The 115,343-nt window shown below is 49.7% G+C and carries 106 protein-coding genes and 4 pseudogenes (2 of these 110 cut by a window edge); 89 read left to right on the forward strand and 21 right to left on the reverse strand.

Translation table 11 applies throughout. The features are described 5' to 3' along the window. Positions 1–515 carry the final stretch of an outer membrane protein assembly factor BamB gene (bamB, locus tag PSI9734_RS07730; protein WP_173920538.1) on the forward strand. It extends 682 nt beyond the left edge of the window, so only the last 515 of its 1,197 coding nucleotides appear in the window; the start codon falls outside the window, past its left edge; the stop codon is at positions 513–515. 2 nt (positions 516–517) lie between these two features. Continuing rightward, on the forward strand, positions 518–1,981 hold the full coding sequence (gene der, locus PSI9734_RS07735; protein WP_173920539.1) for a ribosome biogenesis GTPase Der: 1,464 nt from the start codon (positions 518–520) through the stop codon (positions 1,979–1,981). On the opposite strand, the gene hslR is transcribed toward der, so the two are convergent. Both hslR and hslO read right to left on the reverse strand, forming a co-directional pair. Next, a complete protein-coding gene (gene hslR / locus PSI9734_RS07740) occupies positions 1,982–2,356 on the reverse strand; it encodes a ribosome-associated heat shock protein Hsp15 (RefSeq protein ID WP_173920540.1) in 375 nt (124 codons plus the stop codon). A gap of 48 nt (positions 2,357–2,404) precedes the next feature. Beyond that, entirely contained in the window at positions 2,405–3,232 is an 828-nt protein-coding gene (gene hslO, locus PSI9734_RS07745) for an Hsp33 family molecular chaperone HslO (protein WP_173920541.1), read from the reverse strand. 131 nt (positions 3,233–3,363) lie between these two features. Here hslO and gspC point away from each other — a divergent pair, with 131 nt between their 5' ends. The 35 genes from gspC (at position 3,364) to PSI9734_RS07920 (ending at position 38,456) form a co-directional block, all read left to right on the forward strand. Next, entirely contained in the window at positions 3,364–4,308 is a 945-nt protein-coding gene (gene gspC / locus PSI9734_RS07750) for a type II secretion system protein GspC (RefSeq protein ID WP_173920542.1), read from the forward strand. 13 nt (positions 4,309–4,321) lie between these two features. After that, positions 4,322–6,430, forward strand: a complete 2,109-nt coding sequence (gene gspD, locus PSI9734_RS07755) for a type II secretion system secretin GspD (protein ID WP_173920543.1) — start codon at positions 4,322–4,324, stop codon at positions 6,428–6,430. Beyond that, positions 6,417–7,898, forward strand: a complete 1,482-nt coding sequence (gspE, locus tag PSI9734_RS07760; RefSeq protein WP_425500055.1) for a type II secretion system ATPase GspE — start codon at positions 6,417–6,419, stop codon at positions 7,896–7,898. The genes gspD and gspE overlap by 14 nt, the downstream gene beginning before the upstream one ends. A 2-nt stretch (positions 7,899–7,900) precedes the next feature. Continuing rightward, positions 7,901–9,142, forward strand: coding sequence for a type II secretion system inner membrane protein GspF (gene gspF / locus PSI9734_RS07765; protein WP_173920544.1), 1,242 nt, complete (start codon positions 7,901–7,903; stop codon positions 9,140–9,142). Positions 9,143–9,154: 12 nt separating this feature from the next. Then, positions 9,155–9,577, forward strand: coding sequence for a type II secretion system major pseudopilin GspG (gene gspG / locus PSI9734_RS07770; protein WP_173920545.1), 423 nt, complete (start codon positions 9,155–9,157; stop codon positions 9,575–9,577). Next, positions 9,543–10,127: a pilus assembly FimT family protein gene (locus tag PSI9734_RS07775; RefSeq protein WP_173920546.1), complete on the forward strand. Its 585-nt coding sequence runs from the start codon at positions 9,543–9,545 to the stop codon at positions 10,125–10,127. The genes gspG (PSI9734_RS07770) and PSI9734_RS07775 overlap by 35 nt, the downstream gene beginning before the upstream one ends. Further along, positions 10,124–10,486 (forward strand): type II secretion system minor pseudopilin GspI, encoded by a 363-nt coding sequence (gene gspI / locus PSI9734_RS07780; RefSeq protein WP_173920547.1) that lies wholly within the window; start codon positions 10,124–10,126, stop codon positions 10,484–10,486. Before PSI9734_RS07775 ends, gspI begins: the two co-directional genes overlap by 4 nt. After that, the gene (locus PSI9734_RS07785; protein WP_173920548.1) at positions 10,483–11,082 is read left to right on the forward strand and encodes a type II secretion system protein GspJ; all 600 of its coding nucleotides are present in this window, start codon (positions 10,483–10,485) and stop codon (positions 11,080–11,082) included. Before gspI ends, PSI9734_RS07785 begins: the two co-directional genes overlap by 4 nt. After that, positions 11,066–12,154 (forward strand): type II secretion system minor pseudopilin GspK, encoded by a 1,089-nt coding sequence (gene gspK, locus PSI9734_RS07790; RefSeq protein ID WP_173920549.1) that lies wholly within the window; start codon positions 11,066–11,068, stop codon positions 12,152–12,154. The genes PSI9734_RS07785 and gspK overlap by 17 nt, the downstream gene beginning before the upstream one ends. Continuing rightward, a complete protein-coding gene (gene gspL / locus PSI9734_RS07795) occupies positions 12,154–13,293 on the forward strand; it encodes a type II secretion system protein GspL (RefSeq protein WP_173920550.1) in 1,140 nt (379 codons plus the stop codon). The genes gspK and gspL overlap by 1 nt, the downstream gene beginning before the upstream one ends. A 3-nt stretch (positions 13,294–13,296) precedes the next feature. After that, positions 13,297–13,809, forward strand: coding sequence for a type II secretion system protein GspM (gene gspM / locus PSI9734_RS07800; protein WP_173920551.1), 513 nt, complete (start codon positions 13,297–13,299; stop codon positions 13,807–13,809). Further along, positions 13,806–14,576: a type II secretion system protein N gene (locus PSI9734_RS07805; protein ID WP_173920552.1), complete on the forward strand. Its 771-nt coding sequence runs from the start codon at positions 13,806–13,808 to the stop codon at positions 14,574–14,576. Before gspM ends, PSI9734_RS07805 begins: the two co-directional genes overlap by 4 nt. Before the next feature lie 36 nt (positions 14,577–14,612). Further along, positions 14,613–15,440, forward strand: coding sequence for a mechanosensitive ion channel domain-containing protein (locus PSI9734_RS07810; RefSeq protein ID WP_173920553.1), 828 nt, complete (start codon positions 14,613–14,615; stop codon positions 15,438–15,440). Between the two features lie 79 nt (positions 15,441–15,519). Beyond that, positions 15,520–15,834: a hypothetical protein gene (locus PSI9734_RS07815; RefSeq protein WP_173920381.1), complete on the forward strand. Its 315-nt coding sequence runs from the start codon at positions 15,520–15,522 to the stop codon at positions 15,832–15,834. Between the two features lie 16 nt (positions 15,835–15,850). Then, positions 15,851–16,627, forward strand: a complete 777-nt coding sequence (locus PSI9734_RS07820; RefSeq protein ID WP_173920554.1) for a YjbF family lipoprotein — start codon at positions 15,851–15,853, stop codon at positions 16,625–16,627. Beyond that, the gene (locus tag PSI9734_RS07825; RefSeq protein ID WP_173920555.1) at positions 16,624–17,505 is read left to right on the forward strand and encodes a capsule biosynthesis GfcC D2 domain-containing protein; all 882 of its coding nucleotides are present in this window, start codon (positions 16,624–16,626) and stop codon (positions 17,503–17,505) included. The genes PSI9734_RS07820 and PSI9734_RS07825 overlap by 4 nt, the downstream gene beginning before the upstream one ends. A 38-nt stretch (positions 17,506–17,543) precedes the next feature. Continuing rightward, complete coding sequence (locus tag PSI9734_RS07830; protein WP_246194823.1) at positions 17,544–19,679, forward strand: YjbH domain-containing protein; 2,136 nt, start codon at positions 17,544–17,546, stop codon at positions 19,677–19,679. A gap of 15 nt (positions 19,680–19,694) precedes the next feature. Continuing rightward, complete coding sequence (gene gspG, locus PSI9734_RS07835; RefSeq protein ID WP_173920556.1) at positions 19,695–20,108, forward strand: type II secretion system major pseudopilin GspG; 414 nt, start codon at positions 19,695–19,697, stop codon at positions 20,106–20,108. Next, a complete protein-coding gene (locus PSI9734_RS07840) occupies positions 20,105–21,793 on the forward strand; it encodes a GspE/PulE family protein (RefSeq protein WP_173920557.1) in 1,689 nt (562 codons plus the stop codon). The genes gspG (PSI9734_RS07835) and PSI9734_RS07840 overlap by 4 nt, the downstream gene beginning before the upstream one ends. Next, positions 21,793–22,992 carry a type II secretion system F family protein gene (locus PSI9734_RS07845; protein WP_173920558.1) on the forward strand — a complete coding sequence of 400 codons (1,200 nt, stop codon included), beginning with the start codon at positions 21,793–21,795 and terminating at the stop codon, positions 22,990–22,992. The genes PSI9734_RS07840 and PSI9734_RS07845 overlap by 1 nt, the downstream gene beginning before the upstream one ends. Further along, complete coding sequence (locus tag PSI9734_RS07850) at positions 22,989–23,516, forward strand: type II secretion system protein (RefSeq protein WP_173920559.1); 528 nt, start codon at positions 22,989–22,991, stop codon at positions 23,514–23,516. The genes PSI9734_RS07845 and PSI9734_RS07850 overlap by 4 nt, the downstream gene beginning before the upstream one ends. Beyond that, on the forward strand, positions 23,497–23,937 hold the full coding sequence (locus PSI9734_RS07855) for a type IV pilus modification PilV family protein (RefSeq protein ID WP_173920560.1): 441 nt from the start codon (positions 23,497–23,499) through the stop codon (positions 23,935–23,937). The genes PSI9734_RS07850 and PSI9734_RS07855 overlap by 20 nt, the downstream gene beginning before the upstream one ends. After that, positions 23,901–24,587, forward strand: coding sequence for a PulJ/GspJ family protein (locus PSI9734_RS07860; protein WP_173920561.1), 687 nt, complete (start codon positions 23,901–23,903; stop codon positions 24,585–24,587). Before PSI9734_RS07855 ends, PSI9734_RS07860 begins: the two co-directional genes overlap by 37 nt. Beyond that, positions 24,580–25,461 carry a hypothetical protein gene (locus PSI9734_RS07865; RefSeq protein WP_173920562.1) on the forward strand — a complete coding sequence of 294 codons (882 nt, stop codon included), beginning with the start codon at positions 24,580–24,582 and terminating at the stop codon, positions 25,459–25,461. The genes PSI9734_RS07860 and PSI9734_RS07865 overlap by 8 nt, the downstream gene beginning before the upstream one ends. 54 nt (positions 25,462–25,515) lie before the next feature. Continuing rightward, complete coding sequence (locus PSI9734_RS07870; protein WP_173920563.1) at positions 25,516–26,664, forward strand: hypothetical protein; 1,149 nt, start codon at positions 25,516–25,518, stop codon at positions 26,662–26,664. Next, positions 26,661–27,212 carry a hypothetical protein gene (locus PSI9734_RS07875; RefSeq protein WP_173920564.1) on the forward strand — a complete coding sequence of 184 codons (552 nt, stop codon included), beginning with the start codon at positions 26,661–26,663 and terminating at the stop codon, positions 27,210–27,212. Before PSI9734_RS07870 ends, PSI9734_RS07875 begins: the two co-directional genes overlap by 4 nt. Next, entirely contained in the window at positions 27,209–27,712 is a 504-nt protein-coding gene (locus PSI9734_RS07880) for a hypothetical protein (RefSeq protein ID WP_173920565.1), read from the forward strand. The genes PSI9734_RS07875 and PSI9734_RS07880 overlap by 4 nt, the downstream gene beginning before the upstream one ends. 24 nt (positions 27,713–27,736) lie before the next feature. Next, entirely contained in the window at positions 27,737–29,755 is a 2,019-nt protein-coding gene (locus PSI9734_RS07885) for a type II secretion system protein D (RefSeq protein ID WP_173920566.1), read from the forward strand. Positions 29,756–30,054: 299 nt separating this feature from the next. Beyond that, complete coding sequence (locus PSI9734_RS07890) at positions 30,055–31,809, forward strand: hypothetical protein (RefSeq protein ID WP_173920567.1); 1,755 nt, start codon at positions 30,055–30,057, stop codon at positions 31,807–31,809. Positions 31,810–31,918: 109 nt separating this feature from the next. Next, positions 31,919–33,250: a flippase gene (locus PSI9734_RS07895; RefSeq protein WP_281351457.1), complete on the forward strand. Its 1,332-nt coding sequence runs from the start codon at positions 31,919–31,921 to the stop codon at positions 33,248–33,250. 119 nt (positions 33,251–33,369) lie between these two features. Next, positions 33,370–34,461 (forward strand): nitroreductase family protein, encoded by a 1,092-nt coding sequence (locus PSI9734_RS07900; protein WP_173920569.1) that lies wholly within the window; start codon positions 33,370–33,372, stop codon positions 34,459–34,461. After that, positions 34,448–35,287: a GumC domain-containing protein gene (locus PSI9734_RS07905; RefSeq protein WP_173920570.1), complete on the forward strand. Its 840-nt coding sequence runs from the start codon at positions 34,448–34,450 to the stop codon at positions 35,285–35,287. The genes PSI9734_RS07900 and PSI9734_RS07905 overlap by 14 nt, the downstream gene beginning before the upstream one ends. After that, entirely contained in the window at positions 35,268–36,083 is an 816-nt protein-coding gene (locus tag PSI9734_RS07910; RefSeq protein WP_173920571.1) for a hypothetical protein, read from the forward strand. Before PSI9734_RS07905 ends, PSI9734_RS07910 begins: the two co-directional genes overlap by 20 nt. Continuing rightward, complete coding sequence (locus PSI9734_RS07915) at positions 36,080–37,348, forward strand: O-antigen ligase family protein (protein WP_173920572.1); 1,269 nt, start codon at positions 36,080–36,082, stop codon at positions 37,346–37,348. The genes PSI9734_RS07910 and PSI9734_RS07915 overlap by 4 nt, the downstream gene beginning before the upstream one ends. Then, positions 37,320–38,456, forward strand: a complete 1,137-nt coding sequence (locus PSI9734_RS07920; RefSeq protein WP_281351458.1) for a polysaccharide pyruvyl transferase family protein — start codon at positions 37,320–37,322, stop codon at positions 38,454–38,456. The genes PSI9734_RS07915 and PSI9734_RS07920 overlap by 29 nt, the downstream gene beginning before the upstream one ends. A gap of 7 nt (positions 38,457–38,463) precedes the next feature. On the opposite strand, the gene PSI9734_RS07925 is transcribed toward PSI9734_RS07920, so the two are convergent. Genes PSI9734_RS07925 through PSI9734_RS07940 form a run of 4 tightly spaced genes read right to left on the reverse strand, consistent with a single transcriptional unit; the run spans position 38,464 to position 42,224 of the window. Next, positions 38,464–39,519, reverse strand: a complete 1,056-nt coding sequence (locus tag PSI9734_RS07925) for a glycosyltransferase family 4 protein (protein ID WP_173920574.1) — start codon at positions 39,517–39,519, stop codon at positions 38,464–38,466. Next, positions 39,516–40,655 carry a non-hydrolyzing UDP-N-acetylglucosamine 2-epimerase gene (gene wecB, locus PSI9734_RS07930; RefSeq protein ID WP_173920575.1) on the reverse strand — a complete coding sequence of 380 codons (1,140 nt, stop codon included), beginning with the start codon at positions 40,653–40,655 and terminating at the stop codon, positions 39,516–39,518. The genes PSI9734_RS07925 and wecB (PSI9734_RS07930) overlap by 4 nt, the downstream gene beginning before the upstream one ends. Continuing rightward, on the reverse strand, positions 40,652–41,485 hold the full coding sequence (locus PSI9734_RS07935) for a glycosyltransferase (RefSeq protein ID WP_173920576.1): 834 nt from the start codon (positions 41,483–41,485) through the stop codon (positions 40,652–40,654). The genes wecB (PSI9734_RS07930) and PSI9734_RS07935 overlap by 4 nt, the downstream gene beginning before the upstream one ends. Positions 41,486–41,495: 10 nt before the next feature. Then, entirely contained in the window at positions 41,496–42,224 is a 729-nt protein-coding gene (locus PSI9734_RS07940; RefSeq protein WP_173920577.1) for a WecB/TagA/CpsF family glycosyltransferase, read from the reverse strand. A gap of 152 nt (positions 42,225–42,376) precedes the next feature. Here PSI9734_RS07940 and PSI9734_RS07945 point away from each other — a divergent pair, with 152 nt between their 5' ends. Genes PSI9734_RS07945 through PSI9734_RS07970 form a run of 6 tightly spaced genes read left to right on the forward strand, consistent with a single transcriptional unit; the run spans position 42,377 to position 50,890 of the window. Then, entirely contained in the window at positions 42,377–43,543 is a 1,167-nt protein-coding gene (locus PSI9734_RS07945; RefSeq protein WP_173920578.1) for a nucleotide sugar dehydrogenase, read from the forward strand. 24 nt (positions 43,544–43,567) lie between these two features. Continuing rightward, positions 43,568–44,668 carry a UDP-N-acetylglucosamine--undecaprenyl-phosphate N-acetylglucosaminephosphotransferase gene (gene wecA, locus PSI9734_RS07950; protein WP_173920579.1) on the forward strand — a complete coding sequence of 367 codons (1,101 nt, stop codon included), beginning with the start codon at positions 43,568–43,570 and terminating at the stop codon, positions 44,666–44,668. A gap of 25 nt (positions 44,669–44,693) precedes the next feature. After that, positions 44,694–47,450 carry an SLBB domain-containing protein gene (locus PSI9734_RS07955; RefSeq protein WP_246194825.1) on the forward strand — a complete coding sequence of 919 codons (2,757 nt, stop codon included), beginning with the start codon at positions 44,694–44,696 and terminating at the stop codon, positions 47,448–47,450. Between the two features lie 29 nt (positions 47,451–47,479). Further along, complete coding sequence (gene pgi, locus PSI9734_RS07960; protein ID WP_173920580.1) at positions 47,480–48,928, forward strand: glucose-6-phosphate isomerase; 1,449 nt, start codon at positions 47,480–47,482, stop codon at positions 48,926–48,928. Continuing rightward, the gene (locus tag PSI9734_RS07965; protein WP_173920581.1) at positions 48,929–49,534 is read left to right on the forward strand and encodes a 2OG-Fe(II) oxygenase; all 606 of its coding nucleotides are present in this window, start codon (positions 48,929–48,931) and stop codon (positions 49,532–49,534) included. It begins immediately after the preceding gene. 60 nt (positions 49,535–49,594) lie between these two features. After that, positions 49,595–50,890 carry a hypothetical protein gene (locus PSI9734_RS07970; RefSeq protein ID WP_173920582.1) on the forward strand — a complete coding sequence of 432 codons (1,296 nt, stop codon included), beginning with the start codon at positions 49,595–49,597 and terminating at the stop codon, positions 50,888–50,890. Positions 50,891–50,987: 97 nt separating this feature from the next. Here PSI9734_RS07970 and PSI9734_RS07975 read toward each other — a convergent pair whose 3' ends face one another. Both PSI9734_RS07975 and PSI9734_RS07980 read right to left on the reverse strand, forming a co-directional pair. Continuing rightward, a complete protein-coding gene (locus PSI9734_RS07975; RefSeq protein ID WP_173920583.1) occupies positions 50,988–52,751 on the reverse strand; it encodes an ATP-binding protein in 1,764 nt (587 codons plus the stop codon). Next, on the reverse strand, positions 52,744–53,553 hold the full coding sequence (locus PSI9734_RS07980; RefSeq protein ID WP_217420770.1) for a class I SAM-dependent methyltransferase: 810 nt from the start codon (positions 53,551–53,553) through the stop codon (positions 52,744–52,746). Before PSI9734_RS07980 ends, PSI9734_RS07975 begins: the two co-directional genes overlap by 8 nt. A gap of 219 nt (positions 53,554–53,772) precedes the next feature. Here PSI9734_RS07980 and rfaH point away from each other — a divergent pair, with 219 nt between their 5' ends. The 36 genes and pseudogenes from rfaH to PSI9734_RS08160 all read left to right on the forward strand — a co-directional run bounded on the left by rfaH (position 53,773) and on the right by PSI9734_RS08160 (position 91,851). After that, positions 53,773–54,288 carry a transcription/translation regulatory transformer protein RfaH gene (rfaH, locus tag PSI9734_RS07985; protein ID WP_173920584.1) on the forward strand — a complete coding sequence of 172 codons (516 nt, stop codon included), beginning with the start codon at positions 53,773–53,775 and terminating at the stop codon, positions 54,286–54,288. Between the two features lie 287 nt (positions 54,289–54,575). Then, positions 54,576–54,836, forward strand: a complete 261-nt coding sequence (locus tag PSI9734_RS07990; RefSeq protein ID WP_173920585.1) for a hypothetical protein — start codon at positions 54,576–54,578, stop codon at positions 54,834–54,836. Positions 54,837–54,911: 75 nt separating this feature from the next. Next, positions 54,912–56,483, forward strand: coding sequence for a YjbF family lipoprotein (locus PSI9734_RS07995; protein ID WP_173920586.1), 1,572 nt, complete (start codon positions 54,912–54,914; stop codon positions 56,481–56,483). Next, on the forward strand, positions 56,483–58,717 hold the full coding sequence (locus PSI9734_RS08000) for a YjbH domain-containing protein (protein ID WP_246194827.1): 2,235 nt from the start codon (positions 56,483–56,485) through the stop codon (positions 58,715–58,717). The genes PSI9734_RS07995 and PSI9734_RS08000 overlap by 1 nt, the downstream gene beginning before the upstream one ends. A gap of 15 nt (positions 58,718–58,732) precedes the next feature. Further along, on the forward strand, positions 58,733–59,878 hold the full coding sequence (locus tag PSI9734_RS08005; RefSeq protein ID WP_173920587.1) for a polysaccharide export protein: 1,146 nt from the start codon (positions 58,733–58,735) through the stop codon (positions 59,876–59,878). 110 nt (positions 59,879–59,988) lie between these two features. Then, positions 59,989–60,429, forward strand: a complete 441-nt coding sequence (locus tag PSI9734_RS08010) for a low molecular weight protein-tyrosine-phosphatase (RefSeq protein WP_173920588.1) — start codon at positions 59,989–59,991, stop codon at positions 60,427–60,429. After that, the gene (locus PSI9734_RS08015; protein ID WP_173920589.1) at positions 60,411–62,636 is read left to right on the forward strand and encodes a polysaccharide biosynthesis tyrosine autokinase; all 2,226 of its coding nucleotides are present in this window, start codon (positions 60,411–60,413) and stop codon (positions 62,634–62,636) included. Before PSI9734_RS08010 ends, PSI9734_RS08015 begins: the two co-directional genes overlap by 19 nt. Positions 62,637–62,737: 101 nt before the next feature. After that, positions 62,738–63,802 (forward strand): dTDP-glucose 4,6-dehydratase, encoded by a 1,065-nt coding sequence (rfbB, locus tag PSI9734_RS08020; protein WP_173920590.1) that lies wholly within the window; start codon positions 62,738–62,740, stop codon positions 63,800–63,802. Then, positions 63,799–64,674 carry a glucose-1-phosphate thymidylyltransferase RfbA gene (gene rfbA, locus PSI9734_RS08025; RefSeq protein WP_173920591.1) on the forward strand — a complete coding sequence of 292 codons (876 nt, stop codon included), beginning with the start codon at positions 63,799–63,801 and terminating at the stop codon, positions 64,672–64,674. Before rfbB ends, rfbA begins: the two co-directional genes overlap by 4 nt. A gap of 5 nt (positions 64,675–64,679) precedes the next feature. After that, positions 64,680–65,792, forward strand: coding sequence for a DegT/DnrJ/EryC1/StrS family aminotransferase (locus PSI9734_RS08030; RefSeq protein WP_173920592.1), 1,113 nt, complete (start codon positions 64,680–64,682; stop codon positions 65,790–65,792). Then, on the forward strand, positions 65,789–67,096 hold the full coding sequence (locus PSI9734_RS08035) for a polysaccharide pyruvyl transferase family protein (protein WP_173920593.1): 1,308 nt from the start codon (positions 65,789–65,791) through the stop codon (positions 67,094–67,096). Before PSI9734_RS08030 ends, PSI9734_RS08035 begins: the two co-directional genes overlap by 4 nt. Further along, positions 67,096–67,836: a WbqC family protein gene (locus tag PSI9734_RS08040; protein ID WP_173920594.1), complete on the forward strand. Its 741-nt coding sequence runs from the start codon at positions 67,096–67,098 to the stop codon at positions 67,834–67,836. Before PSI9734_RS08035 ends, PSI9734_RS08040 begins: the two co-directional genes overlap by 1 nt. Before the next feature lie 13 nt (positions 67,837–67,849). After that, positions 67,850–68,536 carry a phosphoribosylglycinamide formyltransferase gene (gene purN, locus PSI9734_RS08045; RefSeq protein ID WP_173920595.1) on the forward strand — a complete coding sequence of 229 codons (687 nt, stop codon included), beginning with the start codon at positions 67,850–67,852 and terminating at the stop codon, positions 68,534–68,536. Positions 68,537–69,013: 477 nt separating this feature from the next. Next, positions 69,014–69,304, forward strand: a pseudogene (locus tag PSI9734_RS08050) (transposase); the annotation flags it as partial. A 57-nt stretch (positions 69,305–69,361) separates the two neighbouring features. Further along, on the forward strand, positions 69,362–70,567 hold the full coding sequence (locus tag PSI9734_RS08055; RefSeq protein WP_173920596.1) for an IS256 family transposase: 1,206 nt from the start codon (positions 69,362–69,364) through the stop codon (positions 70,565–70,567). Positions 70,568–70,601: 34 nt separating this feature from the next. Then, a pseudogene (locus PSI9734_RS08060) lies at positions 70,602–71,025 on the forward strand (transposase family protein); the annotation flags it as partial. 448 nt (positions 71,026–71,473) lie between these two features. Next, entirely contained in the window at positions 71,474–72,919 is a 1,446-nt protein-coding gene (locus PSI9734_RS08065) for a lipopolysaccharide biosynthesis protein (protein ID WP_173920597.1), read from the forward strand. 46 nt (positions 72,920–72,965) lie between these two features. Then, entirely contained in the window at positions 72,966–73,979 is a 1,014-nt protein-coding gene (locus PSI9734_RS08070) for a glycosyltransferase family 2 protein (protein ID WP_173920598.1), read from the forward strand. A 370-nt stretch (positions 73,980–74,349) separates the two neighbouring features. Further along, positions 74,350–74,529 (forward strand): annotated as a pseudogene (locus tag PSI9734_RS08075) (transposase); the annotation flags it as partial. Between the two features lie 424 nt (positions 74,530–74,953). Further along, positions 74,954–76,156, forward strand: a complete 1,203-nt coding sequence (locus PSI9734_RS08080; RefSeq protein WP_173920599.1) for an O-antigen polymerase — start codon at positions 74,954–74,956, stop codon at positions 76,154–76,156. Positions 76,157–76,248: 92 nt separating this feature from the next. Beyond that, positions 76,249–77,364, forward strand: coding sequence for a glycosyltransferase family protein (locus PSI9734_RS08085; RefSeq protein ID WP_173920600.1), 1,116 nt, complete (start codon positions 76,249–76,251; stop codon positions 77,362–77,364). 60 nt (positions 77,365–77,424) lie between these two features. Then, on the forward strand, positions 77,425–79,551 hold the full coding sequence (locus PSI9734_RS08090) for a bi-domain-containing oxidoreductase (protein WP_173920601.1): 2,127 nt from the start codon (positions 77,425–77,427) through the stop codon (positions 79,549–79,551). 91 nt (positions 79,552–79,642) lie between these two features. Continuing rightward, entirely contained in the window at positions 79,643–79,798 is a 156-nt protein-coding gene (locus tag PSI9734_RS08095; protein ID WP_173920602.1) for a hypothetical protein, read from the forward strand. Positions 79,799–80,228: 430 nt separating this feature from the next. Then, the gene (locus PSI9734_RS08100) at positions 80,229–81,869 is read left to right on the forward strand and encodes a heparinase II/III family protein (protein ID WP_173920603.1); all 1,641 of its coding nucleotides are present in this window, start codon (positions 80,229–80,231) and stop codon (positions 81,867–81,869) included. A gap of 19 nt (positions 81,870–81,888) precedes the next feature. Continuing rightward, positions 81,889–83,064, forward strand: coding sequence for a glycosyltransferase family 4 protein (locus PSI9734_RS08105; RefSeq protein ID WP_173920604.1), 1,176 nt, complete (start codon positions 81,889–81,891; stop codon positions 83,062–83,064). Then, positions 83,064–84,020 (forward strand): UDP-glucose 4-epimerase family protein, encoded by a 957-nt coding sequence (locus tag PSI9734_RS08110; protein WP_173920605.1) that lies wholly within the window; start codon positions 83,064–83,066, stop codon positions 84,018–84,020. The genes PSI9734_RS08105 and PSI9734_RS08110 overlap by 1 nt, the downstream gene beginning before the upstream one ends. Before the next feature lie 2 nt (positions 84,021–84,022). Further along, complete coding sequence (locus PSI9734_RS08115) at positions 84,023–84,715, forward strand: PIG-L deacetylase family protein (protein WP_173920606.1); 693 nt, start codon at positions 84,023–84,025, stop codon at positions 84,713–84,715. Positions 84,716–84,744: 29 nt separating this feature from the next. Continuing rightward, a complete protein-coding gene (locus PSI9734_RS08120) occupies positions 84,745–85,326 on the forward strand; it encodes a sugar transferase (protein WP_173920607.1) in 582 nt (193 codons plus the stop codon). 27 nt (positions 85,327–85,353) lie between these two features. Next, positions 85,354–86,184, forward strand: coding sequence for a formyltransferase family protein (locus PSI9734_RS08125; RefSeq protein WP_173920608.1), 831 nt, complete (start codon positions 85,354–85,356; stop codon positions 86,182–86,184). Between the two features lie 34 nt (positions 86,185–86,218). Beyond that, entirely contained in the window at positions 86,219–87,415 is a 1,197-nt protein-coding gene (gene wecC / locus PSI9734_RS08130; protein WP_173920609.1) for a UDP-N-acetyl-D-mannosamine dehydrogenase, read from the forward strand. Between the two features lie 38 nt (positions 87,416–87,453). After that, on the forward strand, positions 87,454–88,602 hold the full coding sequence (gene wecB, locus PSI9734_RS08135; protein WP_173920610.1) for a non-hydrolyzing UDP-N-acetylglucosamine 2-epimerase: 1,149 nt from the start codon (positions 87,454–87,456) through the stop codon (positions 88,600–88,602). Continuing rightward, positions 88,599–88,916, forward strand: a pseudogene (locus PSI9734_RS08140) (SDR family NAD(P)-dependent oxidoreductase); the annotation flags it as partial. The gene wecB (PSI9734_RS08135) and the pseudogene PSI9734_RS08140, both read left to right, overlap by 4 nt. Positions 88,917–89,066: 150 nt before the next feature. Then, positions 89,067–89,513 carry a hypothetical protein gene (locus PSI9734_RS08145; protein ID WP_173920612.1) on the forward strand — a complete coding sequence of 149 codons (447 nt, stop codon included), beginning with the start codon at positions 89,067–89,069 and terminating at the stop codon, positions 89,511–89,513. 13 nt (positions 89,514–89,526) lie between these two features. Then, positions 89,527–90,480 (forward strand): toll/interleukin-1 receptor domain-containing protein, encoded by a 954-nt coding sequence (locus PSI9734_RS08150; RefSeq protein ID WP_173920613.1) that lies wholly within the window; start codon positions 89,527–89,529, stop codon positions 90,478–90,480. Positions 90,481–90,514: 34 nt separating this feature from the next. After that, a complete protein-coding gene (locus PSI9734_RS08155) occupies positions 90,515–90,979 on the forward strand; it encodes a hypothetical protein (RefSeq protein ID WP_173920614.1) in 465 nt (154 codons plus the stop codon). A gap of 8 nt (positions 90,980–90,987) precedes the next feature. Next, positions 90,988–91,851 carry a hypothetical protein gene (locus PSI9734_RS08160; RefSeq protein ID WP_173920615.1) on the forward strand — a complete coding sequence of 288 codons (864 nt, stop codon included), beginning with the start codon at positions 90,988–90,990 and terminating at the stop codon, positions 91,849–91,851. 256 nt (positions 91,852–92,107) lie between these two features. On the opposite strand, the gene cysN is transcribed toward PSI9734_RS08160, so the two are convergent. After that, positions 92,108–94,021, reverse strand: coding sequence for a sulfate adenylyltransferase subunit CysN (gene cysN, locus PSI9734_RS08165; protein WP_173920616.1), 1,914 nt, complete (start codon positions 94,019–94,021; stop codon positions 92,108–92,110). 17 nt (positions 94,022–94,038) lie between these two features. Beyond that, the gene (gene cysD, locus PSI9734_RS08170; protein ID WP_173920617.1) at positions 94,039–94,944 is read right to left on the reverse strand and encodes a sulfate adenylyltransferase subunit CysD; all 906 of its coding nucleotides are present in this window, start codon (positions 94,942–94,944) and stop codon (positions 94,039–94,041) included. 237 nt (positions 94,945–95,181) lie between these two features. Here cysD and PSI9734_RS08175 point away from each other — a divergent pair, with 237 nt between their 5' ends. From PSI9734_RS08175 to PSI9734_RS08200, 5 genes are all read left to right on the forward strand, one after another. Continuing rightward, positions 95,182–96,081 carry a LysR family transcriptional regulator gene (locus PSI9734_RS08175; RefSeq protein WP_173920618.1) on the forward strand — a complete coding sequence of 300 codons (900 nt, stop codon included), beginning with the start codon at positions 95,182–95,184 and terminating at the stop codon, positions 96,079–96,081. 114 nt (positions 96,082–96,195) lie between these two features. Further along, positions 96,196–98,970 carry a TonB-dependent receptor gene (locus PSI9734_RS08180; RefSeq protein ID WP_246194829.1) on the forward strand — a complete coding sequence of 925 codons (2,775 nt, stop codon included), beginning with the start codon at positions 96,196–96,198 and terminating at the stop codon, positions 98,968–98,970. 10 nt (positions 98,971–98,980) lie between these two features. After that, on the forward strand, positions 98,981–99,832 hold the full coding sequence (locus PSI9734_RS08185) for an N-formylglutamate amidohydrolase (protein WP_173920619.1): 852 nt from the start codon (positions 98,981–98,983) through the stop codon (positions 99,830–99,832). Continuing rightward, positions 99,807–101,195 carry a YfcC family protein gene (locus PSI9734_RS08190; protein WP_173920620.1) on the forward strand — a complete coding sequence of 463 codons (1,389 nt, stop codon included), beginning with the start codon at positions 99,807–99,809 and terminating at the stop codon, positions 101,193–101,195. The genes PSI9734_RS08185 and PSI9734_RS08190 overlap by 26 nt, the downstream gene beginning before the upstream one ends. A gap of 716 nt (positions 101,196–101,911) precedes the next feature. Further along, positions 101,912–102,190: a hypothetical protein gene (locus tag PSI9734_RS08200; protein WP_173920622.1), complete on the forward strand. Its 279-nt coding sequence runs from the start codon at positions 101,912–101,914 to the stop codon at positions 102,188–102,190. Between the two features lie 59 nt (positions 102,191–102,249). Here PSI9734_RS08200 and PSI9734_RS08205 read toward each other — a convergent pair whose 3' ends face one another. From PSI9734_RS08205 to PSI9734_RS08220, 4 genes are all read right to left on the reverse strand, one after another. Further along, positions 102,250–103,737 carry a Fic family protein gene (locus tag PSI9734_RS08205; protein ID WP_173920623.1) on the reverse strand — a complete coding sequence of 496 codons (1,488 nt, stop codon included), beginning with the start codon at positions 103,735–103,737 and terminating at the stop codon, positions 102,250–102,252. A 222-nt stretch (positions 103,738–103,959) separates the two neighbouring features. Continuing rightward, a complete protein-coding gene (locus PSI9734_RS08210) occupies positions 103,960–104,574 on the reverse strand; it encodes an SDR family oxidoreductase (RefSeq protein WP_173920624.1) in 615 nt (204 codons plus the stop codon). Positions 104,575–104,767: 193 nt separating this feature from the next. Further along, positions 104,768–105,544: a 3'(2'),5'-bisphosphate nucleotidase CysQ gene (cysQ, locus tag PSI9734_RS08215; RefSeq protein ID WP_173920625.1), complete on the reverse strand. Its 777-nt coding sequence runs from the start codon at positions 105,542–105,544 to the stop codon at positions 104,768–104,770. Between the two features lie 171 nt (positions 105,545–105,715). Next, complete coding sequence (locus PSI9734_RS08220) at positions 105,716–106,357, reverse strand: outer membrane beta-barrel protein (RefSeq protein ID WP_173920626.1); 642 nt, start codon at positions 106,355–106,357, stop codon at positions 105,716–105,718. 182 nt (positions 106,358–106,539) lie between these two features. On the opposite strand from PSI9734_RS08220, the gene PSI9734_RS08225 reads away from it, so the two are divergent. Next, positions 106,540–107,001: an RDD family protein gene (locus PSI9734_RS08225; RefSeq protein WP_173920627.1), complete on the forward strand. Its 462-nt coding sequence runs from the start codon at positions 106,540–106,542 to the stop codon at positions 106,999–107,001. 142 nt (positions 107,002–107,143) lie between these two features. After that, a complete protein-coding gene (locus tag PSI9734_RS08230) occupies positions 107,144–108,067 on the forward strand; it encodes a hypothetical protein (RefSeq protein ID WP_173920628.1) in 924 nt (307 codons plus the stop codon). A 130-nt stretch (positions 108,068–108,197) separates the two neighbouring features. Here PSI9734_RS08230 and PSI9734_RS08235 read toward each other — a convergent pair whose 3' ends face one another. Next, positions 108,198–108,665, reverse strand: a complete 468-nt coding sequence (locus tag PSI9734_RS08235) for a hypothetical protein (RefSeq protein WP_173920629.1) — start codon at positions 108,663–108,665, stop codon at positions 108,198–108,200. A 232-nt stretch (positions 108,666–108,897) separates the two neighbouring features. Here PSI9734_RS08235 and PSI9734_RS08240 point away from each other — a divergent pair, with 232 nt between their 5' ends. Next, a complete protein-coding gene (locus PSI9734_RS08240; RefSeq protein WP_173920630.1) occupies positions 108,898–109,128 on the forward strand; it encodes a hypothetical protein in 231 nt (76 codons plus the stop codon). A gap of 179 nt (positions 109,129–109,307) precedes the next feature. Here PSI9734_RS08240 and PSI9734_RS08245 read toward each other — a convergent pair whose 3' ends face one another. From PSI9734_RS08245 to PSI9734_RS08265, 5 genes are all read right to left on the reverse strand, one after another. Then, on the reverse strand, positions 109,308–110,243 hold the full coding sequence (locus PSI9734_RS08245) for a tetratricopeptide repeat protein (RefSeq protein WP_173920631.1): 936 nt from the start codon (positions 110,241–110,243) through the stop codon (positions 109,308–109,310). Beyond that, complete coding sequence (locus tag PSI9734_RS08250) at positions 110,230–110,523, reverse strand: hypothetical protein (protein WP_173920632.1); 294 nt, start codon at positions 110,521–110,523, stop codon at positions 110,230–110,232. The genes PSI9734_RS08245 and PSI9734_RS08250 overlap by 14 nt, the downstream gene beginning before the upstream one ends. 10 nt (positions 110,524–110,533) lie before the next feature. After that, entirely contained in the window at positions 110,534–112,144 is a 1,611-nt protein-coding gene (locus PSI9734_RS08255) for a DUF4331 domain-containing protein (protein ID WP_173920633.1), read from the reverse strand. 92 nt (positions 112,145–112,236) lie between these two features. Next, complete coding sequence (locus PSI9734_RS08260; RefSeq protein ID WP_173920634.1) at positions 112,237–112,938, reverse strand: anti-sigma factor; 702 nt, start codon at positions 112,936–112,938, stop codon at positions 112,237–112,239. After that, positions 112,935–113,480 (reverse strand): sigma-70 family RNA polymerase sigma factor, encoded by a 546-nt coding sequence (locus PSI9734_RS08265; RefSeq protein WP_173920635.1) that lies wholly within the window; start codon positions 113,478–113,480, stop codon positions 112,935–112,937. Before PSI9734_RS08265 ends, PSI9734_RS08260 begins: the two co-directional genes overlap by 4 nt. Positions 113,481–113,734: 254 nt before the next feature. Between PSI9734_RS08265 and PSI9734_RS08270 the strand changes: the two genes are divergently transcribed. Together PSI9734_RS08270 and PSI9734_RS08275 are read left to right on the forward strand one after the other, a co-directional pair. Next, on the forward strand, positions 113,735–114,124 hold the full coding sequence (locus PSI9734_RS08270; protein ID WP_173920636.1) for a cytochrome c oxidase assembly factor Coa1 family protein: 390 nt from the start codon (positions 113,735–113,737) through the stop codon (positions 114,122–114,124). A gap of 105 nt (positions 114,125–114,229) precedes the next feature. Further along, positions 114,230–114,922, forward strand: a complete 693-nt coding sequence (locus PSI9734_RS08275) for a transposase (RefSeq protein WP_173920637.1) — start codon at positions 114,230–114,232, stop codon at positions 114,920–114,922. Here PSI9734_RS08275 and PSI9734_RS08280 read toward each other — a convergent pair. Continuing rightward, positions 114,919–115,343, reverse strand: partial view of an MBL fold metallo-hydrolase RNA specificity domain-containing protein gene (locus PSI9734_RS08280; RefSeq protein ID WP_246194831.1) — the 3' end only. It continues 1,150 nt past the right edge of the window; only the last 425 of its 1,575 coding nucleotides appear in the window; its start codon lies off the right edge, out of view; it ends in the stop codon at positions 114,919–114,921. The genes PSI9734_RS08275 and PSI9734_RS08280 overlap by 4 nt on opposite strands.

Raw genomic sequence — 115,343 nt, forward strand, 5'->3', positions numbered from 1 at the left:
GCAATGGCCAACAAGCTTGGGAAGCGCGCCTAGCGGTACCTAAGGGTGCCACAGAGTTGCAGCGTTTAGTGGACGTCGACAGCACACCTATTGTACGTGGCAATATCATTTACAATGTGGCCTACAACGGTCAGCTAGCCGCAGTTGAAATTCGCAACGGTCGCGTGGTTTGGCAGCGCGAATACTCTTCGTTCCAAAACCTGGCCATGCAAGGCAGCACCTTGTTTGTCACCGATGTTGACGATCGTGTGTATGCAATCAATGCCGACGGTGGCATCGAAAAGTGGGTCAACGACGACCTAGAAGGGCGTGAAGTTACGGCCCCTGTGTATTATCAAGGCCACATCGTGGTCGGTGATGAATTTGGTTATTTGCATTTCATGGACGCCAAAACTGGGGTTATGTCAGGCCGTTTAGACCTTGGCGATACCGCTTATGTGGCACCTGTGGTGGCAGATGATCAACTTTATATTCAAACACGCGACGGCACATTACTCGCGGTAAGGACTCAGTAAGCATGTTACCTGTTGTGGCCCTGGTCGGCCGCCCTAACGTGGGCAAATCCACTCTATTTAACCGGCTCACCCGAACTCGGGACGCACTGGTAGCAGACTTTCCCGGTCTGACGCGTGATCGTAAATACGGTCACGCGAACTATGATGGTTATCAATTTATCGTTATCGACACCGCAGGTGTGCATGGCGATGAAGAAGGCATCGATGCCGAAATGGCATCGCAATCGTTACGCGCTATCGACGAAGCAGATGTGGTGTTGTTCATGGTTGATGCCCGCGATGGTATCACCAGTGCCGATCTTGGTATTGCCAAGCATTTGCGCAGCATCGGTAAAAAAGCCTATGTGGTAGCGAACAAAATTGACGGTATCGACGCCGAAGCAGCTCAGGCTGACTTTTACGAGCTTGGTTTAGGCCAAATTTACGGCATTGCTGCAGCGCACGGGCGTGGCGTCGAGCAATTACTAGGCAAGTGCTTCGATCCGCTACTCGATGACTACCCCGAACTGATGGTACGGGGGGCCTCGACGGAAGAGGGCGACGCCGAAGACGCAGAATCACAAGACCTCGAACACGACGAAATCGACTACGACGCCTTGCCGTTGAAGCTCGCCATTGTCGGGCGCCCGAACGTGGGTAAGTCAACACTTACCAACCGCATTCTCGGTGAAGAGCGGGTGGTGGTGTACGACATGCCGGGGACAACCCGCGATTCGATTTATATTCCGATGGAACGCGATGGCCGCGAGTACATTTTGATTGATACCGCCGGTGTGCGTCGCCGTGGTCGTATCGATGAAACCGTCGAGAAGTTCTCGGTGATCAAAACGCTGCAAGCCATTGACGATGCCAACGTGGTGATTTGCGTGGTCGATGCGCGTGAAACCATTTCTGATCAAGACTTAAACTTGATCGGTTTTGCCTTGAACGCCGGCCGCTCGATTGTGATTGCGGTGAACAAATGGGATGGCTTAGCGAACGATCACCGCGAAGAAATCAAGCGCGAACTTGATCGCCGGTTAGGCTTCGTCGACTTTGCTCGTTTACACTTTATTTCAGCGCTACACGGCAGCGGCGTTGGTAATCTGTTTGAGTCGGTACTTGAAGCTTATGCTAGCGCCACCCAGCGGGTGAACACCTCGAAGCTGACGCGGATTCTTGAGATGGCGATTGATGAACATCAGCCGCCATTGGTTCGAGGGCGTCGGGTGAAGCTCAAGTATGCCCATGCCGGTGGTTATAACCCACCGCGCGTGATTGTGCACGGTAACCAAGTGACCGACCTACCGGGTTCTTATCAGCGTTATTTGATTAATTACTTTCGCAAGTCGCTTGGCATCATGGGAACGCCCATTAAAGTGGAATTCCGTGAGTCGGAAAACCCATTTGCCGGGCGCAAAAACAAGCTCACCTTAACCCAGCAGCGCAAACGCAAGCGCTTGATGAAGTTCATCAAAAAGAAATAGCTAGCGCTTCATTTTAAGCAGTTCGCGACGTTCTTTTTTATCAGGTTTGTGGTCGGGATGTGGGTTGTAAAGCGCATTCATTTTGCGCAACTCAGCTTCCCGCTCGCGCCGTGCGACGGACTCTTCTGTTTCTTGATAGAGTTTTTGCGCTTCTGGCGCACCACGGCGCTGGTCGCTGAGCTTGAGCACCTCGACTTCAACAACAGCACTTCCTTGGCTTAACTTGATCAGTTGACCGCTGACGATGGTCTTAGCGGGCTTGGCCCGCTGGCCGTCAACCTGCACTTTTCCCGATTGCACCATTTGGCGCGACAGCGAACGAGTTTTATAGAAACGCGCTGCCCATAACCATTTATCGAGTCGTACATTTTCCATCGTCAACCTCCGTTCAAAGCGTTAGGCAAAGGCTCGAGCGTGTGTGATTTACATGTCGTCGGCGGTGAAGCGGTACTCGGTGAGGCAATAATCACAGGTCATCACTACTTCGCCTTCCTCACGCAATACGTCATTAATCTCTTCGGCCGGAACCGTGGCCAGCGCCGCTAACGTGCGTTCACGTGAGCAGCCACAATGAAAATCGACGCGCTGCATACCATAAACTTCAACTTGTTCTTGATGATACAAGCGTTGCAGCACTTCTTCGCCGCGTAAGGTATAAAGCTCGTTCGCTGTCATGGTTGCGGTCAGCTGCTCTAAGTGCTGAAAGCCGGTCAGATCTTTACCAGCCGAAGGCAGTACCTGTAGCATCATACCGGCTGCGTATTCGCCATCGGCATGCAGCCAAATACGGGTGTGTAATTGCTCCGACTGGGCAAAATAGTTTTCCACCACCGTTGCTAGGCTATCCGCATTGGCGTCCACCACACCTTGATAACGTTCGCCTTGTTCAGGGCTGATAGTGATCACCATCACCGCTTTACCGAACAAACTACGAAAATCATTTTGGTCGTCGCTGATGTCTTCGCGTAACCGCGCGAGGCCGCGTAAATCTTGCTCATGGGAACCGTTTACAGCGATAAAGTTTATCGGGCCATCGCCTTGAATTTGCAAGTTGATATGGCCTTCAAACTTTAAGGTTGCGCTGAGCAGGGCGGTGGTTGCCATCAGTTCGCCTAGCAAACGCTGTACGGGCGCCGGATAGTCGTGGCCTTGTAGCATACGCTGATAGCTGCTACTCAATTGTACAAGCTCGCCACGCACGTCTTGTTCAGTAAAGGTGTATCGATAGAGTTGGTCGGTGGGGTAGTTCATATCACTTCATCATTATGGAAAATTTTGGCGCATAATACCATATTCAGTCAATTTGATCTGTTCAGTTCGCAGCTAAGGGGTTAGAATGAAATTCAACTCTGTGTTGTCACAAAATTATAACGAAACTAAACATGCAGATTCAGAACCCACAATTAAAGCGTCTTGTCACACTGGTAAGCGAGCCACGTAAAGTACGTGGAGTCTTGTGGGTGGTGACTGCATTGTTCGCCATTTATGCCACCTGGGTGCTCGCTCAGCTTACTTGGCAGTTACTGGCACCCGCTAGCGAGCCGGCCAGTGGCCCTATTCAAACGTCGGTGAGCCAACAGCGGCAAGCGCCGAAAGGCCGTGTCTCAAATCTGGCCGAACTCAACTTATTTGGCACCACTACGGTGCAGCAAAGCTCCAGTCGCGCGCCGAAAACCAATCTTAATGTGCGTTTACTTGGCGTCACCGCCAGTTCGTTGCCGGAACGCTCAGCTGCTATTATCGAAAAAGATCGCAACCAGGAAGTCTACGTGATTGGCGACAAACTTGCCGGCACTGATGTGACCATTGAAGAGATCTATGCCGATCGTGTGATTCTAAATAATAGCGGCATTCTTGAAACCCTTGAACTTGAAGGTATTGGCGAGCTCAGTGAAGGCTTATCGTTAACCCTAGACAATCAACAGTCCGCCCAACGCCAAACCGAGCCCGAACGACCGCGTTGGGGCGATCAAGTACAAAGCCAACAGCTGTCCGCTGGTGATCGCGCCGCAGTACGCCGTGCGCGAAGCCAAGGGGCCGGTGCTTTAATGGATTTAATTCGTATTGTGCCAGCAATGTCCGGCGACGGCTTGCAGGGCTATCGTTTGTCACCTGGCAACAAACCTGAACTCTTTAGTAATGCCGGCTTCAAACCAGGTGATATTGCCGTGGCAATTAACGGCCAAGACCTTACCGAAGTCGCCAGTGCCCAAGTAGCTATTAATGAATTACGACAAGCGCAGAAAGTCATCGTAACAGTGCTGCGCAACGACACATATCTCGATTTGGAACTTGCTGTTCCCAACGAGCAACCGAACGCTAACTAAGATAGGACCAACTATGCGCATTTTGACCACCGCATCGATTTGGCTCACCAGCATCAGTTTTGCCTGTGCCTTAGGCGCAAGTGGCGCGGCTTTTGCCCAATCAGCCCAAACGGCGACCAACGACGAAGCCGTTGAATACGCCGCCAGTTTTAAGAACACCGACATCACTGAATTTATTCAGGTGGTAGGTCGTAACTTGGGTAAAACCATGATTATTGACCCTGACGTGCGCGGCACCATTAACGTGCGTAGCTACGATGTCATGAGTGAACAGCAGTACTGGCAGTTCTTCCTCAATGTGCTCGAGGTTTATGGTTTTGCCACGGTAACCATGGAGTCTGGTGTGGTCAAAGTGATGCGCGACAAAGATGCGCGTAACGCGGCAATTCCAGTGGTCGACGATAACTCCCTTGGCGGCGACACCCTGGTGACGCGCGTAGTGCCAGTGAACAATGTGAGCGTGCGTGAGCTTGCCCCATTGTTGCGCTTGCTTGCCGACAGCAGTGGCGGCGGCAACGTGGTGAGCTATGACCCATCGAATGTCATCATGATCACCGGCCGCAGCGAAACCGTGCAACGCTTAACGGAAATAATTGAACGGGTCGACCGTGCAGGCAACCAAGACGTCGACGTGGTCAAGCTTGAGTATGCATCAGCGGCCGAAATTGTACGTATTGCCTCGACCCTTTACGAGAAAGCAAATGAAGGTACGCCGCCGTTATTGATCCCTAAAGTGGTGGCCGACGAGCGCACCAACTCGGTGATTGTTAGCGGTGAGCCGCGCGCCCGGCAGCGCGTGGTCGAATTAATTAACCGTTTAGACCAAGATCTCAAAACCGAAGGCAACACCCGTGTGTATTATCTAAAGTACGCCAAGGCCAAAGAGCTGGTTGATGTACTGCAAGGGGTCAGCGAAAGCATTCAAGCGGAAATGGGCAACTCGGCAAATGCCGCACAGCAAGCGCGTATGGCGCGCTCAGGTGGCGGCGGGCCGTCGAATGCACAAATTAATATTTCCGCCCATGAAGACAGCAACTCCCTGGTGATCACGGCGCAACCGGACCTGTTAGCGAATTTAGAAAATGTCATTCGGCAGCTCGATATTCGCCGTGCACAGGTACACGTTGAAGCCATTATTGTTGAAATCTTTGAGGGCGACGGCATTGACCTTGGCCTGCAATGGATCTCTGAAGATGGCGGCATGGTGCAATACGCCAATGGCCGCCAAGTGCCGATTGGGCCCCTTGCCGCTGCCGCCTACCAAGCGCGAGAGCGTGAAGGCCGTACCACGCAAACCATCGTTGATGGCAATCTAGTGACCACCACCGAGCCTGATGAGCCGGGCGATGTCAGCTTGTTAGCCGAGCTGCTCGGTAATGTAAATGGCATGATGATTGGCGTCGTGAAAAACGATTGGGGCGCCATTTTGCAGGCGGTTTCAACCACTACCAACTCTAATATTCTAGCCACGCCAAGTATTATGACGGTGGACAACGAAGAAGCATCGTTCTTAGTGGGTCAGTCCGTGCCAACGATTACTGGTTCCACCGCCGGCGATAACAATGACAACCCGTTCCAAACCGTTGAACGTGAAGACATCGGTATTAAGCTGAACGTGACCCCTCAAATCAACGAAGGCGACGCCGTACAACTGGTGATTGAGCAGGAAGTATCATCGCTCAGTGGTGCCACCGCTGTCGACATCACCATTAACAAACGTACGCTAAAAACCACGGTAATGGCTGACGACGGTGAAACCATTGTACTTGGTGGCTTAATTGACGAAGACGTTCAGCAAAGTGAGTCGAAAATACCGTTACTGGGTGACATTCCACTGGTTGGTGCGTTATTCCGTAGCACCTCAACTACGCGGCAAAAACGTAACCTGATGATTTTCTTACGACCCACCATCGTGCGTGATAATGCCACGGCGCAGGGCTTAAGTAGCCGTAAATATAACTTTATGCGGGCGCAACAGTTACAACGGCAAGATCAAGGCATTTCCTTGATGCCAAATACCGATTCACCCGTGTTATCGGAGTTTGAAGACACTAAATTAGCCATTCCACCTGAGTTGCAGGAGTACCTCGACAAACATCACGGGGGCAATGGCAATGACTAATGTTGCCGAGGTGGCAGCGCGTATTGCCCCTCGCCGTTTACCTTTCGGCTTTGCCAAAAGGTTCGGTGTGGTGGTCGCTGATGTGCACCACGAGGGCGAAGCCGACGCGCATTGCACTGTGCACTGCCGCGACGATGTTGAAGCCAAAGTATTGCTAGAAGTACGGCGTGCCCTCGGTATGCCATTTACTGTGGTTGAGCATGCCGCCAGTGAATTCGAAGCTATTTTGACCCAGGCCTATCAGCGTGACTCGTCAGAGGCAAAACAATTAATGGAAGACATCGGCAACGAAAGTAATTTATTTTCCTTGGCCGATGAACTACCGCAAACTGAAGACTTGCTGGAAAGTGAAGACGACGCACCGATCATCAAACTGATCAATGCAATGCTGTCAGAGGCCATCAAAGAAGGTGCTTCTGATATCCATATCGAAACCTTCGAAAAAGAATTGCTGGTGCGGTTTCGTATCGACGGCGTGTTGCGCGAAGTCATTCGACCGAATCGTAAGTTAAGCTCGCTGTTAGTGTCGCGCATCAAAGTAATGGCGCAACTCGACATCGCCGAGAAACGGGTTCCCCAAGACGGCCGTATTAGTCTATTAATTGCCGGCCGCGCCGTCGACGTGCGGGTGTCGACCATGCCATCGAACCATGGCGAGCGCGTGGTATTGCGCTTATTAGATAAGAACAACGCCCGCTTGAATCTTGAGCAGCTTGGGATGACCGAAGCGAATCGCGCTATTTTTGCCGAGCTCATTAAAAAGCCCCATGGCATTATTTTGGTGACAGGCCCCACGGGCTCCGGTAAATCGACCACCTTGTATGCCGGCTTAACGGATATTAACTCCAAAGACCGTAATATTTTAACCGTTGAAGACCCCATCGAATACGCCATCGAGGGTATTGGCCAGATGCAAGTTAACCCGCGCGTCGATATGACCTTTGCCCGTGGTTTACGAGCGATATTACGGCAAGACCCGGATGTGGTGATGGTGGGTGAGATCCGTGATGTGGAAACCGCACAAATTGCCGTACAAGCGTCCTTAACCGGGCACTTGGTACTCTCGACCCTGCACACCAACACAGCGGCCGGTGCCATCACTCGACTGGAAGACATGGGTGTCGAACCTTTCTTACTGAGCTCATCGTTGCTGGCCGTATTGTCGCAGCGTTTGGTGCGTACCTTGTGCGAAGAATGCAAACAGCCGGTGGCCGACGACAGTCAAGAATGTCGCGCTGTCGGCTGTGACACCTGTAACCACACCGGCTACCGCGGCCGAACTGGCATCCATGAATTATTGGTAGTGGATGAACCCATCCGTGAGTTAGTTCACAACGGCCATGGCGAGCAAGCCATTGAAAAGCATGTTCGGAAAACCACGCCGGGTATTCGACAAGACGGCATGGAAAAAGTCATGCAAGGCATCACCACACGTGAAGAAGTGTTGCGTGTGACGCGCGAGGAGTAGTTATGGGCGCGTTTTCTTATCATGCACTTGATGCCAACGGCCGCAAAAAAAATGGCGTACTTGAAGCCGATACCGAACGCCAAGTCAGGCAGTTGCTGCGTGATCAAGGTTTGTTGCCGGTTACCGTAGAAATCGCCGAGCAAACATCAAGCACCGCAGCGAGCGACAGCGGTCTCGCTGCCTGGTGGGCGCGCCGCAAAATTCGTAAAATTAGTGCCGCCGATCTGGCGTTGATCACCCGCCAGTTGGCGACGCTGGTCGCCGCCGCAATGCCCATCGAGCAAGCGCTGGTCGCAGTGGCCGAACAAACCGACAAACCACGCTTACAAAAGCTCGTCATGGCCGTGCGCTCGCGGGTAGTCGAAGGATATTCGCTGGCCATCGCCATGGCTGATTATCCACATATTTTCGATAAGCTTTTTACCGCTATGGTTGCTGCCGGTGAGCGTTCAGGGCATCTCGATGAAGTCCTCAACCGCTTGGCCGACTATACCGAGCAGCGCAATCAGCTTAAAGGGCAACTGACCCAGGCGTTAGTGTACCCAGCGGTACTCACGTTTGTGGCGATTAGCGTCATTATCTTCCTGCTAGTGTCGGTGGTACCGCAAATTGTCGAGCAGTTTGGCAATATCGGCCAAGACCTGCCGTTCATCACCCGTGCCTTGCTGGCAGTGAGTGAGTTCTTACAATTTTTCGGCCCCTTTATTCTGGTGGCACTGCTCGTGGCGTTAGTTATTGTCGGACAAATGCTGCGTAATGATAAGCGGCGCGATAAATTTCATGCTTGGCAACTGAAACTGCCGCTTATTGGCGGTGTCATAAAAGGCGTTAACACGGCACGCTTTGCGCGAACCTTGAGTATTCTCACGGCCTCGGCGGTGCCTTTACTCGAAGGCCTACAAATAACCGGGCGGGTACTTAGTAACCGGGCCATGCAAATTGCTGTGAACGATGCCGCCGATCGGGTTCGCGAGGGCTCATCGCTGCGCGCGGCGCTGCAACAAACCAAGCTGTTTCCGCCCATGATGCTGCACATGATTGCCGCAGGCGAGAAGTCGGGAGAGCTCGAACAAATGTTGGGCCGTGCCGCCGACAACCAAGATCGTGATTTTGAAAGCACCATGAACGTGGCGCTTAAAATATTTGAACCGGCGCTAATCATTGTGATGGCGGCTGTGGTACTCGTTATTGTGATGGCGATTATCCAGCCGATCTTGCAATTGAATCAGGCGGTAGGACTGTAATCTGGAGGAAGTATGAGTAAAGCAAAAGGGTTCTCACTGATTGAAGTGATGGTGGTGATTGTGATTCTGGGCCTGTTGGCAACCATGATTTTGCCTAACGTGTTGGGCTCTGCCGAGCAAGCCAACCGGCAAAAAGTGAAGTCCGACATTGTCGCCTTGGAAAATGCGTTGTCGCAGTACAAGCTCGACAACGGCATGTTCCCCACCACTGAGCAGGGTCTTGAAGCCTTATTGACCGCGCCGAACATGGAGCCGACGCCACGTAACTACCGTCGCGGTGGCTATATTCAGCGTTTGCCCCAAGACCCTTATGGCTCTGACTATTTATTGTTGAGCCCGGGTGAATACAGCGACATCGATATTTTCTCGGCGGGCGAAGACCGTCAACCAGGCACCGACGATGACATCGGCAACTGGAACCTTGAACAGAATTAAGGCAGGGTTCACCCTTGTCGAGATCATGGTGACCATAGCTATCATCGGCGTATTGGCGATGACAGTCAGCTTTGTGATCCCAGACGAACGCGACGACCAAATCGACAGAGCCGCGGAAGAACTTTATCAGCGGCTCAACTATGCCCAAGAATATGCCTTGGTGCGCCATGCAATTTTGGGCTTACGCCTGACTCCCGACGGCTATCATTTCGTGCAATGGCGCGAGCAACAATGGCAGCCGATTGAGCGCCGCGGCCTGCAACAACAAGACTGGCCCGAAGGCTTGGTGTGGGACCTCGACAGTGAAACCGAAGACTTATTAGGCCAGGATGAAGACGCCGTAGCATCGTTTTTCGCCCCTAAAGAAGAGGCATCGAAGGATGCTAGCGAGACGCAACAAGCGATGCCCCAGTTATGGATTTTAGGCAGTGGCGATATCTCGGTATTCACGCTTACGCTCGGCTCCATGGACGTATTTAGCCCGAACAGTTGGACTCTGGCCAGTGCTGATGGCTATCAAGTGACCTTGCAAGCGACGGACCAGCCATGACGCACCAACGCGCATTTACCTTGGTTGAAGTGATGGCGGCACTGGCGATTTTCGCGATGGCCGCCTTAGCAGGCGTGGCCGCCGCCACTAATCATTTGAATGATCTTAGCTACATGCAAGAGCGCACGTTGGCGCGGTACGCCGCCGGCAACGCCTTGGCGCGTTTGTCGTTAAGCGATGAACCACAAAAACTGACCAAAGGGGTCGAAACCGTCGGCGATCAACAATGGCACTGGCAAGCCAGTTTTACTGAGACCGTGACCGAGGCGGTGCTCTACGTAGAAGTAACCGTGCGCCCTGAGGCGAACAGCGAAGCCAGTAGTTATGTGCTGGGCCGGTACCTTGAGGTGCAGCCATGAGGCATCAGGCCCCGAAAAACGCGCGCGGCTTCACGCTCGTAGAGGTGCTAGTGGCCATTGTGGTGTTTGCCATTATTGGCTTGGCCAGTGCCGCCGTGGTCAACACCATGATGCGCACAAGCGAACAAAGCAGTGAAGCGCGAACGCAGCTCGAAGAACTTCAGCAAGCGATGTTTTTACTCGAGCAAGACCTGCGTCAAGCAGTGTCACGTCGCACCCCCGAGGGCGATTACTACGTGCGAGCGGGTTGGTTTAACCCGGGCAATTTGCTGCCGCGAAGTGAATTACAACCGGTGCGTTATCGTATCGATCGCGATCAGAACTTGGTACGGCAACACTACACCTATGTTGACATGAGTCGCAGTCAAGAGCCGACGGAACGGGTTATTTTGCGGGGCGTCACCGAGTTTAATGTCGAGCCCATTATCAAGGGAGAAACCGATAATGCCCGCGGACGCTTGGCCGATGAAGCCGACGACAGTGATTCAATGGCGATTCCCGATGGCCTTGAAGTGACCTTGCAGACCGAGCGCTGGGGCACCATTGTGCGGATCTTTGTACTCAACGGAGGCGACTTCAGTGAACCCGAAGCCTAAGTTGAGCCAGCTGCCGAATTACCGCCCACAACGCCAGCAAGGTGTGGCCTTGATCATGGTGCTGTTGGTGGTTGCCCTGGTAACGGTGTTGGCAGTGCAACTGAACGAAAAATTACAAATGAACGTGGTGCGCACCATGAACTACCAGCAGACCGAGCAGGCTTATTGGTATATGTTGAGTGCCGAAGAAATAGCGCGCAACTTGTTGCAAGTGCAGCTCAAAGACAGCGATGGGGTGGTTCACCAAGATCAAATTTGGCACCAACAAAGCGAAGAAGAGCGGGTGTATCCGATTGAAGGTGGTGGTTTAGTACGTGTCGACATCAAAGACCTGTATGGTTGTTTTAACTTGAACGCACTAAAAGGTGCCGGTTTAACCAACGAACAATTGGCGCGGCGTAAAGTGCAAATGCGTATGCTGTTATTGGCTGCGGTACCCGATATGCAAGCCTATACCGCCGATACCATTGTCGAAAGCTTGGCCGACTGGCTGGACAAAGACGACCGCCTCAACAGCAGTTATGGTGCCGAAAGTGCCGATTATGAAAGCTTGGAGGTGCCTTATCAGGCGGCCAACGACTATTTTGTGCATGAAAGCGAGCTACGTTTGGTACGGGGCGTTACGCAGCCCATCTATCAAGCCTTAAAGCCCTTTGTCTGCGTGGTACCGAACACCAATAAGCTACGTATTAACTTTAATACCGTGGCCGCCGAGCATGGCGAACTGTTGCATGCGATAAGTTTAGGCGGGCTAACCACCGACGCTGGCAATTCGGCGATTAGCCAGCGCCCCGACGAAGGCTACGAACGTGTCGAAGACGTGCTGAACAATTCCATCGTGCAGCAAGCCAGTCAGCAAGCGATTCGACCTGACTTTGGTGGGGTGCCAAAGGCCAATGGCGTGACGGCTGAAAACATTGGTGGAATGTTTGACGACCTGGTCGTAAAGAGTAATTATTTTGAATTGGATACCCATGTTAGCGTCGGCGATATGGTGCTGCGCGGACAAAGCAAACTCTACATCAGTGACGAAGAAACCGTCGTGCTGATGCGTGGGTTAGGAGAACCTTAATGGAACAGCTTTATATTCATTTGGCCCAGCCAATGCAATGGCTGATTTGGCATCCGGGGCAGGGTGAAGTGATTGCCAGCGGTGAGCTACGCAACTTGGAACAGTTGTCGCAACTGCAAGAACAGGCGCAGCGCTGCGTGGTGACCGCCTTCGTACCGGGCCAAGATGTGATTTTGACCGAAGTACGTTTGCCAAGCGGTTCGCAACGGCTGTTACCTCAGTTGATACCCAATGCGCTGGAGGACGAACTCGCCAGTGATATCGACCAACTGCACTTTGCTTGGCCTGCGAATGCCAAGCCCGCCGGTGTCGAGCAACCGATACCCGTAACGGTGGTGGAACGCCAGCGTATGCAACTATGGCTCGATGCTTTGGCGCAGGCCGGTATTGAATGCGATGCCATTTACCCCGATTATTTTATGTTGCCGGTGACCGAAGCTGGCTGCCAATTGCAACTGGGCGCAAGTATTCTGGTGCGTGAGGCGACGTGGCAGGCATACAGTGTCGACCAACCGCCCGTAGTGCAAAGCAATGCGGAAGACATCACCGCAAATTATGAAATGCCGTTACAGGTCGCCACCTTAGGCCACGCCGCGGCGAGTATTAACTTGCGGCAGGGCGACTATCGCGTGCTTCGTAAGCGCAGTACGCATCAAGTGCAACTGCCATGGCGACCCGTGGGTATCGCTGCGGCGCTGGCGTTGGTGGCGGTATTTGCCCAACAGCTGATGACCTATGTGCAGCTAGGTCACGACAATGAAGCACTGACCCAAGCCATTAACGACACTTACTTAACAGCTTTTCCCAATGAAACCCGTATCGTTAATGTGCGTAGCCAGTTGCGTCAACATTTAACTGAGGTCGGCAGCGGTTCAAGCCAAGAGGCCGCGGTTGCCGGGCCTGGTTTGGCCGTCATGGCGGAATTAGAACCAGCGTTTCGAGCAACGCCACAATTGCAGGTAGAGTTAATGCGCTACAGTAGCCAAAAGCTAACGCTGCAAGTGAATGCCGACAATTTCGATACACTGCAGCGCTTTCAGCAAGTTGCTGGCGAAGCCGGTTTAGCAGTGACCCAAGGCCAAGTCACCAATAAAGATGGTGTGGTGACAGCTAACTACGAAGTGGCGAAGGAGAGTTAACCGATGCTTTTGCAACAGTTCCAAACCCGTTGGCAACAGCTGAATAGCCGCGAGCGCCTGTTAGTGAGTCTTGCGGGTATTGTGGTGGCTATTAGTGTGGTTTATTTTTTGCTGTGGCAACCGTTGCAAAACGGTATCGCGCAGCGTCAGCTACAACGCGATGCACAGCTTGAAACCTTAAGCTGGGTGCGTGAAAACACCGGCCGCTATTTGGCACAAAAACAGCAATCCGCACCAAGTCAAAATACGACCGCACCGCGTCGAGCGAAGCAACTGGGCGATATCCCACGTTTGATTACCGAGTTTGCGGGCGATCAGAAGCTTGATGTGGGGCGCATGAGCCCTGAAGGTGAGAGTCTGGTGGTGGTGCTCAGCGATGTGCCATTTACCCAGGTGCTAGCCTTTTTAGATGCACTGCAAGCGGAAAGCGGCTTAGTTATCGAGCAATTAGACATTACCCGCGGCAATAAACCAGGCTACGTGCACGTCCGCCGGCTGAAGGTCGGCTTGGCATGAGTTGGCGTTGGTTACTGTGGTTACTGCCTATTTATGTTGTTGCACTTATCGTGTTTGCGCCGGCGCGGCTAGTGCTATGGTTTATTCCTGACGCAGCACCCGTTGAGCTCTCGGCGGTACAAGGAAGCCTTTGGCAAGGGCAGAGCGATCTGAGCTATCAAAACAACGGTCAAACCCTCAATTTTTATGAAGTAAGTTGGCAGTTGGCGCCTTGGCAATTACTTAGCGGTCAAGTGATGCTCGACGTGCAGCTACCTGCGCGCAATGTGACCGCCGGTTCCGCCCAATTACAACTTGGCTTTGACGGTGCGGTGCAGCTCAATGCTGAGCTTGGCGGCACTATTCAGCAGGCCATAAGCAGCTACCAACTGCCGGTTCCGGTCACTGTGGATGGTCGCTGGTCGTTACAGCTAACTGATTACCAACTGGCTGATCTTAGCAGTAGCCAATGGTGTAATCAGTTGCAGGGTACACTGACAACGCGCGGCACAGCACTGCGACTTAATCAGCAGTGGACCGAACTAGGTCCATTTCAAACCGAGCTAAGTTGTTCAGCAAAAAATGAAATTGTTGCTACTATGAAAAATGACAATACGGTAGGTTTAAGTTTCACCTCCGTTTTAGCCGGCAATCGACAAGTTCCCAAACTCGAGGTGCAAGGGCGGGTCGAACCCACCGCAAAAACGCCGCGCGCGATTGCCGATATGTTAGTGTTTATGGGAAAGCCTGATTCTAGCGGTGCTTACCCGTTCAGGTTTAAACTTTAAATCCAGTTTTTAGTTAGAGCACAAGGAGCACACTAAATGGATCAAATTATAAGTTGGTTCGCCGACAACCAAGACCTTATCGTGAGTTACGTAATTAAGTTTGTGGTTGCCATACTTATTCTGATTGTTGGTCGTATGGTCGCCAACAGCGCCGCCAAGTTTCTTGGCCGCGGCATGACACGTAAAGGCGTAGATGGCGCCGTTATCAGTTTTCTAAGTGCCATCGTCAAGAGCGTGATCTTTATCGCCGCAATTTTGATGGCGTTGTCGCAGGTGGGCGTGCAAACCACGTCGTTTATTGCCATTTTAGGTGCCGCCGGTTTAGCCATTGGTTTATCGCTACAAGGCTCTTTGGCAAATATGGCCTCAGGTGTTCTTATTATTACCTTCCGTCCGTTCCGTGCTGGTGAGTACGTTGAGGCCGGCGGCGTTTCTGGAACCGTGCAAGAAGTAAATATTTTCCAAACGATCTTGAAAACGCCCGACAATAAGGTTGTATTTGTACCTAATGCGCAAATTACTGGGCAACCCATCACCAATTACAGCCGCGAAGCAACACGTCGGGTTGATTTGTTGATTGGCGTTTCTTATGACGCAGATTTAAAGAAAACCAAAGAAGTCTTGGAGTCTGTACTTAAAGCCGACGAACGCTTATTGAAAGATCCTGCATGGAACATTCAGGTGAACGCTTTAAATGACTCGTCTGTGGACTTTATTGTGCGCCCTTGGGTGAATGCTGCCGATTACTGGCCGGTGTACTGGGATCTTATGCGCGAAATCAAAATTGCACTTGATGAGCATGACATTGGTATTCCATACCCACAAATGGATGTACATTTACATAAACAGACTTCACAGAATTAGAACAAGGTGCTAATCTTTAAGGTGATCTTGATGAAACTCAAGAGATTGGCCAATCTAAGCACATAGAGGTGTATAAATTATGATTAAACGTACCGCATTAGCTGCGGCAATCAGTTTGGTGTTAGCACCAGCTGCCTTTGCCCAGACAGGTGCTTCGAGCGCGAATGGCGACAGTGATGGTGGTGGTATCATCACTAAAGGCACTGTTGCTGCAGCTGGTGTTGTGGCATTAACCATTGCTGCGACACTAGACCACGACGATTCAGACGTTACTCCACCGCCGGAGCCAGAGCCTGAGCCGGAACCAGAGCCAGAACCTGAGCCGGAACCAGAGCCTGAGCCACCAGTGACCACAACAACGGCGCCAGTGGTAACAACAACGACGGGTAACTAAAAACACGTCGATGACTATGAAAATACCGCAGGTGCGCACTGCGGTATTTTTTTTAGGTGGCCCTGAAACTCAAGCAACCAACCAGAAAGCGAACTTTCGTATGCGAATCAACTCCCGATTACTTCTTTCCTCTGTACTGTGTTTACTCGTTGTTTCAGGCTGCAGTACCCGTGTAAAAAATATGGTTGCGACGGCCGAAACGGCGTTTTTTGGTCATCAAGGAGTCGAGCTAAGCGTTGAACAAGTGGCAGACTACCCTTATGCTGCGGCTTATGTTGGTACCGACAAGTTTCCGCAAGTCGTTGCCGTGCTTGATCGCGCCGAGGGTGCGCAGCGGGTCTACCGCAGCGGTGGCGAAGAGGCGATCACCACCTACTACGGGCGCATCTTAACTGGTGCAGGTATTCCTGGTATGCCGCTGTTTATCAGTCATTATAAGGCCGACCCCTTAGCCTGCTACGCCGCAAAATCGTTAACACCGCCGGCGGAAAATTGTGCCAATAGTTGGCAGCGCTATCTCGAGCTTGGTAACTATGGTGAAAATAACCATAGTCGTTGGCTGCTGACTTCTAACTTTGAGCTAGGCAGTAATCGTTCCTACCAGCACCCCGACGGTACCCAATTGCAAGTAACAGAAATCATTGAGAAGGGCCGTACCGATCGCGATACGCGCTTTGAAAATACCTTTTATGCCGTCGATGGCCGTATCGTGTACGCCAAACAATGGGTGTCTCCGACGCTTGGGTATGCTGTATGGCGCGAAATGAAAGCCTTCGATGGAGACCTGCAATGAGCGCGAGTAGTCGAACCCACCTACTGTTTTTGGTCAGTGTTGCTGCATTTTTTGGCTTCGCGCTAACGGCTGCTGAAGCTCAGTCACAGCCTCAGGCCCAGAAAACAACCGCGGAACCAGTGGTACAGGTAACAATTGGTGAGCAAGTACTCGCTTTTAGTGAGCGGCCACGGCTACTGCGGTTGTACCAAGCAGCCGACCTTGCACCAGCGAACTACTGGGCAGCCAGTCGCTTGATAAGTGCGAAGCAAGTCGAACAGTTGGCGCAAAAACGCCAGCACGTGCTTGAGCGCTTAGAACAGTTAGAGCGTGTGGCGCGCAGCAAACAGCTGCCAGCACTTGCCGCAGCCGCGCAAGGATTCGCTCAGCAGATACCGCAATGGCCTTTGGTGGGTGCGGAATGGATCGGTCGTACCAAAATTAATGAAAGTCTTGAAGTGCAAAGTGGCGTCGATGTTGAGCGTCGCGCCCTGTTCAGTAGTTTTAGCGCCGCCTCTAGCGATATGGATGCGAACCCATTATTGCCCGCCGGCAATTATCGATTACTACCGCCAAAAAACCTCGGCCCGTGGCAAGTAACGGTGGTTTCCGCGCAGGGGCAGCAGCAGTTTGAATTTGACGAGTCCGATACGGTGCGTTCATTACTCCAACGCGCCGAGGCCTTTACCGCCGATAATGATCTTAGTGAGGTCGAGTTGATTGCGCTTACCGGTTTGGCAGCGCGCACCCAAGTGGCTTATTACAACGACGGCAAAGCATTACCGCCCGTGCACGGGCTTATTTTGATCGACCTTGATCTAAGTGGCCTCGATGCCGAGTGGCAGAATTTGAATCAGCAAATCAGCGCGCTGGCGCGCTACTGGAACCCCCAATCATGATGTTTTTACGCGCTAACAAAGGATCCTCACTGCGCCAAATGAGCGCACTCGCCCTAGCCATCAGTGCGGTGTTCGCCACCCCTGATGTGGTTGCAGAAGAGCACGCCAGCCAATCAGATTTCGGTGGTGTGGGCCTGATGCAAATGCCAAATGCGCGCTTTGCCGACTATGGCACACTGTCGGGGCTCTATTACGACAACGAAGAATACCGTCGACTTGCGGTGAGTTTACAGTTATTTCCTTGGCTTGAGACGACGATTCGTTATAACGATATTCGGCCGATTACCTACAGTGCCAACCCAGAATTCAGTGGCGATCAAACCGGTAAAGACAAAGGCTTTGACGTTAAGTTACGGTTGCTAAAAGAGAGCTACTGGCTGCCTCAGGTCGCTGTGGGTTGGCGTGACCTTGCCGGTACAGGTATTTTTGCCGGTGAGTATGTGGTGGCCAGCAAACGCTTTGGCCCCGTCGACCTAAGCCTAGGAATGGGGTGGGGCTACCTCGGCCGGCGCGATAATATAAGTAACCCTTTTTGTGATGTGGCCGATAAGTTTTGTCAGCGCGAAGGCGGCTTTAGCGGTAGTGGCGGGCGCTTTGAAACCGATAAGTGGTTCCGTGGTGATGCCTCGTTGTTTGGCGGTATTCAGTACCAAACGCCTTTTGACCCTTTAGTGCTTAAAGCGGAGTACGATGGCAACGACTACAGTCGGGAACGTTATTTGGGTCAGCTCGACGTCGACTCAGGCTGGAACTTTGGTGCCGACTATCAAGTGAACGATACGTGGACCCTAAAAGTAAGCTACGAACGCGGCAATACTTTAATGTTCGGCTTCTCGGGCGAAATCGATCTGAACAACATGGGGCAAGTGAAAACCGCCAATCGTCGCGTACCCACCCCCAACACTCGAACAGCCTTCGAGCGCCAAGAACAAATTGATGATCCACAGAGCTCGCGTAAATTACGCTCAGAAGCTTGGCGTTTAGCCGGCCTTAGTGTTACCGAGCTACAAAATGTGCGCTCGGAACAAGCTGAAGAAGCTGAAGAAGCTGATACCTTACGAATCTATAGCAACCAGCTGTATTATCGCGATTACCAGCAAGGTATTCGCCAAGTAGCGCGTATCGCTGATCAAATTTTGCCAGAGCACTATGATTACGTTGAAGTGGTGCAGCAAAACGATCAGATCCAACTTGCCACTACCAAAATCAATTTAGATGTGGCGCGTAAGGCTATTCATAACACCGACTTTGACACGGAGCTGGAAGACGCCTTTAGCCGTGAAGACACCCCGTTAAGCGAGCGTGAGCAGCAAGGCCTATATCAAGCAGAGTATCGCCGCGGCTGGCCGCGCTTAAGTGTGCGGCCGTTCCTCGATCAAAGCTTTGGTAACCCCGAAAACTTTTACATGTACCAGTTCGGTTTAGACCTCAATGCCTCGATGTGGCTGGCGCCTGGCACTTTTGCCCATGGCACCGTGAGTGGCAACTTGTTGACCAACTTTGATGACTTTAACTTCCTTGTCGATGGTTTCAACTCGCCATTGCCACGGGTACGCACCTATGTGCGTGAATACACCACCTTTAGTGATATCTGGCTCGATAACTTGCAATTGAGCCATATTAACCAACTGGCGCCCAACGTTTATACCAGTGTTTATGCGGGCTACCTTGAGCGCATGTTCGGTGGCGTCGGTACCGAGTTGCTGTACCGTGAGCTTGATAGCAACTGGGCCGTAGGCGTCGACTTGAACTGGGTTAAACAGCGTGACTACGAAAGCCATACGGGCTTTCTTGACTACGACACCTTTACCGGCCATGTCACAGGTTATTACCAGCCACAGTTCTTACCTAACACCTTAATTAAGGCTGCTTTTGGAAAATTCCTTGCACAAGACAACGGCTTGCAGTTAAATGTTGAACATAAGTTTAAAAGTGGTGTCATAGTTGGGGCGTATGCAGCTAAAACCAATGTCTCTGCACGCGACTACGGTGAAGGAAGCTTTACCAAAGGTTTTTACATCAGTTTCCCGGTGGACCTCTTACAAACTGAACATAGCCCGAACCGCGGTGTTATTAGCTGGACTCCATTGACTCGAGACGGTGGTCAAATGCTTAGCCGCAGCGTGCAATTGTTCCATGCAACGGACCTCAGAAGTCCGTTTTATAAAGAATAATTATGGAGTAAGACAATGAAACCCAGTGCGCAGCAACCTAAGACGTATGGCTTTACTTTAATTGAGTTATTGATCGTTATCGTTATTTTAGGGTTGTTAGCGAGCTTGGTCGCACCGCAAATGTTTGGCAAGGTCGACTCATCGAAAATCAAGACCGCCGAAACCCAAATGAAAATGCTGGAAACGTCGCTCAGTACCTATCGACTCGATATGGGCCGTTACCCCGAGCGTCTCGATGAGCTGTTGAAAAGCGACGACACCAACTGGCAAGGGCCTTACTTTCCGAAAGACGTGCCACCAGACCCATGGGGTAACGACTACGTGTACCGCATGCCAGGCGATGAAGGCGCACCTTTTACCTTGTTGTCGTATGGTGCCGATGGCCGCGAAGGCGGTGAAGAAAATAACGCAGATATTATTTTACAATGAGCACTTTAACCGAACTGTTCACTGAACGTTTTCGGGTGAATCAAGACGACTTAAGCAAAGCGCAGCAATTCCAAAACCGCAACGGCGGCCAACTGGAACAAATATTGGTGCGCATGGGTGCCTTAAGCTCAGAGTACCTTCCCGCCTACTATGCCGAAGTTTATGAACTGCCGCAGCTGGATGAACAGCGGCAGCAACAACTGTTAACCGACGATGCCCATTGGGCAGAACTTCTGCAGGCGCTACCGAGCGACTTGGCAAGTCAATGCTTGGCGCACCAGTGTGTGCCAGTTGGGTACGATGATAAGCAACAGTTAGAGTTAGTTTGTACCAATCCGAGCCAACCAAGCTTACTTGAATTCATCGCTAGCCTTGCCGAACCTAACTTACAACTGTATGTCGCCAGCGATGACGCTTACAGTCAGTTGCGTACGCGCTGGTTGGAAGAAAGCGAAGGGCCCAGCGAAGATGCCGGCCTCACCATGCTCGAAGAAGACCGGTTGCGTGAATTAGCGTCTGAGGCGCCCACGGTGAACCTACTAAATAGCCTTATCGCAAAAGCCTTGCGCCGCCGTGCGTCCGACATGCATATTGAGCCGTGGAAAGGCAAAGGTCGCGTGCGCTACCGCATCGATGGCGTGTTGCATGAAGCAGATATGATACCGGCACAGATGGTACTGCCCGTGGTCACGCGACTAAAATTGCTGTCGAGTATGGATATCGCCGAAAAACGTCGCCCGCAAGACGGTAAAATCGAGCTACGCATTGATGGCTTAAATGTTGATGTGCGAGTGTCTGCCTTGCCAGTGGGTGAGGGCGAAAGCGTGGTCATGCGCTTCTTACTGCAAGACAACTTAGCATACGACGTAAAAACCTTAGGCATCGAGCCTGATGTTGAAGCAGAGTTACTGCGCGATATTCAAGCCACCTCTGGGGTGGTGTTACTAACCGGACCTACTGGGTCAGGTAAAACCACCAGCTTGTACTCATTCCTGTCGCGGCGTAATGACCCGGACGTGAAAATTATCACCATTGAAGATCCGGTCGAGTATCAACTCGACGGCATCAACCAAGTCCACGTGCAAAGTGATATCGGTTTTACCTTTGCCAATGCATTGCGATCGGTAGTGCGGCAAGACCCCGACATTATCATGGTGGGTGAGATCCGTGATGCAGAAACAGCAGGTATCGCCTTGCAGTCGGCGCTCACCGGCCACTTAGTTTTCAGTACCTTGCACACCAACGATGCCGCAAGTGCCTATACCCGACTGCTTGATTTAGGCGTGGAAGAATTCCTGTTATCGGCGGCCATTAAAGTCATTGTTGGGCAACGTCTGGCACGCAAGTTATGCCAGCACTGCAAACAGCCAGATGCTGAAGCCGCCACCCAGTTTGCTGGTATGAAAATGGACTGGTTAGTCGAGCGCTACGATGTGCAACCGTCGCTGCATAAAGCCGTGGGTTGCGATAAGTGTGCCAATACTGGCTATGCGGGTCGAGTGGCACTGATTGAATACATGCGCTGCGACGAGCAGCTGACCGCCTTGCTCGGTGAAGCAGAATTTTTAACCAAGGCGCGTCGCTTGAACCGTGAACGCGGCTATCGAAACTTACTCGAAGACGGCGTATTAAAAGCCTTACGCGGTGAAACCACACTTGCAGAAGTGGTGAGGGTTGCAGGCTAATGGCACTGTTCACTTATGTGGCTTACAACACCAGCGGTGTCGAACAGAAGGGCCGCATTGACGCCATTGACCTCGCGAGCGCTAAAGCTCGGCTTGAACATCAGCAGTTATTGGTGGCAGACATCAAAGAAGCGTCATCGGGGCTCAACGCCAATGTGTTTGGCGAACGTGGCCTGACCATCAAAGACGTCGAATTTTTTACCGCAGAAATCAGTTTGTTACTTACCTCAGGTCTGCGTGTCGACAAGGGCTTGCAGATCCTCTTACACAACGTTGAAAAACCTGCCTTGCGCGACATGCTGCAAAACGTACTGCAACAGCTCAAGCAGGGGCATAAATTATCGGAAAGCATAGCGGCCTTTCCGGTGTTCAGTTCGCTCTACATTGGCTTGGTGCAAATTGCCGAAGAAACCGGCGAATTGGCGGCAACCTTCCAGCGCTTGGCCGACGAATTGCATTACCAGATGGACTTACGCGAAAAAATCAAACAAGCCTTGGTTTACCCTGCGGTGATCTTGACCGTGTGTGTGGCCGCTATCGTATTTATTTTTAATTTCGTGGTGCCGAACCTCACCTCATTGTTTCAAGATCAGCAGAACCTGCCAGGCTACACCGTGGCCTTGCTTGCGGTCAGCGACTTCTTTAACAACTACCAGTTATGGCTAGCGCTTGGGCTTGTGGCAACCGGTGTTGGCCTTTGGTATTACCGTGAGCACTCATTTGTCAAAGCCCTTGGCAGCAAATGCCGAGAGCGCTTACCGGTGGTGGCGAACGCAAATCTGCTGGTTGAACGAATCCGCTTTAACGCGGCCCTGCACGTAATGCTAAGCGCAGGCGTTGCCATTGATCGCAGCATGAAACTGGCCGCCAAAACCCTCCGCACCGAGTCGTTACGCAACGAAGTGGCACGGGCCGCCGAGCGGGTGAACCGTGGTGAAGGGCTCGCCGATTGTTTAAGTGAATCACGGCTGTACCCGCCGTATTTTGCGGCACTGCTGAGTATCGGCGAAGAAAGTGGTGAGTTAGCACGAGTATTTGGCGAAATTGCCGACCGCTCGCGCAGAACCTTTTATAGCTGGGTGACACGTTTCACCAGCTTACTCGAACCCGCACTTATTCTCTTTATGGGGGCTGTGGTCGGCACTATTGTCGTCATTATGATGCTCAGTATCTCTGCCGTCACAGACATGCCTATATGACCTGCCCGGCTGCGTTAAAACCCTATCGTGGCTTTACCCTCATAGAATTGCTCGTGGTTATGGCCATTATCGCCATCGCCGCCAGCCTCATCGGCCCCATCGCCCTTAACCAGTACGAGCGCAGCAAAGCCACCGCCGAACGCGAAGCCTTACTCCGCCTCGTCGACCACTACCGCTTCCAAGCCTACAGCCAAAACCAAACCTACACCCTCACCACCAACTCCAACCAACTACTTATCCAGAGGGGGCAGCCCCTTGTGGATAACTCCGGCACCCAACTTATCCAGAGGGGGCAGCCCCCTCTGGATAACTCAGTGCAGGGCAGGTTGGCTGCGGGGGTGGGCGAGGTGGTCGAGTTCGAGTATCTGAGTTTTCCGGGGCAAAGGCTTACGCTGAACCGGCATGGTTTTTGGTCGCCGGCGCAGTTGCATTGGCAGGAGGGTAGCCGCGAGTTAAGCCACGAGCTGAATATGCAGTTGATCGAATTAGGTGAGGAGGGGCGTGATGCAACGCGCAACGACTAGCGGTTTCACCTTGATCGAAATTTTGGTGGCCATGACGATCTTGTTCGCCACGGTGGTGACGGGCGTGATGGCGTTTCAAAACAATATGCAAAACTCGGTCAAGGCGGCTGAAATCACGCATATATTGACTCAGTTAGATACGGTAAGAAGCAATATCAAGTTTAACTTACAGCATGAAGCTATCACCGAAGGTAGCGAACTCTACAGTCAAGACGTACAAATTAGCTGGCAGGCCGAGCAGGTGGCCTATTTACCGCCTGCGCCGAACTTTGATGATGCCGTAGGTGGCTATAATCAATACGCCCCGCGCTATCACCTCTATGCCATCACTCTAACCATGCGCTACGGCAGCAGCCAGCGCCAATTCAACTACGAGGAGCTAGTATGGGACGAAAAAATTCGTCAAGCGGCTTCACCCTAGTTGAAACGCTGATTGCCATGGTGTTGCTATCGCTACTAATGATTAGTGGCGCACTTGCCTATGACTATTTCAGCCAGAACTGGCAGCGTAACAAAGGCTTAGCCTCCAGCTCTGCAGAACGGCATCACTTAACCAGCTTAGTACAGAAAGTCACTCGCAATAGCTATGCCAAAGCCGTTTATAACAGTAGCAACCGCCTCGGGTTCTATTTTCTTGGCCGCTACGACGGCTTTACTGCCGTGTCCCATACCAGCGTGCAAAATCCTGATGCCGCCGCGGTCTACCGAATTTTCCGTGAAACTAACGCCGCCGGTAGCTACCGGCTGGTGTACGAAGAAGCCGTACTTACCAACCTGTATTTGCGCCAAGACGAACAAGAGCTGCCCTTTAATTTTCGCCGCATTCTGTACGACAACATTAACCAAATTGACTTTCGTTACTATGGCTATCAGTCGCTAAAAGAGCGCAATGAAACCGCTTCGGGCGAAGGTTCCGAAGTTTACGACTTGCTCTGGTTTAACGACTACGATGGCATGCAGCGGGTGCTGCATCCGCAAGCCATTGAAATTAACCTCAACGGTTTTCGCTGGTTCATTGAAGTTCCGGACGCGGTCGAGTCAACCTTATCGAGGTACAGTCGAGATGTTTAAGCGAGCCGGCGCAGACCAGCAACAAGGCATGGCGCTATTTCAAGTGCTATTGATGGTGGCGATTATTTCGGTACTGCTGCTGGTGATGAGTCAACAAACCCGCTCGTCGGTCGAACGCGCGCAAGCCATGCAAGACCAAGCGGAATTGCAGCTGGCTTTAGATTCCACCGCAAACTACCTCGATGCCTTGCTGCTCAGCAACAATTGGCTGCAAGCCCGCAACAACAGTACGCACCCACTAGCGGACATAAATTTCTATAACTATCCACAACCATTGCGGCTGCCAGACCGGCAGGCCTACGCCGCACTAACGTCCGGCGTCAGCATGCAGCTGCAAAACGAAGCTAGTTTGTTAAGCATCAATTTCGCCACGGGCGACATTCAAAATCTTCTGATAAGTCTTGGTACCGCGCCACATCGTGCCGAGCTTATGGTCAATGAACTAAGGCAATGGCTGAAGCAGCCCGATCAATTGTTTTTTCAGTCTTTTTCAGACCTTACCCAGCTCAATAGTTGGTCCATGGCTGACGTAAACTTGATTAGAACTTACACAACCTTAGACGAAAGCTTGTTCAACCCTGCTTGGGCACCCGATGAAGTTTTGCGCATATTGCTTACCCAAGGGCAAGCTGCTACTATCGAAGTATTAAGAAAAAGTAATGATAATGCTGTGGGAATGCTTCAGGAATTCATTGAGTTAGGTGGAACACTCGATAATGGCATTTACCCGGGAGAACAGCAGCGCATTCGCATTACTGCCAAACAAAACGGGTTACAGTTGTATCGGCGCGTCGATTACCGACCACGGCAACCCATACCGTTACGATTACATGCCAAGCATTACGAGCAGGTAGCGCAACGAAGCAATGACTAAAATAATAATTTTCAGCGCAATAATCGGCGCAATAAGAAGAAAAACGATAACAACATGGCAGCTTCAACCACGCAGAACACCCAAGAATCGCTGCAGCGCAAGCTAAGTGGCGGCATCGCCACGTTGGTGTGGCGGGTTAACCCGCAAGGGCAATGGTTCCACGGCGCAAACCGCGAGCCGTCGCCTGCACCTAAGCGCCGCGTAAGCTGCCTTGTGCTGGCGCGTAGTTATTATCAAGAAAGCTGGAACTCCTACACTATTCGCTCGCTGAAAGGCCTGCACAAAGTACTTAAGCAAAAAGACCTCAAACAGAAAGCCGAAGCCCCAGCACAACAACATTTTATCGGGCCCTGGCGCGACGGCCAGCGTCGTGTACTAACCCTTACCCTCAACCAGCAAGGCCAACAACTGCTGACGAAAGCCTTCACCGTACTGCCTGAGTCGCTGGTGTTGAGCGCCGCCTGTAGCGAAGGCTTTTACCAAATCGAGCATGGCCAACAGTGCTACTTCCTGTTTAACCAAGAGCAACAGTGGCAAACCGCAGTAAGATCGCCACTCATGCGCGATGCCGAGCGCGCAAAACTCGCCCTAGGTTGCCCCAGTGAACAGCACACTCAACACATTAACGAAGCGCAATTAGGCGAGCTCATTACCCGCGGGGTTAAACAATTAGGCAGCCATTACTGGCGACAAGGTTGGCAAAAGAGTGCCAGCACCCGCTCATTTGCGTGGCGTCCAACGCTCGCCGTCGCAGCCGTCATCGGCGCTTGCTACTTGGCTCTCAGTAGCGGTTACTTGCTGTTAGAACGGAACTTATTGAACCGGCAACTCGAGCAAATTACGCCTGAAGTAAGTGAGCTGCTGACGCTGCAAAGTGATTTAGCTGATATCAGTGCGTCCATCGAACAGCTACGTCAGGTGTATGTGAACGCCGACACCATCAACGGCTTTTGGCAAGTTTTGGCAGTGGTAGAGCAGCACCAAACGCAGCTGACGTTTATGCAAGGCGACGGCCAGCAACTTAGTATTGGCGGGCAAACAGAAAATGCGCTCGAATTACTGAAAACCCTGCATGGCTTGCCACAGGTCGAAAAGGCAGAATTTGCCTCACCGGTGCGTGGTAGCGGCGGGCAACAACGCTTCCGCATCGATTTAGCGCTAACCACAGAAACCACAGAAACCGCAGAAGGGGGCACGCAATGACGGATAACCAGCGTACCTTACTTATTGTGGCGGTATTTTTGGCCGCGGTGCAATTTATCGTCAAACCGATAGTGAATTGGCAGAACCAAGTCGCCACCGAGTTAGCGCTCACTCATGGCCAAGTGCAACGCAGCGAACAGTTACTCGCCCATGCCGAGCAGGTAAGAAAAGCGCATCAAAATGCCATCGAGCAACAACAGACACTGATTGAAGGCATGCCCAGCGCCGCCGAAACCACCTTGTTACAGATTCAGTTACAAGACCGCCTAGCAACATTGCTGCGCAAACAAGACATTGCCATCGATGAGTTCAATTGGGTTACCGGGGCCCAGCCGCAGACGAACGCCATCAGCACCCTTAATGCCAAGGTAAAACTTGCTGGGAACATCGAGGCGCTGGCGCAAGCCCAGTTCGCGCTGATGCAAGAGCTGCCCTTTGTACAGCACCAAAGCATCGAACTGCGGCCGTCACAACGCCGTCGCGGAAATAACTATGAGCTGACGTTTTTACTGCAAGTCGCCGTGCGTCAGCCGGGAGGTGGCTCATGAAAGCTTGGCAGCAACTTCCCGCCAGCGTGAAATTACTAGCCGCCGCGATTGTCGTGGTTTGTTTGATGGACTTTATGCAGCGGGTTTACATCGCGGGCAACGATACGACCCGAACCTTTGATCCGATGGCGGGACTACAGGCCGATTTGCCTGCGGCACAAATGAGTGACGACGTATCGACCTGGTTACAAAAACGTCGCGAAGCCGCCCAGCAGCAACAAGAACAGCAAGCGAGCAGCAAACCACAAGCTGAATTAATGGACGGTGGCGTCAACTTAGGCGACATGCGCGTTCGCGTGCGAGGTATTTACACCTCGAATAACCAACAGCGAGTGGCACTTATCGATACCCAACAACTGGCTAATCGCAGGGTCGAGATCACAGAGATCAGCGAAGGCTTCGAACTAAATGGCTTTACTGTTAGCAAAATAAGCGTCAATAGCGTCACCTTTATTGGGGCGGACGACGAAACTGTCACCCTACCGGTGTTCGACTATTAGCGCCGCAGAATAAACGAGGAAATTATGAGCCGAATGCACCTAAAGTACTCTGTGGTAATGCTCGCGGCAGCTAGCGTGCTCAGCTGTGCACAGACACCGGACCCGCTCAACGTAAACCCAAAGCGCTTCGAATCTGATCAAATCAAGTATTCAGAAAGTGCCGACCAGGAAGAAGCGCGCCTGCAAAGTAACGGTTTCGAGCAACTACGTTCGATGAATTACGACAATTATTTAAAGCGCAGTGATAGCGATCCGGCCAAAGAATTTAGCGCGACAGACTCACACTCGCTAAACGCCAATGAATTGCCGATGCGTAACTTTATTGAAACCGTATTCGGCACCGCCTTAGGTGTGAATTATGTGATTGCGACGCAAGGCGACTTAAAGCAGCAAGTGACCTTGAACCTAACCAACAGTGTCAGCTCACGTGAGTTATTCACCCTTTCGCGTCAGTTGCTGGTGGATAACGGTCTTGATGTGTCGCTGCGCGAAGGCACCTATTATATTTATCCACGCACCGATGCGCGTACCGACGTAGTGATTGGCTTTGGCCGCCGGTATTCGGATGTGCCCGATACCGCACAGAACATTATGCAAGTGGTGCCGCTCAAATATGGCCTCAAGACCTCACTTGAACGCACCTTACGCAACCTATCAAGTGTCAAAGTATCTGCCGACCAAGTGCAAAATGCGTTTTTTGTCGAAGGTAGTCGCGCTGAAATCGTACGTTTTCTCGATCTTGTTCATCTACTCGATGTGCCAGCCAACCGTGGGCGCCATGTGGCGATGGTCGAGCTGACTTATTTGTCACCGATGGACTACATCGACCAGCTAAAAGAGCTCATGGAAGCCGAAGGTATTAGTATAGGTCGACAGGCAGGTATGGGCGTTGCGGTACTCACGGTGCCGGTGAATCAACTGGGCGCGGTGGCAATGTTCGCCTCAAATGAAGAGGTACTCGATCGCGCGCGCTATTGGACCCAACAAATCGACCAAGCTAGTAAAGGCCCAGAAAAGGGCTATTATATCTACCATCCGCGCTATGCCCGAGCATCTGATCTTGGCGCCTCAATCGGCAACCTCATGGGCAGCACGCAAATGGGCGCCAACAGTGCCCGCGATACCCAATCAGCGCAAGGCGGCGCAACGGGCCAAGCCGGCGCAGGCATGAGCGCGAGCAACGAAGATATGCGCATGACCGTGGATGAGCGCTCCAATTCGATTATTTTTTACACCACCGGCGGCGATTACAAAGCCTTACTTCCAGTGGTGCGCCGACTCGATGTGATGCCCAAGCAAATTGTCTTAGATGCAACCATTGCCGAAGTCACGTTAACCGACGAGTTCTCTCAAGGCTTTGAGTTTGCGTTTCGCAATGGGAACTTCAGTGGCGGCACCTATGGTACATTGGGAGCACAAGACATCGGTGGCCTGCGGCTTAACTGGGTCGACGGGTTTGACCGTTTTATTGCCAACCTGCAACAGAGCTCCAATTTGGTCAACGTGCTGTCGAACCCGACATTAGTGGTGCGCGACGGTGTGGCTGCCTCAATCAACGTCGGTAACGATATACCCACGGTCGGCTCAACCACCTTCACACCCAATTTAGAAAGCCAGACACAGTCAGTGGAATACCGCAAAACCGGGGTGCAACTCACGGTTACACCAACCATCAACGCACAAGGCTTAGTGGTATTGCAGATCAATCAAACGATTTCTAATACCTCACCCACTGGACCCTCGGTGGCCGGCAACCCGAGTATTTTTGAGCGTGCACTCCAAACAGAGGTGATTGCACAAAGTGGTCAAACTATTCTTTTGGGTGGACTCATCTCGGAAAATAACTCCAGCGGCGACAGCAAAGTGCCCCTCTTGGGCGATATCCCCTTGCTAGGTAACTTGTTTAAATCTAAAAAAGAATCGAATGAAAAGACGGAACTGGTGATATTCATTACCCCTCGTATCATCGAGCGTACAGAACAATGGGAAGAAATCCGAAAAACAATTGCGGATGGCTTGACAACTATCTCGGTTAACGACTAATCTCTTTAATGACTTTGCAAAAATGTTGAGCTCATGGATATATAGAAAACCATAATTAACAACCTCAACAGCAAAGCTTTTTAGGGGCTCTGTTTGAAGAGTCAACAGTATTTTGAACTAAGTTTTTGCCTGAGTGTTCGGTCGCGTGCTTAATCACCTCGCTGCTGAACCTGCAACTCGCAAAAACTGGGCTCAAAAGAAAATCGACGCGATCACCATAGGTGGTCAACTTGATAACAACAGGAGTTAAGGCTTGAACAATAGCTGGAAGCTCTTATTTCATGAAATTGGAGAACATCATGACAAACATGTTTAAACGTTCGCTAGTGGCTTTGGCAATTGCCGGCGCTAGCACGGGAGCGATGGCTGCAGACGTCACTCTCACAGACACTACCTACGCGACAGATGAATTCATGACTACCATGGAGTCTATCCTGTCAAAAAATGTGATCGTTACTCTGAATGATGAGTACAAAGAAGGCGATTACATTTATTTGCGTTTTGAAGACGGCGCCTACATCGACGGCCACCCAAATCAGCTAACTGTTGGTTTTGGTGAGCAGTTCGACGAAGGCAACTATGCCGGTAACGGTGTGGTTCCTGTGCGTCCGGGTAGTTACAACGATGACAGCGACTCTGTCGACGTGAACAAAGGTATTACGGTTGATTTCGTGGCACAAACCACAGATAGCGGCAATAACACCGTACTTATCTATCGTGTAACGAACCTGTTCGGTGACCAAAACACCAACTCTAACGACACCACGTATGGTATTGAGTTAGACTTCGGTCGCTTCAACTTTGACGCACCAACTGTTGTATCACTTGACGGCGTTATGTTCGACACCTTCTCACGCTTAGACGACCAACCATGGCCAACGAACACTAACCCATGGCCGTTCGACACTGTGACTCCGCCGATGACTGATAACACCCAGTTGTTCAAAATGGGTCCACAGTTCGTACTTGAAGTAGAAAAAGAGTACAGCGGTGAGTTGGACGTATGGGAATACCGTCGCTTGTTCCGTACGAACGGTGGTTCGCACGGTAACAACTACAACGAAGACGACGGCGAGTTCTGGGTACGCACAACTAATAACCCAGACAACGGTACCCCAGCAGACGACAACGCTGGCGCATGGGACTTCGTGGTGCAAGTAGACCAAGATCCTGCTGAGAAAATTGTTTTCACTCTTTCTGGTGACAACATGTTCGGCTGGATCGACAGTGTGAACCCAGGCGGTGTTGAAGCCTTCTTCGATGGCGGTAACCTGAACAACTGCGCTTACATCAGCCACAATGCAAGTACCTTGAACTTCCGTTGTGATGATGCAGATGTTTTAAATGAACTGGTGTTCGACTTAGCTGCGACAGCGAACTCATTCCAGAATCCTAAGCAAGACGGTGAATTCTCACTTTCTGCAGTGGTGAACTGGGAACACACCACAGCTCAGTACACTGACGGTGGTATGACTGACGATGTCGACTTCCCTGAAGACGGTGTCTTATTGTCATCGCCGTATGAAGGTGAAACCGAGCTTGGTCCCGTGGATGCAGGTGAGTGGACAGTCAACGGTTCTGTAACGTCTATTCCTTATATGCCTTACAGCGCTCAGTCAGCCTCTGGTGAGCTAACCGCAATTAGTCAGATCATCTACGTTACCAATGAGTCACGTGACCCAGGTTTCGATGATGCGACGATTGGTGGACCAAACGATACTGACGGCCCTGTACCAGACAATAACGATGTTGATCGTATTATCTGGGTAGATGCAATGGCGGAAGACGGTACTATGTATGGTCCATACACCCTGACCGCACTAGCGAATCCAGGTGTTACAGCTATCGCTGGTGAAATCCGTGAAATGCTGTTTAATGATGGCGCATTGGCGACTAGCGGCAAATTCTCGTTGACTATCAACGTTGCTGACTATCCAACTAACGTGTCGATCTACTCAGCGTATAACGTGAATGGTTCTGACCGTGGTTGGGTCCAAAACGACTCAGTACGTACAGACCATGACGTTTATCGTGGCAACGACATCATCGATTAATAGCTAGCTCTGACTAGTATTAACATCGAAAATCGTTATGATAAAACGCTCCTTCGGGAGCGTTTTTTATTTGACGAGTCATTTTATACAGTAAGGACACTTAACCACCATGATCCGCGCCGCACTTAAAAATTCCAGCTGGCTGATAAGTGAAAAGGTTGTCGGCATGGCAGTGAACCTAGTCGTTGCTTTGGTGGTTGCGCGAGCGCTTGGGCCAGAACTATTCGGTCAACTAAATTACGTATTGGCACTGGTTGCGCTAGTACTCCCTCTGGCAGCGCTGGGTATGAACGCGTTAATTATGCGAGAGTTGGTAGAAGCGCCAACCCGAGAAACAGAAATTATGAGCACCGCCGCCGCGTATCGCAGCATCGGCGCGTTACTCGGCATTTTAGCGCTAATAACATGGGCCTTCGTAAGCTCATCCATGCCTACCGACGAGCGTATCAGCCTTGTGGTGATTGGCAGCGCTGCGATTCTGCAGTCGTTTCAAGTGGTCGAATTCTATTTTCAAGCGCAAGTTAGCGCTCACTATATTGTGAAAATGCGGGCCGCGGTTATTTTAACTGCCGGCATAGCCAAGCTGGTGGTCGTCTTTGTAAACCCCTCATTAGTTCCCATCGCCGCAGTGTTTGCGCTAGAGTATTTGGCCTGGGGCCTCGGCTATATTTTTCTTTATCAGAAAAGGTCGAACGGTTTTGCTTGGCGCGCGATTCATTGGCGCTATGGTTGGGACCTGTTAAAGCAGGCATTTTGGTTGATTTTGTCTGGCGTTGCCGCGGTACTCTACCTGAAAATCGACCAGGTAATGCTAGGTACCATGGTTGATAAAAGTGAGGTAGGCATTTATGCCGTAGCCGTAAAGCTTTCAGAAGTGTGGTATTTCTTCGCCACCGCCATTGCGACCTCGTTTTTCGCCGGACTAATAAAGTTAAAGAAAACTAACTTCAATGTATATCAGCAGCGGCTGCAGCAGCTGTGTGACGGATTATTTGTTTGTGCCTTGCTGGTTGCCACCGCAGTCACCTTACTTGCTGATCCAGTTGTGCTTTGGCTCTTCGGAGAGGCCTATCGGGGCGCCAGTACTATCTTAATGATTCACGTTTGGGCGAGCCTGTTTGTATTTATGCGCGCACTGGCGAGCAAATGGTTGATCGCCGAACGCTTGTTAGTGTTTAGCTTAGTAAGTCATGGCGTAGGCGCTGCGCTTAATGTCAGCATGAATCTAATTTTGATTCCTAGTTATCAAGGCGAGGGTGCCGCAGTCGCTACGTTAATTTCGTATGCTGGAGCCGCTTATTTTGCGTTTTGGTTGAGTGCTCAAACACGACCATTGGCCCGCATCATGTCGTACTCGTTAATTTTACCGTTTACCTTTGGGTATCGGTATTGGCGAGCAGTGCGAAAGCTACGAGAAGCTTTAAAGTTAGGAAAAAACTAGTTAATTGTTTCATAACTATGACACTAATTTGATAAACTTAGCCGCACGTAGTTTTGCGTTAGCTAAATACGCGACCAATCGCTCTGCGAGCACGAAATACTAAATAGAAGAAACGACTAATGAGCCTACGAACGATCGCCAAAAAAGTGATTCCGATAACATTTGTACATTGGCTACGCGAGCGAGGCGCTGACTTTGATAAACACTTTATTCGTATTTTTGCCAGTAGCCGTTTGACATCGGCTTTGTACTATCTTCTTTTTAGTCGTGAGTTTGGCCGTGAGCAGCAGTCTGTGCTGCGCGGCCGAATCGCCTACTGGCGTTCATTAAAAGCTATCGAAGCAACCTGCGCATTGCTTCGTCGGAATACCCATCGACTTGAAAAAGGTCTGATCATGAAGCCGCGACGAGCAAGCTTCGCCGCCGACTATATCGCTGAAACAGTGAATTGCTTTCGTGATGCTGCAAATGCAAAGAGCATTGACCCTAGCGAGTTGCAGTGGGCACATGATGTCCTTGATGAGTATTTTTCGGTCGTCAAAGACACGCCTAAGATCGCCAAAGCGCGAGCAACTTGGCTAGACCTGCACGCATCGCTTGATGTTGCCATGACGCGCACCAACTCTGTTCCTTATCCATATCGTGAGCTTCCTGAGAGTACGGTCAGTGCCGAGCAGCTTCAACTGCTGTTCCAGAAGCGGCGTTCAGTGCGGTGGTATCAACCAGAAAAAGTGCCGACTGAGGTTATTCATAAAGCATTTGAGATGGCAACCTTAGCGCCATCTGCGTGTAATCGACAACCCTACGAATTCTACGTGGTTCAAGACCCTAAACGTGCGGCTAAAATTGCAAATATGGCTGGTGGAACGGTCGGTTTCGCGGAGCAAATTACCAATCTCATTGTTGTAGTAGGAGATCTTAAAGCGTATCCAATGGAACGCGACCGGCACTGTATCTATATTGATGGCTCGTTAGCGGCTATGCAATTAATGTTAGCTTTTGAAACCATGCAGATCGCAACCTGTCCTATCAACTGGCCGGATATTGAATTTCGTGAGCGACTATTGGCACAAGAGCTAAATTTGACGGCTCATCAACGACCTGTCATGTTACTGGCATTCGGTTATGCAGATCCAGATGGTGGCATTCCATACTCAGCCAAGAAATCTAGCAACATTTTAGGACGGTTTATCGATCATGACCATGTCTAGCAAGCCCTCGCTGGTAATATTCTCTAGCGCAACTTTCCGTCGGAGCATCCGTGATTTACGTTGGTGGTGGCTTGGTCTGCCATTGGTATTGGCTTTGAGTTTGGCTGCAATAAAGTGGTTCAGTGTCGAACAATTTGAGGCTGAGACTGTGTTAGCACCGAGTGAGGAGCGCGGTGGTGGTCTAGCTGATATGGCGGGAGGAATAGCGGGTCTTGCAGGCCTTGCAGGGTTCAATTTAAGCAGCGGAAAAATTAACGACACGCAGATGGCCGTTGAGGTTCTTAAATCGCGAGACTTCCTTCACGCGTTTATTGAGCGCCATGGGCTGATGCCGCTTTTACTTGGCGACGAAGCCTCAGCCGAAGAACTTCAGCAGGTGTGGAGAGGCTATAACGAGTTTCGTGAACGATTCGTCATAGAGTATGATCGCGCGAAAGGAATTGTTACCCTTCGAATGAGCGATGCCGATGCAGAAGCTGCAGCATCGTGGTTACGACTATTAGTGAAAGATATCAATATTCACATGCGCGAACGCGAAAGGGCGCGTGTAGAGCAGCAAATTTCTTACTTGACTAACAAGGCCGATGAAATACAGCAAGCTGATGTACGTGAGTCCTTGTATCGCCTGTTACAAGAGCAATACAACCGCGCCATGTTAGTAGAAGTTAACGACGACTACGTGTTTGAGACTATAGACCCAGCGGTTGCACCGCATCAACCCAAAGGCCTTCATGCGATGACTTGGTTACTGGTGGGCGCGTTACTGGGTGGCTTCATAATGATTGTCGTGACGTTATTGCGCAGCTATGTTCGCAGCACCCCATAGTCATTCGTTGACAGCCTATTTTCGTTGGCTGAAGAAGTACTGGTGGCTGGCGGCGCTTTATGTATTGCTTGGGTTCGTGCTGAGTTTTAGTTATTTTAAGCAGCATCAAAAATGGTTCCAAGCACAGGTTATTTTTGTCGTAAATCCTGAACTCTTTAATTTAGGATTACTGCGACGCAGTGACGATATAGTTCTGTCAGACAATTCTGCGGATACAGCTTCACCGCTGACGATTGAACCTGAATTACGTATTGCGCGATGGCTTCATAGTGAGTCATTCGCCCGTCTGGTGACGCAGCGGCTTTTCACGTCTCCTAATGAAGATGATTACTATCGTGTTCGCCGGCATCTGCACTACTTTCGTTACCAAAATGACCGTTTTCATGCGTTGCACTGGTCGACTACGAGCGCCGGTAAAGCGGAATTACAGCTCGGCCAGATTATGGATTTCATTGAGCAAACCCTGCAACAAGAGCGTAGACATGAAATTACGACGCAATTAGAGCGTAATGCGCTTTTATTGGAACGTGTCAGAGATACATCTTATCGAGAATCGCTCTATCAGCAGCGTGAGGTATTAAAAACGCGTGCCGCTTTGATTAACGCTAAAGACTTTTCCTTTATTCAATTGGTAACTAAGGTTACTGCAAGCCCGAATCCGATATTTCCTCAACGAGTTCACGTACTGCTAGCCTGTATGTTTTTCTGGATGGCACTTGGTGTGAGCTTGCTACACTTTCGCTTATTAAGAGGTGAGTTTTTAGCGACCTCAGGTAAGGCTGGAGTAGACCAGTGACGTTAACGCTTAGTAACGAACGGATAGGGAAACTGGCGTTAATTATGCTGGTTTACCCGCTCATTTGGCTTGATACTTTGTATGGTGTGTTCAGCTTTCTTGGAATGGAAGCGATAAGGATCAGCTTGCTCTACCGGACAGCAATACTTTTGCTCGGTCTAATTATTGTTTATACGCGAACTGGAATTTTAAGCTGGCTGATACAAGTCTTGATTCTGCTATGGGCATTTATTCTAGTTATCACTAGTTATCCCGTTGGTGACACTCAGTTTATTATCGAATTTACTCAGCTTACGCGGTGGCTGTATCCGTTTACCGTCGTGATGTTAATTTTGGCAGCCATGGAACGATTTGGTCAGCATGATCAGCTTCTTATTAAGGGCGTCGCTTATTATGGCTGGGTCTTCGGTGCATTTATGTTGTTCTCATTTGTTACCGGGCTTGGTATCCCGAGTTATGAAGAGGGCGTTTTTGGTATTAAATCGTTCTATGTCGGTGGAAACGATATCGGCCTTGCAGCCTTGATCAGCCTGACAGCAATGTTCGTCGTATTACATCAACAGTTCAGCTGGTGGCGACTCGCACAGATTATTCTTTGTTGTTCAGGGCTTCTTTTGCTTGGAACGAAAGCCGGATGGGCTGGGGCTGTCATGTTAGTTTTCGGCTTTAGCCTTCTGTTTCGACGTATGCGATGGGTGGTTTTGCCACTTGTCGTGGTGGTGGCTCTTGCAAGTGCCAATTGGATTCAAGCGAATCAGGACTCATTAAGCTATCAACTCTCACAAGTCCAAGCACTATTGAAAGGTGCGAATCCGCGAGAGCGACTGATTGAGGCAGCAGAAGGCCAGTTAGAGCACTACCCCAACAAAGCAGAGTTAACCGGGGGAGGCTACTCGTTCTACACCGGAAGCGGCCGCGACTATTATGTAACGCATAATAATACAACGGGTATTGAAACCTATAAAGCGATTGAGCAAGAATGGTACGATCTACGTGGTGGTTATGGCGTACCCTTTGCGGTATATGTTGTGCTCAGTCATTTGTTATTTATGGTAATGACCTTGGCATTGTGGTTCAAACGGCCAAGCGTCGAGCATTTAGGGTTTTTTATTGCCAGTGTGCTTTATGTCGGGCACGGCCTTCTGGCTGGGCATGCGTTCGTGAGCGGGCAGCCAAGTGGTTTGCTGGCAGTGATGTATGCAATAGTTATTTATCGATTGGAATTGGGAGCTTTAGGTGCTGAATGTAGAAATAAAAGGAATTAGTTTCGCCAATAAAGGTGCGGAGCTTATGCTACATGCCATTATTGCGCAGTTTGCTGAGCGCGGCATTAAAGCACGCTTTGTTGTCGAGCCGACAGGGCCCTACGACCGCCGTGCTGCCTTTGGCTTATGGCAAAAAAGTAGGTACATTCGCAAGCGCATTAACTTGCTTAGTCCGGTAAGCTGGTTACCGCGTCGCTTTCGCTATATGTTCGGAATCTTGAATGAAAGTGAGCTTGATTTAGTGCTTGATGCATCTGGCTTTGCATTCGGAGATCAATGGAGCTCTCTGATTGCATGGGACCGTTTAGGAAGCACTATCGCGCAGTTTAGGCGCCGCGGTGTACCTGTGATTGTTTTGCCACAAGCACTAGGGCCATTTTTGCAGAGCGCATCAGCCAAAGCTTTCGCACCTGTCTTAGAACATGCCAATTTAGTGTTCGCGCGTGACGATCAGTCTTTCGAGTTCTGCCGAAAACTAAATAAAAGTCAAAATAACCTTAGAAGGTGCCCAGACTTTACCAATTTAATTAAGGGTGAAGTGGCTGCTGACTTTGACGATGAACAACACCAAACCTGCTTTATACCCAATTCGAAAATGCTTGAAAAGCGTCAAGACGGTGACCGCTATATTGAGTTTATGGTTAGCGCAATACGGCTAGCGCAAAAAGCCGGCGCTAAACCTTTTATTTTGATTCATGAAGCCGCTGCAGACCGTCGTCTAACTGCGCAAATTCAAGCAAAACTCGAACAGCCAATTGCGGTGTTAGACCCAGGTCATGCCTTACAAATTAAATGGATTATTGGGCAGTCACGCTGTGTGATAAGTTCACGCTTCCATGGTTTAGTAAGTGCCTTGTCACAGGCTGTACCGGTTTTAGCCACGGGGTGGAGTCATAAATATCATGAGCTGTTATCCGATTATGGCTGCGAAGAGCAGCTCATTGATATTGGAAAGGGGCATGAGGAAGCGTTAATGGTGCTCAAGCGTTTAATTACCGATGTCGCGTTTTATCAAAGTCAAAAAGATACAATTAGTGAAAAGGGTCAATGGCAGCGCAAGGCTGTGACTGAAATGTGGGATGAGGTTTTTGCACAACTGCCAAGCTAAAAAAGGATTACTCTGGCGTTGAATCGAGCTGCTGAACGAACTCGATAAACGCCTGCACAACTGTGTCAGCACGATAATGCTTTAGCACGTAGCGCTTAGCGTAGTCTGAGCGCTCAGAGTGTTCGCAGACAACGTTTGTAACCGCGCTTGCCAGTAACTGAGGGGTTGGGCTCGCAACCAGCTCACCAGCGCATTTTGGCACAACGTCATTAATCGGGCCATACGCGACCGCAATAACCGGAAGGCCTGCAGCCATCGCCTCTAAAAAGCCCATGCCAAAGGAATCCAACTCTGATGGAAGCAAGAACACATCCATTTGGCGTAATACATCGTTTTTCTCTGAGTACGGAACCCAGCCAAGAAATGCGACACGGTCACTAAGATTAAGCTGTTGTGTTAGTAACTTAAGTCGCTCAAATTCCGCACCATCTCCCGCAATCGTTAATTGATAAGATCTCGGCAAAAACTGAAGTGTAGCGATGGCCGCTGCGACATTCTTTCCTTCTTCTAGCCGCGTCATACACAGCATTTGAACGGACTCGTTAAGTGCTATTGAAGACCGAGTTCTGGGGCGTTTTGCAAGCTCCATAAGCCCCTGATCGAGCGTATTGGGCATGATGTGTATTCGTGCTTCAGGAAACGTTAAGTACTGACCCAGTTCACGTTTCCACCAAGGAGTAAGCACAACCAGGCCATCGCATCGGTTGACCACTCGTTGCATTAGCCATCGGCCCAAAGGGTGTTGTAAATAATGTATGGCCTCAATGCCGTGTAGGTGCAGTACTACTGTTGCGCCCCGGCGCTTAGGCCCCAATGCAAGTAAAGACTTCCGCAATAACGATAACCAACGCGCTCCATGGAGCCACACCACATCACCGTTACGGGCACTTAATAAAAGCTTGTGGGCGTGTCGAAAACTACGCCACTTTGATTTATTTCCCTGATGAGATTCAACCAACTGAACGTCGTGATGTTCTTTTTTCAGCACCTCGACAACGCCACTCAAAGCGGTACTGATACCGCCCTTACCATGCTTAATTGCGGTGGCGACAAGGTAAATCATTGCTGCAACTCACGTTGCAGAAGGGTCACAACTTGAGCACATGCGGTACCATCACCGTAAGGGTTATGAGCTTGGCTCATCGTGTGATAGTGGCTTGCGTTATCGAGCAAAAGCTGAGCTTCGTTCACAATGGCATCGACGTCGGTACCGACTAACTTTACAGTGCCAGCAGCAACGGCTTCAGGGCGCTCAGTGGTACTTCGCATCACTAATACAGGCTTACCAAGTGCGGGGGCTTCTTCCTGAATGCCACCGCTATCAGTCAAAATAATCTTTGCTCGCGTCATCAAATAAACAAAGGGTAAGTAGTCTTGAGGTGGAATGAGATGCACATTTGGAATATCTGAAAGCAGCCGATTTACGGGCTCTTGTACATTGGGGTTTAAGTGAACAGGATACACAACTTTGATTGTCGGATTTTGCTGCGCCAACTCTCGCAGAGCCATACAAATGCGCTCAAAACCTTCTCCAAAGCTCTCACGGCGATGTCCAGTTACCAAGAGTAACGGCGTTTCTGGTGGGCCTAAGACACTTGCAAACCTATCCTGGAGTTCAGTTCTTAATTCGTTATTGTTTGTTAGCTCGTCGCGTACATGCAAAAGTGCATCTATCACCGTATTACCGGTCACAAAAATGTGGGCATTAGCGACACCCTCACTCACTAAGTTTTGCGCGGCAGACGGTGTGGGTGAGAAATGCCAACGTGTAATACCACCTACCAGCTTACGGTTCCCTTCTTCGGGCCAAGGGGAATAGATGTTACCAGTACGCAGACCAGCTTCAATATGAGCCAATGGAATCTGCTGAAAATACGCCGCTAAACCAGTGGTTAGCGTTGTGAGTGTGTCGCCATGCACGAAAACTAAGTCTGGAGCAAAGTCTTTTAGCACAGGTTCGATTTCTGTTAACACTCGCGCCGCCAGCGTATGAAGTGATTGCTTTGGTTGCATGAGATTAAGATCGTAATCAGGGGTTATCTCGAACAACCGCAACACTTGGTCGAGCATTTCTCGGTGCTGGGCGGTAACGCAAACCCGTGTTTCCCACTGCGGAACCTTCTGCAGCGCTTTCACCAGTGGGGCCATTTTAATAGCTTCAGGGCGCGTGCCAAATACCACTAGAAATTTTTTTCTCATGACGATTTTAGTTTTAACCCGTATCGATAAAGATGACCAAGTTTCATTTTAAGATGACCTGTTGTGAGCGATAATAACAACTCAGCTAGTGAAAAAGGTTCCTGTAGTCGCATTTTAAGCCAAAAAGAATGATTAATTCTTTGTCGGCGTTGCATGTCGGCTCCATGTTTTTGCATGAAGCGGGCGAAGCCAAGGCGACTTTTCCGTTGTGACGATATACGCGGCCCGCCATGTTCTACGAAAATGTTTTGTAATGGTTGTCCAAGCCGAAACGCAGGGCCATACGCTTTTATTAGCCGTGTGAAGCAGTCATAGTCTTGTAAGGCAACAAGCTCTTCATCAAAGCCGCCAATGTCGAGCATTCGCGAACGCTCGACAAATACTTGATTGGTTGCATGGTTGGCATCAAGCTGGCTATCAAGCGTAATCACTTTATCGACACACATGGTGGGTTTGCTGCGCTTCTGCGTGACCCAAAAATACCCCGAGCAAATAAACGCATATTGACTATCGTAGTGCTTTAATAGCAGCGCCAAACGCTCAGGTAAAAACGTGTCGTCATCATCTAAGCCGGTCACGAATTTACCTCGTGCCGCCTTTATCGCACGATTACGGGCAGCGCAAGCTCCCTTGGGCGTTTCATTGCGAAAAGCTCGAACGCGGTCATCTTTTGCCATGTAGTTCTGCAAAACATCCCAAGTTCCGTCGCTAGAGCCATCATCAACAATAAGCAACTCGAGATCGTCATGTGTCTGAGCTAAAACAGAATCAATCGCCCGGCACAAAAGGGGGCCGCGATTATGGGTTGGCATATAAACAGAAATTAACATACACGAGCGCCTAAAGTCGTCGAGTGAAATGTAAGGCCAAATACTTCGCTAAAGCCCACTGTCTGCCAATGCGAGTTGGTTGTGCGCATAGTCGATAAAACCATTCCAAGTGTAAGTCACAAAATAATTTAGGTGCGCGTTTAACATGTCCAGTATAAACATCATAAGTGCCACCCACGCCTAAATAAAAAGCATCTGGATAAAGTTTTCGTAAACGCACGATCAACTGCTCTTGTTTGGGCGCTCCCATCGCTACTGAAACGATTTTGGGCCGGTGCGCAGCCAGAGCATCATGAAGAATACGTTCATCCGAGACATAGCCGTCGATGCCACAAACCACGTTGACTCCTTGCTGTTTGAGCTTAGTCACCGCTTGTTTATTGACTTCGGGCTTCGCGCCAATCAGCATTACTGGCACCTTAGCCTTGCCCGCGCGAAACATTAACGCCTCCCAGAATTCACACCCTGGAATGCGGGTATTTGGGTAGCCCTTACTCGAGAGTGTTTTTACCACACCAATGCCATCAGCGAAGCGCAGTTGCGCTTGATTTATATGCGCCAATAATGTGGGATCGTGGCGCGCAAGCATCACAATTTCGCTATTTACCGAGACGCCAAAGCCCGGAGTGACATGCTGGTCAGAAATCACCTTATCAAGCGCTTCATTCATGCTTGTAAATGGCATGATCGACACGCCGCCGATATCCACCGATACTTGTTTACTCGCTTCTTGTGACATGCGTGTGTCAGAGTTCTATAAGGGAAAGGTTTTAAGATCTTACACGGGTGGCAAAAAACTGCAACGCCAACCAGCTAAAGGGTGGCAGCACTGCAGCGCTTAGTTTACACTGCTTCGCACATAAGTAGAGTTCGATTGGGAAAGGAAGAACCATGGAAATCGTCGTTGTTGGCACCGGCTATGTTGGCCTCTCAAATGCTGTGTTGCTTGCCCAGCACAATAACGTGACTGCGGTGGATATTGTTGCCGAGAAAGTGGCACTGCTACAGGCTAAGCAAAGCCCGATCAAAGATGCCGATATTGAACACTATTTACAGCATAAGCAACTGCGGTTGAGCGCCACCACCGATGCCGCACAAGCCTTTGCCAATGCAGACTGGGTACTGGTTTGCACGCCCACCGACTACGATCCGGAAACCAACTACTTCAATACCAGCTCGGTGGACAGCGTTTTACAACAAGTGCTGCAATACAATAATGAGTGTCACATTGTGATTCGCTCAACCATCCCAGTTGGGTATGTGGAGAAAATGCGTCAGCAGCTTGGCACTGATCGGTTGTTTTTTGCGCCAGAGTTTTTACGTGAAGGCAAAGCTTTGCAAGACAACTTATACCCGTCACGGATCATCGTTGGTGAGCAATCTGCGCGCGCAGAAGTCTTTGCACAACTTTTACAACAAGGCGCACTGAAAGCCGATGTACCAGTGCAATATACTGCACCGACTGAGGCGGAAGCCATAAAGTTGTTTGCTAATACCTATTTGGCGATGCGAGTGGCGTTCTTTAATGAGCTCGATACCTATGCAGCGCACCACGAGCTCGACTCGCGACAAATTATTGATGGGGTGTGTTTAGACCCGCGTATTGGTAATCACTATAACAATCCGAGCTTTGGTTATGGCGGATACTGTCTGCCGAAAGACACCCGGCAGTTGTTGGCGAATTACGACAATGTGCCCCAGGTGATGATCGGTGCCATTGTTGACGCCAATCGTACACGCAAAGACTTTATTGCAAATGCAATAGCTGAACGAAATCCAAAGCGAGTTGGTATTTATCGTTTAGTAATGAAAGCAGGCTCTGATAACTTCCGCTCGTCAGCGGTTCAGGGCATTATGAAGCGCTTGCAGGAACGCGGCATTGAATTAGTGGTTTTTGAGCCAACATTGGCAGAGAAATCCTTTTATGGCTGCCGCGTTATTGAAAATTTACAAGAATTTAAAGAAATATCGGATATAATAATAAGTAATCGTATGGCCGACGAGCTCGGCGATGTCGCTGAAAAGATCTATACCCGCGATATTTTTAACAACGACTAACGAACAACAGGGACAACCGATTCGATGAATATTTGGATGGTACTAATCGCTGCAACCGCTGTGTCGAGCGTATTATGTAACCTTCTTATTCCTATGGCGTGGAAAACAGCGCTGGTAGATCACCCGTGTGACCGTAAGCAACACGTCGGGCCGGTACCTTTGGTTGGTGGCCTTGCGGTCTACGGAACCATGGTGATCATGATGATGGCCATTCTTCCCCTTGACGTAAATATTCGCTTATTCCTTGTTGCTGCTAGCTTTATGGTGTTGATCGGCGCGTTAGACGACCGATATGACATCGATGCCGGCGTACGTTTCATTGCTCAAATGCTCGCCGCTGCCGTGGTGGTATTTGGTGCCGATGTGCAAATAACTCAACTCGGCAACTTATTCGGCACCGGCGTGATTGAACTGGGTGCCATGTCGATGCCATTCACGCTGCTGTGCATTGTCGCGGCAATGAATGCGTACAACATGATCGACGGCATAGATGGTTTGCTGGGTGCCTTAGCCATGGTCGCTTTTGCCGGTGTAAGCATGCTGGCGCTGATGCACCAACAACAGTTACCGTTATTGGTAGCGACGATATTATTCGGCGCCTTGATACCTTATTTAATTCGCAATGTTGGGGTGCATTTTCGCCCCGTGCGGAAAATATTCATGGGCGACTCGGGCTCAATGCTGGTCGGCTTCACTGCGGTGTGGATGCTGGTTATGCTAACCCACCCAGAACAGCTTCTAGAAAGCTGGTTCGAAGTTTCGCCTGATATTGTACCCGTGCGCCCGGTCGCCGTGCTGTGGCTGATTGCGGTGCCCCTTATGGACATGTTCGCCATTATGACGCGCCGAATTATGAAAGGGCAGTCGCCATTTAAACCCGACCGCGAACATTTACATCACATCTTCATGCGTGCGGGGTTCTCACCGCGCCAAACCCTTGCCCTGATTAGCGGCATTGCCTCGTTTAAGTTGGTTTTAGGGCTCACCCTCGAATGGTTTAATGTGCCAGAAGTAATTGTTCTTAGCATTTTCGTAGCAATTTTTGTACTCTACCTATTGATGCTTAAGAATATTTGGACCATTGTTTCTTGGGTGCGTCAAAAACGCGATATAGAATCATCATAATAAAACAATAATAGGGGAAGATGGCGTGAAAGCATGGTTGCAACAAACGCTAGCGGCAGCCGGGCTGGCGTGCACAGTATTTGCTGCGCTGGTAACGGTACCGAGCGCGCAAGCACAAGACTTATCGAGTCTGACTCCACAACAAATCCAACAGATCCAAAAACTTCCTCGCGCCCAGCAAGAAGCCATTGCGCGGCAATTTGGTGTCAGTTTAAGTGACATTGAAGCGATGATGAACGGTTCGACCAGCTCAGCGAAAACCGGTACCGAGACCACTGGTGAGCGGCCAACCAACCCTGACGCACGTGAGACCAACGACTCGCGACCACTGAACGAACTGAGCCCAGGCGAACTCGCCGAGCGTTTGGCGGCCGACGATAACGAACTGCAAGCCTTTGGCTACAGCCTGTTTCAAGGCGAACCTAGTACCTTTGCACCGATGGCCAATGCGCCGGTACCGTCGAATTACTTACTTGGGGTGGGCGACACCTTACGAATTCAACTATACGGCAAAGAAACGCGCAGTATTGATGCTGCCATCGACAACGAAGGGAAAATCGTTATCGATAACCTTGGGCCGCTATCAGTGGCAGGCTTGCGCTACGACGAAGCTAAGGAACTCATAAAAAGCGCTGTGCGCGAGCGTATGATCGGTATGGAAGCTGCGGTTTCTATGGGCGAATTACGCAGTATGCAAATTTTCGTGGTCGGTGAAGCTTATAAGCCCGGCGCCTACACGGTAAGCTCGTTGACCACCATCAGCCAAGCGCTCTTTGTTTCCGGCGGTGTTAGCGATATTGCCTCGTTGCGTAAGGTACAACTTAAACGCAACGGCGAAACCGTCGTGACCTTCGACCTTTATAAACTTTTAACCGAAGGCGACGCTTCGAACGACTACCGCCTGCAAGCGGGCGATGTGGTGTTTATTCCAACCCGTGGCGACATGGTCAGTATTGCCGGTGAAGTGTTACGCCCAGCGATTTATGAAATGCTGCCAGGGGAAACCCTCGCCGATGCCTTAAGCTTTGCCGGTGGCTTGCTGCCTACGGCGTACCGCAAGTCGGTACAGCTGCAACGTATTAGCGACGGCTCACGCCGCGTGCAAACCATCGACTTAACCCGAACCGATGTGACCCGCCCGTTACAAGGTGGCGATGCGGTAAAAGTGTTGTCGGTGGCAAAAGACACTGTCGACAGCGTCATGTTGGTGGGCGCAGCGGTGCGTCCAGGCGCTTATGAATGGCGTGACGACTTAAGCGTGCGCGACCTACTGCCGTCCGTTGAAGGCGCGCTGCTACCTATTACCGATTTAAGTTACGGCATTGTGGTGCGTCGCAGTACCGACCGCCGCACGATCCGGGTGTTGCAATTCGATGTGGCCGCCGCCATTAGCGGTGACACCGGCCAGAACTTGGCACTGCAACCACGCGACCAAGTGGTGCTGTTTAGCCGTTACGAGTCGGCCAAAGCCGAAGAAAACCAACTCAGTGCGTGGCTGAAATCAGAAACCGAGCGAGCGCGTGAAGAACGTGAGCGGGTGCTTGAGGTGTATCGCAAACAGTACCTGCAAAAACTGATTACCGACGACTTTGGTTTCGACCAGCTGTTAGAGCGCACCACGCCAGACCGCTCGGAAGAAATCGATCAACAACTGGACTCGTTGTTTGCCATTGGTGATGAAGAGGATAACCGTACCGCTGATTACTACGCAAAATTCTCGCGCCATAACTTGTTGCAGCCTATTTTGTACCAGCTGCGCAACCAATACAGCTCAACGGGAACCTTGCCATTGATTTATGTTGATGGCGAAGTGCGCTACCCGGGTATCTATCCGTTGGTGGAGGGCGCCGATGCACAGCAAGCGCTGGCAGCAGCCGGTGGGCTCAAAGAATCAGCCTATTTGAAGCGCGCCGAGATCACTCGCACTGTGCTGCATGGCGGTGAAGCCTCAGCGGAATACCGACCTTTTAACCTCGCGCAAGTGCTCAACAATGAAGTGGAAATACCGCTGCAAGGCCGCGACCGCATTCAAATTTTGTCGATTCCACAGTGGCAAAACACCTTGCAAGTGCGGCTTGAAGGCGAAGTTCGCTTCCCAGGCACCTACACCATTCGTCGTGGCGAAAGCTTGCACGGACTCTTAGAGCGCGCCGGTGGCCTTACTGAATATGCCTTTGTTGACGGTGCTATTTTTACCCGCGCCGACTTGCGCGAAGCCGAGCGTAAGCGCCTTGAAGAACTGGCGCAGCAACTACGTCGAGAAATTGCCTCGAATGTGATCACCGACAGTGGTGCGCAAGTCGCTTACTCAGAAATGAATCAGCTGCTCAGCGACTTAACCAACATTGAGGCCGTGGGCCGCTTGGTGATTGACCTTGAGAGCGTGATGAACAACGGTCCGGCGACGCTGCAACTGAAAGACGGTGATCGCCTGTATGTGCCCACAGTGCAAAATACCGTGTCGATTATCGGCGAAGTGCAACTGGCGAGTTCTTACCAATTCAAGCCGGGCGTGTCGTTAGAGGACTATATTAATCGCGCCGGCGGCTTGCGGCAAAAGGCCGACGAAGAGCGCATCTACATCGTTAAAGCCAATGGCTTAGTGACGGTACCTGAGCGCCGCTCGTGGTTCGCATCGGGGGCTTACGATGAAATAGAGCCTGGCGATACGATCGTAGTGCCCATGGACACGCAATACATGAATAATATCGAAGTATGGACCACCGCAACTCAGATCATGTACCAGGTAGGTGTTGCCCTTGCGGCGCTGAGTGGCTTGTAGGCCCAATCTTGCACATAAATGGATGAATAATGCAGGTATCAACGAAGTATTTAAACCTAGACACGGCATTTCAAGGTCTAAGTGCCGCAGACCTCGAGGCTTATGCGGCACGTCGATTGCCGGCAAACTTTGACCAGCAACGTCAGCGGTTACTCGACGGTGAATACGACAATCCAAGCGAAGGCCGTAAAGTTACCCACGTATTAAATCGCAGCCGCCATTCGGTGGTGGCCGCCGGGGGAGGGCGTAACCGCTTCTCGGAAATCGTGCGCTTGCTACGCAGTGGCAAATGGTTAGGGGCAACGGGCAAACCTATCACCGATGTGGTGAACATAGGCGTAGGAGGTTCTGATCTCGGCCCTATGATGGGCAGCTTCGCCTTACATGAATTCGCCGACGACAACGTTGAGCACCAACTGAACGTACATTTCGTTAGCTCCATGGACGGCGGCCAGCTGTATGCGGTGTTGCCGATCGTGAACCCTGAAACCACCTTATTTGTGATTGCCTCAAAAAGTTTCGGCACCATCGACACCCTCGCCAACGTCGAAACGGTTAAGCGTTGGGTCGCTCCGTCGTTAGCGCCTGAGCAATGGCTCGATAAGCACGTTATTGGCGTGTCGAGCAATAACCGCGCCATGACTGACTTCGGTATTCCCGCCAGTCAACAGCTTAGCTTTGCCGACTCGGTAGGCGGTCGTTATTCATTGTGGTCGGCCATTGGCCTGCCGATTGCATTAAGCGTAGGAGCGAATCAGTTCGCCAAGATGCTTGATGGCGCGCGCGACATGGATGAACACTTTGGCTCAGCGCCACTGCTTGAAAATATTCCCATGCTGCTGGCGCTCATCGGCGTTTATAACCGCGAAGAACGCGGCTATAACAACCTCGCCATACTGCCTTACGACGGACGTTTGCGTTACCTGCCAAGCTATCTGCAACAGCTTGATATGGAATCGAACGGCAAACAGCAAAACCGTGCCGGCGAACAGATTGATTACCCAACAGGGCCGATTATCTGGGGTGGTTTTGGGCCGAATGGCCAGCATGCCTTTTTCCAGCACCTACACCAAGGCTACGACAATTTCACGGCAGACTTCGTTGCCGTATTGCATCGCCAAGCGCCGGGCTTTGACGCCGCGGTGCAAGAAGGTTTGGCGAGCCAACAACGGCTATCGGTAGCCAACTGCTTGGCCCATCGCCGTCTGATGTGGTTTGGCAATGGCGATAATTACCCAGGCAAGCACCCGTCGAACTTGCTGTATGTTGACGAGCTTACACCGCAAAGCTTCGGCGCACTGATCGCCGCCTACGAGCACAAAGTGTTTTGCCAGGGCGTGATCTGGGACATCAATTCGTTCGACCAACCCGGAGTTGAGCTCGGCAAGAAAGTCGCAAAAGAAGTGTTGGCCGTGGTCGACGGTGAACGCGAAGCCTCGTTCGACGAAAGTACGGATAGCATTATCGAGAGGATGTAAATGGACAACCCAACCACGCACGTTTTATGTAACGACCCTACCATCTATATTATGGACGACTTCTTCACCGAGTCTGAGGGCCAGCATTTAATTAAGTCTGCACAAAAGCAGATGGCGCGCGCAAAAGTCAGCTCCGACACCGAGGGTGTTTTGAGCAAGGCGCGTACCAATCAACTTGCCTGGGTTGGTCATACCCATGACATGATCGTGACCTATTTGGGCACTCGTATCGCCAACGAAGTCGGTTTGCCACTCGAAAACGCCGAGAGCTTTCAAGTGATTCACTACGGCCAAGACGAAGAGTATCGTGCCCATTTTGACGCTTACGACATGAACACCGAGCGCGGTAAACGCTGCACCGCGCGTGGTGGTCAGCGCATGGTAACGGTGCTTGGTTACATTAATACCCCAGAAGGCGGTGGCTCGACCTATTTTCCGAAACTCGATTTAGCGATTCAACCTAAACCAGGTCGACTGGTGCTGTTTGAAAATATTGTGCGCGGCTCGACCGATGTGCACCCGAAAAGCTTACATGCCGGCATGCCCGTGACTGCGGGCGAGAAATGGGCCTTTAACTTGTGGTTTCATGAGCGGGAGTTTAAATAAGTGTTGGGGCTGGCTTGTGGGGGCTTGCGTTGTGGGCGGCGCGCGTTTGCAACCTTTGCTGTGGCACTGACGCTGACACTGAGCAGCGTTCACGTTTCTGCGACCCCTTGGCTTGATGCCGAAGAGCTACATGTGCGCCACTCGCTGCAAGTGCTGGCCGATGCCGGTCTGTTGAGCGCACCGGTGACCACCTTCCCGGTAATGTGGCGACCGCTTTTAGCAGACTTATCAGCCCTTGACCCACAGCAGCTTTCTGACTTACAGCAGGTCGCCTATTACAAATTAATGGCCTTGTTGAGCTATCACAAGGGCAGCGCCTATACCTCGGTGCGCGTCGCCGGCGTCACCGATACCGGGGCTCAACCAAGCTACAACCGCCCCATGGAAGGCAAAGCCTCGGTTGCAGTTACCCACGAGCGCATCGGTGATTCGGTGGCAGGGCGTATTCGCACCACCTACCGCGACAGCTCTTTGAGCCTGAACCCGAGAGTGCGCACCGAAAACCTATCATGGCAGGGCAGCTACGCAGCAGCTATGGCCGGCGACTGGGTGTTAAGTGTCGATCAGCTGCATACTTGGTGGTCACCAGGTTCTGCGCAAGACGGCTTGCATACCGTCAGTACCTTGCCGCTACGAAGTGTACGTGCGGTGTATTCACCGACTTCGTCGGCTTCGGCGTACGCTGCGTTAAGTTTCACCGCGTTCTATGGCGAAAGTGAAGAACAGTTTCTGGTGGACCCCAGCACCGACTTATGGCGCCGTGAAAACGCTTATGGCGCACGCCTAGGTTGGCGCGCCCATGAACTTATCGAGCTGGGCCTGCATTACACCGCCTCCGAACTGGGTTACGACGAAGCACAAAACCTCGTGTTCGACGCACGACTCACCTTACCCTACCAGTTTAATTTTTACGGCAGCGTTAGTGAACATGAAGTAACGGGGCCTTACAGCATGGGCGACGTACGCGGCAACGGCCACATGGTAGGCCTCGACTGGAGCTTCGCCGAACCCGCGCAGCTGTCACGCATCTACGCCGAACACGACCGCAGCGACCTGCGCAGCCTCACCACCATTGGTTATGCCTCGTTCCGCAACAGCGGCCTCGGCTGGGACTTCCGCATCCAAGACACCCGCATCCGCCGGCAGCATAACAACTTCGGCCGCGCCCCACGCTTCGAACTACTGCCTGAGTACCGCCCCGGCATCGCCCGCATCGAACAATTCGAAGCCGCCGTGTTCTACCCCATCGGCAACGCCCTCATCGAACTCGGCCTACAAGCCTGGCAAGACACCTACCAAACCGGCCGCAAAGACCAATTCGGCAACCTCATCGCCACCTTCGAACTCCGCTGGTAACCCCCAGAGGGGGCAGCCCTTACAATGTAAAGACCATTCCACCAGAGGGGGCAGCCCTTACAATGTAAAGACGTTTTCCGCAGGGGGGCTGCCCCCCCTAAACTTTCAGCATATCTCGTACAAGCGGGTGTAGGTTTTGGTGATGCTCGCTGAGGATAACGCGGTCGATGCGGTCGCAGGGGAGGCCTCGCTTGAGCGGCTCGTCGTCGGTAATGTTCAGCACGAGCGCATCAACGGTGGGAGTGGTGAGCAGCATCATGGCGTTGGCGAACAGCGAGCGCGCGGTACTCAAGGTCTCTTCGTTGATGCCGGCTTGACTGGGTCGGCACCAGCCGATGTGCTCGGCACCTTCAGTACGAAGCTCGCGACAAACATCGTCGAACACGGTGCTGGACGCGTCGCCGGCAATCACGACCACCGGAATTCGACCATTTCCTTGTACGCGTTTTTGCAACAGCAAGGGGTACAAATGCCCGGCGGTGGTGGAGCCAAGATCAGGCTGGGCATTGACTTCGCAAATCACGCCTCGATTGTTGGGTTCGCGCCACGACCGTGAAATATCCGGAATAATGAGATCAACGCCGGCTAAATCAAGGCGCAAGGCCTGCGCGGCACGGGTTGCGAGCGTGACGTTATCGGGATGCACCTGCGCGGTGACCACCACAGGGCGCCCGCCATTGGCGACATTCGCTGTCCGCCGTAGCGTAATAAACTGACCCTTGGCCGGCACCGCCGTGAGCTTATGCCCCTGCGATTGCAGCAGTTGCGTGGCTTCGCTATTGACCGTCAGCGGCTGCAAGGTTTGCTGTATCCCTGGGCGGCGTTGATCCGTTTGATTCTCTTCGGCAATAAGCTGTTCGATGGTTTGCGTGCCGTCGCCGGTGACGCCAGCTGGAACTCGCTGCACCGCCCACACCATCGCATTGTCGAGCACCGTCAGGCGAAAATCATGGCCGATGACGTGTTTTTCAAGCAGCACACGCGGTGAATGTTTGTGCGCAATGGCGTACGCGGCCGTAACCTCCTGCGGGTTCTGCAGGTTGGCCGCAACACCGACGCCGCCGTCGAGGTTTAGCGGTTTAACCACAACAGGATAGCCCAAGGCCTGTGCGGCCTGTAGAGCATCTTGTTGATTCGTGACTTCATGGTGAGGCGCCGTCGGCAAGCCCGCCTGCCGCAACCGTATGGCCGCCGCTTGTTTGTCGCGGGCGGTACGCACCGCGAGGCTTGGTGTGTGCTCGGTCGAGGTGTGCTCAAGCCAGCTTGCTTTTACACCCTGGCCAAACTGGGTAAGCATGCCATGCAGCGGCGTCACGGGTAGGTCGAGTTGGTACGCGGCGTTGAGCAACAGCGGGCTAACGCTGAACCGGCTCGCCTCTTTCAGTTTCTCGAGCTGTTGCTGCAGCCGGTGGGTATCGTGCTTGCCGGTTTGCAGGGCGTGATTCAACGACGCAACGGTGAGTTGCCAAGCGTCGACCACAAGGCTTGGCTCGCAATGAGGAATGGGCAATGGCACCTTTGTCCAGGGCGCTTGGGCACCGCGAGGCGGCGGCTCAATGGAAGACGCATCGAGCAGCGGGAACCCCAAATAAGTGAGCAGCGCCCGTGTCGCCTCGGCAATGTGTTGGGCGAGGGCGGGCCAGTGTTGCAACTCGTCGGGTGTGGCTGTGGTGTTCGAATCGGCATAGAGCTCCGTCATCCACCATTTAAAAAACGCTAGTACCTTAGGGGTTTGCGTCGCTTCTTTGAGCTTGGCGGTGGGTTGCATCGTGACCATCATGCAGGGCTGACGGCGCTGCTTAAGATATCCCGGAAAGTAGTGAAAAGGACCTGCCTGCAAATACTGCGCGGAATTATTCATCGGTCACCACCGCCGAAATGGTCATTAGTTGCCAGGCCATGCCGACCGTGCCGTCGGGATAATCGGTGACGCCGAGTTGCTGCTCTATTGCGCGTTGAGTGTCGGCCACGTTCGACTTCTGCAAGTCGAAGAGCTCGTGGCAGAACGTGGCCATGTCGTCGCGGTTTGCGAACGTCCAGTGGAAGTCGTTCAGGTGACGCTGCTCAATAACAAAGCCTGCGCTTTCAAGATCTTGCAATGTTGATCGGTCGAGAAAGATGCCATCGTGGCCGGTACTGTTGAAGTCGCCCACATAACCATCGAGGAATGTCGCCACCTTCGAGCCTTTGGCTACATCAGAAAGCGCCAACCGCCCGCCCGGCTTAATCACTCGCTTTAGCTCACGGAACAACGGCCGCTTGTCAGCCAAATGATGCACCCCAGCTAAGCTTATCGCGACATCAATTTCATCATCCGCCCACGGCAACGGCAGAAGGGGCAGCCCCCCTTGCGCACCGTCCCCTTTTTCAGAGGGGGCAGCCCCCCTGCTGAAATCATCTTTACATTGTAAGGGCTGCCCCCCCTGTCCGTGATTAGTGAAACTCGCACAGGGCTCGTGCGCTTGGTACTCACACCCCGGTGGCAGAAAGGCGCATAAATAGGCACCGCCGGCGGGTACATCGGCAATTTTCATGCCTGGGGCCAATCGACCGGCGGCAATCACCTGCTCAAATTCTTGCCGACGCGCCTCGGGAAACCGCAGCATAGCGCGGTCGTACGCGGATCCGCGCTGCTCAAAATGTTCTTGGTAGGATTTAGCCAACCGGCACCTCAGTTATTGTTCTAATTATGTAGGTTATTGACAGTATAGACACATAATTTGCAGAGGGGGCAGCCCCCCTCGAAAAACTCTCCTTACAATGTAGGGGCTGCCCCCTCTGGTGGAAGTGTCTTTACAATGTAAGGGCTGCCCCCTCTGGTGGTTTACTTTGCGGGGGAGCGGTGTAAAATGTCGGGTCGGTTGAAACGAAGGGAATGTGAGATGTCGGAGCAGGGGCTCGAAAGGTGGTATGTGGTGCAGGCGAAGCCTCGGCAGGAGCTGCGTGCACAGGCGAACCTCGAGAACCAGGGCATCGAAGCGGCGTTGCCGATGATCACGCTGGAGCGTATTCGTCGTGGCAAGCGCACTAAGGTTCGTGAACCGCTCTTCCCAGGTTATATTTTCGTAAAGCTTTCCAATTACGCTGACAAATTTTATAAGATTCGGAGTACCTTTGGGGTTTCGAAAGTGCTACAATTCGGCACTTCGCCTGCACAGATTTCAGGTGAGCTTGTACAAAATTTGTTAGCGCTTGATGGCGATTCACCTGAAATCAAAGAGTTACAGCGACATGCTGTGCCGCAGGTGGGTGATAAGGTGCACATCCTCGAAGGCCCCTTTAAAGGTTTAATTGCCGAGATCATCAAGCTCGACGGGGAGTCACGCTGTATTGTTCTGCTCGATTTCTTGCATAAGCAAGTGCGCGCAGGGTTCGACCTTACCGAGGTTCAGCGTTAAGAATATGTAAATGTCACGCCAGGAGGCGGGGCAGTGCTAGAAATAAGCACGAGCGCAGGGAAAAGTAGTACATCCGCGGAGGCGGAGCGCATTTAGGAGCGGCAACCCTAGGGGCGGTAGCGTGCCTAAAGAGCCCGCACAAAGCCCGCACACAGCGAGCACAAAACGAGCACACATCAAACCACTCGAATTTCGCTTGTTCATTTATTCTTCAACTGCTATAACTAGGCGTGAGAGCGTAAGGACGCGAAACACGCAATTTAAAGCATTAATTAAGGAGCTTACACATGAAAGCATTAACAACTATTGCAGCCGCAGCTGCATTGGCATTTAGCGCATCAGCTGTTGCAAACCCAGAGCCGAAGCCAGAGCCAAAACCAGCTCCTCAGCCAGTTGTATCTGGTCAGCCTGCTGAAACCGTGACTACGATCGGTGGTACGTCAATCACTACCGCAACGCTCGTAGCTGGTGCCATCGTAGTCGGAACCGTTGTAGTTGTTGCAACGAGCGACGATGACGACACGCCAACAACAGTTACAAATAACTAAGAAATTGAAAGTTAAAAGCCGGCTGCGAAGTCGGCTTTTCCTTTTGGCAAAACGATAAAAATAATACGCCAGCCAATGTCCCGCACACATCGTTCGATACGTGTAGGTTTGCTGACCTCGACGATTCTTGCACTAAGCAGCGGGATGTCGGGATGCTCTGTCTTTAGCGATCTAACCGGTAGCAACCAAGCAAGCAACCAACCGCAAAGCAGCCAAGTCGACTCGAACCTCGATCCGAATCTCGACTCGAATCTCGATCCAAATAATGAAGCGACAGCCCTATGGCGGTCGTTAGACTTATTGTTTGGCGAAGCGCCCGAAGCGCCGCCGCGCTCGGAACTCAGTCAATTACCTTATCCGGTAAGCTACGTGGAGTTCGACGACGAGCCGCGCAGCATTTTAGTGCTTGGCGCCACCGGCACCCATGGCCAGTATTGGTACTCGGCAGGTAACGAAGCTCTGGTACGCTGGCAAGGCCGCGTAATACGTACCGCCGCATTGAAACGCGAAAACTTGGTGCACAGCGGTAACCTGGCAAGCGACCCGCTCAGCTGCCACCTAAGCAAAAGCAACAACCAAAACAACAACCAAAGCACCCAGCAATGCCCAACCAGCTGGCAACGCAGCATTCAAATTCACCGGCCGGTAGAGCACTTCAATGCCCACCAACCGGAATACGAAATCGTCAGCTTCAGCCTAACCTCGCAGCTGCGCCGTACGGGCAACACCCTGATTGAAGAAGGCGAAGCCACACGCACCATCGCCGGTGAGCAGGTAGAACAACATAGCTTCACCAACAGCTTCGAGCTCAGCAGCAACGGCGAATACGTGATCAGCAGCCGCCAGTGGCTTAGCCCGAAACACGGCTACGTGACCCTCGATATGGTTAACCTGGCAGGCCCCAACGCACCGCGCGGCGAAAGCAAAAACGCATTGATCGGCATGCCGGTACAAACCATCAACGGCAACCAAGTGCCGCGCTTAAACGACTTCGTGAGCGCACTGCCGAATCAGTTTTACCCAGATACCTACTGGCTAGGCGCACGTATTTACAGCGATAGCCTCGACGAGCGCTTTGAACGCCGTCGCGCTGGCATGCTCAAACGCTTGCGCATGCTGGCCCAAGTGTACACACACGACCAACAGCCAGAGCTCGAAGCCCAAGCGCGCGAGCTCATCAAGCAATTTCAAAGCTGGCCCCTTAGAGCCAGCTACAAGCACGGCCTGACACCGGCGCTGATGCAAACCACATTAGAAGAGAACCCGAAGCTGAACCCGCACGATGCCGACGAAACCTACGAATTTGCCGCACCGGGGCGTAGCCAAAATCTGCAAATAGTAGGGGGGGCAGCCCCCTCTGCGAAGGTGGCGTGGCACATCGCGCCAAACGGTGCTATCCGCCGGCTAGAAAGGGCTGCCGCGCTAGGGCTTAGCTGGCAACAAGACTTTGGCGTAAGCGAAAACGACCCTGGGTTGTTATTTGTGGGCATTAACGAAGCCGAATTACCGAAAGGCTTCCGCGATATCAACGCGCAGCTGGCCATGTTCCTACAACACTGGAACTACGCCCAGCCAAGCGCCCAGCCAAGCGCCCAGCCAAGCCGCCAGCAAGGCCAAGAGCCGCCACAAAAAGGAGCCCGCAACTAATGCCCCAGCTCCTAAACCTAAAACGCCTCAGCGTAAAACGAAACCTAAAACGCCGCCTAACGCTAGCCACCGCCACACTAGCACTAGCAGCCCAAGCCCAACTACCGGCCATGGCGCAGCAAGCGCAAGAAGCAGACCCATACACCAGCAGTGATTTCGGCGCCGTTGGCCTATTGCAAACGCCCACAGCCCGCATGAACAGCGAAGGCCATTTAAGCGTGTCGTACAGCGACACCGACGATTACCGTCGCACCGCCTTGTCGCTACAATTGTTTGATTGGCTAGAAGCCACCGCTCGCTACACCGATTTGCGCTATTACCGTTACTCGGACGACCAAAGCTTCAGCGGCGATCAAACCCTCAAAGACAAAGGCTTCGACGTTAAGCTGCGTCTGTTACAAGAATCAAAATGGCTGCCAGAAGTGGCCGTCGGCTTCCAAGATTTAGGCGGCACCGGCTTATTCGGCGGTGAATACTTCGTCGCCAGCAAAGCCTGGGCCACCGAACGCCTGGGCACCTTCGATGTGCATCTAGGCTTAGGTTTTGGCTATTTAGGCCGCCGCGACAACTCGTATAACCCGTTTTGCGAAATCACCGACGAGTTCTGTACCCGCAAACGCGGCACCAAGCCAGGCGGTGGCGATGTTGAATGGGACAAAATGTTCAAAGGCCCAGCGGCCACTTTCGGCGGTATTGAATGGCGCACACCTCTTGAAGGCTTGCGACTCAAAGCCGAGTACGATCCGAACGACTACCAAAGCGAACGTCGCTCGAACCCCATTGATCCAGAAAACCCACGCGAAATCGTCCAAGACAGCTTCTGGAACTTCGGCGCCGAATACGCCTTAAACCAAAACGTAAACTTAAAGCTTGGCTATCAGCGCGGCAACACCATGACCTTCGGGTTCAGCCTGCGCTACAACCTGGCCACCGCGTATCAAACCAAAACTGAGCCGGCCAAACGCCGTGCCAAAGAAAGCCGCGCTCAAGGCTTTAACGACCTAGACATACAGCGCTTAAGCCAAGACCTATTAAACGAAAGCGGCTTCCGCGTACAACACATCGAAGCCACTGACGAGCGGGTGACCCTGTACACCGAACAAACCCGCTACCGCGAACGCGAAGTTGCCGTAGACAAAGCCGCGCGCATACTCAGCAACGAACTGCCCGAAGACATCAAGCGCTACGAAATCGCCGAATTCAAAGACGGCTTGGGCATCGTGCAATACAACATTAACGCGCCGTACTACAAGTCGGCTGCGCGCAGCGAACGCTTCTTCCGCGACGAACACGACGCCATCACGCTAAGCAACGTGCGCCCGAGCCATAACGTCCGCCCAAGCCACAACGATAACGAAAGCACAAGCCACCACGAAAGCGACCCCAAACAAACAAGCAGCGCCGGCAGCTACAGCCTCACGCCCAAACTCAGCCAAGCCTTCGGCGGCCCCGAAGACTTCTACCTGTATCAATTGGCGCTCATGGCCAACGGCGACTATAGCTTCAGCGATAACTTAAGAGTCAGCGGCAGCCTGGGCTTAAATATCGTCAACAACTACGACAAGTTTAACTTCTTAGTCGATAACCTCGACAACCCTCTGCCACGCGTACGCACCCGTATTCGTGAGTATGCCGACAACCAAAGCTTATGGCTACAAAACGCCCAGTTGGTGTACAGCAATCAGTTGAACAACAACACCTATTACGCCCTGTACGGCGGCTATCTTGAGCGCATGTTCGGCGGTGTTGGTGCTGAGATCTTATATCGTCCGCTGAATAGCCGCGTGGCCTACGGCTTCGACTTAAACTACGTACAGCAGCGCGACCCCGATAACAGTTTCAGTTTTGAAGATTACGACGTGCTCACCGGCCACGCCAGTGTGTACTGGCAGCCCGAAGTACTGCCCGACAGCTTGATCAAAGTACAAGCAGGACGCTTCTTGGCCGGCGATGAAGGCGTACAAGTCGACTTTTCACACCGCTTTGCCTCGGGCGTTCGCGCCGGTGCTTATGCCGCACTGACCAATGTGTCACGGGAAGACTACGGCGAAGGCGGCTTTACCAAAGGCTTTTACATTAGTATTCCATTCGATCTGTTCTTTGTGCGTCATACGTTAGCGCGCGGCACCGTAGGTTGGCAGCCGATTACTCGCGACGGTGGACAAATGTTAAACAGAAGCATTAACCTTTATCGGACCACCGAAGCTCGTGGCTTCCACCCTGGGCAGAACTAAACAGGAACCCTAACCATGAAAACGAAACTCACTGTAGTCTCACTTATCGCCTTACTGTTAGGCGGATGCGCAATGGCACCGGGCGGTCATATTCCCGACAATAGTAGTGGTGGCCTGTTCAGCGACGACAATCGCAACGCCTACGAACAAGAATTCAGCGAAGCTGAGCTGAGCAAATTGGTCGACACCTACCAGATCTCGCCGATGCTGCTAAACGAGCTGGCAACCAAGCCAACCCAGCCGCAATTAAACACCGCGCTTGAACAAGCACGTAATAACTACGACTACACCGTAGGCCGTGGCGACGTGCTGACCATTACCGTGTGGAACCACCCAGAACTCACCATTCCTGCTGGCTCAATGCGTAGCGCCCAAGAAGCTGGTAACTGGGTACACAACGATGGCACGATTTTTTACCCGTACATTGGCGAAATTAAAGTGGCCGGCAAAAAAGTCACCACCATTCGTGACGAAATTACCAAACGCTTAGCCAAGTACATTGAAAGCCCACAAGTGGACGTGACCGTGGCCGCCTTCCGTAGCCAACGGGTGTACGTAACCGGCGCCGTGAATAAGCCAGGCACAGTGCCTGTGACGAACGTGCCGATGACCCTGATTGAAGCGGTGAACGCCGCCGGTGGCCTCAGCGAAGCCGCCAACTGGAACCAAGTGACCCTGACCCGCGGCAACAACGCCCAAAGCTTTAACCTGCGTGAGCTGTACCAGTCAGGTAACACCGACCAGAACATCTTATTGCAAACCAACGACGTGGTGCACGTCGCCCGTAACGACGACAACAAAGTGTTTGTACTTGGCGAAGTGCGCCAACCGAAATCGTATATGATGGGCCAAGCCGGCATGAGCCTTGCTGAAGCCTTAGCCGACGCCGGTGGTTGGCAAGAAGTGAGCGCCGATGCCGCAGGTATCTTCGTGATCCGCGCTGCCGAAGCCGACTCAGGCAAAATCGCAAAGGTATACCAACTGAACGCCGAAAACGCCGTCGCCCTTGTTATGGCGGAACAATTTGAGCTACAACAACGCGACATCGTATACGTTACCGCCGCACCGATCAGCCGCTGGAACCGCGTGATCAGCCAGCTGTTACCATCCGTAACAGGGCTCTACAGCCTAGGCCGCTTCAGCGACGACGTAGGAAATTAAAGTTTGATGTTTGATGTTTGCTGTTCGATGTTTGTTTTTCGAACAGCAAACAGCGAATAGCGAACATCGCTTTTAATCTCAAAGAATTAACAAGGTCAAAACCACACGCAATGTTCGAACGCATCATCGTCGTTTGCCTCGGCAACATCTGCCGTAGCCCGACCGCCAAATTCATGCTGCAACAAGCCCTACCCAACAAACACGTCGACAGCGCCGGCATTACCGCCATGGTGCGCGACGGTAAAGCGTGGGAAATGGACGCAAAAGCGCGGGCCATCGCTGAAGCCAACGGCTATAGCTTTGCTGAGCACCGCGCTCAGCAGCTGAACCGCGAGCTTGTTGCTAACCACGACCTGATTCTGGTGATGGACAACGAACAGCGCAATTATATTGGCCAGCGTTATCCTGAAGCCTTAGCCAAAACCATGCTGTTAGGCCATTGGCTGAACAAAAAAGAAATTCCAGACCCGTTTAAGCGTAGCGACGAGGTCTATCAACACGTTTTTGAACTTATCGAGAAGAGTTGTAACGAATGGAAAACAAAACTGTGAACACACCCAAGCCGGAAGCCAAAGTCGACCGCCATGACGATGACGAGATCGATTTAGGCCGTTTGTTTGGCCTGCTGATAGACCGCCGCTGGCTGATTATCAGTGTTACCTTTGTGTTTATGGTGTTCGGTGTGGTGTATGCCGTGTTAAGCACACCGGTGTATCAGGCCGATGCTTTGTTACAAGTGGAAGAAAAATCGAGTGGCTTACCGGCCCTAGGCGGCGAGTTCGGTGAAATGTTCACCAGCGAAAGCCAAGCCGCCACTGAAATCGAAATCATGAAATCACGCATGGTAGTGGGTGCCGTGGTTGACCAACTACAATTAACCAATCGCGTGACCCCTGATTATATGCCTATTATCGGTGAGTGGCTGGCACGGCGCACCCCAGGCCAAGACAAGCTCTCGATTACCAGCTTTAAAGTACCGCAAGGCTATGAAGGCCAAGCCCTTGAGCTTGAGTTCGCCGAAAACGGCGCAACCTACGAAGTGTTTGACGAAGCAGGCGAGCTGGTGCTTGCCGGTAAAGTAGGGCAGCTCGCCGTGATCGACGGTTTTGAACTGATGATCAACGATGCGGTGTTAACAGATACTGATAGCTTTACTCTGGTTAAAGCCAATCGTTTAAGAGTGATTCGCGACATTCAAGCAGGGCTTTCGGTAAGCGAGCGCGGCAAACAAACGGGTATTTTAAGTGCAAGCTTCCAAAGTACCGACAAAGCCTACGCCGAAGACGTACTTGGCGCAGTGGCACAAGAATACATGCTGCAAAATATTCGCCGTAATGCTGCCGAAGCGGAAAACAGCCTAAGCTTTATTGAACAAGAAATGCCGACAGTTAAGGCTAATTTGACCGCCGCAGAGAATCAATTGAACCAATATCGGCTCCAAAGTCAGTCAGTTGACCTATCTATTGAGACTGAGAGCATTCTGGCGCGGGTGGTGGAAATTGAGAAAAAACTAAACGAGCTAGAGCTAAAAGAAAAAGAACTCTCGCGCTTATACACCAAAGAACACCCCACTTATCAGTCGTTGCTTGAGCAAAAAGCTCAGTTGCAACAAGAACAGCAGCAAATTAACGACCAAGTAGGCAACCTGCCTGAGACTCAACAAGAAGTATTGCGCTTAGCCCGTGACGTAGAAGTGTCGCAAGAAATCTACGTACAGCTACTCAATCGCATGCAAGAGCTCAACGTGTTGAAAGCCGGTACCGTGGGCAATGTACGTATTCTTGATGAAGCCGTGACTAACCCACAAGCCGTGGCACCGAAGAAAAGCCTAATTGTAGTGCTTGCCACCATGCTCGGCGGAATGGTGAGCGTTGGTTATGTGTTCTTAATGGCCGCCCTTAACCGCGGTGTGGAGGCACCTGAGCAGCTCGAAGCACTGGGAATTAACGTGTATGCCTCGGTGCCCTTGTCGCCGGTGCAAGAAGATTTAAACGGCAAGCTGGCAACCCTCGTGGGTCGCACCAAGAAAGCGGCAGACCTGCCATTCTTGGCCCTCGAAGACCCGGCCGACCTTGCCATCGAAGCCCTACGTGGCCTGCGCACGAGCTTGCACTTTGCGATGCTAGAAGCACAAAACAAAACCATTATGATTTCAGGGCCAGCGCCTGGCGTGGGTAAAAGCTTTGTGACCATGAACCTAGCTGCGGTATTAGCCCAAGCCGGACAAAAAGTGCTGGTGATCGACGGCGATATTCGCCGTGGTTACATGCACGCCTCGGTGGGTGTTGAGAATAACTACGGCTTGTCAGATTTTCTGGCAAGCGTTGATAAGAGCGTGGACGGTGGTCCGGTAGATAAAAACAACCTAGCGACCATTATTCACAAAACCAAAGTTGAGAACATGCATTTTATTTCCCGCGGTACGGCAGCGCCGAACCCATCAGAGCTACTGATGCATCCGCGCATGGAAAAAATGCTCGATAAAGTAAACGAATACTACGACTACGTACTTATTGACACGCCACCGATACTTGCGGTAACCGACGCTGCTATTGTTGGTCGTTACGCTGGCACCACACTGCTGGTTGCCCGCTTTGGTGAAACCCCGGCAAAAGAAGTGGAAGCCACAGTGGCCCGCTTCGCGCAAAACGGCACTGACGTGCGTGGCGTGATTTTGAATGGCGTTGAGCGCCGGGCGAGTGGGTATTATGGCTACGGGTACGGCTATAGCTACGGTTACAGTTATAAAAGCGAGTAGCCGCGAATTTATCCTCAGGTGATGCCGAAACAACTTCGGCCGCCGCGTAATACGATAAGCACAACACTTCCCAGTATTTAAAAGGCACTAGAATTCCAACTATGAAAATACTTGTCACCGGCGGTGCGGGCTTTATCGGCTCAGCAGTTGTTCGCCATATCATTGAAAATACAAATGATAGCGTAGTAAATATCGATAAGCTTACCTATGCAGGTAATCTTGAAAGCTTGGAGGAAGTTGCGGAATCGAAGCGTTACAGATTCGAACAGATTGATATTTGTGATGCAGCGGCTCTTGAGCGAGTGTTTAATGCAGAACAGCCTGATGCTGTGATGCACCTCGCCGCAGAAAGCCATGTCGATCGCTCGATTGATGGGCCTGCAGCGTTTATAGAAACCAATATTATCGGCACCTATACACTGCTTGAAGTCGCGCGCAAGTACTGGTCTCAACTAGACGGTCAACGAAAAGAGAGCTTCCGCTTTCATCATATTTCAACTGATGAAGTATACGGAGATCTTGAAGGCGCAGATGACCTGTTCACCGAAACGACCTCTTACGCACCAAGTTCACCGTATTCTGCAAGTAAAGCTAGCTCTGATCATTTAGTTCGAGCGTGGCAACGAACGTACGGCTTCCCCACAATTGTAACGAACTGCTCGAATAATTATGGTCCATATCACTTCCCAGAGAAGTTGATACCTCTTGTAATATTAAATGCGCTTGAGGGTAAAGCTTTGCCAGTCTACGGCAAAGGCGACCAAGTGCGCGACTGGCTATTTGTTGAAGACCATGCGCGGGCTTTGTATCGGGTTATCACTGAGGGCTTGATTGGTGAAACCTATAACATCGGTGGTCACAATGAAAAGCAAAACATCGAGGTTGTACATACTATTTGCGCTTTGCTCGAAGAGTTAGTTCCTAACAAGCCACGCGGAATTGATGCGTACGAAGATTTAATTACCTATGTGACGGATCGCCCTGGGCATGACCAACGTTACGCTATTGATGCTGCGAAAATAGACAAAGAATTGAATTGGACGCCAGAAGAAACTTTTGAGTCGGGAATTCGTAAGACAGTGGAATGGTATCTTGCGAACCGAGAGTGGTGTCAACATGTACAAGATGGTAGCTATCAACGCGAACGATTGGGAGAAGGCTCATGAAAGGAATCGTATTAGCTGGTGGTTCAGGTACACGTTTGTACCCTATTACTATGGGTGTGTCGAAGCAGTTACTGCCAATTTACGACAAGCCAATGATTTACTATCCGTTGTCTGTTTTAATGCTGGCAGGCATTAATGAGATTTTGATTATCTCTACCCCTGAAGATTTGCCTAACTTTAAAAAGCTGCTTGGCGATGGTTCGCAGTTTGGTATTCAGCTTTCCTATGCAGTGCAACCGAGCCCTGATGGTTTAGCGCAAGCATTCATTATTGGTGAAGAGTTCATTGGTGACGATAATGTATGTTTGGTGCTTGGTGATAATATTTTTTATGGTCAAGGGTTCAGTCCGAAACTTAAGCATGCTGCTGAGCAAGTTAGCGGTGCTACGGTATTTGGTTATCAAGTGAAAGATCCTGAGCGTTTCGGAGTTGTTGAATTTGATGAAAATAGTCGTGCGATCTCTATTGATGAAAAACCAAAGAGTCCGAAATCAAATTACGCAGTTACGGGACTCTATTTTTACGACAACGATGTTGTTGATATAGCGAAAAATGTGAAACCATCGGACCGAGGTGAGTTAGAAATAACCTGTATTAACCAAGCGTACTTAGATCGTGGCGACTTGAACGTCGAATTACTTGGGCGGGGTTTTGCTTGGTTAGATACTGGAACACATGAGAGCTTACTCGAGGCCGCTCAGTTTGTTGAAACCATCGAGAAGCGTCAAGGCTACAAAGTGGCATGTCTAGAGGAAATAGGCTATTTGCAAGGTTGGCTTGGCTGGGGTGAGCTACAGCAAGCAGGTAAAGACCTTGCGAAGAATGGCTATGGTCAATATTTGCTGAGTTTGAAGCAGCGGCTAAAGGTTTGAAGAAAATGATTCCTGTCACAAAACCCTATTTGCCATCACGCGAGAAACTTGACAAATACATCGACGGTATTTATGGACGCAATTGGTTGACCAACAATGGCCCCTTAGTTCAGGAGCTTACAAGACGGTTAGAAGAGTATCTAGGAGTTGAAAACTTACTGTTGGTGTCAAATGGTACTTTGGCGTTGCAGATAGCCTATCGTGCGCTAGAAATTAATGAACCTGTTAATGGCAGGTCGGCCGAGGCAATTACCACGCCATTCACTTTTGTTGCCACTTCGAGTTCATTGAAGTGGGAAGGGATTGAGCCGGTATTTGCGGATATTGGTTCTGATACGTGGTGTTTAGACCCAAACAATATCAAACCAGCAATTACCTCGCAGACTAAAGCAATTATCCCTGTGCATGTGTTCGGTAATGCTTGTGATGTAGAGGCAATTGAGGGTATTGCGAATGAAAATAACCTAAAAGTTATTTACGACGCAGCACATGCTTTTGGCGTGCAATACAAAGGGGAGAGCTTGCTCAAGTGGGGCGATGCTGCAACTTTGAGCTTTCATGCAACTAAAGTGTTTCACACCATAGAAGGTGGAGCGATTGTTTTTAAGCGCAAGAAAGATTTTGAAAAAGCTAAGTTACTCATTAGTTTCGGGATTACAGGAGCAGAAACTATCGAAGGTATTGGTATTAATGCCAAGATGAATGAGTTTCAGGCGGCAATGGGGCTGTGTTGCTTAGACGAAATCGAAAGTATCTTGTCTTCGCGCTTGAGAATTATAGAACAATATAAAGAAAAGCTTGACGGGCTGGTGACATTTCCTGTTTGGAAACCACAAACTAGCCAGAATGGAGCATATCAACCAATTTTGCTTGACTCGCAAGAGACCTGTGTTGAGGTCATTTCAAATCTAACTAAGCAAAAAATATTTTCTCGAAGGTATTTCTCTCCGTCATTAGATGAGCTGGAGGAGATATCAATCGAACACATATCTCAAACATCGAGAGATATTTCAAAACGAATCCTTTGTTTACCATTATATAGTGAGCTTTCGAACTCCGATGTGGAGCTTATATGCTCAATAATACAAATCACGTTAAATACGAAAGGTAATTTATGAACATTCTTGTAATCGGACAGTGTACTCTTCATTGGGGACGAATGGAATTTGGTAATATTGGTAACTTTTATATTATGGAGCCATTCTTTCGAGAACTTCATAAAACCTTTGATAATGCGAAGATCAAAACTACAATGCAGTTTTCAGATCGATTCCAGTCTGACGAAAAGGTTGAAAGCCTTCCGTTGGAACATTATTACGCTTGGCGTGATAATGAATTGGAGTTGGTCCAGAGAGAGATTGAAATTTCTGAAGGGTTTAAGTCAACAGGCGCATTATCCGAGACTACTTTGTTTTTGGACGCAGTCCAGTGGGCCGACTTAGTTATTGACTTCAGTGGTGATATCTGGGGAGATAACGCAAACTTCCTAGGCCAAGATAGATTTGAAGTTGGATTGTTGAAAGACCAGGTTGTTAAGAATTTGGGTAAACCATTAGTTATGTTAGCTGGTTCTCCCGGCCCCTTCACAAATGAACGAACCAAAGAGCTTGCTAAATCTGTGTATAAACAGTTTGATTTAGTAACAAACCGCGAACCTATTAGTACAGACTTGCTGGAATCTTGGGGATTTGATGTTTCTCGTACACATAGCCTTGCTTGTCCGGCATTTATGTTTGAACCTGCTAGCGGAGATAAAGTAAAGAAGTTACTGGCGAAAGAAGGCCTCGATAAGGTTGCTCGTACTAAGCCTGTTGTCGGGTTTATCCTTTGCGGATGGAACTTTGAAAGCGGTCCTTTCGATAAGTGGCCAAGAGGTGACGAAGAATATACAGTTTTTGCTGAAGCAGTGGAATACATCACTGAGACTCTAGGTGCGAGTGTTTGCCTAATGTCACACTCGAATGGTTTTGACGTGCCTCCAGCTCCCTTTGAGTTAAAGCATGGTCGAGACTACCCGATAATGAAACAACTTGAACACGTTTTAATGGAGCGGGCTATTTCAAAGGACTTTTTCATGCTCAATGATGTTTATGATGCATGGGAAACAAAGGCGATCGTTGCGTCTTTTGATATGCTGGTTAGTGGGCGCATTCACGCAGCTGTTGCTGGTTTATCTCAGCACGTTCCTACCGTTATCATCGATTATGGCCATGAGCCTAAAGCGCATAAACTAATGGGGTTTGCAACGGTTGCAGGGGCTCAAGAGTATGTATCTGATCCTTGTGATGTTAATGATCTTAAAGAAAAAGTAGCTAAGTGCTGGGGGAACTTGGACGATTATCGTGCGAGACTTATTGTTGATATACCAAAGGTTCATGAGCTAGGACGCAAAAACTTTAAGCTAGCAAAGGATGTTTTATAATGTCGAGCGAGAAAAAGGTTGCGATTATGCAACCATATTTTTTGCCCTACTTGGGGTATTGGCAGTTAATCAATAATGTCGATACGTTCGTAGTGTATGACGAGATAGAGTATACAAAGAAGGGGTGGATAAATCGTAACCGTTATTTGAATAACTGTTCTCCAAAGACTTTTTCAGTGCCTCTGCAAAAAGCATCTGATAGCTGCTATATCGTCGAGCGTAAAGTAGCTGCGGCTGCACAGAAGGATTTAACAAAAACACGACGAGCTATGGAGTCAAGTTACCGAAAAGCTCCATTTTTCAAAGAAGGGATGATTTTATTTGATAAGTGCTTGTCGCATCTTGAAGCAGATAACCTATTCCAGTTTATTCTTTCATCAATTAACGAAGTAAATACGCTTCTTGAAATTGACACTGACGTCTTAGTATCTTCCGAGTTGCCAGTGTCTCCGGCCCTGCGTTCCCAAGAGCGCGTTATTACAACCTGCGAGTCTTTAGGCGCAACTCATTATATAAACCCCATCGGCGGAATCGAGCTGTATGATTCAGATACTTTCTCAGAGAGCGGAATCGAGCTATGCTTTCAAAAGGTTCAGCCGTATAGATACTCGCAAGGATGCGCCGAGTTTGTTCCGCATTTATCTATCATTGATGTGGTTATGTTTAATGGTATGGAAGGCACGAAGGAACTGCTAGATAAAATGGACTTAGTGAAGACTCCTAGTGCTAAGTGTCAGTAGTCAAAGGTAAGTTATGAAAAGCAGGTCAAAAATAAAAGTTGTATTCATTGTCTCCACAGGTGGGAGTGTTATTAAACGTGCTTTTGATGACGGCTTTTTCGCTGAAAACGATATTCAAATTGTATCTGATAGAAAGTGCGGCGCGATTTCGTTTGCCAAGGAAAATGGGATTGATAGTTTAGTTCTGGAGAGTAAAACAGGTTCCGGTTTTTCACGACGGCTTTTTGATGCCTTTCCGAAAAATAATAACGAGTTATTTGTGTCGTTTTACACGCGGTTGCTAACTCCAATTTTCTTGAACGCCCACCCTGGCAGGGTCATTAATTTTCACCCCTCGATTTTGCCGGCGTGTCCTGGACAAAAGGGGTTTGAAGATACAATAAATAGTGGATCAATGTTCATTGGGTCAACAGTCCACTTCATTGATGAGGGAATTGATACCGGAAAACCGTTACTTCAAGCTGCTGCACCTCGCAATATAACACTATCGGTCGAACGGCTAAGGCATAGAGTTTTCTTGCAGCAGGTGATTTCACTCGTTCAAATCGTACGCTGGTTCAATAATAAATCGATTAACTACTCATCTCAAAATGGGGTTGTTTCAATCGCTGGGGCTGAATACTTGGTTGGCGAGTTCTCTCCTAATTTAGACTCTGACTTGAGAAGTCTATGGGACTCAATACTTCGCGATGCCTCGTAGAATGAAGATGTGTGTTTGATACATTTATTAATGTGCAAGCTCCAATTACCTAGACTGAGTCGTAAGAAAAAATTTAGGTATTTTATCTCGCTCTGTTATGTCCCTAGCTGAAAAACATCTTTAGGCATTATCTGGAACCTCTTTGAGGAGTTAGCTCGTAGAGGTTTCGGTGTTTTTGTAACGTTGATATTGGCGTTTACCAGTAATGTAATCTGGATTTGACCGAGCTCTAATACGGATGCCGGATATCAACCAAACAGATTATAACACGGCATTTTTCGTGAACAGTGCGTTAGATGCTGCGCTCGTATACTTACTGTTGTTTTAAATGCTCCGCTGATAGCTGTGTTTTACGAAGGGTCGCAATTAGTTCTATTGATACGAGGTGCAGCGCTCTCGATTGTCATGTAATCCCCCAGAAAAATCGGAGCAGTTATAAGTAGAAAATTCCGTTAAACTAAAACGAAGGAGTTTTCTATGCGCAAATCACGATACACAGACCGTCAGATTTTAGCGATTCTGAAACAAAACGAGAACGGTGTACCCGTTCCAGAGCTTTGCCGTGAACACGGTATGAGCTCTGCTCAATTTTATAAATGGCGCGCCAAGTTTGGTGGCATGGACGCATCGATGATGAAGCGTCTTAAAGAGCTTGAGGACGAGAATAAACGCCTCAAGAAAATGTATGCCGAAGAGCGACTCAAAGCTGAGATCCGCAAGGAAGCCCTTGAGGGAAAGCTGAAAAGCCATCTCAGCGCAAGGAAGATGGGGTAGTGTTCAGAATTCTGTGTCACTTCGTTAAACTAAGCAAAAAAGAGATGACACATGACCAAATCAAACTTCGATATGGAAGCCGCCTTAAAGCAATTGCGTGAAGGCAAAGACCTCACCGGCAAAGACGGTATCCTAACACCACTTATCAAGCAACTCACCGAAGCCGCTATGCAGGCTGAGCTTGACGAGCACCTTGCCGATAAAGACCAGCCTAACCGTAAAAATGGCTCAACGTCAAAGTCGGTCAACAGCCCGGCTGGCAGCTTCGAGCTCAATACACCGCGTGACCGTGCAGGCTCCTTTGAGCCGCAGTTGGTGAAAAAGCATCAAACGCATTTAACTGATGAGCTCGAGCGTAAAATCTTAGCGCTGTTTTCGCTTGGCACCAGTTATCAGGATATCCGCATGCACATTGAAGATTTGTACGGTATTTCGGTGTCCAACGGCACCATCAATGCGGTCACCGACAAACTGTTGCCGGAGCTGCAAGCCTGGCGTGAGCGGCAACTAGAAGCCGTTTATCCAATCGTCTGGCTCGATGCCATTCACTATAAAATCAAAGAGAATGGCCGCTTTATTAGCAAAGCGGTGTACACCATTCTCGGCCTCAATGTTGAGGGTAAAAAAGAGCTGCTCGGTCTGTACCTGTCTGATGCGGAAGGCGCACATCATTGGCTGAGCGTGCTCACCGACCTACACAATCGCGGCGTTCAAGATATCCTGATTGCCTGCGTTGATGGCTTAAAAGGCTTCCCTGAAGCCATCGAAAGCATCTACCCAAAAACCGAGGTGCAACATTGCATCATTCACCAAATTCGTAACTCGATGAAATACATCGGCAGCAAAAACCAGAAAGCCTTTATGGCCGACTTAAAGTGTGTGTACAAGGCAGTGACCCTATTGGCTGCCGAAAGCGCACTGGACGACTTAGAAGCCAAATGGGGCGACAAATACCCCATTGTTATCAAATCCTGGCGCAGTAGATGGTTCACGCTCTCCACCTACTTTAAATATCCAGATTACGTGCGTACCGCCATTTATACGACCAATGCCGTTGAGGCTGTGCATCGTCAGTTCCGCAAACTCACCAAAACCAAAGGTGGTTTCGCCAACGAGAACAGCTTGCTCAAGCTGCTGTACGCGGGTATCTTAAAAGCATCTGAGCGTTGGTCGCATCCAGTACAAAACTGGAGCTTGACGCTATCACAGCTGACCATCCACTTCGAAGGCCGACTGGATGATCACATCGACCTATGAAAACTTGGCTGACACAGAATATTGAACACCCTCGGAGATGGCGCTAGCTACCATTCAACGCCATGGTATTAGCGTTCGTTTTGCCTGTGTTTGCATGGGTATTAGCGAGAGCTGTTACCACTGTCAAAGCAAACTCAGCGATGAAAACTCTGTGATTGCTGATTGGTTGCTGCGCTTAACCACTGCGCAGAAGCGCTGGGGTTTTGGTTTATGCTTCTTGCACTTGCGTAACGTGAAAGGATTCCCATGGAACCACAAGCGCGTGTATCGCATTTATCGCGAGCTAGAGCTGAACTTACGAATCAAACCCAAGCGCCGCCTGCGACGCGACAAACCGGATGCTTTAAGCGGGTTAACCGCAATGAATCAAGTTGGTCGATGGGCGTTTACTACGAACCTTGAACGTTATTGATGACTACAACCGCGAAGGCTTAACTATCGAAGACGATCTCTCGCTGACGGAGAAGTGGTTTACGGCCTCTTTAAACTTACAATTGATGTGTATCGCGATGATGTTACTTCCACCTCTTTCGATTAACTTGAATACCCTTAAATAAAAAGGGCGTTCGGATTGCAATTCCCCCCCGAAACAGCGACGCTAATGAACCCAAGTCGCTGCGGACAACGAGACGTGCGCAACTGCGCCCGGCCGGTCCAACAGCATTGAGCCCGGGAAAAATCGTCATTTAAGAAGGCTAAAAACAGGCAGCGTAAATAATAAAAAAGGGCAACTATTTTGAAAAACACCGAGAGTTTTAGCTTTGTTTGTTGATGATGACTTACATATAGAAGGTGACTTTTTATATATAGCGATACTCCCAAACCAATTTAAAAGTTTACTTAAATTGGTTGAGCTTTTTGGTCAAAAAGCATTTTTGATATCAAGAATGAAATAGTAACTCCAGTATGAAATCAATGAACCGAAGAATTGGCATAGGCGTTGCCTGGAATATGATAAACCTCCTTGCTTCAAAGGGGGCTAGCACGGTCTTTTTACTATTATTGGCTAAGTTTTTAGCCCCCGATGCTTTTGGTTTAATTGCTATGACGACGGTTGTCTTCGAGCTCGCCAACGTGTTCGTCGCATCAGGGCTTGGTACGGCTGTTATACGCAGCAAGTCGATTTCGGTCTTAGATCTCAACACTGTTTTTTACACGAACCTAGGCATTAGCATTTTTGCTTATACTGCGATTTTTATCAGTGCGCCTTATGTTGCGACGTTCTATAGCCAACCTGAGCTCACGTCGCTCATAAAAGTGATGGGCTTAATTGTTTTTATTAATGCCGCAAAGATTATCCAATCTGCGATATTGAGTCGCGATATGGATTTCAAAACACTGATGAAAGCCAACACGATTGCAACGTTGCTTTCGGGGACCCTTGCTGTGACTGCGGCATATTGTGACTGGGGCGTGTGGAGTTTGGTGGTGTTGATGGTAAGCCAAGCTTTAATATCTGCTTCGATACTTTGGTTAGCGAGTTCATGGCGGCCACAACTGCGGTTTTCAGGTGAGTCTTTTTCTCGACTTTTCGCATTTGGCCGCAATTTGCTCGGTGAAGGCTTACTTTCCGTTGTGTTCCAAAATTCTTATGTATTGGTTATTGGGCGCTTCTTTAGCGCTGAAATCACAGGGTTATATTTCTTTGCCCGGAAAATAAATGACCTTATATCGCATCAGTTGACTGGCGCAGTTCAACAAGCGACTTTTCCAGCGCTTTCAACTTTGCAAGATGATTATCAGATACTAAAACATAAATATCGGCAAATCATGCAATTGATGATGTTTATGATAGCACCAATTATGCTGCTTCTGGCGGCACTGTCATTTAGGGTTGTTGACTTATTGTTTGATGAAAAGTGGCTCGGTGCAACGCCTTATTTGCAGTTGTTATGTGTGGTCGGATTGCTTTACCCAATTCATGCGTTAAACGTAAACTTACTAAATGTTATTGGGCGTTCGGATCTGGTTTTTAAAGTTGGTCTTTTTAAGAAAACAGTGAGTTTGCTCCTTCTTTTTCTAGCTCTTCCTCATGGAGTTATTGGCATTGTCTGGTCTCAGGTAATTGCTTCATTCTTGGCTTTACTTCCAAATACTTACTTTTCGAAAAAGCTTGTCGGTTACTCGCTTGCGGAGCAACTACGCGATGTGGTAAAGCCTGTTTTCGCGGCGGTTTTGGGCAGTAGTGTAGCCGGGCTGTTGGCGAGTGTGCTCGCATTGAATCCGTATTTGATTCTGTTGCTGACGGTATGTTGTGGTGTGTTTTGTTACCTTATTTCTAGCTTCTGGCTTCGCGCTGAAGGCTTGTTACTCATATTTGATAGGCTTTCGCGGCGTGTAGAGCGCGAATAACACGTTCCGTTAAGTTCTGAAGTATAATTAAAGTAGGCCTGAATTAATGAAAAATCAAGTAGCTCAAATATCTCCTGACTTGTTACGAACAGAGTCAGAAATCATTGCCTCATGGACAGAAGAGTACGACCAGCCGTTAGTCTCTGTTAGCTGCATTACATTTAATCATGAAAAACATTTAGAAGACGCCATTATTGGCTTTTTAAAGCAGGAAACTACCTTTCCTATTGAGATCTTGATTCATGACGATGCCTCTACGGACGGTACCTCAAAAATTATAGATAAGTATCGGGAGAAGTATCCACATTTAATCAAACCAATGATTCAAACAAAAAACCAGTTCTCAAAGGGCTTCATAGCGCAGTCTTTTAATGTTAACAGAGCACGGGGAGAGTTCTTAGCCTTGTGTGAAGGTGATGATTATTGGCTATCAAGTAGTCACCTTCAAAGAGCTATTGAGGTATTCATGGCTGAGAAGGATATTTCGATCTATGGTGGAGCAAGCTATGTCCTAAAAGGGACTAAGGTTAAAGTATATACTCCTAACCCTAAAAGGTTTAGCCTAAGTTCATATGTTAAAAAGACACCGTTTGTGACTACATGCTCCTTAGTTACAAAAACAGAAATTTGGAAAAAGATTTTAAGCATCCCTGTCTACGGTGGACGTTACTTTGCGGGTGACACTAGACTGAAGCTAATTAGCCTTACATTCGGTGATATGTACGTAAGTCAAAATCCAGGCGTTGTATACCGGAAAAACTCAGGCAGCTCCTCGTGGTCGAGTAGGAACATTACAGAAGAGGTGGACGTTCGAGAGTTACTGGATAATTTAGCGATTACGCGGGAGGTTGGTATATTGTCCAACTATATAGATTCGGATACTCTATTCCGCCGAGTTCAGTCTGAAAGTCTGCTGAAAGGTTTGAATTTAGCAGCAAGGAAAGGTAATTTTGCATGGTTGTGCTTTATCCTTCTCCATTTGAAATTGCTTTCCCCAAGGTTTTCTCGGCCGGTGATCTACTGTAACCCATTAGTTAAGAGGTTAAGGAAATATAAGTAGGAATGCAGCAAGTCGCTTATCTTTGAATTGAAATTGAGTACATTTTAAAATGTAGCGGTAAATTAGTAGATGGAGTGAGTGGCTGATTCTGAAAAAAGTGTTCAATATTGTGTATCAGCCAAGTTTTCATAAATCTATGTGGCCATTCAGGCGACCTTCAAAGTGGATGGTTAGGTGAGACAGAGTCATATTCTAGTATTGTAGCGAGTGCGAACAGCGCTCAGCTGGTTTTAAAATACCCGCATAAAGAAAGCTTAAGCAAGATGCTCTCATTGTTAAAGCCCCTTTGGCTTTGGTCATGTAATCCCCCCGAAAAATCGGAACAGTTATAAGTAGAAAATTCCGTTAAACTAAAATGAAGGAGTTTTCTATGCGCAAATCACGATACACAGACAGTCAGATCTTAGCGATTCTGAAACAAAACGAGAACGGTGTACCCGTTCCAGAGCTTTGCCGTGAACACGGTATGAGCTCGGATCAATTTGGCGGATGGAACGCATCGATGATGAAGCGCCTTAAAGGGCTTGAGGACGACAATAAGCGTATCAAGCTCAAAGCTGTCGGCAGGACTCTTCACTAATTTCGACGGCGAGCCGTTTTTGTGGTTAGGCTGTCCTTTATTACTGAGGTGTCCTTCAAACTCAGCCTGCATAGTGGCCTCGGTGAGTTGCTCGGTAAGGTGCGTGAGGAGCTCGTCCTGGCCGGTGAGGTCTTTGCCTTTACGCAATTGTTTAAAGGTGGCCTGCCATGTCGAAGTTTTTTGATTTGTCAAGTATCATCTCTTTTTGCTTAGTTTAACGAACTGACACAGAGTTCGGAACACCACAAAAAGGTCAAATGCATATGATCCTTGTTGACTTAGACATATTTTTTGTATTTAGATCACGCCCTTGACACAACTTAGTGGAGCTTTTAGCTTGTACATATATTTCATTTTAGGATTGATAAAGTCAATTGTTTTTTATCGGAAGACTATGATGAGAAACGAGCTTTTGGCGTTTATAGTTTTCTTATTCGGAATGATATTTTATCTCATCCCTTTCGTCTACTTTGTCAATGATGCTGAGTTGAGTTTAAAGTATTCTGAAAGTTATTTGTTGTTAACATCCGTATTTATAGCTAACTTGGTGATTTTTTTAGGGGTATTAAGATTGTCACGAAAATATCTGTTAGCAGATATTAGGGATAGAATAAAGACAACAAGGATCCCCCCCCTTTTTAAGCTAAGAGACGGAATGGTCATATGCTTTTCCTTGATGGCGTGGTTTTTTCTAGATGTTTTCTTAAGTGAAAGCCTTCTTGATGTAAGTTCTCGCGGTGAGTTTCTACTCGAAAACTATAATGACCGCCTTGAGACTGGGGGATTTTCTTTCGTAACGAAAATACTTAAAGTTTTGCTGTTTGTAACCATATTAGATATCTATGCTCATGGTAAAAAGAGACTTGCATACTTGCTCTTTGTGATTATCTCGCTCTTGGAGATTGTTCTAATTGTTAAAACATCAACTCATCGGTCTCCTATTATTTTTATTTTCGCCTCTATTTTCTTTGCTTATCTCGTTTTTCTGAAAAAGGTTCGTATATATTCCTATATTTTAATAGTAGGGATGTTAATCCTTCCTATCTACTTTTCCGCTGCGGCAATGATGCGAGCTGGTTTAGATATCAACCTTTCAGATTCTTACTCAAAGATTTTGACTCACGGATACACAGGACTATACACTGTTTCGGAAATTCCGGTATTAAAGGATGCATTGTCGTCAGGCCGAGTCGAATATGAATATGGGAAACAGTTGATCTATACGCTATTAACTCCAATTCCAAGAGTTGTATGGTCAAATAAGCCTAATGTGAGCTTTAGCTCTCGTAAGACGATTGAGATTTATGGGGCAATACGCCCCGGCAATTGGGTTAGAACTTTCACGTTGTTTGGTGAGGGTTATGCGCAGTTTGGCTATTTAGGTGTTATATTATATGGGGTTATTTTTGTCGCTTTTCTTAATTTTGTTTTCTTTGTGTTAAGCAAGCATATCTATGTAATTCTTCCTATGTTGAAATACCTTGCGTCCTTTCCACTGTTTGTTCGGGCCGATTTATTTTCTTTCGTTGGAGCGATGTTACCTATCTTGATCGTCTTGCTCGGACTTAAACTATTAACGGGAATTGAAAGACGCTAATGTCTAGTTTTAGTAGTTATTGGTCGTAGATGGTTTTACTATGGTAAAGGTTGAAGTAGGCCCTTGGGTATTAGTGAGGAGCGTGTTTTGATATGAAGAGTTCGATTGTGTTCGTTTTGCCGACAGTTGGACAACCAAGATTCTCTAAAAGAATAGAGACAGTTTCAACGGCACTCCATCTCAAGGGAGTGTTTGCGTTTCAAAGGGATTATCACAAAGGCTCAAATGTAGGGCATAAGGTCGAGTTACTAGGTGAGCTACGAAAGGGAAGATATATTGCACGTTTAAACGCCTATCTTAAAGCGTTGCTAGTTGTGCGTAAATCGGTAAAAGATACTGATATTATATATTTATTCGGTTCAGACCTAGTATTCTTGGGGGTTATTGCTTGTATCTTTACTAAATGTCAAGTTGTCGTAGAGGTAGGGGATATTCGGCCTATTCAAACATCTAAAGGAGTTCTATCCAGAATTTATCGGTGTATCGAGAGACTATTCCTAGCAAAAGTGGGGCTACTAGTCGTTACCTCCGAAAAATTCAAAACTGAATTTTTTCAAGCTTGCTACAGGATAGAAAATATAGTGGTTGTTGAGAATAAAGTCCAGTTTAGCTGGTATGATAAAGGATATTACACAAGACTACTCAAAGCTGAAGAGGAAAGTGGTCGAGTCAAAATAGGCTACTTTGGTTTGTTAAGGTGTGCTTGGTCCGCTAATTGCCTTTATCATCTTTTGAGTGAGTACTCAAACAAATTTGAACTTGTATTAGCAGGGTTTGTTTTTGATGGATACACTGAGTTTCAGAAGCTGATATCTTTAGATAATGTCTTGTATCTAGGTGAATATAAAAACCCAGAACAGGTTTCTTGTTTATACAACGAAGTAGATATTGTCTGGGGAGCATATAAGCCAATCGAATCGTCAGACTATAACTTGAAATGGGCTAGAACAAATAGGTTTTATGAAGCTACAGTTATGGGGAAGCCTCTAATTTTACGTGAAGGCTCACAGGATGGTGTTTTCGGGAAGAGTTTAGGGAATTCAGTTCTACTGTCAGATGCCAATTATGTTACATGCGCTGAGCGGATAGCCGCTGAGCTACCGGATAAAATGACATCGTTAAGAACAGCGTCAGATAGAGTTAAGGCGTTGGATTACACGACGAAAGAACAAGACCTAACGTTAATAGAACGGTTGTTAGAGATTTAATAAGAATACTTTAAAGTTACCAGTAGCGATTAAAAATTTTCAATCAAATAAAGAAAGCATATGAAACAAATACTTCAAGATCTGTCAAAAGGTCACACTAGCATTTTAGAAGCTCCTACGCCGTTAGTAGCCGCGGGAACTTTGCTTATAGATACGAGAGTATCGTTAATTTCAGCTGGAACTGAGCGCATGCTAGTGAGCTTTGGCAAGGCTTCCGTTCTCGAAAAAGCGCGTCAGCAACCTGAAAAGGTAAAAATGGTTTTGGAGAAGATTAAAACGGATGGCCTGGCAACCACGTTCGAGGCAATAAAAGCAAAGTTAACTCATCCAATTCCCCTTGGCTATTCTAATGTTGGTGTGATTTCGGATGTAGGCGATGGAGTTAAGGGATTTAAGTTAGGCGATCGTGTCGTCTCAAATGGAGCACATGCTGACATTGTTCGAGTCCCCAAAAACCTTTGTGCCCGTATCCCGGATAATGTGACCGACGAGGAAGCTTGTTTTACGGTTGTCTCTAGTATTGGTTTACAAGGAGTTCGCTTATTAGCTCCCACACTTGGTGAGTCTTTTTGCGTTATTGGGGCTGGCTTAATAGGGCTAATTACTATTCAGCTGTTGAAAGCGCAAGGTTGCCGCGTTCTTGCAGTCGACTATGATGAACAGAAACTTGAGTTAGCACGGCAATTCGGTGCGGACACATGTAACCCTTCAAGCGGGCAAGACCCTGTCGAAGTTGGTCTTGCATTCAGCCAGTGGAGAGGTATCGATGGCGTAATTATCACTGCCTCGACAAGTTCGTCAGATCCGATTAGTCAAGCTGCAACAATGAGTCGTCGCCGCGGGCGCATTATTCTTGTAGGTGTTACTGGAACGGAGCTAAACCGCTCAGAGTTTTACGAGAAAGAGTTGACTTTTCAAGTTTCGTGTTCATATGGGCCTGGGCGTTACGATCCAAGCTATGAAGAATCCGGTAATGACTACCCCTTCGGTTATGTACGCTGGACAGAACAACGAAACTTTGAAGCTGTTTTGGAGATGATGTCTTCAGGCCTTCTTGATGTACGGCCATTAATTACACATCGTTTCGAATTTAATGATGCGATAGACGCGTATGACATTCTTAGTAACGATAAGGCAGCTCTAGGTATAATTTTAATGTATTCGCACGATGTTAAGACCCGTGTGGTACCAAGTATTTCTTTGAATGGGAGTGGAGAAGTTTACCCAGGAGAGCCAGTTGTAGGTTTTATTGGTGCGGGAAGCTATGCGTCACGCATGCTTATTCCAGCATTTAGAAAAGCCAATGCGAATTTACACTCAGTCGCGACTTCTGGAGGAGTAAATGGAGTTATCTATGGCAAAAAAGAAGGGTTTAAAGAAGCAACAACTGATACTGATGCGTTGATAGCTAACGATAAGGTTAACACTATCGTGATAGTGACACGCCATAACAGTCATGCGCGATTTGTAAAACAGTCACTTGAAGCTGGTAAGCACATTTTTGTTGAAAAGCCATTAGCAATAACCTTAGGTGAAGTGGTCGAGTTAGAAAAAGCATTTCACGAGGTCGACTATAAACCTCTTTTGATGGTTGGCTTTAATCGTCGCTTTGCGCCCCACGTCCAAAAAATGAAAAGATTACTTGATCCAATCAAGCAACCGAAGACCGTAGTCTTGACTATCAATGCCGGCTTGGTTCCTGCAAGCCATTGGACTCAGGATATCGAAGTGGGTGGTGGTAGAATCATCGGAGAAGCGTGCCACTTTATCGATTTAGCACGTTTTCTTGTGGGGTTTTCAATTACTTCAATTCAAGCAAAAAGTATTGGAGACGCAGGCGGAGCAGAGATCACTGAAGACAAGGCTACAATTATAATCACCTTTGAGGACGGATCATTGGCTACAATTCATTACTTTGCCAATGGGGCTAATAGCTTTCCGAAAGAACGGGTTGAAGTTTTTACGTCGGGACGAGTATTACAACTAGATAATTTTCGTTTACTAAAAGGGTTTGGATGGCCAAACTTCACGAAAATGCGATTGTGGCGTCAAGACAAAGGCCAAAATGCGTGTGTCGTGGCTTTTTTGAAGTCTATTAAGCGTGGGGGTTCAGCCCCAATCGCCTTAGATGAGTTGTTTGAAGTTACTCGAGCAACTATCGAGGCTGCTAACCAGATTAGAAAGTAAGTTATGAGGGCTGCAATGATAAATGTAACCGCTCCGTAAATATGGCATTACTAATTCAACGCTTTACAAATGGGGACAAAAATACGGAGGTATGGAAGCGTCCGATGTGCTCATGATGGAACTAACGCGGAGCGTAAAAGCGTTTTTGCAAGTATTCCATGCCGCGTTGTTAGTTTCACTTACAATAAAACGCACAAAGCACGATATCAAAGCAAGCCATGGCGTCGCAAGTGCCGACGGTATTTAAAGAGTGCTTGCTGTAAGTAAAGGCAGCAGAAGAAACAAAGCCTCACGTGCTTGCGACTACACTGTGACCAAATGAAGCATTTTGCCTTCTGTGAATAGCCGTTGATATCTTCGCATGGATGACTGCAGTGTTTATCGAGATATCGTACGAATGGAGTTTCGGTAGACAGTATCTGACCATTGACGAAGTCGAGCTAGATGAAATCAGCGGGTAAACGGGAGGTTACAGGCGAATCGTTGCTTTATCAATGTGTAGTACTAGCGTACTATACTCGGGTTTACATCCGGCATCGAAAAAGCGGAAGATGTCCATACACGACTGAAAGTCCTTTATGGCGCAGTTCGAGGTTATTTAGCAGGAGCGGATTTAGTTTTGCAAGCAGCCATGCACACCAAACCTTTTAAAGCCAAGTGATTGTTAACTGTATCTTATGAAACGTATATCACGTTACTACCATACTATTAAGCCGTTAAAGTTGGAGCAAATATTATATCGACTCAAATATCGCTTTTTCTCACTCAAGTCATTATCGGCGCAATCGTCTGAAAACCTTTCGGCAAAAAGGTGGTCACTAAGTAATCTGCAAGCTGGTGAACAAAGTCTATTTGAAAACAGCGAAGTATGCTTTTTGAATAAAAAAGCATATATCATTACGCCACAAGATTGGCATGATGAATCTCAACATTCGAAGCTTTGGCTTTATAATTTACATTATTTTAATGACCTAAACTCTGTGGGTGGTGAGAGACGGTACAATTTACAAAAGAAGTTCATTCTAAAATGGATTAAAGAAAACCCTCCGCTGAATGGTAATGGTTGGGAGCCTTATCCTATTTCTTTAAGGTTAGTGAACTGGATTAAGTGGTGTCAGTTTAATCAAGAATACAGTGTCGACATACTGTGTAGTATTGAGCAACAAGCTGATGCATTAATGAGGCAACTGGAGTTTCATATCTTAGGCAATCACCTTTTTGCCAACGCTAAGGCATTGGTATTTGCTGGAAGTTTTTTGAATAGTGATAGAGCTAATGATTATATTTCCAAAGGATTAGAGTTGCTAAAGCGAGAAGTTTTAGAACAGTTTATGGCTGACGGTGGGCACTTTGAATTAAGCCCGATGTATCACTGCATCCTGCTTTGGGATTTAATTGATCTGTATAACTTGGCACTTGCTTGCGACGACGCTCGGTTTAATCCTCGACTATCTGACTGGGCAGACGTTATAGGCCGCGGACTGCGTTGGTTATCAGTGATGTGTCACCCAGACGGAGGTATTAGCTTTTTTAATGACGCTGCGTTTGGAATAGCACCTTCTCCAAAGGAGATTTTTAGTTTTGCGGCGTTAGTTGGTATAGTAACGAATGACACGAATCTGTTTGGGTTATCAACACTCGAAAGCTCAGGTTACTCTAGGCTGCAACGCGGCTCGTTCACGCTTTTTTTCGACCATGCTGAGGTCGGTCCCAGTTACTTACCTGGTCACGCACATGCTGATTCTTTGAGCATTGAGCTATCGTTAGGGCGTCAGCGGATATTTGTAAATTCCGGAACTTCGGAGTATGGGGAGGGGCCAGAGCGTCAGCGTCAGCGTTCTACTCCGGCGCATAATACCTTATTTGTGAAAGACAAGAACTCCTCTGATGTTTGGGCTGGGTTCCGCGTTGGTCGACGAGCGCAAATTTCCGGCGTTGAATTTGAGGCTACTCAAAAGTTCGTATCGGCTCGAGCTCAGCATGATGGTTATTGTCACTTCAAAAAAGGACTTACACATGTACGAACCTGTAAAGTGTTTGATGATAAGGTACTGATTAAAGACGAGTTAGGCGCATCTTCTACCAATACAGTCATGGCTCATTTTCATTTGCATCCTGACGTGGAGGCGGAGGTCATCGATACTCGTTCTGTTCGTTTGATTCTGGTATCAGGCGATACTTTATTGTTTTCCACAGATGTGCCAGTAAGACTCGAAGAGACGACGTGGCACCCTGAGTTTGGCAAATCTGTTCCGACGACTCGAATCGTTTTAGTCGTTCCGAACCAGCACTTTACTTCTGAGTTAACACTCGCATAGTAAATATATTTATAGAGCCATGAGAATTCTATTTCTAACGTATTATTTTGATCCAGATCTTTCCGCCGGCTCTTTTCGAGCGACGGCATTGACACGTGCGCTTGCTGATGCATTACCATTAGGCGGGCATATCGATATTGTTACAACCCAACCCAACCGGTATCACACGTATAAATCGAAAGGCTTAGGCGTAGAGCATAATAAAAACTATTCTATTTATCGTGTGCAGTTACCAAGTCACAAAAATGGCTTTCTAGATCAAGCCCGAACATTTCGTCATTATGCTAACTACGTTCGTAAGGTAACCACTGACAATAATTACGATATCGTGGTCGCGACTTCCTCGCGGTTGATGACTGCGGTATTGGCTTCCTTTATAGCCCGTAAACAAAAAGCAAAGCTTTATTTAGATATTCGCGATATTTTTGTTGATACTTTGGCCGACGTTTTTCCTCGCTACATTACGTTTTTAGCCGTTCCTGCATTTAGTACTCTGGAAAAGTATGCGGTGAGGAGAGCGAGCCACGTAAATTTAGTAAGTCCAGGGTTTAAGTCTTATTTTGACGCAAGGTATCCAAATAAATCGTATAGCTATTTAACAAATGGTATTGATGCGGAATTCGCTAAGCATAGCTGGCCTTCAGAAATGATCGAATCTGAATCAAAAGTTATTTTTTATGGCGGGAATATAGGAGACTGTCAAGGGCTACATTTAATTCTGCCAGGGCTTGCACAGATATTAGGACCGTCATATAAGTTTAGAATCATCGGTGATGGAGGGAGACGTAGCAACTTGGAAGCAATAGTAGCTCAGCATGGCTTGTTAAATATAGAGATATTACCACCTGTAAAGCGTGATCAACTTATAAAAGAATATGAAAATGCGGATATTTTATTTCTGCACCTAAATAACTCTCTGGCGCTACAAAAAGTACTACCATCCAAGTTATTTGAATATGCGACTACCGGAAAGCCGATTTTGGCTGGAGTTGCAGGGTACGCTTCAGAGTTTATAAAGGCGCACATCGAAAACGCTGCTGTGTTTCATCCCTGCAGTGTTGTAGAAGGTTATGATGCGGCGAAAACTCTTGAGATGGACATTACTCCGCGGTTGGATTTTGTAAAAACTTTTTCGAGGTCATCAATATCGAATAAATTAGCTTCTAGCATCATAAGTATTGTTAAGGAAAAGTAATGGGGCGCAAAATTGCTATCACAGGAGCTACAGGGTTTCTCGGCAAAAATCTATTTAAAAAGTTGAATACAAGATACAGTGAGCTAATTTTGCTCTCGCGTACCCCTTCAAACGAAAGAGGGGCGATTCAGTTCGATATTGGTGGTAACCTATCGCGGGAATCTTGTGAATGGATATCTGGCTGCGATGTTGTAATTCATTGTGCGGCGCGTGCCCACATCATGAACGAGTCAGCTTCTGATCCCTTAGCTGAATACCGAAAAATAAATACCGAAGGAACACTTCAATTAGCGCGATTAGCGGCGAAAAGCGGCGTCAGAAGGTTTGTTTACATCAGCTCTATAAAAGTTCACGGTGAGCGGAATCTCTCCAAGGCGGCTATTGATGAGGTTTCACAGCTAGAGCCTGTTGACCCGTATGGGATTTCAAAGCTTGAAGCGGAAGTAGGCCTGCGTGAAATTTCAGCACAAACAGGAATGGAATTCGTTATTATCCGCCCCCCACTCATATACGGACCAGGTGTGAAAGCAAACTTTGAATCAATGATGAATTGGCTTGATAAGGGGCTCCCACTGCCGCTTGGGGCAGTGCATAATAGACGTAGTCTAGTAGGGATTGATAATCTTTGTGATTTTATTTCGCTATGTATGGACCATCCCAAAGCTATAAATGAAACCTTCCTAGTATCGGACCAAGATGACGTATCGACAACACTACTAATTCAACGTCTAAAGTTAGCGATAGCTAGCAAATCAATAATTTTCTCCCTTCCCGCCAGTCTAATGAAGTTAGGCGCTGCACTATTAAATAAAAAAACGGTTGTGCAACGTTTGTTCGAGGACTTGTATGTGAACTCAGAGAAGGCCACAAGACTTCTTGGGTGGCGCCCACCGTATACAATGACCGAACAATTGCGTAAAACAGCTCTAGCCGTAGAAGAGAATAAGAAGAGTTAATAATGTCAAAAAAAGTAAACTTGATAGTCGTAGCACATCCAGACGACGAAATTTTGGGCTTCGGCGCGACAGGCACGAAACTCGTCTCTGATGGAGAGATCGTACAGCCCATTATTTTGTGCGGTTATGTTGATGTGAGAAATCATCGTCCATCAGACGATGAGCTATATCAAAATATGTGCGCAGCTAATCGCGAAGTCAGTTTCCGAGAGCCCATACTAGGAAGTTTCCCTAATATTCGAATGAATACCGTTCCGCATGTTGAAATCGTCCAGTTTATAGAAAAGCAGATTGAAAAGTTTCAGCCATCTCGCATTTTTACCCACCACCCAGGTGACTTGAATGATGACCATGTGCAAGTATCTAAGGCTTGTCAGGCAGCAGCTAGATTGTATCAACGCCGATCCGATATTACTGCGCTGCAAGCACTATACTTTATGGAAATATTGTCTTCTACAGATTGGGCATTTCCAACCACGGGTGAGAATTTTATACCTTCAACTTTTGTAGAAGTCGGCGAAGAGCTCCTCGATAAGAAAATCAAAGCGCTTGCTCATTATCGAAAAGTAATGCGCCCATATCCACACCCACGTAGTGAAGAGGTTTTGCGGGGGTTAGCCGCCTATCGCGGGGGACAAGCAGGGCTTTATTACGCTGAAGCCTTTCAACTAGTATTCCAACAGGGTATCGCTTAGCCTTTTAATCCAGTGTATGGGAGTTCGATGTGCAAAAAAACTCTTTTTATCAACGTCACGGGAAACGGTTCTTAGACCTTCTTATCGTCGTATGCGCGACGCTGGCGCTGTCGCCTTTTTTGATTGCTATAGCCTTATTTATTAAAGTCTTTGACTCAGGTCCAATTATATTTAAACAAAAGCGTATAGGGCGACATGGGGAGCTTTTTGATTTTTATAAGTTTAGAAGTATGCCCGTTAATACCGGTGACCTACCTTCGGATAGAGTCGGTGAGGTACAACTTACCTGGATAGGGAAGTTGATTCGTCGTACGAATATAGATGAGCTTCCGCAGCTGATTAATGTTCTCAAAGGCGACATGAGCATAGTTGGACCGCGCCCCCCAATACCAGCACAAACTGAACTGGCGGAACTTCGACGTAAAAGTGGTGCTTTAGAGTGTCGTCCAGGACTCACTGGACTTGCCCAGGTTTCGTCATTCGATGGAATGAGCGTTTCCGAGAAAGCGAGCTTTGATGAGCAATACTCGGAGAGTGTCACATTGTGGAGAGATGCAAGTATTATCTTGCGGACATTCGTTTATCTACTTAAGCCGCCACCAGTCTACTAATAATTTACTTAAAAGAGCTTTCATAAGATGATTAAAATCGGATTTGTGACCTGCGTTCAGCTTGGCCTTTCATGCATGGAGGCTTTACATGAGGCCGGTGGCCAACTTAGTTTTGCGATGACGTTGGAAGACGATCAAGCTGTTAATAAGTCAGGTCGTGTCTACCTCGATGACTTTTGCGAATGTCATAGTGTACCACTACTGAAATCACGGCATGTGAACAACTGTGATGTCATCGAGGCCATCAAGAGTCATGAATTAGACTGGCTGTTTATCATAGGTTGGTCTCAAATTGCTTCGGAGGATCTTCTACGCTCCCCCAAGCGGGGAGTACTGGGAATGCACCCGACACTGCTTCCGCAGGGGCGAGGGCGAGCAGCAATACCGTGGGCAATATTGAAGGGACTAGATAAAACTGGAGTCACTTTGTTTAAACTTGATACAGGTGTGGACACCGGGCCAATCGTTGATCAGGTGGTAATTCCATTGTCATCTAGTACTAATGCACAAGAATTGTATCAAAGCGTAAACAAAGCACATATTGCGCTGATGAGGAAAGTAGTCCCAGTACTAATGGCCGATAAACTCAATTTGCAAGAGCAAGACCGTAGCCTGGCAACTGAATGGCCTGGACGTCGCCCTGAGGATGGTCAGATTGATTTGAATGGGAGTGTTTATGACGCAGAAAAGCTGGTACGAGCTGTAACTAGACCGTATCCGGGAGCTTTTTATCTCAACGAAGGAAAAAAAATCGTGGTTTGGAAGGCTCAAACGACGGAAAGCCCGTCAGTGAACGCTTTGGAATTTAAAGATGGTTGGCTTGAGCTAATAGAGTTTGAGGTAAGTCGTAGCTTTTAGCTTTCATCAGATTATAAAACTATAGGAATGCAGTATGACAAAGGATATTTGTATCATAGGCCTAGGCTACATCGGCCTACCCACCGCCGCACTTCTTGCCAACAAAGGCTACCAGGTTCTCGGCATCGACGTCTCAGAAGATGTCGTAAACACAGTCAACAATGGTGATATTCACATTGTTGAGCCTGAGCTTGACGCTTATGTGGCAAAAGCTGTTAAAGACAAAAAGCTCACCGCGTCGCTGACGCCGAAGAAAGCTGATGTTTTTGTATTAGCAGTACCAACCCCGTTTCATGACGGGCATGTGCCTAATATTGACTACATTGAGGCCGCAACACGTTCTATTGCGCCGGTAGTAGAAGCCGGGAACATGGTTATTCTGGAATCGACATCGCCTGTAGGCACAACCGAACGTGTTGAGGAAGTACTGCGTGAAGAGGGTGTTGATACATCCTCTATCCATATCGCTCATTGTCCTGAGCGTGTACTGCCTGGTCATATTATGCGAGAACTAGTTGAGAATGATCGTATTGTCGGCGGTATCACCGCCGAAGCGACAGATATTGTCGCAGACTTCTACCGCTCGTTTGTTTCAGGTGAAGTACTTACCACCGACGCTCGTACCGCGGAAATGGCAAAGCTTACCGAGAATAGCTTCCGTGATGTGAACATTGCGTTCGCAAACGAACTTTCGGTACTTTGCGACAAGTTTAGTATCGACGTTTGGGAATTGATTCGACTGGCCAATCGTCACCCACGAGTGAACATCCTCCAGCCAGGAACTGGTGTTGGTGGGCATTGTATCGCCGTAGATCCATGGTTCATCGTACATGCCGGCGGCGATGATGCGCGTATCATTCGCGCCGCCCGTGAAATTAATGACTATAAAACCGCTTGGGTAGTCGAACGTATTCTCACAGACGTAAAAGCATTTCGTGAACGAGAAGGGCGAGAGCCAACCGTTGCCTGCATGGGGCTGGCTTTTAAGCCCAACATCGACGATTTACGCGAATCTCCTGCACTAGCGGTATTTCAGTCGTTAGTGTTAGAAGACATCAACGCGTTGGCAGTAGAGCCGAACCTAAAATCGCATCAAAGCATCGTATTAAACGACTATCATGATGTCGCTAAAAACGCAGATATCGTTGTTTACTTAGTCTCACACAATGAATTCAAAAAACTAACTGTGCAGGGCGAGGTATTAGACTTTTGCGGTGTGACACGCGCTTAATAGCCCCTTGTTGTTTACGTTTTAGAAGGTAGTTATCAATGAAAGTATTATTCGCCTTTGGTACCCGTCCAGAGGCTATTAAAATGGCCCCATTGGTCAAAGCCCTCGAAGCCGATGCGCGCTTTGAAGTAGTGGTAGCTGTTACTGCTCAGCACCGTGAAATGCTTGATCAAGTTTTGGCGTTATTTGAAATTACGCCAGACTATGACCTAGATATTATGAAAGCGGGCCAAGATCTCTACGATGTCACATCGTCTGTGCTATTAGGAATGCGCTCAGTGCTTGCTGAAGCGCAACCAGATATTGTGCTGGTACATGGCGACACAGCGACGACCTTTGCCGCATCGTTAGCGGCATTTTACGCACGCATTCCCGTTGGTCATGTTGAAGCTGGTTTGCGTACCCATGATCTTTATTCGCCATGGCCCGAGGAAGCAAATCGCCAATTGACCGGACGCTTAACCCAATGGCATTTCTCTCCAACCGAGCGTAACCGTAACGACTTACTCGCTGAAGGCGTGAAAGGCGCGTCAATTGTCGTCACCGGGAATACGGTGATTGACGCCTTAAAGTGGGTTACAGAGAAGATCTCGAACTCCACCGAGCTACGCGAGTCGATTTCGACCAAGCTTTCAGACGCAGGGCTGTCGATTGAGTTGTCTGGTAAGCGTTATGTGCTGATCACCGGCCACCGTCGGGAGAACTTCGGTCAAGGCTTTGAAAATATATGTGCAGCGCTTCGCTCACTCGCGGTAGAGCATCCAGACGTACACTTTGTGTATCCGGTTCATTTGAACCCTAATGTGCAAAAACCAGTTCGTAGCCTATTAGGTGACCTAACAAATGTCCACCTTATCGAGCCTTTAGGTTATGAACCGTTCGTTTGGTTAATGCAAAACTGCCATTTAGTGCTTACCGACAGCGGCGGCGTACAAGAAGAAGCTCCAGGCTTGGGTAAACCCGTACTTGTAATGCGTGACACCACTGAGCGCCCAGAAGCCGTCGATGCCGGTACCGTTCGCCTTGTGGGAACATCCGAGTCAACGATCGTTTCGTCTGTGTCATCGCTGCTCAACAACGCAGACGAGTATGCCTTAATGTCCCGCGCCCACAACCCGTATGGTGATGGGCAGGCTTGTGCACGGATTTGTGAGTTTTTACAACGTTCTGAGATTGAGCAAAAATGATTTTAGTCACAGGTGGAGCCGACTATATCGGCTCCCATACAGTCGTCGAATTGTTAGCAGCCGGACACGAAGTGTTAGTGCTCGACGATCTCTCAAACAGTGTTCGTGAAAGTCTGGTACGTGTTGAGCAGATCACCGGAAAGCAAGTTCCTTTTGTGGAAGGGAATATCGCCGACCGAGCGCTCTTAATAGAAATATTTTCGAAACATGATATCTCCGCGGTGATTCACTTTGCGGGCTTTAAGGCCGTAGGTGAAAGCGTACAAGAGCCACTGATGTATTATCAAAACAATTTTAGTGGCACAGCAACTGTAGCGGCCGGTCAGGCCCGTACTAGAAGTATGAGCTACCTAGATTGAGAAGGGAGGCGTTTGGCACCTGTTTGCGTTCAAATAACTTCTTTTTGGTTTCATCTGACTCTCCGCGACACAGACTGTCGCAAGTTCGGTGGTTTTATATGAGTTTTGTCTAATTGCCGGGAGAGCGGTTCGCTGGCATGGTTGTTCTATAACATTGATTTCAATTTTCAGAATGAAGCGGTATCTGTTTTTGGCGGCGACGTCAGCGGGTACCGCTTTTTTGTTTATGGAATGACGGCGGGAATCGTGATGTTCCTTATCAATGTAATGGATCAAAAGCATGCTTGGACAAAAGCTTCGAGTAGCTGGATTCAAGGAAATATTAGAGAGCTTAAACAAAGTGATATTCCTATTTGTGTCAAGGTACACATCAAATGCGACGATGTTGATGCTGGATTGTGCGAGGGTGCGTGCCCTCAAGGATATAGGGGCGGTAGGAAAACAACTAAACAAGAACAAGAGCTAATAGATGCGTGGAATAAATCAAGCACCTCGCTTAACGGGGGCAACATCCATAGCTCCCTACAACGAGTCTCGCTTGAGCGCTGCTAAAAAGGGGACTGCAATGCATAAAGTTTTCATGTCGTATTCGCATAAGGACGAAGAGTTGCGTAATGAGCTCGGAAGTCACTTGGCGGCTTTGAGAAGACAGGGGTTGATATCGGATTGGTATGACCGAGAAATACTGCCAGGAGAGGTCTTAGATGAAAAAATTTCTGACAAGCTGTTAGAGGCAGATATTGTAGTTCTGTTAGTGAGCGCCGATTTTATTGCTTCAAACTATTGTTATGAACGTGAAATGAGTGTCGCTCTTCAGCGACATAAAGACAACGAAGCCGTTGTCATCCCCATCATACTTCGAGATGTCGACTGGCATTCTACGCCACTAGGTAAACTTAATGCGTTACCGACGGATGGAAAGCCGGTCATGATGCATGGTAATCAAGATGCGGCATTTGCCGATGTGGCACGAGGTATTCGGCGACTAGTTGAGCAAAAATTCGGCTCAAGTCCAGATGCTACGGTTAAAGCGTCTGCGCCTGTAAAACCTGACGAAATTAGATTTGACCAGCCTCGTTCAGCAAACCTTGCCATCAAAAAGACGTTCACCGATCACGAAAAAGATTCTTTCACTAAAGACTCTTTCGAATACATCTTTAGGCTTTTTGCCGGCTCTTTAGCTGAACTTGGAAAGCGTTACTCTGAAATAACTAGCTCTATCGAGCAAATAGATTCGAGGACGTTCGTTGCGATTATCTATCGCTCGGGACAAAAAGTTTCGTTTTGTCAGATCTGGTACGGAAAAGGCTCGTTTGCAACGCGCGAAATTTCGTATAGCGAAACTCCATCAAGCATGGGAAACAGCGTAAACGATTCGTTATCTGTAGTCGATGACGGACATACGTTACGACTAAAAGCTTTGATGTCTGGATTTGGTGGTCCGCAGGCTGAGGACGAAATGACTCAGCAGGGTGCTGCTGAGTATCTTTGGAGCCGATTTATAGCAAAGCTTCAGTAGCATCGCTATTAATCTATTAAGTCAAGGTGAAAGTATGCAACCCATTCAACTTATAAGATTGAGAGACCGGCTATCGGAAATTATGCGCCGGCAGCTAAAGTACGATGATATTTTCTCCCAGTTTGTTAGGAACTGCGAAGGGTTCTTCAATGTTGAAATGAAAGACGAACTCAAAGGTTCTGTCCCTTGCTTTGAGCGAACTCCGGATGAAAATCAAGCGATCCTAAAATTAGCTAAAAGAGAGTATATTTTTGATCTTTTAACGCTCCCTGGAGAGCATAATACGTTGACCGGATTACTACGAGCGTGTCGAAAAAACACGCTTCGCGACGGCAAGGTCGCAATAGTAGAAATTGGAGAGATTCGGATCAACGGACATGGTGCGTGTTTAACAACAGATGGTGAAAGAAGCGAGCGATATAATATTCAGTCACAAGACGAGTGTATTGAGCTAGTGATTCGCTGGATAGAACAGGATTGTCTCGGTGAACAGGAGTAAATCAATTCATGAATTCGGGACTTAAGCGTTTTTTTCAGTTTAGAGGCGACAAAGCGTTTTTCGAGTTGAGAATTGTACAAATGACGTTTGCTTGTTTTGGATTACTCGCAGCGGTTAGTGCGGTGGTTATCAGCTGGAACTCGGAGCTCTCGTGGAACTTTGATTATCACGGATGGAACCACTTAATAACCGTTTATAAGGTACCATTAGGCATTCTCGCCACATTGATTCCATTGGTTGCCTTGCTAGCCGCTAATCACCGCTCAGTGCAAACTAATGAGCAAATTAGGGTGACCGTTAGCAACAATAATTTCCAAAACTACTTTAGACACATAGAGCAGTTCGAGAAGTTCGTTGAATCCCGACCTGACGTAGCGAATTACGTCAGAGATAAAAGTTCGCTTCATACCTCTTTGTTTCCGAACGCCCGATCCGGCGATCTTGCTGTTAGCGAGAACATCATTTTTATTGAGGAAGGGATTATCAAAATGCTCGATGAGCGGGTGCGAAAGCTTGACGGCTCATCTTGGAAAGAAGCGATTCGAGAGCTGCATGGGATACTGGGTATCGCCGAAAGTCATTTTGATGAAATGGGCTTGCGGATATATAGTTCTGGATCGAAACAAACTATACCGATCCCCGGGCCTGGAGGAAAAAAACTAGCCTTAACACAGGGCGATGTTTCGTCTCTATTTAAAGAAATTGGCGCAACCTTTGAGGCTCTGTGCACACTTGCCTCGTTTGATACGACATTCAAACCAAGTGGTGCGATGCATTTAGCTATATCGAAGCTAAAAGGAGCGCCTTCTTATAATTTCTCAAGAATTGATACTAAGGCTAAGTTCAAATATAACTTATGGTTAAACGGTTAGATGTCTGGCCAGTCCGAGTCATGCATTAAAGGCTTGAACATCTTGGTAACGAAGCGTTTTGGATTTTAGCGAATTGATTGCTAGCTCGTTCACTACGATTTTAGTTGAAAGGCCAAATGTTAGAAAAAGGGACGGCTGGCGCGCCTCGCTCACGCTCACCGACATGCTGCGCGATACGTGGCGCTGGCAATCGCAGAATCCTGATGGTTATAGGTCGTAAAAGTCTGGTTGGTAGCTGCTTTTGTTAAAAAACCAGCTACAAACACCCCCTCTCCCGCAAATACCCAACCACCACCTCAGCGGCTTCATCGACACTTAGCTGCTGAGTGTTTAGCCGAAGCTCTGGTTTTACCGGAGCTTCATACGGCGAGCTAATACCCGTGAAATGCGCGATCTCGCCTTGTCTGGCTTTGGCATACAGGCCTTTCGGGTCGCGCTGCTCACATACCTCTAGGGGCGTGTCGACAAACACTTCAATAAACTGGTCGGCGTTGACCATTTGTCGCACTTGCTCGCGATTGCTGCGCAGCGGTGAAATAAAGGCCGACAGCACAATTAATCCGGCGTCGACAAACAGCTTCGCCACCTCGCCAATTCTACGAATATTCTCGATGCGGTCCGCATCATTAAAGCCCAAACCCTGATTTAACCCATGACGGATATTGTCGCCGTCGAGCAAATACGTATGTTTTTGTAGCGTATGCAGGCGCTCTTCCACCGCATTGGCAATCGCCGATTTTCCCGCCCCCGATAATCCCGTAAACCACAGAATCACCGGCTTTTGATCTTTAAGCGCCGCGCGTTGCTGCTGGCTCACTTTATGGCTTTGCCAGGTCACCGGTCCGCGTTTCGCTTGGGTGTTAGGCGCATGTTCGGCCAATGGCTTCTCAATCATGCCCGCCGCCACCGTGGCGTTGCTGAGCTTGTCGATCAAAATAAAGCTACCGGTGGCCCGATTGTGCTTGTAGCCGTCGAACACCAAGGGGCGCTGCGCCCGAATATCTAACAGACCAATCTCGTTAAGGCCTAAATGGTCGGCGTCCACTTCTTGCAGGGTGTTGATGTCGATGCCATAGCGTACCTGTTCGCAGTGCGCGGTGGCACTTTGCGTGCCCATTTTTAACAGGTAGTCGCGCTGGGGCTCCAGCGCCTGTTCGTGCAGCCACACCACTTTGGCACGTAGCCGCGAACTGGTGTAGGGCAGGGCGTCTTTCTCGACGATCATGTCACCACGACTGATATCTAGCTCGTCGTTCAGGCTTAGCGTTACCGCTTGCGGCGCTTGTGCCTGTTCAAGTGCGCCGTCGAAGGTGTTGATCTCGGTCACGGTGCTGACTTTCCCTGAAGGCAGTACCCTTATGGTATCGCCGACGCGCAGGGTGCCCGAGGCTATACTGCCGGCATAACCGCGTTTGCGTTGCTGTTCGCTTGGCTGTTGTTGTGGGCGCTGTACCAGTTGTACGGGGAAGCGAAAGTGTTGATCTTTGGGGCGCTGAATTTTTAAGGTTTCAAGGTACTGCATTAAGGTGCGCCCACGAAACCATGGGGTGTTGGTGCTGCGGTGCACCACATTGTCGCCATTCAGCGCTGAAATCGGCACAAAGTGAATGTCGGGAATATCAAGCAGGCCGGCCAGCTTAAGATAGTCGTCTTGGATGGCTTTATAGGTGCTTTGCTGGTAGTTCACGCGGTCCATTTTGTTCACGGCGACAATGACGTGCTTGATGCCCAGTAAGCTCACAATAAAGCTATGGCGCTTGGTTTGGGTTTGGACGCCTTGTTCGGCGTCGATCAAAATCACGGCTAAATCGCTGGTGCTGGCGCCGGTGGCCATATTGCGGGTGTATTGTTCGTGCCCTGGGGTGTCGGCAATGATGAATTTGCGCTTGTCGGTGCTGAAATAACGATAGGCGACGTCAATGGTAATGCCTTGCTCGCGCTCCGATTGCAGGCCGTCGACCAGTTGCGCTAAGTCGACGGTGTCGTTGGCGGTGATGGCATCGAGCTGGTCGTCATAGATCAACTGGCTGTCGTGCAACAGACGGCCAATAAGGGTGCTTTTACCGTCGTCGACGCTGCCGCAGGTAATGAACCTAAGCAGCTCTTTGTTCTCGTGCTGCGCTAGGTACTTCAGAATGTCTGTTTCGATTAAGCTGGATTTATGACTCACCTGTGGCGTTCAGTACTTTAGAAGTACCCCTCCATCTTTTTCTTTTCCATTGAGCCGGCGCTATCGCGGTCGATCACGCGGCCTTGACGCTCCGATGTGGTGGTCAGCAGCATTTCTTGGATGATCTCTGGCAAGGTAGTGGCTTGCGATTCGATGGCCCCGGTTAATGGGTAGCAGCCGAGGGTACGAAAGCGCACCATTTTATACTGCGGCTGCTCGTTGGGGTGGAGCGGCATACGCTCGTCGTCGACCATGATCAAGCTGCCGTCGCGCTCTACTACTGGGCGTTTGGCGGCGAAATAAAGGCTTGGGATCTCGATCTGTTCTTGATAGATGTATTGCCAGATATCGAGTTCTGTCCAGTTGCTAAGGGGGAACACGCGGATGCTTTCGTGGTTGTGGATGCGTGTGTTGTAGATGTTCCATAGCTCGGGGCGCTGTTGTTTTGGGTCCCAGCGATGATTGCTGTCGCGGAAGCTGAAAATACGCTCTTTGGCGCGCGACTTTTCTTCATCGCGGCGCGCACCACCGAACACGGCGTCGAACTGATGTTGGTTCAGGGCTTGTCTCAGCGCCTGGGTTTTCATCACGTCGGTGTGAATGTTGCTGCCGTGGCTAAAAGGTCCGATGTTTTGTTCGACGCCTTCGGGGTTGGTGTAGGTGATCAGCTTGAATTGATGCTTTGCGGCCATTTTGTCGCGAAACGCGATCATTTCTTTGAACTTCCAGGTGGTGTCGACGTGCATCAGCGGGAAGGGCAACGGGTGCGGCGCAAAGGCTTTGCGCGCCAGATGCAGCAGCACGGAGCTGTCTTTGCCGACGGAGTACAGCAGCACCGGCTTATCAAACTCCGCCACTACTTCTCGCATTATATGGATAGCTTCGGCTTCAAGTAGCTGCAGGTGGGTCAGCTTCGCGCTCATGTCCGGCTCTCTGGTGTGTGCTTATAATCGACCCCGATTGTAGCCCCTGCCGCGTGCCGCGGCAACCCGCACCGCTCCGCCGCCCGCTTGGTGCCACTTATCCACAAAGTTATCCAGAGGGGGCAGCCCTTACAATGTAAAGATTTAGAGGGGGCAGCCCTTACATTGTAGGGGCTGCCCCCTCTGGTTAACTGCGGTATACTCGGGGCAACGAAGGTGAGTGGGTAGGTTGCGGCAATGAAAAAGTTAAGCCTGAAGGCGCTTGAGGCCTTTCATACTGTCATGCGTACGGGCTCGACCACTGCCGCGGCGGCGCATCTTGAGTTGACGCAGCCGGCGGTGAGTCGGTTGCTGGCAAGTTTTGAGGCCTTCGTCGGCTTTCCGCTGTTTCACCGTGAGCATGGCCGCCTAATACCCACCGAAGAAGCACAAGCGCTCAGCAATGAAGCGGATGTTACTTTGGGCAGTGTTGAGCGTTTAGCGCAGTTGGCGCACAACATTAAAAACACCAGCATTGGTTCACTGAAAGTAGTGGCGCCGGTGAGTTTTGTGGCGGGGCTGTTGGCCGATGTGGTCGCCGACTTCATGGGGCAGCACCCAAACGTCACCATTAACCTTGACTCACGTAGCCCAGACTCCACGCGTGAACTGGTGGCTCACCGCGCTTTTGATTGCGGTTTTATTCAATTACCCGAGCGCCACCCTGGCCTCAATGCCTTGCCGCTGTTCGAAAGCCGCATGATGTGTGCGCTGAATCAAGACCACCCCTTAGCCCAGCAACAGCAGCTAAGCCCGAGCGATCTCGCGCAGCAGCAGTTGATTCTGTTAGGTAAAGGCCGTGTTTCGCGCGGCCAAATTGAGCAGGCGTTTCGCGAGCATAATTTAGCCTTGCGGCCGAAAATTGACACCCACAATGTGGCCACCGCTTGTGCGTTTGCCAAGCGCGGTTTAGGTGTCGCGATTGTGAATGGCGCCTTGGCGCAGCAGTACCTTGATGAGCAGTTGGTATTGCGCCCGTTCACCCCTGCAATACCTATTGAATATGGCTTTATTACCTCAAAGCATGCGCCTATGTCGCTGCTCACTCAAAGCTTTATGAGCCATTGCCAAAGCGCACTACGACGTGAGTTCGAATAACAAAAGCGCATACCCTAATCACATAATCAAATAAGATTGCATAGGCATTTCAGTCTCTGATAGCTTGCCCGCGACGTTTAATAATTAACTTATAATTAACTGCGGAGACGCATCATGAACCAGTCTATTTTCAAGAAGTCATGTTTTATGAAGTCGCGCATGGCAAATACCCTTGCGGTAAGTAGTATTGCTATTGCAATCTCGGCGGCGCTCAGTGGCGCGCCTGTTTATGCTCAAAACGCACAAGACAACCAGCAACAAGCAAACGCAGAAGGTGACCAGCCGCAAGCACAAGAGAAAATCACTGTCACGGGCTCGCGTATCGCGCGCCGTGAAGAGTCTGGTGCGCCGATTCAGGTGGTTGACCAAGACGACTTAGAAATTCGTGGTGCGTTAACGCTCGGTGAAATTTTGCAAGAGCTACCATCTGTTGGCGCAAGCTTAAACGGTAACGGCTCGGCAGGTACGTCCCATGGCTCGAGCACGATTAACCTGCGTAACTTAGGCGAGAACCGCGCGCTGGTATTGGTCAACGGTAACCGTTGGGTGAACGGTGCCGGTACCCGTGGTTTTCGTGATTTTGTCGACTTGAACACTATTCCAAGCGCAATTGTGAAAAGCGTTGAGGTGCTGCAAGACGGTGCCACGGCTATTTATGGCGCAGACGCCATTGCCGGTGTGGTAAACATTCAAACTTACAAAGACTACGTGGGTAGCCAAGCCAAGGTTTATTATGGCCAAGCCAGCGAGGGCGACCGCGAGTCAGTAAACTTTGATTTCTTGCATGGTACCGACTTTGGTTCAAGCAACTTAATGGTGGCGCTAAGCTTTGCCGACCAAAAGCCGATTTACAGCCAAGATCGCGAACTTACCCGCATTCCGCTGAATGGCCTAGCAACGGGCACAACCGAAGGCATTTTCCGCGAAGACAACCTGGGCTATTTGCCTTTTTATGAGTCGGACGGTATTACCCGCAACCCAGCTGCCGATGGCAGTGATCCTGATAACTGGCGTGCCGCCAACGGTGACGATCGTTACAATCGTTGGGACAACAACTATGTAGTGGGGCCGCTCGAGCGTAGCTCTGTGTATGCCCAATGGGTACAGCCGTTTACTGACGTCACCATGCGTATTGAAGCGCTCTATAACAACCGTAAGTCGAACCAGCAGTTTAGCCCCGCGCCGCCAGTGATTCGTGGTAGCCGTGGCTTTATGATCGCCGACGACCCGCGGGTGAACCCATTCGGCGTGGAGTTTTCGGGCAGCGATTTCCGTGTCTTTAACTTCTTTGATGAAGTAGGACCGCGGGTGAACCAACAAGACGTCGACACCATGCGGCTCGGTATTGGCTTTGACGGCTATCTTGGCGCCACGTGGACATGGGACGCGTTCGCCAGCTATGCACGCAACAAAGCTGAGTTTGTGAGTAATAACCAACTTGACTTAGACCGCTTAGCACTTGGCTTGCGGGCGTGTGATACCACGGGCATTAGCGTTGATGTGAGCGACCTTGCCGCAGGCTGTACGCCGGTGAACTTGTTTAACCCACTCACCACGCAAATGACCGATTATATTCGTTTCCAAGGGCAAGACAGTAATGAGTCGCGTCAAACCCACGCTCGAATTAACTTTAGTGGTCCGGTGGCGCAATTAGACGCCGGCGAGATCTTAGTTGCGACGGGTCTTGAGTATCGTAAAGAAGAAGGTTTTGATAACCCTGACCCACGTATTAGTGCCGATCCACGGTTGAACAATTATCGTGCCACCAGCTCGTCGCCTCGTGAGGGCACCAGTGGTGAGTACGACTTGTATGAAGGGTATGTTGAGGCTACCGTGCCGCTATTAACTAATGCTGCCATGGCGCAAGACCTTGAGCTTAACCTTGCCGCGCGCTTCAGTGATTATTCGACCTTCGGTAGCACCACCAACACCAAAGTGGGCGTGTTGTGGCGTGTGAACGACGATGTCATGTTCCGTAGCAACTGGGCTGAAGGTTTCCGGGCACCGAGTATTCTGGAACTATTCGAAGGGCAACGGGCAACCTTTGCGCCTGTGAATGACCCATGTTCAGGTAATACCAGCCTGCCAGGTTGTCAGGGCGTGCCTAGCAGCTACACCCAAACCGACACCCAAGAGCCGGTAACCGTGGGCGGCAACCCCGACTTACAGCCAGAGACCTCAGACAACTTCAATATCGGTATGGTGTGGACGCCTGAAGCCATTGACGGTTTCAACTTAAGCCTCGACTACTACGACATTGAAGTGGTCGACACCATTAGCACTTTTGGTGCCCAGAACCTGTTGAACTTATGTGCCAATACTGGCCGCAACTGTGGCGTGATCACGCGTAATGGTAATGGCGAGTTGGTGAACATTGTCGATGGGCCAGTCAACTTAAACAGCACCACCACCAGCGGCTTTGATTTGCTTGCCAACTATCGTTTCGATAACCAGTACGGTCGTTTCGACATGATGTTAAACGTGTCTTATTTGAACGAGTTCGAAGAAGTAAGCACCTTGGCTGATGGTTCAACGCGTACCGAAGATCTAGTCGGGATCGCTCGTTCGCGGGAAGCTTTCCCTGAGTTACGCAGTAACTTCCAATTACAGTGGCAGCGCAACGATTGGTCAGCAACTTATAGTCTGCGACACATCGGTGATACCACGGAAACATTTGCGGGCGACGAGCGCAGCATCGGTACGGTGGTATATCACTCAGCGTCAGCCGGTTATGAGTTTGACAATGGCTTACGAGCGAAGTTTGGGGTGAACAATATTGGTGACAAACAGCCACCGGCAAGTCGGACAAATTTGAATATCAACTTTGATATCAATACCTACAATGCCATTGGCCGTTTTTACTACACCCAGTTAACCTACAACTTCTAAGGAGCTGTTTGTGCCTTACGAGAAAGCTTACACTATGCACTTGCCCCTCGCGGGGCGGGTGCAACCGTTAGTGATCGACTCGCCGCACAGTAGTTGTTGGTTTCCGCCGCATCCGGCACTGGCTGCATCAGACACGCAGTTAAAAACGGGCTGGGACGCGTTTGTGGATGAGTTGTGGTTGCCCAGCGTCGGCGAGGGCGCCACCTTGTTGGCCGCTAATTTCTCGCGAATGTTCATTGATCCTAATCGCGCTGCCTCAGACATTGATGAGGCGTTGCTGGCAGAAAACTGGCCCTATGCACTACAGCCGACGCCCTACAGCGCACGAGGTATGGGCTTAATACGCCGCTTTGCCCTACCGCAAGTGCCGATGTATTCGGAGTTGTTAACGGTCGATGATGTGCGTCAACGCATCGCGACCTATTATGAGCCGTACCATCAAGCACTTGCCCAGCGCTTGCGTAACCTGCGCGATGAATTTGGTGCCGTGTGGCATATCGATTGTCATTCGATGAAGTCGACGGGCAACGCAATGAATATCGACGCCGGAGCCGCGCGCCCAGACGTCGTTGTTAGCGATGGCTGTGGTACCACTGCGGCGCCGGAATTTACCGCGATGGTGGTGGCGCAGTTCGAACGCTTAGGTTTTCGTGCGGCGGCCAATGATCCGTACCAAGGCGGTCATATTGTACGTAACTACGGCGCACCTAAACTGGGTGTGCATAGCATTCAAATTGAGCTTAACCGTGCCCTTTACATGCACGAAGCCAGTTTTGAGAAGTCAGCGAAGTTTGTTGAGTTGCAACAGCAGCTTAGTCTAGTAACGGAGGCCATTCTTGAGTACATCAACACGCACACGTAACCCGCTCGTGGTGCTGCTGGGCATCTTATTGTTGGCCGGCGTACTTACCTATTTGGTCGACTCGGGTAGCTATGAACGAGACGGACGGCTGGTTGTACCCGGCAGTTACTCAGTGCTCGACAAAGACGCCAGTCCTTCGCACCTTTGGCGTGTTTCGCCGGTGGAAGAGGGTGCCGCGCCGGTCAGCCTTAGCGAATTGTTCTTAGCAATTCCAGAGGGCTTAGAACGCGGTGCCGGGCTGATTTTTATGGTACTGGTGATTGGCGGTATGTTTGGTATCGTCAAGCAAACGGGGGCTGTTGACGCCGGGCTTGAGCGGTTGCTGAGTTCGGTGCGTGGCAATGTCTATGTGCTGGTGCCCGCGTTAATGCTGGTGTTTGCGGCGGGCAGTACGTTTTTAGGGCTAGCGTCGGAATATCTGTTGATTATTCCGTTAATGGTGGCAATGGCGGAGCGACTTGGCATGACCCGCTTGATTGGGCTGGGCATTGTTACCGTGGCGGTGAAAGCCGGTTATTTGAGTTCGGTAACCAACCCATTGCCCTTGACCATCGCTCAACCTTTGGTCGGTGTACCGATTTTTAGCGGTGCTGGGCTACGTTTTGTATTTTTCATGATTTACACCTTGGTTGGTATCGGTTTTATGTTGTTAGTGATTCGTCGCTACAGTAAAACCCATACGGTGCGCGACCATACGGTAGTGAGTTTTGATGCGAAGCCTTTGTCGTGGCGGCATCGACTGATGTGGCTGGTATTGCTCAGTGGTATCGGGTTCTTAGTGTATGCCTCGAACACTTGGCAGTGGAACAAAGAGCAACTGACTGCTTTTTATCTGTTTTTGAGCGTGGTGCTGGCCTTTATGAGTGGTTTAGGGCTTAGCGGTGCGGCTGATGCCTTTGTCTCTGGCATGAAGAAAATTCTGCTCGCAAGCTTTTTGATTGGCGTCGCATTTGCCATTGCGGTGACCTTAGAGCGCGGGCAGATCCTCGACAGTGTGATTTTCGGCCTCACCAGCTTGGTCGGTGACGACAACTCCTGGTTAGCGGCGCAGGGCATGTTAGTGTCGCAGCTCGCGTTAGACTTCATGGTGCCGTCAACTTCGGGCCAAGCAGCGGTGTCGATGCCAATTCTCGGCCCGCTCGGCCAGCTTGCCGGCGTCGGCCCACAAACCACCGTGCTGGCCTTTTTATTCGGCAACGGCATCACCAACATGATCACCCCTACCTCGGGCACCTTGTTGGCCTACCTAGCTACAGCGCAAGTGCCATGGACACAATGGGCAAAGTTCATTCTCCCCTTATGCCTCGTGTTCATTGGCCTTGCCACCCTCATGCTCAGCTACGCCGTCTCCCTCGGGGTGTAACCCACCCCAGAGGGGGCAGCCCTTACAATGTAAAGATTTAGAGGGGGCTGCCCTTACATTGTAAGGGCAGCCCCCTCTGGTTTTTTGGTTTACGCGATGCGCCGGGTATTACGGCACCGGTCACTTTGTATGCCATAGCCTGAGCAGCCCCAAAACTCGCCATACTTTCCTTGTCGACGTTGCATAGGGCGGCCGCATAAGTCACGTTGGGGATGTCGATTGGTCAAAATAGTCCGCTGAAGTTGGTTGAAATAGTCGCACGACAGCAAATATTTCGATTGGAACCATAATTACTGAAACAATAGCATCCGGAGGACTGAGGCTGGAAAGTCCTAGACCTAAAAGTAAGACGATGCTGAACGCTGCGAGGACCGAATAGATCCACCGGGCTACATTGCTACCGCGATTAATATGGAACGGTAATAGGCAAAATAGCCCGTATACTGAAATGGTAAAAATGAAATCGCCCGCCGAAGTGTAGCTCATCCACTTACTTACAATTGCCGCAGCGACTGATAACCCCAGCGTGATCCAGATTGCAATAACGGCTTGATCGACTTCCCTTGGTCTATACACTATGAACTCCTTTTAATGTTGGGCATAGTTTTAATATTATGTTTAGACGATGTCAAATGTGTGAGATTATTTTGCTGGAGCGCGAAAGGTATCAAATTACTTTTTGCAGGTACCGCTTTTATTTTTTCGAGGTTAGGCGCATGGCACGACGTAACAAAGATCTTCTGACGCTAATGATGAACAAGCCACCGGCGGAAGCGCTTTTGTCCGGTGTGCTATTGGCGGTCGCCATCTGGGCCGCTGGTTTCTTTTTTGAGCTATTTGTAACACCCGACGAATCGGCGTCAGGCACGATCACCGCCGATACCTTGCAGCCAATGTTCGAATTGATTAGTGGGTTCGCGAATATCGTTGCCGGTATTATCTTGCTGGTGGCGGTGCTGCAATATCTGGTGCGCGGAGCGCTGCTGAAAAAATAAAGTGCGTTATGTGTAATCCCCCGAAAAATCGGAGCAATGATAAGTATAAAACTCCGTTATCAGCCGGCTGGCAGTATGATTCTATGTTTCACCAGTTCACGGTTGAATGTTGCGACGCCCTGTTCAGGCAACTTGTCCGCCATATTGGCCTGCAACATGGCTTTCGTCTCACCATAATCATCCCAAGGTAAATTTGCGGTATAGGCGTGCAAATCCGCATAGACTTTCGCCAAGGTTCTAAATTTACCCATTCTCGTGGCTTGCATTAACCCATTTAAATAACTCTCTCTATGTACAGTCGGCACAATGACTTTGTGCAATTCACTGGCCACCAGCTCAGTATTCATCATGATCCGGGATAAGCGACCATTACCATCGTCAAATGGATGCACTTCTGCCACTAAAAACTGCATAAACACCGCTCTGGCTAACCCTGGTGGCAATGACAGATACAATTGAAACGATTGCGACAATGTGCCTTCAACATGGTCCGGCAGCACAAACATACTATCGCCTGCTTTATTCGCCGTTTGCTTTAGAGTTCCGGGGTGTTTATCAGGCCGCTCATGCATGATGATTTCATGGCGGTTGACTAATAAGTTTAATAAGTCGTCAGGATTTTCCGGCACGGCCGACATTTCTGTGTAGTCGCTGACCACATTAAAAACTGACAAAACATCATGACTATCTTGGAGCCTGTCATTTATCGTGACTTTCTCAAAGACAATCTTTTCCGCTTCTTCAATTTCAAACTCAGTGCCTTCAATGTAGTTTGAAAAATAGCTTTCATAGAATGATAAGTTACGCCAGTTCGATGCATTATAAACATAGGGGTGCTCAATAAATTCACACCGTTTTAGGTAAGTTGCCAGCCCCTCGAACAACTCGACGGGTTGAGCATCAAATGGTGTTTTCTTCGCTCGTGCAATTGCACGGTTATTTTCCAGATTGCGCACTGGCTTTGTTGCCAGAATGCTACCCACTAATCTATCTAAAATGCGCGCTTCACGCCCCATATCCAATAATTCAGCATGCGCAGACGCCTCGTCACGGATCCTGTTTAATTCATCCTCGCCATAACGGTTCAAAAGAGAACAAAGTTTTTCTTCTACCCACTCCTTCCCGAGCGATTTCACCAGCTGTTTATTCTGATGAGCAATTTGTAGATTTTCCAATAGCAGACGCGGTGTTGCACTGCGCTTTAACTCCGGAATAAATCGCTCAGTTAAAACATCAATATTTCCGGGTAAACAATGGATCAGCAAGCTGTCGGTTACTTTTAAGGTTTTGCGCACTTTCAAATTAACCGTGACATAAACTACACCGTTCAAAGGTTTTAATTTCTCCGCTGTAATATGCGTCGCCACGGCTTCTGGATACAGAAAATGCACCACGTTAGCCCAGTTCGATAATACTAACTCATCAATCTCGGCATACGATGCATCGGTATAAATTCCCGCGCGAATACGTTTTAACTTTCCCGCTGCGAACTTCTTAGAGAACGCCTTTGATTCAGCCGTGCTTGATGCAAAATATAATCGACTCATACGACCTCCGTCGTGGCGAATTTTTTAATACTTGCAGTGTCTATCGGGAATTATTGCATACAACGTGTGGTTTTGGGGGATTATTTAATACAAAGCGGCTGGTTTTTGCGAAAAATATAATACAAAACGAAATTTATCGATTTCGCTGCGGTGCAGCTGGTGAGGGAGATAATAACTATCAGTAGCCCGCGTATTACCGCGGGCCACCGGCTTTGCGCGCGCTTAATCAGCAGACATCACATCAAACGCCTTACCGATCATGTCATCGGTTGTCAGGCAGCCCATGAGTACGTGGGCGACGTCTTCGCGGGGGATCTTGCCAGGCGGCAGATGCTCGCCGATGTCGACGCGGCCGGTGCCGTTATCGTCGGTGAGGGCGCCGGGGCGCACGATGGTCCAGTCTAACTCGCTGCGCATCAATTCGCGATCGGCGTAATGCTTGGCAGCGTAGTAGGGCTTGAGCTCGTCGGCCCAGTTCTCGCGGTTGTTGGCCTGCCATGCGCTGAGCATGACAAAGCGCTTGATGCCCTGGGCTTGCGCCGCTTCCATGGTTTTTATCGCACCGTCGAGGTCGACCAGCAAGGTCTTGTCGTCGCCGCTGTTACCGCCTGAGCCTGCGGTAAAGGCCACGGCGTCAACGCCAGCGAGGGCATCGGCTAATTGCGCCACCGTGCCTTCCAGATCCGCCAGGCGCGCTTCCACGTCCTGTTCTTGCCACTGCTTTTGCTGTGCTTCTTTGCGCACCAGCGCCACCGCCTCATGTTCCGCATCATTTTTTAGCAGCTCGACCAGCTGCTGACCTATTTTGCCATTGGCTCCTACTACTGCTACTCGCATTAGAACCTCACTTGTTTTGTTCGCTTCGGTGAATTTGTTTGCTGGGTAGTACCTTTGGGCGAATGCCTTCAGATCAAGAGGGGGGGGCAGCCCTTACATTGTAAAGATTTAGAGGGGGCTGCCCCCTGTGGGTAAAGTTATCCCCAAGGGGCAGCCCCCCCTTATGACCGTGCTGCGTAAGCGTTTGGGAGCTTCACTTGGCGATGAAGTAGGGGTTCAGCAGCGATTCTTTTTGATTGTAGGTTAACGGCTCGCCGTCGGTGGTGGTGACGGTGGCTCCTGCGGCTATGGCAATCGCGTGTGCAGCGGCGGTGTCCCATTCGCTGGTGGGGCCGAAGCGCGGGTAAAGGTGTGCTTTGCTTTCGGCGACCAGGCAGAGTTTCAATGAGCTGCCCATAGCGACGATTTCGTAGGGCTGCTCTAGGGTGTCGAGATACGCCTGCAAGTCCGGCGCCGGGTGTGAGCGCGAGCCGACAACTTTTAAGGTCTTTGGGTGGGCGTCTTGCCGGGCTTGTATCGGTGCGCCATTTTTGTAGGCGCCTAGGCCTTGGGCGGCGGTGTACATGGTTTGCGTTGCTGGCGCGTAAACTACCCCAGCGAGGGGCTGCCCCTTGTGGATAAGTGCAATGTTGACGGTGAACTCGCCGTTGCGCTTAATAAATTCTTTGGTGCCATCGAGCGGATCGATGAGCCAATAGGTGGTCCATTGCTTACGTTCTTGCCAGCTGATAACGGCAGATTCTTCCGAGAGTTGCGGCAGGTTTGCGAGGTCTTTATCGGTTAGCTGTTTTAGCTCAGCTTCGATGATAGCGTGTGCCGTTAAGTCAGCTTGTGTCAGTGGACTGTTGTCGCCCTTCGCCTGTACTGCAATGCGCTCGGCAAAATCGCGCGCATCGTAAATCGCCATGATCGCCTCACCCGCCTTGCGGGCAATCGCTGCCACTTCTTTCAGCTGTGCTTCGGTTAACATACGCCTCTCTCGCTCCATAGCTTCCTTCGCATAGCATAGCGCTATCGCCGCATGTCTTACATCCCTTGTCCGAAATAACCAGAGGGGGCAGCCCTTACAATGTAAAGATTTAGAGGGGGCAGCCCTTACAATGTAAGGGCTGCCCCCTCTGGATAAGTGCGCGGTGGTGGCTTAGAAGTGGTAGCTGGCGCCGATGGTGGTGTAGCTCGTGTCGCCGTCGATGCGGGTATAACCAGCGGACAAGCTGAAGCGAGGTTCAAAGTAGTAGCGGGCTGAGACGCTGAATTCTTGGTCGCCGTCGGCACCGATGTCGATATGGCGCAAAGCTGCGTCGACTTCGAAACGTTCGGTCAGAGCTGAGCGCACGCCCACTTGCGCGTTCCAACCTGACTCGCTTTGTGAGTATGAATCGGCGAAGCTGTTGTCGCTAAGTGATACTTCGCTACTGACGCTGAAGCGAGAGAAACCTGCCGCCATGTAGCCGACCGTGCTGCCAGTATCGTAAAACTTATAGCCTAAATTGGCGTGTGAAAGCTCGGTAGAGATTTCAAAGGCGGCATCTGCGCTACCTGTGTTTTCAACGAAGCTGTCAGTGGCATCAAGGTGATTAACACTAAGAAATACTTTCGGTGAAAAAGACGTTTCTAGGTTTACTTTGAATCCGTCGAGTGACTCGTCTGCAACGTCAAATTTGACATAACTAAGGCCAACATTATCGAAACTTGGAGCGTTGCTTTCAGCGGCTAGAACCGGTGCAGAAAGCATCATTGAAGTTGTTGCCAAAACTACAGCGACTTTTGAAAGACGAAACATATAACTTCCTTTTTTATGGGTAATAAGCAATGCCTAAAGGGCAAGGTTCACGCATTCTAGGTGGGAGGTTCGTAGGCCGCAACAAATAAGATGTTACTAATATTTAATAAATAGAATGTTTAGCCTATGTTTGGTTTGTGTCATTATTAAAGCTTCAAGAAAAATTATAAAAGGAACTTAAAATGCACGATGAAAACTTGGAATATGTCGGCTTTTGGCCGCGCGTTGGGGCGGCAATTATTGATTCGCTACTGTTGATCATGGTGACTTTCCCAATCATTCATTTCGTCTACGGGGATGCTTACTGGTATACCGATAGCTTAATTCTTGACCCCTTAGACTTTGTCATAAATTATATCTTCCCTGCGGTTGCTATTATTTTATTTTGGGTTTATCGCCAAGCAACACCTGGCAAGATGGCAATATCTGCGAAGATAGTTGATGCAGATACCGGCCATGAGGTGAAAACCTCCCGCCTTATTCTTCGTTATGTTGGTTATTATGTTTCGAGCATTCCACTTTTGCTCGGACTTATTTGGGTGGCTTTTGATAGTCGCAAGCAAGGTTGGCACGATAAAATGGCTAATACAGTTGTGGTGCGTCGCAAAGATCGCTCGCCACGCCCGGTGTCGTTTGATAATTAAGTTGTTTGCCCCTATTGCATTTGAGTAGGGGCTAATCAATTCGGCCCACTCTCGCTATGTGCTTCGACATATTGCCGGATGCTTTAATCCGGCCTATACAAACTCTGTAGTTTCGATTTTCTCAACTAGTAGGGTAGTCACTATGTCTAAAAGAAGCACGGCAATACTAATTATAACAGCAGCGATGATGAGTTCGTCGGCGGCATCGCAAGACCTTTCAGGTGAATTTATAGGCGATATTGCTTCGGCCCCATCCTATGTAACGGACGCAGGTGCCACCAGCGTTAAAGTTAATTTCACCTATGACACAACAGTTCCTTTCACGACAGTGGGCCCTCCTTATTTTCGATACGATGGCGCATTGGCTGAGGTAACTTATGAATTTATGGACGCACAGGGCAACCCAATAGATTTTAGCTTACCGACACCGTTTTTCTTTCCCGATGGTGCTCAGCAACTGAATCTCTCAGGCTCCTTTGATTACGACGATAATTATTCCTATAACACGATTAATTACCAGTTGAATAATACGACAGTTATGGCTTATTTTAATTTAGATGCCAACCAACAGTCACCGTTATTCGTGCCGTTCGATAATTACCCACAGTTCCAAGAAGTTGCGAATGAACCGTTTTCCTATGAAAGTACTTTGATTATTCGAGCACCAGACACCCAGTTTTCTGCTGAGGCATGGATTGACATAGATGTTCACACCTTACGCTATGTTGGGCTGGATGCTGACGAAGACGGGATTGCAGATACAGATGATCTTTGTGGCGCATCTATTTTAGACGAAACCGCTATGTTTGGTCCGTTTAATTCGGGAGTGCCGAACTATATTGATGCCGACGGTTGCTCGATTATGGACCATTATGCGGCGTGTGAAGCTGAGGAAGAAGAGGCACCAAGTTCGCCTTGGGGTTGGTTCCAACCAGTCTACTCAGGACCTTCTTCGTGTGAGCGTCAAGTAAGCTATAGCTTAGTCGATGCTGGTGTTATTGATTACACTGAAGCGCGTATGCTGAGAAATGCACTGAATCTATCGTCACAGCAGGGTGATTTGTGAGTCTTTAATTAGCTCATTATTAGCTCGCTATGAATTCTGTGTTAAGTCATATGTGAGTTAATTATGAGTTCAGTATGAGTTATAAGTGAGTTGAAGTGAATGGAGCTATGTTCCCATAGCTCCATTTTTATTAGTTATTACCCTTCTTTTTGCCGGTTTTAGCTTTCTCTGCTGGCTTTTCTTGAGGTTTTTCGCCTTGCGCTTCGTTATCTTGCGTTGATGTGTCATCCGCTGACCGCTCTAGTGTTATGTCACCGTATTTGGTGCGCCCTGGTCGTTTCCGTTCGGCCGCTTTAGTACCCTCTGCTTGTTGCACTGTGTGCGTTGATTCGTGCGCGGCGGATTCCGCGAGGTCTAACAGCCCATCATCATCGGAATCATCATCGAGATGATCAGGCGGACCAGCGGAAACTTTCACTTGATCAGCCAGTTTCTTGCCGGCATCAAACTTTGCTCCGCGGGCTTGCTCGCTCGTTTCTTTTGCGGCCTCGGCGGTTGCTTGGCCGGCTGCCGGTGGCTCTGGTTTTGCTTTGTCTTGTGCCGCTGCGCTTAGCGGTAGCGCTAAACCTAGTGCGATAAAAATGTATGCATGTTTCATCTTTGACTCCTTGCTGGCCGTCGTGATTGACGACCGCGCACCTTTGGTTATAGCGCAAGTTCAAAAAATAACCAGCTGGCGTTGTGCCTACTATCGCAAATGTTAAGGGGGGGCAGCCCCCCTCCGCGAAATTGCCTTTACAATGTAAGGGCTGCCCCCTCTGCTGGAAGCGTCTTTACAATGTAAGGGCTGCCCCCTCTGGGCGGAGGATTTTGTGGTCGGGGAGGCGGTGGTGGATGAGGTGTGGGGTGTGCTTGAGGTTGGGGCGGTAGGCGCACGGGGCGGTGCCGGTGAAGGTGATGGTGCGTTCGCCGGCGTAGACGCCGCGGTAGGTTTCGCCGCTTGGTTCGAGCTTGCAGGTTGCCCCCGCAGCTCGGTCAGACTCCGCAGCTCGGTCAGACTCGTCAGCTCCCGCGCCGGCTACATCGGTGCTAAGCGTGAGCCAGTGTGGCAGGGCGGCTAGGGCGGCGTTTGGGTCGCTGCTGCCGACAAGCGCCTCAAGATCGTGTTCGGTGAAGCGCCATTGCCAGGTGAGTTGGTCGGCGTCAGTGCCGGGCTCCAAGGTTAAAACGCTGGTGCTAAAGTCATGTGCTTGCGCCGTGAAAGCCAGGCAAAGCAGAGGTATCAGTAAAAGATAGTGTTTCATTGTAGGCTCCTTGCTCGTTCGAGTAGTTCTTGATCGGCGGGCTCTTTGGCAACGTTGTAGTTGAGCTCGGCGTAATGTAGGGCTTGTGTTGGTTCAATGGCGACGTAGGCAAAATAGTAGGCGATGTCGGCGGTATGCAGTGCTTCGTCGCGAGCGATACGGATCTGCATACGCTCCGCGGTGAGTTGCTGCCAGCAGTGGCGGTCACTGTTCGCGGCAATCGACGCGTGGGCAATTCGCACCAGCATGCTATCTTCGGGTAGTTGGCCAAGTTGCGGACACTCGGGGTAGGCTGCGAGTAAACGTTGCGGGTCTGCTGCCGCAAGCCAAGCGTCGGCTAATAATTTTTGATTGACCACGGGATGGTCCTTAAAGTCGCGGCCGGCAAACCACCTTGCGACGTCGTCATAATGGCCTAGCGCATAGGCTTGTTCAGCTAAAATCTGTTGTTGCCAGTGACGGATATCCTTACTCGCCGGCTGTTGTTGATAGAGCTTGGAAAGTTGTTGGTAGGTGTTGGCAAGGCGGTCTGGATGCATGCGCCCGGCAACTTCAAGTAAGCAGGTTGCCGACAGCGTCATGCTTACTTCGCCGAGTAAGGCTTGGCAGCTGCGTTGGGCTTGCTTGAGCGCGCCTTGGGCAAGATGGATGCGGGCCTGCATGAGCCGTGCTTGCAAGTGATCGGGCTGCTGCTTGAGCACTTGGTCGAGTACGTTTAAGGCGTCGTCGAAGCGATGTCCGTATTGCAGGGCGTCAGCCTCACTCAAAGCCTCAGTCAAAGCCCCCGCATCAGCAGAGGAGACTACACCGTCCGTGGTGTAGCCTCTCCCTGATACGTTTAAGGTCTCTGATGCACTACCGTGCGCCGCGCAGCTTAGCAAACTAAGGCCAAGTGCGAGGCGAGGTAGCCAGCGTGTGTTAGCCCTGTCCATGGATCGTCCCCGATGCCACAAGGTCGTCGAACTCCGCGGTCGTCATCACATCGAATTCGATATCCTTACCATTGATTGTCAGTGGTGCCGCGTGAGGTTCTTGGGCATAGGCGTCACGTACCAGTGTCCGAAACGACACTGTATCGTCGCCATCACCGCCGCCCATGTCTGGAGGCGGCATCGGTGCGCTGGTGGAGTCGTTGTTACAACCGACCAGTACCAGCATCGCTGAGGCCATCACTAGTGTTGTGGCAATTGCACGTAAGTTAATGTTTATCATTCGAAAGCTCCTATTCTGCTGAGCCTGAAATAGGCGTGATCAGGTACGGGAAGCTGCTGTCGACGAAGCTTGCATCAAGAGGGGCACCATCGGTAAATGGCGCGTCGCCGACATTCGCGTCTTCCGGTGCACAGTAGCCAAGATTCACTGGCTCGCCGTTTACTGGAATGTCATGACACAGGGCGCCCATCACCACGCGGAGCGCGATGTCGACCACATCGTCACCTGGGCGACGACCGTTGGGGAAGCCCGCTAAGTCATTCCCCGCGACGCCAAAAGGCGACTGCATGGAAGCTGGTGTCGCTGGAATCGCAGTATTCAGACGTAGCATCTCAGATGGTGTAACGCTCGCTTGCTGGTTGACGCCCGGGAAGCCAGTTAAAAACGCCGCAACCAGATCTTCACGCGGGTAGTTGGTCGGTGCGATGGTGTCGAAGTTGGTTCCTAAGGTGGCATTCACCGCGTCGCGGAATAATAAATCTAAGATCACCGGTAGCGTTGGATGCGTGACAAAATCAGCAAACTGGCCGTCGTCGCTAGGGTGTGCGCCGCTGAAGGTGTCCTTGGCGTCGACGCCAATCACCAGTTCATTCACTAATGGCGAACCTAGGCGTGAAACTTGTACGAGGGCGCCACCATTGACTTCAGGTTTTGCTAGGTCAGCTTCTGGATTTAAAATTCGAGCTTGGGGCAGGCTCGCAGTGGTCCACGCGCCGATAACGCCATTGCCGTCGCCGGTGACACAAGCGGTTGGTAGTTCTAAGGCGATGGTATTGACGTTTTTGTCATTTAAGTCGTCATTTGCGGTGTCTTGCGTGATGCCGCCTGGAAAACCGCCGCCGTCACCTGCACCTGGCGCGCTATCGCCTTCAACAGGAACGTAATTCACCAAATCGAAAGTTTTGCCGAGGTTGACGGTGAACGGGTCTTTGCGCTGCCCTACGAATACACGGCCGGGGCTGGCGCAATTGGGAATATTGATGTCGTACACATACTGATCGGCGTAGTCCTGATAAGCGCTGGCGCTGCTGAAGGTTTTGTCGCCGACATAAGCGTAGGGCTTGACGAATTCCATCTCACCGCTGGAGCCGTTTACCGTGCTACTGCTGCCTGATTTTTGGGCTCCGGTAACAAGCTCAACCTGGTAGGTTTCGCGAAAGTTAAGAGCGCTGTTATCGCCGGGACTGACCCCGCCGATGTGCTTGAGCGGTACGCTGACGTCGCGGCTGTTACCCTCTGGACCGACTGTGAGTTTTACGCCGCCATTGGGCTGGTCTTGGTTGAAACGAAACTCAAAAGTATAGTCTTCGACGGCATCACCATCGGCATCGATATGAATGGCGTAAACGGCGGCTGGGTCCATGGCGAAATAGTTCGGGCCGCCATAGGCGTCTTGCAAAGGTACATAGTTAGCTATTGCGGTAACGTAGCCCTCGCGTCCCGGTTCGTAACTATTAAAGAGGTAAAAGTCGGTCGAGTCGACGGTTGGAAAGCGCGTAATATTTGGCGCTTCACGGTGACTTGAGGCTTGTGCGCCGGCACTCAACAGTAGTGTCGCTACGGCGACTGCCACATAGCTTTTCTTTGCGTTTGTCTGTGTATTCGCTTTGAAGTTCTGCATTAGAATCCCTCGCAATCGTTGTTGTTAAGTTGTCTTGCATTAACAACTCCGATTGAGAGGGTCCTTTGGATGCAGGTTTATTTAAATTATTTCTAACTACCTGAAACTGTTATGAAATCAGTGGTAAATAACACGGGGCCACTGGGTACATCAAGCGGTGAGCCGCCCAGCGGTTCGCGACTCACTGCCAGCGCTGCAATTGTTTGCAGGTCGACGTTGGCCGGTACATTTAAGCTACGACGGCCTTGTTGTGGTAGCAACCCCAAACTGATGGGGGCAGCGCCGCTGGCCGGCAGCATCCACAGTTCATAGTCTTCATTAGTGAGAGGCTCGATGGCACCGACGGCTGCCACTTCTAGCAGTTGCTCACGCTGTTCGAGTAGCCATAACGTGCGTGCTTCGCTGTTTTGAATGACAGCAATGCGGTCGGCTTCAGGAACTGGCGTCGGGGTAAGGAGCGTTTGGTTGAGCATTACCAGCACCAGCAGTGCGGCAAGAGCGCCCGTGAGCCAACGCCAGCCATTGCCAGCTTTCTTCTCCAGCGGATTCGAGCTTTGCCCGCGCCGCCAGCCCAGCCGAGTTTCAATGGTAAGCCAAGTCGACTTTGGGGCCTGCTGCTCGGGGAGCTGGGCGGCAAGCTCGTTAAGGTGTAATTCCCAAAAAGTGACTTCGTCGCGTAACTTAGGCTGCTCCATTAGTAAGCGCTGGAATTTATGACGTGCTTGACCACGCATGCTGCCAAGCACATAACGTGCCGCGAGTTGATGTTGGCGTTCGGTCGTTTGGTAGTTCATCGTTGCAAGCACCCCTTTAAGCTGTCGAGACCGCGGCGGATCCAGCTCTTCACTGTACCTAAGGCTTCGCTTAAGTAAGCACTAACTTCGTGGTGGCTGAGGCCATAAATAAAAGCTAACTGAATGCTTTGTCGAGTGCTTGGTTGTAGCTCATCGAGACACTTTTTCAGTTGTTCCGAGTTTTCGCTCGCGCTTAGTTTAATATCAAGGTGATCGGCTTCACTGGCGGGAATGTCGGGCAGCGCATCACTCCCTAATGTTTGGTTTCCTTTATTGCGAAGCATGTCGATAGAGCGATAGCGCACCATACTGATCAGCCAGCTCATCACGCTGCCGCGTTGTGTTGAGTAGTCGCTGGCGCTATGCCAAACCTTGATGAATGCGTCCTGCAGGGCTTCCTCGGCCCAATCGTTACGTCTGAGAATGTGCAAACTTACCGAGAAAAGTTTGTCGGATGTGGCGAGGTACAGCTGCTTAAAAGCCTCTCGATCGCCCAGTGCGACCTGCTGTAGCTGACGCCCTAGCTGTTCTGGTGTGCTCATGTGAGCTCCTTTTTATTAGTGTCGTCAGAGTATAGTACGTTTCTGCGCATCATTCGGATGCACAGAAACGACATGAGAGGGGGCAGCCCTTACAATGTAAAGACGGTTTCACCAGAGGGGGCAGCCCTTACAATGTAAAGACGATTCCGCAGAGGGGGGCTGCCCCTTCTGGTTATTTGTACGAGATAAAGTATATTAGCAGCGGAAATGTCGGATTTTGTTCTTGATAATAATAAATCTAAAAGGAAGGGTGCGTGAAGCGGAATACGAAATGGATATTGATTGTTGTCGGTATTGTAGCTGGGCTTGCGGCGCTTGCTGCAGTGTTGGTTTACTTCTTGATAAACATGATGAAAGGTGAGGCATACGACCTCTCGTTTAAAGCTGTGTCTGAGCATGCGGCTGTTCACGCCTTGCTGGGAGAGCCCATCGAGCCAGGCTTTTTTGTCTTGGGTAACGTTAGTATCAGCGGGCCAAGTGGTACGGCCAAGCTGCAATATAATGTAAGTGGGCCGGATGGCGATGCGACAGTGTTCGCCTACGCCACCCGCGACGCTGGACAGTGGCAGCTGAACCGAGTGATCGTTGATGTGGACGGCGCGCGCGAGCGCTTCAATGTGATCGCCCCGAACGACTCATTGTAGTCTTCCACCAGAGGGGGCAGCCCTTACATTGTAAAGATGGTTTCGCGGAGGGGGGCTGCCCCCTCTGGTATAATCAACTTCCATGCAACAACAAGGAGGTTGTTTATGCCAAACTTAAGACGGAACGATGTACCAGGGGTTGCGCTGCATATCACGCAGCGGGGCAATAATCGCCAACGAATTTTCCACGATGATGACGACTTTCAGCGCTTTGCGGGGCTATTGATTCAGTTCTCTGAAAAGTATGGTATTTCTGTTCACGCTTGGGCGTTTATGCCTAATCATGTGCACATTTTGGCAACGCCAGCTGAGCGGAAGACAACGGGTCGTATGATGATGTGTATCGCTGGGCAATACACCACGTACTACAATCAAAAATACAAGCGAACCGGCACTTTATATGAAAAACGATATTTTTCTTCCTTAGTCGATTATGACGAGTATGCGCTGATCGCCTACCGCTATATTGAACTTAATCCTGTTAAAGCACGCTTAGTATCTCACCCCAGACAATGGCATTGGAGCTCTTATCGGCATAATGCTGAAGGCTTGCATTCATCATTTATTGTGCCGCATTTTTCCTTTATGCGTATGGGGCCAACCCTACTCGATTGCCGTCGCGCCTACCGTAAGCTTGTCAACGAAACCGATGTGGATAGTGATATGTATAACGCGTTTCGTAAGCAAATGCGTGAGGCGCAGAGACTTCAGTCTGTCTTTGGTAGCGAAACTTTTCGCTTACAGATGGCGGCGAAGCTCGGTTACAAACTAGCAACACTAAGCCACGAGGAAAGTTAAGGGGGGGCAGCCCCCTCTGGTGAAAACGTCTTTACATTGTAAGGGCTGCCCCCTCTGAGGGTTTGGGTGAGGGTGTGGCGGGCGTGGTGGTCGCCGTGGATGAGGCGGACTTCGGTGACGGGTGGGTTGGCGCTTTCGACGAAGGCGACGAGTTCGCGTTGGTCGGCGTGGGCGGAGTAGCCGCCGATGGTGTGGATGCCGGCGCGGATGTTGATGCGCTGGTGGTCGAGGTCGACGTAGCCGCCGTCGGGGCCGTATTGTTGGATGTCGCGGCCCGGGGTGCCAGCGGCTTGGTAGCCGACGAAGATGACGTCGGTGCGCGGGTCGGGGAGTAGGGCTTTGAGGTAGTTGACCATGCGTCCGCCGGCGCACATGCCGCTGGCGGCGATAACGATGCATGGGTCGCCGGAGCTGCGTAAGT

This window comes from Pseudidiomarina piscicola (assembly GCF_902806985.1).
Lineage (GTDB): Bacteria > Pseudomonadota > Gammaproteobacteria > Enterobacterales > Alteromonadaceae > Pseudidiomarina > Pseudidiomarina piscicola.

Coding starts and splice junctions, on each gene's coding strand:
- PSI9734_RS08250 (WP_173920632.1), bottom strand. CDS start 110,523: ATGATAAACATTAACTTACGTGCAATTGCCACAACACTAGTGATGGCC.
- PSI9734_RS07775 (WP_173920546.1), top strand. CDS start 9,543: ATGACATCGGCAACTGGAACCTTGAACAGAATTAAGGCAGGGTTCACC.
- PSI9734_RS07905 (WP_173920570.1), top strand. CDS start 34,448: ATGACCATGTCTAGCAAGCCCTCGCTGGTAATATTCTCTAGCGCAACT.
- gspI (WP_173920547.1), top strand. CDS start 10,124: ATGACGCACCAACGCGCATTTACCTTGGTTGAAGTGATGGCGGCACTG.
- PSI9734_RS07875 (WP_173920564.1), top strand. CDS start 26,661: ATGACGGATAACCAGCGTACCTTACTTATTGTGGCGGTATTTTTGGCC.
- PSI9734_RS08255 (WP_173920633.1), bottom strand. CDS start 112,144: ATGCAGAACTTCAAAGCGAATACACAGACAAACGCAAAGAAAAGCTAT.
- pgi (WP_173920580.1), top strand. CDS start 47,480: ATGCAGGTATCAACGAAGTATTTAAACCTAGACACGGCATTTCAAGGT.
- PSI9734_RS08035 (WP_173920593.1), top strand. CDS start 65,789: ATGAACATTCTTGTAATCGGACAGTGTACTCTTCATTGGGGACGAATG.
- purN (WP_173920595.1), top strand. CDS start 67,850: ATGAAAAGCAGGTCAAAAATAAAAGTTGTATTCATTGTCTCCACAGGT.
- wecC (WP_173920609.1), top strand. CDS start 86,219: ATGACAAAGGATATTTGTATCATAGGCCTAGGCTACATCGGCCTACCC.
- PSI9734_RS07995 (WP_173920586.1), top strand. CDS start 54,912: ATGTCCCGCACACATCGTTCGATACGTGTAGGTTTGCTGACCTCGACG.
- wecB (WP_173920575.1), bottom strand. CDS start 40,655: ATGAGAAAAAAATTTCTAGTGGTATTTGGCACGCGCCCTGAAGCTATT.
- PSI9734_RS08260 (WP_173920634.1), bottom strand. CDS start 112,938: ATGAACTACCAAACGACCGAACGCCAACATCAACTCGCGGCACGTTAT.
- wecB (WP_173920610.1), top strand. CDS start 87,454: ATGAAAGTATTATTCGCCTTTGGTACCCGTCCAGAGGCTATTAAAATG.
- rfbA (WP_173920591.1), top strand. CDS start 63,799: ATGAAAGGAATCGTATTAGCTGGTGGTTCAGGTACACGTTTGTACCCT.
- PSI9734_RS07860 (WP_173920561.1), top strand. CDS start 23,901: ATGGGACGAAAAAATTCGTCAAGCGGCTTCACCCTAGTTGAAACGCTG.
- PSI9734_RS08150 (WP_173920613.1), top strand. CDS start 89,527: ATGCATAAAGTTTTCATGTCGTATTCGCATAAGGACGAAGAGTTGCGT.
- PSI9734_RS08085 (WP_173920600.1), top strand. CDS start 76,249: ATGAAGAGTTCGATTGTGTTCGTTTTGCCGACAGTTGGACAACCAAGA.
- PSI9734_RS08225 (WP_173920627.1), top strand. CDS start 106,540: ATGCACGATGAAAACTTGGAATATGTCGGCTTTTGGCCGCGCGTTGGG.
- PSI9734_RS07855 (WP_173920560.1), top strand. CDS start 23,497: ATGCAACGCGCAACGACTAGCGGTTTCACCTTGATCGAAATTTTGGTG.
- gspC (WP_173920542.1), top strand. CDS start 3,364: ATGCAGATTCAGAACCCACAATTAAAGCGTCTTGTCACACTGGTAAGC.
- PSI9734_RS08230 (WP_173920628.1), top strand. CDS start 107,144: ATGTCTAAAAGAAGCACGGCAATACTAATTATAACAGCAGCGATGATG.
- PSI9734_RS07815 (WP_173920381.1), top strand. CDS start 15,520: ATGATTAAACGTACCGCATTAGCTGCGGCAATCAGTTTGGTGTTAGCA.
- PSI9734_RS07925 (WP_173920574.1), bottom strand. CDS start 39,519: ATGATTTACCTTGTCGCCACCGCAATTAAGCATGGTAAGGGCGGTATC.
- gspL (WP_173920550.1), top strand. CDS start 12,154: ATGGAACAGCTTTATATTCATTTGGCCCAGCCAATGCAATGGCTGATT.
- gspG (WP_173920556.1), top strand. CDS start 19,695: ATGAAACCCAGTGCGCAGCAACCTAAGACGTATGGCTTTACTTTAATT.
- PSI9734_RS08105 (WP_173920604.1), top strand. CDS start 81,889: ATGAGAATTCTATTTCTAACGTATTATTTTGATCCAGATCTTTCCGCC.
- PSI9734_RS07975 (WP_173920583.1), bottom strand. CDS start 52,751: ATGAATAATTCCGCGCAGTATTTGCAGGCAGGTCCTTTTCACTACTTT.
- PSI9734_RS08080 (WP_173920599.1), top strand. CDS start 74,954: ATGATGAGAAACGAGCTTTTGGCGTTTATAGTTTTCTTATTCGGAATG.
- PSI9734_RS07965 (WP_173920581.1), top strand. CDS start 48,929: ATGGACAACCCAACCACGCACGTTTTATGTAACGACCCTACCATCTAT.
- PSI9734_RS07885 (WP_173920566.1), top strand. CDS start 27,737: ATGAGCCGAATGCACCTAAAGTACTCTGTGGTAATGCTCGCGGCAGCT.
- PSI9734_RS07910 (WP_173920571.1), top strand. CDS start 35,268: ATGTTCGCAGCACCCCATAGTCATTCGTTGACAGCCTATTTTCGTTGG.
- PSI9734_RS07785 (WP_173920548.1), top strand. CDS start 10,483: ATGAGGCATCAGGCCCCGAAAAACGCGCGCGGCTTCACGCTCGTAGAG.
- PSI9734_RS08005 (WP_173920587.1), top strand. CDS start 58,733: ATGAAAACGAAACTCACTGTAGTCTCACTTATCGCCTTACTGTTAGGC.
- PSI9734_RS08070 (WP_173920598.1), top strand. CDS start 72,966: ATGAAAAATCAAGTAGCTCAAATATCTCCTGACTTGTTACGAACAGAG.
- gspD (WP_173920543.1), top strand. CDS start 4,322: ATGCGCATTTTGACCACCGCATCGATTTGGCTCACCAGCATCAGTTTT.
- PSI9734_RS07830 (WP_246194823.1), top strand. CDS start 17,544: ATGAGCGCACTCGCCCTAGCCATCAGTGCGGTGTTCGCCACCCCTGAT.
- PSI9734_RS07890 (WP_173920567.1), top strand. CDS start 30,055: ATGACAAACATGTTTAAACGTTCGCTAGTGGCTTTGGCAATTGCCGGC.
- PSI9734_RS08040 (WP_173920594.1), top strand. CDS start 67,096: ATGTCGAGCGAGAAAAAGGTTGCGATTATGCAACCATATTTTTTGCCC.
- PSI9734_RS08155 (WP_173920614.1), top strand. CDS start 90,515: ATGCAACCCATTCAACTTATAAGATTGAGAGACCGGCTATCGGAAATT.
- PSI9734_RS07880 (WP_173920565.1), top strand. CDS start 27,209: ATGAAAGCTTGGCAGCAACTTCCCGCCAGCGTGAAATTACTAGCCGCC.
- PSI9734_RS08030 (WP_173920592.1), top strand. CDS start 64,680: ATGATTCCTGTCACAAAACCCTATTTGCCATCACGCGAGAAACTTGAC.
- PSI9734_RS07820 (WP_173920554.1), top strand. CDS start 15,851: ATGAAAATACCGCAGGTGCGCACTGCGGTATTTTTTTTAGGTGGCCCT.
- PSI9734_RS08160 (WP_173920615.1), top strand. CDS start 90,988: ATGAATTCGGGACTTAAGCGTTTTTTTCAGTTTAGAGGCGACAAAGCG.
- PSI9734_RS08000 (WP_246194827.1), top strand. CDS start 56,483: ATGCCCCAGCTCCTAAACCTAAAACGCCTCAGCGTAAAACGAAACCTA.
- der (WP_173920539.1), top strand. CDS start 518: ATGTTACCTGTTGTGGCCCTGGTCGGCCGCCCTAACGTGGGCAAATCC.
- PSI9734_RS07825 (WP_173920555.1), top strand. CDS start 16,624: ATGAGCGCGAGTAGTCGAACCCACCTACTGTTTTTGGTCAGTGTTGCT.
- PSI9734_RS08010 (WP_173920588.1), top strand. CDS start 59,989: ATGTTCGAACGCATCATCGTCGTTTGCCTCGGCAACATCTGCCGTAGC.
- PSI9734_RS08115 (WP_173920606.1), top strand. CDS start 84,023: ATGTCAAAAAAAGTAAACTTGATAGTCGTAGCACATCCAGACGACGAA.
- PSI9734_RS07850 (WP_173920559.1), top strand. CDS start 22,989: ATGACCTGCCCGGCTGCGTTAAAACCCTATCGTGGCTTTACCCTCATA.
- PSI9734_RS08205 (WP_173920623.1), bottom strand. CDS start 103,737: ATGAGTCGATTATATTTTGCATCAAGCACGGCTGAATCAAAGGCGTTC.
- PSI9734_RS07840 (WP_173920557.1), top strand. CDS start 20,105: ATGAGCACTTTAACCGAACTGTTCACTGAACGTTTTCGGGTGAATCAA.
- PSI9734_RS08180 (WP_246194829.1), top strand. CDS start 96,196: ATGAACCAGTCTATTTTCAAGAAGTCATGTTTTATGAAGTCGCGCATG.
- PSI9734_RS08175 (WP_173920618.1), top strand. CDS start 95,182: ATGAAAAAGTTAAGCCTGAAGGCGCTTGAGGCCTTTCATACTGTCATG.
- hslO (WP_173920541.1), bottom strand. CDS start 3,232: ATGAACTACCCCACCGACCAACTCTATCGATACACCTTTACTGAACAA.
- gspM (WP_173920551.1), top strand. CDS start 13,297: ATGCTTTTGCAACAGTTCCAAACCCGTTGGCAACAGCTGAATAGCCGC.
- PSI9734_RS07895 (WP_281351457.1), top strand. CDS start 31,919: ATGATCCGCGCCGCACTTAAAAATTCCAGCTGGCTGATAAGTGAAAAG.
- PSI9734_RS08110 (WP_173920605.1), top strand. CDS start 83,064: ATGGGGCGCAAAATTGCTATCACAGGAGCTACAGGGTTTCTCGGCAAA.
- PSI9734_RS08265 (WP_173920635.1), bottom strand. CDS start 113,480: ATGAGCACACCAGAACAGCTAGGGCGTCAGCTACAGCAGGTCGCACTG.
- PSI9734_RS07945 (WP_173920578.1), top strand. CDS start 42,377: ATGGAAATCGTCGTTGTTGGCACCGGCTATGTTGGCCTCTCAAATGCT.
- PSI9734_RS07935 (WP_173920576.1), bottom strand. CDS start 41,485: ATGTTAATTTCTGTTTATATGCCAACCCATAATCGCGGCCCCCTTTTG.
- PSI9734_RS08015 (WP_173920589.1), top strand. CDS start 60,411: ATGGAAAACAAAACTGTGAACACACCCAAGCCGGAAGCCAAAGTCGAC.
- PSI9734_RS08125 (WP_173920608.1), top strand. CDS start 85,354: ATGATTAAAATCGGATTTGTGACCTGCGTTCAGCTTGGCCTTTCATGC.
- rfbB (WP_173920590.1), top strand. CDS start 62,738: ATGAAAATACTTGTCACCGGCGGTGCGGGCTTTATCGGCTCAGCAGTT.
- cysQ (WP_173920625.1), bottom strand. CDS start 105,544: ATGTTAACCGAAGCACAGCTGAAAGAAGTGGCAGCGATTGCCCGCAAG.
- PSI9734_RS08200 (WP_173920622.1), top strand. CDS start 101,912: ATGGCACGACGTAACAAAGATCTTCTGACGCTAATGATGAACAAGCCA.
- PSI9734_RS08100 (WP_173920603.1), top strand. CDS start 80,229: ATGAAACGTATATCACGTTACTACCATACTATTAAGCCGTTAAAGTTG.
- gspF (WP_173920544.1), top strand. CDS start 7,901: ATGGGCGCGTTTTCTTATCATGCACTTGATGCCAACGGCCGCAAAAAA.
- PSI9734_RS07810 (WP_173920553.1), top strand. CDS start 14,613: ATGGATCAAATTATAAGTTGGTTCGCCGACAACCAAGACCTTATCGTG.
- PSI9734_RS08220 (WP_173920626.1), bottom strand. CDS start 106,357: ATGTTTCGTCTTTCAAAAGTCGCTGTAGTTTTGGCAACAACTTCAATG.
- gspE (WP_425500055.1), top strand. CDS start 6,417: ATGGCAATGACTAATGTTGCCGAGGTGGCAGCGCGTATTGCCCCTCGC.
- PSI9734_RS07990 (WP_173920585.1), top strand. CDS start 54,576: ATGAAAGCATTAACAACTATTGCAGCCGCAGCTGCATTGGCATTTAGC.
- PSI9734_RS08245 (WP_173920631.1), bottom strand. CDS start 110,243: ATGGACAGGGCTAACACACGCTGGCTACCTCGCCTCGCACTTGGCCTT.
- PSI9734_RS08095 (WP_173920602.1), top strand. CDS start 79,643: ATGGAAGCGTCCGATGTGCTCATGATGGAACTAACGCGGAGCGTAAAA.
- PSI9734_RS08210 (WP_173920624.1), bottom strand. CDS start 104,574: ATGCGAGTAGCAGTAGTAGGAGCCAATGGCAAAATAGGTCAGCAGCTG.
- rfaH (WP_173920584.1), top strand. CDS start 53,773: ATGTCGGAGCAGGGGCTCGAAAGGTGGTATGTGGTGCAGGCGAAGCCT.
- PSI9734_RS08055 (WP_173920596.1), top strand. CDS start 69,362: ATGACCAAATCAAACTTCGATATGGAAGCCGCCTTAAAGCAATTGCGT.
- PSI9734_RS08090 (WP_173920601.1), top strand. CDS start 77,425: ATGAAACAAATACTTCAAGATCTGTCAAAAGGTCACACTAGCATTTTA.
- PSI9734_RS08275 (WP_173920637.1), top strand. CDS start 114,230: ATGCCAAACTTAAGACGGAACGATGTACCAGGGGTTGCGCTGCATATC.
- hslR (WP_173920540.1), bottom strand. CDS start 2,356: ATGGAAAATGTACGACTCGATAAATGGTTATGGGCAGCGCGTTTCTAT.
- PSI9734_RS07805 (WP_173920552.1), top strand. CDS start 13,806: ATGAGTTGGCGTTGGTTACTGTGGTTACTGCCTATTTATGTTGTTGCA.
- PSI9734_RS08065 (WP_173920597.1), top strand. CDS start 71,474: ATGAAATCAATGAACCGAAGAATTGGCATAGGCGTTGCCTGGAATATG.
- PSI9734_RS07845 (WP_173920558.1), top strand. CDS start 21,793: ATGGCACTGTTCACTTATGTGGCTTACAACACCAGCGGTGTCGAACAG.
- cysD (WP_173920617.1), bottom strand. CDS start 94,944: ATGAGCGCGAAGCTGACCCACCTGCAGCTACTTGAAGCCGAAGCTATC.
- PSI9734_RS07865 (WP_173920562.1), top strand. CDS start 24,580: ATGTTTAAGCGAGCCGGCGCAGACCAGCAACAAGGCATGGCGCTATTT.
- gspG (WP_173920545.1), top strand. CDS start 9,155: ATGAGTAAAGCAAAAGGGTTCTCACTGATTGAAGTGATGGTGGTGATT.
- wecA (WP_173920579.1), top strand. CDS start 43,568: ATGAATATTTGGATGGTACTAATCGCTGCAACCGCTGTGTCGAGCGTA.
- PSI9734_RS07940 (WP_173920577.1), bottom strand. CDS start 42,224: ATGTCACAAGAAGCGAGTAAACAAGTATCGGTGGATATCGGCGGCGTG.
- PSI9734_RS07900 (WP_173920569.1), top strand. CDS start 33,370: ATGAGCCTACGAACGATCGCCAAAAAAGTGATTCCGATAACATTTGTA.
- PSI9734_RS07870 (WP_173920563.1), top strand. CDS start 25,516: ATGGCAGCTTCAACCACGCAGAACACCCAAGAATCGCTGCAGCGCAAG.
- PSI9734_RS08235 (WP_173920629.1), bottom strand. CDS start 108,665: ATGAAACATGCATACATTTTTATCGCACTAGGTTTAGCGCTACCGCTA.